Here is a 115,343-nt window from a genome sequence, read left to right as displayed (position 1 = left end):
GCATGCTATAACCCTTCCCTTTTAACCGTGATGGTATGTTGGGTATGTTTACACCGACATCGTAATTATTATAGCAATAAAAACAAAGCTTGACTAGAAATGTTTATTCACCGTTTGCTTTTTTCCAACAGTTCTACCAACTTTTGCTGTGGTTTAGGGAATACATAGTTACTAAATTCATTAAATGGGACAAAGTGTCCTTTTAAAGGTTTCACAAAATCTGGTTGTGCAACTCCATAAAAAAGCAATACATGCCATTTCAAGTGACTAAAAATATGTCTAATTTCGCCTAAATGACGCTTTTGCCAAACGACATTTTGCGGCAAATTAGCTGGTAGCGTTAATTCTTCTGCCACACTAAAAAGATTGAGCGTTTCTTCTTTAGCAAAGTTTTTTTGCGCTGCTTCAAAAACTTCACGGTTTACTTCTACTAAAGGAAACGTCCACATTTTTGCCAGTAGTCCCTCATCAGGCCTTTGCACCAAAAGATACTCTCCAATTTCATTAGTAATTGCGACCGAAAAATAATAAACATCTTTAGGTTTGGCGGCTTTTGTCTTAACAGGAAACCTGTCTTGTTGTTGTGTCTGGTAAGCAAAACAAAAGTTTTTTAAAGGACAATTTGTGCACACGGGTTTTTTTGGCGTACAAACACCTGAACCTAAATCCATCAATGCTTGATTAAAATCTCCCGGTGCCTCAACAGGAATCAATTGACGTAAGACTGCGTCAAAAACGTTACGACTGGCAGGTTTTGCAATATCAGCGTCTATGCCGTATAGACGGCTAATCACTCGCATTGCATTACCGTCAATTGCGGGTTCTGCTCGTTGAAAAGCAATACTAGCGATGGCACCTGCTGTATAAGGACCAATTCCTTTTAACGAACGAATAGCTTCAATTTCATTTGGAAAAACACCCCCAAATTCAGTCATAATTTGCTGCGCTGCTTTTTTTAAATTACGAGCTCTGGAATAATATCCCAGTCCTTCCCAAACTTTTAAAAGTTCTTGCTCATCACTTTTGGCTAACGCTTCTATCGTCGGATATTTTTCTGTAAACCGATAAAAATAGGCAATAACAGTCTCTACGCGCGTCTGCTGTAACATAATTTCTGAAATCCAAATAAAATAAGGATCACGGCTCTGACGCCAGGGTAAGTTACGGCGTTTTTTTTGGTACCATGCGATAAAATTGGTTTGAAGCTCTTCTATTTGTTTTTTACTTAAATGCTCACTTTGTTTGTTCATCAATAAAATGCTGAATCTCCTCTAGAGCAAAACCTTTTTGATAAAGGCTTTGTTTGACTTTTTGATTGCGAATATGGGGGGCTTTATTTTGATGGCGTCGCCATAACTTTTCACCGGCTTTTTTTAAGGCTTGTATCTCTGTTTCTTTATCTGCCTCTAATTCTAAGCTATCTAATACTTGAGATGCCACATCTCCACTAAAACCCTTTTGGCGTAAAGAAACTAGTAGTTTTTGTTTCGTTTCTTTAAAACTTTTATTGTGGATTTTTTTAAGTATCTTTTCAGCAGTGCGTTTGGCTATTTCAACTTGTTCTTTGTCTTTATATAATTCAAGAACATTTTCAATTAGTTCTGGCTTTAATCCTTTTTGACGTAATTGCTGTTTTAACACGCTAGGTCCCTTGTCACTTAGTCGCATTTGCGTCCGAACATAACTCTCCCCATAAACCTTATCATCCAAAACACTTAAGTCTTTTAAATGACGGATAATTTTTTCTTGGTCAGAATTAGGAATTTCTCGCTCCTTTAAGTAACTGCGCACTTCTTTTTCAGAACGCAACTGATAACTAATATAGTTTAAAGCTAATTGTACACCGAAATCATAAGAGGCGTTCTTTTTTATTTTTTCTACGTCTTTTTCCGCTAGTTCCGTTCCTTTTAGCAAACGAAACTTAACCAATAAATCTTCAGAAACACGTAATGTTTCTCCGTCTGATAAGTCGACTTCATAAAATCCCTGTTTTCCTTTGACTACTTTGGCTACTGTTAGCATGAAAATCCCCCTCTCTGAATTTTTGCTAAACAAAATAATCGCAATAAATTTTTAAGCGAATATACGTTTGTAGTGTACCATAAAAAACCAGGAGGCTAAAGCTTTCCAGATTGTTTTGTTTCCCTAACTATTGTGTTAAGATAACTACAGTAAAATCAGACAAAAATGCGAAAAAATTTTTTGCATAAATCAAGGAGTTTTTTTATGGAACAAGTTGTAAAACATGGTCAAAAAATAAATGTTACCATTAAGCGTTTAGGCATTAATGGAGAGGGAATTGCCTATTTTAGACGCCTAATCGTTTTTATTCCAAAAGCTTTGCCCGGTGAAAAAATCCTAGCTAAAATTACCAATGTTACCGCCAAATTTGCCGAAGCAGAACTCATACAGATAATCCAAAAGAGTCCTGATCGCATTGACGCCCCTTGTGTTTTTTATGAAAAATGTGGTGGGTGCCAATTGCAACATTTAGCTTATAAGAAACAATTAGACTTTAAACGCGATTTATTGCAGCAAGCATTAACGAAGTTTAAACCGACCGGCTATAGAAATTACAAGCTAAAAGAAACTATTGGTATGGAAGACCCGTGGCGTTATCGCAATAAAGCGCAATTTCAACTACGTTACAATTTTAAAAGACAAAAAGCAGAGGCTGGTCTTTACGAGACAGCTTCTCATAACTTAGTGGCAATTGATAATTGTATCGTCCAAGAGCCCGATACTCAAACAGTGATTAATACTGCCGTTCAACTCATTAACAAATATCAAATCCCCATTTATGATGAAAAGAAAAATAGCGGTATTTTAAAAACTATAATGGTACGAAAAGGAATCAGAACAGGCGAAATACAACTTGTTTTTATTACCCATACGAATAAATTGCCACAAAAAAATAGTTTAATTCGGGAGTTAACGCAGCGAATCCCCCAACTTGTTTCTATTATGCAAAATGTACAGAATAAAAAAACGTCTTTAGTAATGGGGGCTGAAACAGAACTTTTATGGGGAAAAAAAAGCATTGCTGAAGCCTTGGATGAACTGGAATTTGATCTATCTGCCCGCGCTTTCTTCCAATTAAATCCTTATCAAACAAAAATACTGTATGATGAAGCACGTATTGCTTTAGCATTATCGTCACAAGAAACTTTAGTCGATGCATATTGTGGTGTGGGTAGTATCGGTCTTTCTATGGCAAAAATAGCCAAAGAAGTTCGGGGAATGGACACGATACCTCAAGCAATTGAAGACGCCAAACGAAATGCCAAACGTTTAGGTGTTCATAACACATATTATGAAACAGGAACCGCTGAAGAGCTTCTACCAAAATGGTTACAAGCAGGGTTTAAACCTGATGCTATTGTCGTTGATCCACCGCGAACAGGACTAGACCAACAACTATTACGCACTTTAACTCAGCAACCTGTTAAAAAACTCGTGTATATTTCTTGTAATGTTTCTACGCTGGCCAGAGATTTAGTTAGTTTAGCTCAGGTTTATGATATTCATTATTTACAATCTGTTGATATGTTCCCTCAAACCGCTCGTTGTGAAGTAGTGGTAAAAATGACAAAAAAGAAATAAACATTACACATATTAATTAACAAAAATAGGGCAGCAAATATTTTTAAAAAAAGAAGAGCCCACTTGGCGTAAATTTGACTTTTGGGCTTTTTTCTCATCAAAAAAAGAACCGTCAAATGACGGTTCAAAAAAATTTTTTCTTAAAATTTAACTGGTGTTGCAGTCGCTTGTAAGACTTCATTTAACGCTTCAATATTTTTACGTCCTTCATTTTGCATCCATTCTCTTGCTGCATCTTCGCCACCTGTGATAAATGGTTCAACCCCATTTGCCCATGTTGCACGACCACATAAGACACCATTAAACGTTGAGCCTGCTTCTTTAGCAAATTTCAATGTTTCTTGGAATAATTCAGCGGTAACACCTGCTGATAAGAAGATAAATGGTAAGTCTGTTGCTTCTGCTTGTTCTTTGAAATACCCCATTGCTTCTTCTTTTGTATACGCAACTTCACCTTTTGCGTAACCTTCTACATAGTTCATGTTAACCGGAACTTCCATTTTTAATACATCTACACCATAGCGTGGTTTGGAAAATTCTTTCATCATTTCGATCACTTTATGTGGTTTTTTCAGCGCATATTCTTTAGTGCTAGCATCGGCATCGTTTGCATCATAAGAAACCAATTCCAAGAAAAATGGTAAATCTTCTGCGGCGCATTCAGAACCAATTCGTTCCATGAAGGCTTTCTTTTGATCGTTGATTTCATCACTTTCATCAACATCATAGTAAAGTAAGAATTTACATGCATCTGCCCCTGCTTCTTTTAGACGTTTCACAGACCAAATAGACAAAATATCTGGCAGACGTCCAGGTGTAGAGGCATCATAACCTGTTTTTTCATACGCTAGTAATAAGCCGGCATTTTCATCGCGAACACCAGCCGCTGGCAAACCAAATTCTGGATCTAGTAAGATGGATGAAGCATATTGAGTTAATTCAGAAGACACGATTTTTTTAAAGTCTTCAATTTGAACAGCCTCTGCCTCTGTGTCTTGGTATTTATTAATCATTTTCTTTAACGCACCACGTTGATCAATCGCAAGTGCAGAAATCACACCGTTTTTGTCACTTAATTGTTTGATAAAGGCTTTTTTTGCTTCTGTTGTCATTTGTATATTCCTCCTAAAATTTTTCTATACTAAAGACACTTTTATTTGAGCGAATAATTTTTGATAATTATCCAAATTAACGTGTCCAGTTACAGCTTCTTGCGCATTAAGCATACCCAAAACATTGGCTTTTTTCAAGACATCACTATCTGAATCACCGTTATTTATCGCTGATGTTAAACCAGCAACTGTCGAATCGCCTGAACCTACCGGATTGATGACATCAATTTTGGGAATTTCGACGTGATAAAATTTATCCTGATGTTTAGCAAATGCACCTTTTGCCCCCATTGACACAACAATCCATTCAATTCCAGCAAATAACGAATCATTCAGTGTTTCTTTTAAGATATGAATATCTTCACTAACATCTTTACCTAATAAATCAGCTAATTCTTCCGTGTTTGGCTTAATTAACAATGGTTTTGCTTTACTTTCTAAAACTAATTTTAATGACTCACCTGAACAATCTAAGATGACCGGCTTGTTATTTTTGTTACAAATAGCAATCATTTGGGCATAAAAATCCTTTGGCAACCCAGCTGGCAAACTCCCTGAAAAAGACAAGATCCTTGCTTTTTCCACCAACTTAGTAAAATGATTTAAAAAATCTTCTGCTTCTGTTACTGAAATCACTGGTCCGCTTTCCAGAATTTCTGTTTGCATCCCTTCATGCAAAACTGCAATACAGTTTCTAGTTTCACCACTAATTTGGCTAAATGAATGCGCAATATTTGCTTCATCCAAATCTTTTTTAATACTTTCGCCCAAAAATCCACCCAATAAACCACTAGCAATTACTTCGTCATCTAACTGTTTTAAAACACGTGTTACATTCAGTCCTTTACCGCCCGCCGTCTTCTTTACGTTCGTTACGCGATTGACTGTATCAAGTTTAAAAGTATCTAGGGGATATGAAATATCAATCGACGGGTTCATCGTAATCGTTACAATCATAGCTATTCCTCCACTTATTTTTAATCAAGCATTAATCGTGATACTCGCCACGGTCCCATTTTGCTAAAAATTCATCAAAGTAATGAGAATCAGCTTGTTCTGGTTTTGGTCCTTCAACTGCATTGATTTTTTCAATTAATGCTTGGTTTTCTGGCGTTTCTTTATATTCAGCTTTGATGAAAGCCTCAATAATATCGTTGATTAAAAATTCTCCGGTAATCTTTCCTCCAAAGCCAATCACGTTTGCGTTTAATTCTTCTTTGGAATAAATTGCCGTCGTCATATCCCGCACTAATGCAGCTCGAATACCAGGTACTTTATTTACCGAGTTGGTAATCCCAACACCTGTTCCACAAATTGTTACACCCAAATCTGCAGCACCACTAGCTACAGCCTCCCCCACGCGCTTACCATAAATAGGGTAGTGTGTGCGGGTAAAGTCATACGTTCCACAATCAATTACTTCATAACCTTTACTTTTCAAAAAATCAGAAACTGCGATTTTTGTATCTGTCACAATATGATCACAACCAATTGCAATTTTCATGTTTCAGCCTCCTCATTATGCCATTTTATTTAGCATGTCGACCCGAATTTGATGGCGCCCGCCATCATAACGGGCTGCTAAAAATTCCTTGACAATATTTTTAGCCAATCCTTCTCCTACTATTTCAGAACCGATCGTAATCATCCGTGCATTATTATGTTCTCGTGTCATGTAAGCAGATCGTTCATCAGAAACTTCTGCTGCGACCATGCCTTTCACTTTGGTTGCTACCATAAAACTACCTGCACCATAGCCATCAAAGGCAATTCCCATTGCACCTTCATTTTCTTTAATCTCTTTTGCGATGGCTAATGTTGAATCAACAAAATCTACCGCGGGCGTTGGTGTTTTATCAACAACCTCAAATCCTGCTGCTACTAAATATTCTTTAATAGTTTCTTTTAAATTCATTCCTTGTGCATCTGAACCAATTACAACACGCATACTTTTCCTCCTAATGAATAATATTTGTATATTGTTCATAATGGCTTTTTACACTCATACTAATAGTATGATCTGTATATAAAGCATTAACTTCCTTCAAGTTATAAAAATTGTAGAAATCACTGTGATTGAACTTATTGGCATCCGCAACCAGAAATTTTTGTTGTGCTTTATCTAAAACCAACTGTTGAAATTTCCCCTCTTCAATACTAAAAGTTGAGACATATTCTTCTGTAATACCATTCACTCCGACAAAGGCTTTTTCAATGCTTAATTTTTGAATCGTTTCATTAGCAATAGAACCCACAAAAGCACCAGTAATCTTTCGATACGCCCCCCCGATTAAATACAAATCATATCTCTCTTTTGACGCTAATAAATTGAAAACGGGTAGACTATTCGTAATAATCCGTAAGTGTTTGTCTGGCAAATATTTTGTCATTAACTCAATTGTTGTTCCTGGGCCAAGAAAAATGGTGTCATTTTCTTGGATAGCTGTTGCTGCTTTTTGTGCAATATATTCTTTTTCATGACTATGTAGCTGTTTTTTTTCACCATGAGATAATTCCATTGGGCGTTTTTTTTCAAAATTAAGACTTTTCGCACCACCATGAACACGAATCAACAGGTTTTGAGAAGCTAATTCGTCTAAATCACGACGAATGGTCATATCAGAAACTTTTAATTGTTCTTGAATAAACTTTACCGTCACTACGTCATGTTGTTCGCACAATTCAATAATCGCTTGTTGACGTTTTGTTTTTAGCATCTCATCACCTCTCTACGTTATAATAAAACATTTACAAACATTAATCAACACTTTACGGAAAAATATTGTTTCATTATTTGTGTTTTTATTTTTAAAGTAGTTTTTTTTGAACAAAAACAAAAAAAACAAACATTTTTATTAAAAAGTGTTTGTTTTTTTAATATAATTATTTAATAACAGAAACTTTATCTTCTAATAACTGTGTACTATTGTATTCATCTTCATTTGTTACTAGTGCTGTGACATCTTTTAGACGATAAAATGTATAAAAATCTTCCTTATCAATTTTAGAAGTATCCATTAATAAATAGCGGGCAAAAGAATTTTGTAATGCAATTAATTGTGTCTGTCCCTCTTCAATTGTCGCTGTCATGATTTTATCGTCTTTTAACGCATTACAACTAAAAAAACTTTTATGAAAATGCATGTCAGCTAAAGCTATGTTAGCAATCTCCCCAAAAAATGATCGGGTACGCATTCGCATTTCCCCACCAATTAAATAGACTTTTACGTTTCCTTGTTTTTTGCTAAGTGTTTCAAAAACTGGAAGACAGTTTGTCACTACTCGCAGTGAATTATGATGAATTAACTGTGCCAATACTTCAATCGTAGTTCCCGGACCCAAAAAAATTGTTTCATCTTCTTTAATTAATTCCAATGCCTTTTGTGCAATGGTCTTTTTTTCAGTCATATTAATAATTTGTTTGTCCGAATGGGATAATTCTTCTTGCCGATAAGTGTGAACTGTCTTAGCGCCACCATGAACACGTTTTAAACGCCCTTGCTCTTCTAGTTCAGTTAAGTCCCGCCGCACCGTCATATCTGAGACATTCAAGCGTTCAACAATATCCGCTACTCGAATAGTCCCCTTCTCATCAACTAATGATACGATTGCATTAAAACGTTCTTCTTTTAACATCTGCAATCCCCTTTCATTCAACCTTACTGCTTTTAAATAATATTACGCTATTTTAATTGATAATGATAGTTTTAATCGTTAAATAATCCAATCCAAAAGAACTATAACAAGACGAACACATAATGTTTAAAATTTCCAGCAAATGGCTAGTAAAAACTACTTTAGGTAATAAATTTTTCCCATTTGTTGGATAAAAAAACTGAACCAAAAGTCGCTTAACTTTTGGTTCAGTTTTTATTTAATCAAACATGGAATCAAATAAGGACAATTGATTTTCATCTGGTAAATCTTTTAAAACACCATTTTCAGACATATACTCAATCAATGTCTTAGATACTTTCCCTCGATTGGCTAAATCTTCTTTAGAAAGAAAAGGACCATCTTTTCTAGCTTCCACGATTTGTTTGGCTACATTGACACCTAAACTAGGTACAGCGCGAAATGGTGCAATTAATTTGTTATCTTCTATCACAAAATTGACAGCATCTGATTTATACAAATCAATCATCCCAAATTCCAACCCACGCTCTAACATTTCGTTAGCCAACTCCAGAACAGTCAACAAATTCTTTTCTTTAGTGGAAGCTTCCATCCCTTTGTCTGTGATTTCTTTCATTCGATCCTTAACAGCATCTTTACCCCGGGTCATCGAGACTAAGTCAAAATCATCTGCACGTACAGAAAAATAAGCACAGTAATATAAAATTGGATAATAAACCTTAAAGTAAGCAACCCGCAATGCCATCAATACATAGGCTGCTGCGTGAGCTTTTGGGAACATATATTTAATCTTTGAACACGAGTCAATATACCAATCTGGCACATTATTTTCGCGCATGGCAGCAAGATATGTCTCCCGCAAGTCATCAGGAATTTTATTCCATTGTCCTTTACGAACAGTCTCCATAATTTTAAATGCCATGCCACTTTCTAAACCTGCGTGCATCAGATAAACCATAATATCATCACGACATCCGATTACTTCTGCTAAAGTTGCTTGTCCTTGACGAATCAGTTCTTCGGCATTTCCTAACCAAACATCTGTCCCATGAGATAAACCAGAAATTTGTAATAATTCAGCAAAGGTAGCCGGATGAGTTTCTTCTAACATTCCTCGGACAAAACGTGTTCCAAATTCTGGAATACCGAGTGTCCCTGTTCTTGAAAAAATTTGTTCTTCCGTCACATTCAAAACTTCAGGCCCATCAAAAATCCGCATTACATTAGGATCATCTGTCGGAATTGTTTTAGGATCAATTCCTGATAAATCTTGAAGCATTCGAATAACAGTAGGATCATCATGTCCTAAAATATCAAGCTTTAAAATATTGTCGTGAATAGAATGGAAATCAAAGTGTGTCGTCTTCCACTCGGCTCCCAGATCATCTGCGGGATATTGAATTGGTGTAAAATCATAAACATCCATATAATCAGGGATTACAATAATCCCTCCTGGATGCTGACCTGTTGTTCGCTTCACACCTGTCGCGCCTTGTGCTAGCCGATCAATTTCAGCTGCCCGCAACTGCATATTATGATCGCGTTCATATCCTTTCACAAAACCATAAGCTGTTTTATCAGCCACTGTACCGATTGTCCCAGCACGATAAACATAATCTTCTCCAAACAAAACTTTCGTATAGTTATGGGCTTCTGGTTGATATTCGCCTGAAAAATTTAAATCTATATCGGGAACTTTATCGCCTTTAAACCCTAAGAAAGTTTCAAATGGAATATCATGACCATCTTTATTTAAGCGTGTCCCACATTTAGGACAAGCTTTTTCCGGCATATCAAAACCAGATCCATAAGAACCATCTTCATAAAACTCTGAGTATTGACAATTTGGACAATAATAATGTGGAGCCAAAGGATTTACTTCTGTAATCCCCGTCATGGTAGCAACGAAACTAGAACCAACCGATCCTCTGGAACCAACTAGATACCCATCTTCATTACTTTTATGCACTAATTTTTGTGAAATTAAATAAATTACGGAAAAACCATTCCCGATAATTGACTTTAATTCTTTTTCTAGTCGTTTTTCAACGATATCAGGTAAAGGATCGCCATACAATTCTTTGGCACGATTATAACTTAAATTGGTAATTTCATCTTCTGAACCTGGAATTTTTGGTGTGTAAAGTTTATCTTTGACAGGAATTACTTTTTCACAAGAATCTAATAATTTGTTGGGATTTTCCACCACAATTTCTTTGGCAGTTTCTGAACCTAAAAACTGAAATGCGGTCAGCATTTCATCAGTTGTTCTAAAATGAACATCTGGCAAACTGTGGCGGTTTAACGGATTGGCACCACCTTGGGAGTTGATCAAAATTTTGCGATAAATCCCATCTTCTTCATTTAAATAATGAACATTACCTGTTGCAACAACTGGCTTTTCCAATTCGTGGCCAATAGCTACTAAATTACGGATGATTTCTTCTAAATCTCCTTCATTTTTTACCAATTCTTGTTCAATCAACGGCGCGTAAACCGCTTTTGGCATTACTTCAATGTAATCGTAAAACTTCGCTCTTTCTTTTGCCTCATCGACGCCTTTTTGCATCATGGCAACAAATACTTCGCCTTTATCACAAGCTGTTCCTAATAACAAACCCTCGCGTAGTTTCGATATTTCTGAACGTGGAATTCTTGGAACCCCCCCATGAAAATACTTCACATTTCCCATTGAAATTAATTTAAAGAGGTTTTTCAATCCAGCTTGAGTTTGTGCTAAGAGCGTTGCATGAAAAGGTCTGGCTGCTTTAAATGAATTCTCTCCACCTACGTGTCGATTTAAATCTTCGTGATAATGCATATCATGTTTTTCAATCGCCTCTTTGACAAAAATCCAAGCCAAATGTCCTGTCGCTTCTGAGTCATAAATCGCTCGGTGATGTTGTTCTAAACCAACACCAAATTTTTTTGTTAAGACGCCTAAACCAAAACGTTTAAACTCCGGATACAAATAGCGTGCCAATTCCAACGTATCAATAACTGGGTTAACAGCTTCTGGCATTTGTAAACGTTTATAAGTTGTATTAATAAAGCCCATATCAAAAGAAGCGTTGTGCGCAACTAACACACTGCCTTTTGCAAATTCAGTAAAAAGTGCCATGACTTCTTTTTCTGGTTTGGAACCACGAACCATTTCATCTGTGATACCTGTCAAGTCGACTGTTGTTTTAGATAACGGATGGCCTGGATCGATGAATTCGTCAAATGTGGCAATGACATTTCCTTTATGCATCTTTACTGCGGCTAATTCAATAATGGTATCATAGACTGCTGATAAACCGGTCGTTTCAACGTCAAAAACAACATATGTTGCATCGGTTAAAGAAACATGAGCAGGATTGTAAGCAACCGGTACTCCATCGTCCACCACATATGCTTCTACACCATATAAAACTTTCACTCCCGCTTTTTCTCCTGCATGGTAAGCATCTGGAAACCCTTGCGCACCACCATGGTCGGTAATTGCAATCCCGCGATGTCCCCATTTGCCTGCTTGCGCAACTAAATCAGAAATACTATTTGTGGCATCCATCGTACTCATATTGGAATGTAAGTGGAGTTCAACACGTTTTTCATCTTCTGGAGCATAATCTTTACGCGGTTCGTGTTTTACCTCTGCAATATCTTGCGCAATCATAACTAAATCTCTTTGGAAAGTGTCTTCTTGAATACTCCCTCTAATCTTTAACCATTTACCTTTTGTTAACGCTTCAAATATCTGTTCGTCTTTTTCACCATTGGAGAATTTTTTTACAATAAAAGATGAAGTATAATCTGTTACTTTTAACGTCAATAATTTGCGTTTGGTACGTAGTTCTCGGACTTCTGCATCAAAAACAAATCCTTCAAAAGTAACCCGTCGTTCTTCTTCAATAATGTTAACCATCGGAGTAATCGGTTCATCACTTGGGATATTACGTCCTAAAACGAGTGGACCGATGGACGGATTTTTCTCTTGTTTTTTCTTTTGCACATGCATTGCCATATTTTCTTGGGCCTGCTGCATAAATTGGGCATGTTGTTCCTCTTGTTTTTGCACCATTTCTTGCATGGCTTGCGCCCCTTTTACCTCATCAAAACGAGGTTCAATTCGGAATTTGGGGAAACCGAAATTTTGATAACTCAATTCCATTTTTGGCAAATAATCACTTGCCAAATAAGAAATTACTGCCTCATTAACCACGGGTAAAATAATTTTATTATTTTCTTTAAAAGGCATTTGACCTTTTACTGCTTGTTCCACTGCTTTAGTAGCACAATTTTGTTGCATAGCTAAAGGCCAATAATCTTGTAATAAGTTTTCATCCAATGCAGCATTTTCAATTTTAATATGCAACTTAACAGCTGCGATTTCATTAAAGGCCAATTGCAACTTTTGCCAAATATTTTGATATAACGTAGCTGGTAAGAGCTCTGTTAACGATAAAGTAAATTCCCAAATGCGAGACTTACGGTGAACAATAACCTCCGTAATTTCGCCATCTTTTAATAAGGGATGCTGCCTTTGCTCTGGTGCCAAATCGATTTGCTCTAATAAAATTGCAAAACGTTCATTTCCATTTGCCAAAAAATCTTCTCCCTTCTTTTCTCAAAGATACCTGAAATAGTATAAGCCAAATTCAAAATTAATGCACGAAGTAAAAAACGCCAAACAATTTAAAACTGTTTGGGCGCTTTTTTAAAAGAACCAACGTTGAATATCATTCCACGTTACAAGAACCATCAAAAGTAATAAAAAGCCAAAACCGATTAAAGTTAAAATCCCTTCTTTTTCCTGGCTTAATGGTTTTCCTCGCAGTCCTTCGATAATATTTAACACAATTTTCCCACCATCTAACGCCGGAATTGGCAATAAATTCATGACGCCAAGATTCATAGAAATAACCGCCATTAAAACCATCACCGTTAGCGGCCCTTGTTTAGCCGCTTGTGAGGACATTTGAAACATCGCTACTGGACCACCAAGTTTATTAATATCTGGCTTAGCAATTAAATTCCCCAAGGCATGTAATAATTGGACAGAACTATTCGCTGCTTGTTTAATTCCCCCTGTTAATTTACCTAAAAAGCTGGTATCCATCGGTACTTGTACCCCGATTCGTACAACTTCTTGTCCCTCTACTTTTTCTTTTTGTGGTTTCACCTGAGTCGTAAAAGTTTCATTTCCTCTTTTAACCGTAAAATTTAAAACAGACTTTTCGCTACCGGTGATGGCAGTAGTTAAATCATCCCATGACGAAATTTTTTGACCATCGATGCTTTGAATCGCATCTCCTTCTTTTAATTTAGCCGTTTGAGCTGGTGAATTTTCACTAATTATGCCCAATTTATTGGTATTGGTGATTGCAACACCACCTTGGATAAAGGTGATAATAACAAATAGGATAATCGCTAATAAAAAGTTATTCATCGGCCCGGCAAAATTTGTCAGCATCCGCTGCCATAATTTTGCCGACTGAAATTGGACGTCTCGAGGCGCAATCCGCACTTCTACACCATCGGATTCGATAATAGTAGCATTATGCAATACATCATACGTTACTAACTGGCTTTCATCACCATTTTGGTAACCTGAAACATATAATTTGTCTTCTAAATCAAACGCAGCCAATTCAAAAGGAAAGGCATTTACTAATTGCACCTTACTACTGGTATTAATCTGAGTAACTTTTCCCGCTTCATTTAAAACCAGTCCAATTGGCATACCTGGCGCTAATTCAACTTCATCTTCGCCATTGCCGGCCATGCGAACATAACCACCAATTGGCAAAGCTCTTAAGGTAAAAGTAGTGCCATCTTTGCCTTGATGTCCCCAAATTTTTGGCCCCATTCCAATTGCAAACTCTCGAACTAAAATTCCAGCCCGTTTTGCAAAAAAGTAATGACCAAATTCGTGTATAATAACAATTACACTAAATACGATAATAAATGTAATAAGTGTTTTCATGTCTTGTCTTCCCTTCATCCATAGTTTTTTTGACAAAAACTATTTAGCCTCTTAAACTGTGCTTATCTATTTTAGCATAGAAATCTCATCGACAAAACGTCTAATCTCTTTTTGTCATTTTATCTTCTATTAAAAAAAACACAAACTAATATGTTCATTAAAATAAACAATCTTTAAAAGTCATGTAAATGCTGACTCTTAAAGATTGCCTTGGACTGTTATTATACTAAAAGATACCAAACAGATGCATAATTGGAAAAACAAACAATAGGCTATCAAAACGATCTAAAATACCACCGTGTCCTGGTAAAATATTCCCCGAATCTTTGACGCCAAAATGACGTTTAACCGCCGATTCAACAAGATCGCCAAATTGTCCCACCACCGAGAAAATTACAGTAAAAATTAAAACGAGAGATATTGAGTGTCCAAAATCTTGTTTACCTTGGAAAATTAAAACGTAAATAGCAGCTACAATAACTGCCGAAACAATTCCACCAATAGCGCCTTCTACTGTTTTATTGGGAGAAATTTCTGGCCATAGTTTATTTTTGCCATACTGACGACCAACCATATATGCACCGATGTCTGTCGCCCAAACGATTAACAGACCAAAAAATAAAATGATAAGACTCTCGCTACGAGCACTTACAAAATCGCGAAAACCCATGCCAGCATATAAACTAACCAAAACCGGAAAACCAGCTTCATCAATTGTGTACATATTCTTTGATATGACAGCGGCCCCTAATAATAAAAGTACGGTCAAATAAAACAAAGAAAAAGTATCTACATTGGCTGGCAAAAAGAAAAACCATCGCTCTTTGGGTAGTACCAATAAAACCGCGCCAATTGCACTAATAATTCCTTCAAAACTGACAATATTTAACTCTTTCATTCTAAACAGTTCATAGACTGCTACTACTGCTAAAACAGCTGCAGTAACTTCAATTGCAATGCCGCCGACATAAATAATGGGAATAAACAATGCCAAGGCGACTACTGCTGTAATAACTCGTTGTCTCACAATTATCTCTCCTTTATTCTCACAGAACCTTTATTTTTTCAAGCCTCCGAAACGCCGATCACGATTTTGAAATGCAGCAATCGCCATTTCCAATAGCTCGCCATTAAAGTCTGGCCACAAAGCATCAGTAAAGAATAATTCACTATAAGCAATCTGCCACAACAAAAAGTTACTAATTCTTTCTTCACCGCTAGTACGAATTAACAATTCTGGATCTCGTAATTCTATTGGTAAAAATCCTGTCATTAAATGATCACTAATAAGCGTTTCCGTTATTTCTTCTTCACTTGCATCCTTTTTTTTGAGCTCTGCGTAAATATCTTTAACTGCTGTTACTATTTCTGCCCTACTACCATAATTTAAAGCGAAATTCAAAACCATCCCAGTATTATCTTTTGTTTGTTCAATAGCTCGTGTTACTGCATCTTGAGTATGTGCTGGTAAAAACTCCGTGTACCCCATTACATTTACTTTAACATTTTCTTTGATGAGTTCAGGGACAAATTTATCAAAGAAATCAACTGGCAACTGCATCAGAAAGCTCACTTCTTCTTCGGGTCGTTTCCAATTTTCTGTCGAAAAAGCATACAATGTTAAAACCTTTACACCTAAACGAGAAGCGTGCTTTGTAATTGTCTTAACTGTCTCCATACCTTCTTTATGTCCGGCTACACGCGGCAAACGCCGATTTTGTGCCCAACGACCATTACCATCCATAATAATCGCAATATGTTTAGGAATAGCTCTGTTACTGTCAAAAGTAAACTCCGCTTCTTCTTGGACATACTTATTTTTTTGCGGAAAAAAACGCCACATAAAAAAGCCTCCTAACTAATTATTACTACAAAATAAATCATCTTCTCCATTATAGCAATAATCAGAATACTTGCCTATGAAAAGAAATAACACTTAGTAAAAATCTTAACGATCTTTATCCACAACAATAAGAATAAAAAGGCTTTTATCCTCCTTATGATGTTTCACAACAGAGATATTATATTTTTTAATTTAGTAGAAACCATGTCGAATAGAAAGTTTTTAAGCATTTTTGTTTCACAAATAAAGTACCGAATAGTTAAAAATCTTATTACAAAATTCAGAGTCCTTAATTTTTTTACGTTTATGATATAGCTTATCTCAAAAACTGCTAAGCAGCATTAATCGTATCGCTTTTTTGTTCTCACAATTGTATGATTTACGCTCTCAAACAAAAAAAATTGCACAAAGTTCGTGCAATTTTTTTAGACTATTAAACTTCTAAAAGTTCTTTTTCTTTGTCAGCAGCAATTTGATCCAATTGTTTAATGCTATCATCAGTTAATTGTTGTACTTCTTTTTCTAAATCGCGTAAATCATCTTCCGTGATGTCACTATTTTTTTCTTGTTTTTTGTAAGCATCCATTGCATCACGACGCACGTTGCGGACAGCAACTTTCGCATTTTCTGCTTCTTTTTTCACTTCTTTAGCCAATTCTTTTCGACGTTCTTCAGTTAATTGTGGAAACACAAGACGAATTACCGTACCATCGCTTTGAGGGGTAATTCCGATATCACTTGTTAATAAAGATTTTTCCACTTCTTTAATCATAGACTTGTCAAAAGGCGTAATTAAAAGTACACGTGCTTCTGGTGTCTGAATTGACGCCATTTGATTAAGCGGTGTTGGCACGCCATAATAAGGCACTAAAACACGGTCTAATAGTCCCGCATTAGCACGACCTGCCCGAATCTGTCCCAAAGTACGTTGTAAATTCTCAGCGACTTTTTGCATTTTCTCTTTTGCTTCTGTCATTGTTGCATCTGCCATTTTATTTCCCCCTTACCGTAGTTCCAATGTGTTCGCCTAATATAACACGACGAATATTTCCTGGTTCATTTAAATTGAAGACAACTAAAGGAATATCATTGTCCATACTTAGTGAGCTTGCTGTTGAATCCATTACTTGAAGTCCTTTTGAGATGACATCTAAATGTGTCAATTCTTCAAATTTAACCGCAGTATCATCAAGTTTTGGATCCGCAGAATAAACCCCATCAACATTATTTTTTGCCATTAAAATGACATCAGCATCGATTTCTGCAGCACGCAATGCAGCGGTGGTATCTGTTGAGAAGTATGGATTCCCAGTTCCACCAGCAAAAATAACAATTCGCCCTTTTTCTAAATGACGTTCTGCGCGACGACGAATATAAGGTTCTGCAATTTGACGCATTTCAATTGATGTTTGCACTCGTGTGGGTACACCTTCATTTTCCAAGGTATCTTGTAATGCTAAAGCATTCATAACTGTTGCTAACATTCCCATGTAATCTGCTTGTGCTCTTTCCATTCCCATTTGAGCGCCAATTTGTCCACGCCAAATGTTGCCGCCACCAACAACAATTGCCATTTCGACGCCAAGTGAATGAACATCTTTAATTTCTTTGACAATTTCTTTGATGGTCGGTGGTTTAATGCCAAAGCCTTCATCGCCTGCTAATGCTTCCCCACTTAATTTTAGGACTACTCGTTGATATTTTGGTTTAACCATTTTGCTTCCTCCGTATCTTCTACTGACTATTGTAGCATAGATTAAAATAATCTATGCACTCTTGCCAGTCTTTGCCGTTATTTTTTATAACTGGCTTTAAAAAAAGGGAGCGCATAAAATGCGTTCCCTACTATTCAATTGAATAGAATTATTTTTTAACTTGACTCATAACTTCTTCAACAAAGTTATCTTCGCGTTTTTCGATACCTTCGCCAACTTCAAAACGTACAAATGATTTCACTGTAGCACCTTTTGAAGCAACGTATTGCGAAACAGTCATATCTGGGTCTTTAACAAATGGTTGATCAACTAAAGAAATTTCAGCTTTGAATTTTTTCAAGCGACCTTCGACCATTTTTTCAACGATATTAGCAGGCTTGCCTTCGTTTAATGCTTGTTCCGTTAAAACATTTTTTTCATGTTCTAATTCTTCAGCTGGAATTTGTGATTCATCAACGTAACGAGGGTTAATAGCTGCAACGTGCATTGCAATATCTTTTGCAACTGTTTCGTCAGTTGTTCCATCTAAAACAGTTAATACAGCGATGCGTCCACCCATGTGCAAGTAGCCACCAAAGGCTGCGTTATCGTCTTTTTCAACAACTTCAAAACGACGGAAGCTGATTTTTTCACCAATAACTTGAGTCGCTTCGATTAATGAGGATTCAACTGTACCTTTAGCTGTTGCTAATTTCATAGCAGCTTCCATATCAGCAGGCTTGTTTGCTGCTACTAATTCAGCAATTTCTTTAACTAAATCTTGGAACATTTCGTTTTTAGAAACAAAGTCGGTTTCTGAGTTTACTTCAACGACTGCTGCAACGTTGCCATTTACAGCAACAGAAGCCAAACCTTCAGCTGCGATACGGTCATTTTTCTTAGCAGCTTTTGCCATACCTTTTTCTCTTAATAAATCTACGGCTTTTTCAATGTCGCCTTCAACTTCTACTAATGCACGTTTTGCATCCATCATACCGACACCTGTCATGTCGCGTAATTCTTTAACCATTTTAGCTGTAACGTCTGCCATCTTGTGGTTCCTCCTCGAAATTTGTTGCAGAAATTCTGCACTTTCTTTAAAAAAAGCTGTTTCAAAGGAGAGTGAGGCTTGCCGCCTAGCCTTTGAAACAGCTCCGTGTCAAAAATTATTTAACTAAATTATTCAGCTTGATTGTCGCCTTCAACAACGTCAACAATTTCTTCGATTGATGTTGTGCCTTCAGCATCTTCTGATACAAAAGTTTCTTCGACAACTTGGTCTTCACCTTGATTGCCTTCGATTAAAGCGTCAGCCATTTTAGCTGTAATTAATTTAACGGCGCGAATCGCATCATCATTTGATGGGATTACAACATCGATTTCATCTGGATCACAGTTTGTATCAACCATCGCTACGATTGGGATATTCAATTTACGAGCTTCTTGAACAGCAATGCGTTCTTTACGAGGGTCAACAATATACATTACATCTGGAATACGTGGCATATCCGCAATACCACCTAAGAATTTTTCAAGACGTTCGCGTTCTTTATTTAAGCCCACAACTTCTTTTTTAGGTAGCACTTCAAACGTACCGTCTTCTTCCATTTTGTTGATTTGTTTCAAACGAGCAACACGTTTTTGGATTGTTTCCCAGTTAGTCAACGTACCGCCTAACCAACGATGGTTAACGTAGAATTGACCAGCACGAGTTGCTTCTTCTTTGATAGCTTCTTGTGCTTGTTTTTTTGTACCAACAAACAATGCAACGCCGCCTTCTTCTGCAACGTTTTTCATGTAGTCGTATGCTGCATCAACTAACTTAACTGTTTTTTGTAAGTCGATAATGTAAATACCATTACGTTCTGTGAAGATATATTTCTTCATTTTTGGGTTCCAGCGACGAGTTTGGTGACCAAAGTGTACGCCGGCTTCTAGCAATTGTTTCATTGAGATTACTGCCATGTTTTTGTTTCCTCCAATTTGGTTTTTCCCTTTCAAAAACGTCAAGCTCTTTGGCAGACTTTACTGTTTGTAAAGCACCCTGTCTCAGATCCGCTTTTGATGTGGATTTTTTTGTTTGTAGAGTTTTCACCCCACATCCTTAGCTATTATACCGATAAAGGAGTTTAGTTTCAAGCGCGAAATCATCTTTTTTCATCTTTTATTCAAATTGAGTAAGAAAAAATACGATTTCTACTATTTTAAAATACAAGCTATTTCTCTTTTTAAGTGTTATTATTTTAGCAATTAATATTTCTGGAAAAGACAGATAATTCAAACATATTGTAATAAATTTTAGTAATCCGCATAAAATTAAGCTGACAATTCTTTTGCTGTATAATAAATCATTAATAGCACTATCTTAAAAGATTTTATTTTGTTATGATAAGGTTGCAAATTTTTTTGATAAAGGAGCAAACTGATGCGTAAAGCTGATCGTCATTTATTAATTAAACAAATTGTTAGCAACCAAACCGTCCGCACACAAGAAGAACTTTTAAACATTTTGGAAAGCCATGGTGTTTCAGCTACACAAGCGACAATTTCACGGGATATTCGTGATTTAAAAATTATTAAAGTTCCTGACGAAAATGGTGTCGCTCGTTTTGAAATTTTTCAAGGAGATCGTTTTGAAGGTGACGGTCGCGAAGAAGAGCGCCGCCTCATTCATATGGTAGAAGACGTTGTTGTCAAAGTTGAACGAGTTCAATTTTTAACGATTATTGTCACCATTCCCGATAATGCTCAAGTTTTATGTGCTTTAATTGACGATATCGAAGTGCCAGAAAAAGTTACCACGATTGCGGGTTTTGATACTGTCATTGTCATCTCACGAACAGAAGAGGATGCAATCAAAATCGAAGAATATTTTAAATCACATATTATCGCTTAACAAACGTTCTAAAAAGTTACAATGTTATACGAATAACACACTTAGTTATTAAATCAAAAAAACTGTGACCAAAATTGGCCACAGTTTTTTTGATGAACATACAATTAATATGTTTGCTTACTTATTTTTCAAGTTGAAAATATTTTTATTACATTTTTTCAGGAGCGTGCAATCCCAATAGCCGTAAATCTTCTTTTAATAAAACAGTAACTGCGTATACTAACGCTAAACGAGCTGCTTTTTGATCATCATCTGCTAAAATTTTCACATTCGCATAATATTTATTAAATACCTGTGCCAATTTAATTGCGTGTTTAGCAATAACAGATGGTTCATAATTTGCAGCTGCCTTTAAGATTGTCTCTGGGTATTGTTGAATCAATTTAACAACTTCCCAAGCTGCTTCATCATTCAATTTATAGTTTGCAGCTTCACTTGGTGTGAAATCAGCTTTCGCCAAAATACTCATGGCGCGCGCGTGCGTATATTGTACATATGGCCCTGTCTCACCTTCAAAACGTACAACTTCTTCTAATGTGAAGTCAAACGTATTTAAACGATCATTTTTGAGGTCATGGAAAATAACAGCACCCACACCAACTTGCTTTGCAACTTCATCTTTGTTCTCTAAATCAGGATTTTTCTCAGATATTTGTTCTTTAGCGGATTCAATCGCTTGATTTAATACTTCCTCTAATAGAACAATTTTGCCTTTACGGGTAGATAATTTCTTACCGCCTTGCGTGATTAATCCAAACGCAATATGATGCATATCATCAGACCAATCAAAGCCCATCTCTTTTAAGACTGCTTTCAACTGTTTAAAATGATAACTTTGTTCATTTCCAACAACATAAATGGATTGCGCAAAATCATAAGTGCGTTTGCGGTACAATGCGGCTGCTAAATCACGGGTAATATAAAGTGTGGCACCATCTGACTTGCGAATTAATGCTGGATTTAAATCATAAGTAGATAAGTCAACAATTTCAGCACCACGATCTTCTTTTAATAAATGTTTTTCTTCTAACAATTCAATAATTTCATCCATCTTGTCATTGTAAAAAGCTTCACCATTCAACGAGTCAAACTTTACTTCTAACATGTCATAAATTTTATTGAATTCTTTCATGGATTCATCACGGAACCATTGCCATAAAGAAACAGCTTCTTTATCACCGTCTTCTAGTTTTTTAAACCACGCCCGCGCTTCATCGTCTAATTCAGGTTGTGTTTCAACTACTTCATGGAACTGCACATATAAACGCAGTAATTCATTGATTGGTTCGGACTTAACTGCTTCTTCTGATCCCCATTTTTTGTAAGCAACAATTAATTTACCAAATTGCGTACCCCAATCCCCCAAATGGTTAATTCGGATTGGATTGTAACCAATTTTTTCCATAATAAAGCCAATTGAATTTCCAATGACCGTTGAACGTAAATGGCCCATTGAAATAGGCTTAGCAATATTTGGTGAAGATAAGTCAATTGGTACATTACGATTTTCACCGATATTAGCATCACCATAATGTTCTTTTTCTTTTATTACAGTAGCTAGAACTTTTTCTGAAATAGCGCTCTTGTTCATAAAAAAGTTTAAGTATGGTCCAACTACTTCAATTTTTTCAAAATTCGTCTCATCAATTTTTTCTGCTAGTTCTGGTGCAATTTGTTGTGGCGCTTTTTTATATGCTTTAGCTAGAGCAAAAGCCGGGAAAGCGACATCCCCATGATCCGCAGATTTTGGATTTTCCAGTAATTTTTCAATTTGTTCCATTGTTAGATCATCTTTTAATACATCATAAAGTGCTTTTGCTACGACATCTTTATTGTTCATCTGATATCCTCCTTAGATTAAAATGAGTTAAAAACTCATCAGTTACCTTTATTTTACAATTTAATAATCACCATGGCCACTTAGAGCTTTAGTTATTTTTGATTTTGCCAATAAAAAAAGCCCCTAACGATAATCGTTAGAGACGAGACTTCCCGCGGTACCACTCTTGTTGTTTGAATACTCAAACCAGCTTCTCTATAACGGTAGATTGCCGTCTGCTATAAACAGATTTTCCCAAGTGCGCTTCTTATCCGTCTTCTTGTTTGGCTTACACCATCCCAAACTCGCTTAATTTCCAACAAATAATACTCTCTTGTTCACAAAATCAATTATTAAACTGACACCGATTATAACAAATACTTTTTTTTCTGGCTAGTCTTTTTATCCTCATTTCAAATAAAAAAAGTATTTTCTTTCAATTATTTGTTTTAATTTGTATTTTTACTAGTCATATTTCAAAAAATATCCCCACTGTACCCTAAAGGAGAAAAATGCACAGCAGAGATATTTTTTAACAAATTAATTATTAATCCGCAACCACTATTGTACCATCTTCATTAGCTAATAAGTTTTCAATATTTTCTAACGAGGTAATGATTGCTTTGCCTTCAGGACGCGCTTCAACAAATTCAATACATGCTTGTACTTTAGGCAACATGCTACCAGGAGCAAATTGATCTTCTTTAATATACTGCTTCATTTCTGAAACTGTTACACGTTCTAGTTTCTTTTGGTCTGGTTTTTGATAATTTACATAAACATTATCAACACCTGTCAAAACGATTAAAAGATCTGCTTTAATGATTTCAGCTAGTTTTTCAGATGCAAAATCTTTGTCGATGACAGCTTCGCGACCTTCTAAGCCTTTTTGTGTTTCGACAACTGGAATACCGCCACCACCAACCGAAATTGTAACAACGCCTTGATCGACTAAACTTTCAATGACGCGTGCTTCTTTGATTGAAAGTGGTTTTGGTGAAGCAACAACTTTTCGCCAACCTCGTCCTGCATCTTCTTTAAAAGTAGCATTACCAGTTTGCATTTGTTGTTTGGCTTCTTCTTCAGTAAAGAATGGGCCCACAGGTTTGCTTGGGTTATGAAAAGATGGATCATCTTCTGCCACAATAACTTGTGTCACTAAAGAAACAACATCTTTGTCAATGCCTTTTTCTTTTAAGATAGCACCCATTTCATTTTGCAACCAGTACCCAATTGAACCTTCTGTCATAGCTACACAAGTATCTAAAGGCATAGCTGGTGTTTTTTCAGAATCAGCAGCTGCTTGTTGAATCAATAAATTTCCAACTTGTGGACCGTTACCATGAGAGATGATTAGTTCATCACCTTGTTCAATAAATTGTACTAAATATTTTGCAGTTTCTTTTAATGCATTTTGTTGTGCTTGGGCAGTAGCATCATCAGATAGGATCGCATTCCCGCCTAAAGCAACAACAACTTTTCGCTTTGCCATAATTATCGCTCCTCGTAAGAAATTTTGACAGTTTTTAGAAACACCAAAACAAGCCAGCTCTTTTGACAGGCAAAAGGCTCAAAGAACTGACTCGTCTTAGTTAAAGTAGGTTTTAATTTAATAGCGATTAAGCACGTGGAATGAACAGATTACCTAATGTCGCAGCCATAATAGCTTTGATTGAGTGCATGCGGTTTTCTGCTTGATCAAATTGACGAGCATATTTTGAACGGAATACTTCGTCAGTAACTTCCATTTCAGTAATACCAAATCTTTCTTTCATTTGTTCGCCGTATACAGTATTTGTATCATGGAACGCTGGCAAGCAATGCAAGAAGATTAAGCGATCAGTATTATGTGTTTTTTCAATCATTTCCATATTAATTTGGTAAGGACGTAATAGTTTGATACGTTCTTCAAATTTGTCTTCTTCACCCATAGATACCCAAACATCTGAGTACAATACATCAGCGCCATCGACACCTTTATCAACGTCATCTGTTACCATTAATTTAGCACCAGATTTTTCGGCAAATTCTTGTGCCATTTTTTGGATTTCTTCTTCAGGCTGTAATTCTTTTGGTGCTACAATACGTACATTTGTACCTAAGATTGCACCTGTAACCAATAGAGAATTAGCCATATTGTTACGTCCATCACCACAATAAGCCAATGTGATACCTTCAACAGTTCCAAAGTTTTCTTGAATTGTTAGGAAGTCAGCAATCATTTGTGTTGGATGCCATTCGTCTGTCAAACCATTCCAAACCGGAACGCCTGAAAACTCAGCCAACTCTTCAACCATTTTTTGGCTGAATCCGCGGAACTCAATTCCGTCAAACATCCGGCCCAATACTTTAGCAGTATCTTCAGTAGATTCTTTTTTACCTAATTGAATATCGTTTGCACCAAGATATTCAGGATGAGCACCTAAATCAATAGCAGCAGTTGTAAATGCAGCTCGAGTACGAGTAGAAGTTTTTTCAAATAATAATGCAATATTCTTGCCTTCTAAATAGTGATGTGGGATGCCACGTTTTTTAAGATCTTTCAAATGTTCAGAAAAATCGATTAAATATTGTAATTCTTCTTTAGTAAAATCTTTCTCTGCTAACAAGCTTCTTCCTTGGAATACTGATTCTTTCATAAGTTGAGCTCTCCTTTAGTTAGTTTTCATTTGGTCCGCAAGACGGCTTACAGCCGCCCGCAGAACCAATTCATACCTTTATTTTTTTAAATCTTCACGTACTAATGGTTGACTCATGCAACGAGGACCACCACGACCGCGTGATAATTCTCCTGAATGAATTTCTAGTACTTTGATACCATAACTACGTAGAATTTCATTTGATACATAGTTACGATTATATGTTACCACTACACCTGGGGCAATTGCCAACGTATTGGAACCATCATTCCATTGTTCCCGAGGCGCCACAATAGCATCGCCATCTCCTGTTGGAATTAATACTAAATCATCTAAATGTAGTAAATCTTTCAATGTACCATGCAAATCATTGGTTTGAGTAATGGTAATGTCATCCCCATTTGGTTCTAAGATAAAGCAATCAATTTTACCATCGGCATCTTGGATAGCTGGATGAATGGTGAATTTGTCATAATCAACCATTGTAAATACAGTATCCAAATGCATCATTGCACGATTATTTGGAATTTTAATTGCCAAAACTTTTTCAAAGCCAGCATTTTTAGCAAACATATTGCGTGCTAATTTTTCTAAAGTTTTAGCATTAGTCCGTTGTGAAATACCTACAGCCAATACTTCGTGGCTAAGAACTAATTCATCTCCACCTTCAATATGCCCTTCAGCTTCACGGTCTAACCAAACATCAACTTTTCCTGCAAAACGTGGGTGATGTTTTAAAATGTATTCCGTAAACAATGATTCACGACGACGTGCTTCAAAAGTCATTTTGTTAACTGTCATCCCGTTACCAATTGATGCGGAAGGATCGCGAGTGAAGTATAAGTTAGGCATTGGATCCATATAAAATGGGTATTCATCATCCGCTGATAAATCTAACAGTGAACGAGATTTAACATTAATTTCTTTTGTACGTACACCTGCCATAATTTTATCAACCATGTCTTGTGTTTCCATACTAAGAAGATACTCAAATAATTCTTGGCGAACAGCAGCTGAATCAATATGAGATTCATCTAAGATGCGGTTTAAGAATTCTTCTTTTACATTACCAGCATCAATAGCTTCTGTTGATAGTTTTTCTAAATACAGAGTTTCTGCACCATTGTCTTGTAAAACTTTGGCGAACTCGTCATGCTCTGCTTGAGCATTTGGCAAATATGGAATATCATCAAATAATAAACGATCCATAATGTCTGGAGTTAAGTTTTCAACTTCTACGCCAGGTCTTTTCAATAGAACAGTGTTTAGTTTTCCTATTTCGGAAAACACGTGAATTGGTTTGTCCATTTTTTATTGCCTCCTCGTTATTGATTACATTAATAGATTAACCCTTAAAAGAAAGGGCTTTCAAATTTATCTAACATTATAAACGAGAAATATTTCACACTATATTAGGTGTTATTTATATTTACCCGATTAATGAATGAAACAAACACAACAGAAGATATATTTATTCATTTTGAACGAAAAAAAAATATTTATTCATTTGATTTTTTTTTTTGCATATAAATATTTTTCTTTATTAGCAACGATTATACAACTTGAAAACGCATACTTTTAACAAATAATGTATATTAAGACTATACAAAACAGCGTTTTATTCATTTTTATCATCTTCTCTCAATAAAAAACCATATAATGCTTGCTCATTATTTTTTTGCCGAAACACACTTCTTTTACCTTAGTTTTGCTTTACAAACCTACTAAAAAAGGCAACAATATAAATTAGAGAAAAAAGTGAAAAAAGGAGTTAGCCAGTTATGTATGCCGATAAGGTAGACTATCAATTTTCCCGTTTAAGATACCAAGCAGATTTTGAACACCTTACTGATGACGAATTCCAACTTTTAAAAGCTAATGTTTTATTACGTTCCTATAAGAAAGGGCAAGTACTCTTTGACGAAGGAGATGCCCGAGATAGACTGTATTATGTCGTTGATGGGCTCGTTCGCATCGAACGTTACGACGAAAGTGCAACTTACTACTACTACGATTATGTAACTAATTACAGTGTATTCCCTTTAGGCGGAGTTTTTGAAGCAGAAGTTTATACACATAGCGCTCAAGCAATGACGGATATCGAAACTTTTTATTTTCCTACCCAAATTTATGAGCAAATATGCCAAAAAAATACGAATCAATTGCTTTATCTTATCAAAAAGCAAAATAAAATTATTGAAAGTCATCAATTACGCCTACAAACCGGTTTAACTTCAAACGCTCATGATCGTGTGACGCAAAATCTCTACATATTAAAACGAGAGTTAGGCCAGCAGGAGTCTAAGACAAAAGTCACAATCCCATTTCCCATTACTTTAAAAGAGTTAGCCGTTAATAGTGGAACTACTCGTGAGACAGCTGGGCAAGTTATTAAAAAGTTAAAAGAAAAAGGATTTATTGACTATGATAAAAAAATCTTTACTTTTTACGAAGATGCCATTAAATAGGTGATCAAACAAAAACGGATGATTTAACAATTGTTAAATCATCCGTTTTTGTTTTGTTAAATGTAATTCAACTGAAATAAGTATTCATAAAATTTGATTTCATTCCCCCAAAATCCATCAATTTTTTTGAAACTCCCTTTCACTGGATTACAAAAATAGTATACCATTCTTTGGTTGCTTATTTTTTTCAAAAAAGTTCGCTTACAAAACGTAATTTGAAAAATTAACCTAATGCTAAACCAGGCTTTGCATTTAAATCAAAGCTGGCAGTATGTCTTTTGGCCAACTCCACGTGCGCAGCAGCCCCAATCATCGCTGCGTTATCACCACACAAGCGCAACGGTGGTACAATTAATTCAACTCCTGGAACTTCTTTTGGTAACTCTTTTGCCAATCGTTCGCGCAATCCCTGGTTAGCTGCAACTCCTCCTGCCACAACCAATTGTTTGACTGGCCAATTTTGGCAAGCTCGAATTGTCTTGGCGCTCAAAACATCCACTACACTAGCTTGAAAACTCGCCGCTAGATTTTCTTTACTCAATTTTTCCCCTTTTTGATTGGCATTGTGTACTAAATTAATAAAAGCGCTTTTCAATCCACTAAAACTAAAATCATAATTATTTTCATGAATCATTGCTCTTGGAAAATGAAAAGTATCTTTGCCAAGATGAGCAAGTTGATCGAGCTCTTTGCCACTAGGATAGCTCAAACCTAGAATACGCCCAACTTTGTCATATGCTTCACCAGCGGCATCATCACGTGTTTCTCCAATGATTTCGTAGTGACCATCTTCTGCCATGTAAACCAATTCCGTGTGGCCGCCACTTACTAATAATGCCAGTAGCGGAAATTCTAATGGTTTTACTAAACGAGCAGCATAAATATGCCCAGCCATATGGTTAACAGGAATTAACGGTAATTGATGTGCCCAGGCAAATGCTTTAGCAGCAGCAATTCCAATTAAAAGAGAACCAACTAATCCTGGGCCGTATGTGACGGCCACAGCGGTTAAATCCGTTGGTTTAACCTGGGCCTTTTCTAAAGCATCTTCTAAACAAAGCGTGATTTGTTCAACATGATGGCGACTAGCAACTTCTGGTACCACACCCCCAAAGCGCTGATGACTTTTAATTTGAGAAGCAACAATATTACTTAATATTTCATGACCATCTTTAATAACTGCAACACTAGTCTCATCACAGCTACTTTCAACGGCTAAAATTAATTCAGAATTCATTCTTTTGAATTGGCCCCACTTTCTTTAACATAATCAAAGCATCTTCCGGTGGATTTTGATAATAATCTCCTCTTCGACTGATGACTTCATAACCATGAGCTAAGTATAAATTTTGAGCAGAAAAATTTCTTACTCGTACCTCCAAAAAAATCTGGTTAGCTCCAGAAATTTTATCTACCAATTTCATTAAAAAAGCACCATAACCTTTATTTTGAACGTCAGGGTGGACTGCAAGATTGCTAATTTCAACTTCATCCAAGATTTTTTGATATGCTAAAAAAGCCACCAGGTGTCCATCTTCTTCTAAAATAAAATAGTTTGTTAGAGCATTTTTTAAATCAGCTAAATACTGTTCTTTTTTCCAAGGACTTCCTGTCTGATAGGCAGCCTCTGCAATGTTATACAATGAATTTGCCAATTCCGTCAAGTTGTAATCCTTTTTTTCTTTAATCTTAAAATCAGTCAATATATTTCACCATATCCAAAGCATCCTCATTGGTTTGATCATAATAAGCCGCTTTAATTGCCCGAGAAACATAACCCAATTTACGGTATAATCGCTGTGCATCTCGGTTACTTAAACGCACTTCTAAAGACATTGTGAGGCAATTATTTTTTTTAGCAAAATGCTCCAATTCTTGCATTAGAAATGTACCTATCCCATTTCCTTGAAAATTCGGATCGACAGCAATGTTAGTGATATGAGCATCATTACCAATGATACGACAACCAGCAAAAGCTAAGATAGTTTCATTTTCTACACACAAATACAAATGAGGTAACGGCGATATTAATTCAGTTAAAAAAGCTGATTTAGTCCAAGGCAATTCTCCATGGTAAACATTTCGTTCTACTGCTAAAAGAGCTTTAATATCATCATTTGCTACTTCTCGAACAAACCAGTTAGGATTATCTATATAAGGACGTTTGGTGTAATTTCCACTTTTAAAAGGTGGTTTAGGAAAAAAAGCTTTAAATTTTTTCAACATAATTTTCGTCACCTGTCCAATCTTTCTGGGTGGCTATCCAATTCTCTTCTGCTTCAACGCGCTTCAAATATAAAGGTAAAAAGGCGGCAATATCACTCACAGGCGTTTTTTTTGCTCCCAACTCTGCTAATACAGCACCGCTTGGCAATTGCCAATGAGGCACCTCGTTTAGTGTGGCCTTTGGTAAGACTTCTTTTATCTGATTAGAAAATTTCATAACATCTTCACCAACAAATAAAATATCTCTTTCATGTTTCAACGAGACAAGTAAATCCTCTAAACTAATATGTCTATCTGCTTTAATATTTTGTAATTCATTTTGTTCCCATTTATAAAGGCCTGTGTATACATTGTTCCGCCTTGCGTCAAATAAAGGAACAATGACACCATGATAGTTACGACAATTAGCTGCAATTAAAGCCAAACTGGAGACACCCACTAATTCACAATGGAGCGTGTCTGCGAGTGTTTTTGCAGTTGTAACGCCAATTCTTAAGCCTGTATAAGAACCCGGCCCCTGGGCTACTACAATCCGTTCAATGTCTTGGGGTGTTAAGGCAACTTTAGCCATTAAGTCAGCAATAGCCGGCATTAAAGTCACACTATGATTTTTGTTAACATTTGTCGTAATTTCTCCTAATACAATATTTTCAGCCATCACACTAACTGTTAATGTTTTATTGGATGTATCAAAAGCTAAAATTTTCACAGGGTTATCCTCTCCTTTAACTCTAATGTATTTTACCACAAATTCAGAAAAGTTAAATCAACCCATAAATTGCGAAAAAATAAAAAATGTTACCGCATTAATTCATTTTTGCTACGGTAACATTTTCCAATTATTCTGTTAATAACGTTGATTCCCTTAGAATTAATTTCGTTCCTATTGTAATCTTACGTGGCACCGGTGCGTCGTCTTTTTCAATTTGTAGAATTGTTTCTACCGCCAATTCACCCATCCACTCAGTTGGCACCTGAATAGTAGATAAAGCCGGTGTTACATATTTTGCGACACTAACGTCATTAAAGCCAATCACCGAGATATCTGCCGGTACTTTCAACCCCGCTTCATGAATGGCTTTTAGTGCACCAACAGCCATCGCATCACTTGCAGCAAACAATGCACTCGGACGCTTTTTTTCAGATTGTAAAAAAGCTTTCATCGCGTGATAACCACCTTCAACAGTAAAATCACCTGTGATTTCATACTGTGAATTCAAAAGTTTCAATTGTCGCAAGCGTTCTGTAAACAAACTTAGACGCGGATCAATTATTTCGTTATGATAGTCTTTTGTAAATTCTACTCCCGCCAAAATAGCAATTTTTTCATGTCCTTCTTTAATAAAATGATCAATGACTAAGTCTACAGCCTGATGAAAGTCAATAACTAATGAATCAAATCCCGCGGACATCGCATCATAATCAACAAATAAAAGAGGTTGATTCATTTTTTTCAGCATTTTAATGTGCTTAGCATCAAATTTTCCCAAAGCAATAATACCATCTGTTTTTGCTTCTGAAAGTTCGGATAAAGATTCTTTTATAAGCTGAATATTGAGTTCTTCAGCTTTTCTTTCAATCCCCAAACGTATTGCTAAATAATATAAATCTGCCAACTCTTCTTCATCATTGTACCACTGAACCAAGCGTAAGCTTTGTTCAGCTTTTTTTTGCTTGTTTTTATACTTTGTGTAATTAAGAGCTTCCGCTGCTTCAAAAATTTTTCGCTTGGTTTCTGGTCCCACTGAAAGGCCCGAATCATAATTTAAAACCCGTGAAACAGTCGCAGGTGAGACGTTTGCTTTTTGGGCTATATCTTTAATCGTCGCCATAGAACACCTCCTCTTGAAACAGTAGCAAGTAATAAAAGTGAAATAAGTCAGCAAAGTCGCGAGCTCCTGTATTTTTTATTCTGAACAATTTTAAAGCGTATCGGTAAAACGGAGGAAGGCTTGTTGACCTGCTTCATCGCGCTTAAAGACGCCGGCATCTTCTAATACACGGGCGAAAATTTGCCCTACTTCGCTTCGAATGATATCCCTGGCGTTAGCTTTTGTAAACTCATGGCGTTGCATCATTTCATCTGCCCATGTCTTATGATATTCAGCCATGTTATTAGGTATTTGTAACACATACTTTTCAACTTCAGCTAACTCAGATAATAATCTTGGAGGTAGTACAGCTAATCCCATCACTTCAATCAAACCAATATTTTCTTTTTTTATATGTTGCACATCAGGATGTGGATGGAAAATTCCATCAGGAAATTCCTCTGAGATATTGTTATCTCGCAACACCAAATCAACTTCATATAAATCACCATTTCTTCTGGCAATCGGTGTTACTGTATGATGTGGTGTACCATCTTCACTATAAGCCTGAATACAAACACTTTCATCTGAATACTGTTTCCAAGCCTGTAAAATATATTCGCAAGCATTTATCATTTCCGTTTTATCTTTTCCCTGTAAACGAATAACAGACATCGGCCATTTGACAATTCCTGCCTTAATAGTTTTAAAAACACTTAATTGGATTTCTTTTTCAATAGGAGCCTTCGCCATCGCAAAGGTGTGTTTCCCGCCTTGGTAATGATCGTGTGATAAGATTGAGCCACCAACAATAGGTAAATCCGCATTCGAGCCGACAAAATAATGCGGCAAAACTTCAATAATAGTCAATAAACGCTCAAAAGTAGCTCGACTAATTTTCATAGGACGATGTTCTTCTGATAAAACAATACAATGTTCATTATAATAAGCATAAGGAGAATACTGAAACCCCCAACTTTCTCCATTCAAATTCATCCGGATGATACGATGATTGCTACGAGCTGGATAATTCATACGACCTTTATAGCCTTCATTTTCCATACAAATCATACATTTTGGATAATGAACAGTCGCTACATTACGCAAGGCTGCTATTTCTTTAGGATCTTTTTCAGGCTTGGAAAGATTAATTGTGATTTCAAGATCACCATATTCTGTTGTTGCAGGAAAAACAACATTTTTAGCTATTGCACGAGTTTTAATATAATCATTTTCTTGGCATAATTTAAAGAAATAATCCGTGGCATCTTCTGGTTTTTTTGCATAGTGTTGGGCGAAAAAAGCATTAACCACTGAAGGAGGTGGCGTCAAAAAGTCCATTAGTTGCGCTTCCAAAATTTCTTTTTGAGCTAGACTGTCATCAATTACACCGTTTTTCTTTGCTTTTTCAACCAAATCGTCTAATAACTCCAAAGAATTTTTTGTGTTTTGCGGATTAACTTCAGTAAGACTATCCTCACCTATTAATGCAATAATTCGATTTTGTAAATATAAGCGATCTAATTCCATATAACCGCCAGCTTGAATTGCTAACGTTACAAAATCTACCACTGTCTGGCTGATACTCATTATTTTACCTCCTAGTCTTCATAACCATGAGGATGACTGACGTGCCAATCCCAAGCTGTTTTAATAATAGCTTTAATATCTGTATAGGCTGGTTGCCACCCCAAAATTTCTTTTGCTTTATCGCTTGCAGCCACAAGTGTTGCGGGGTCTCCAGCTCTACGTGGCGCAACTTTTGCTGGAATTTCTTTTCCTGTAACTTCCCTAGCTGCTTCAAGCATTTCTTTAACGGAGTAGCCATTATTGCTGCCAAGGTTAAAGACATTACTATCATTACCCGCTTTTAAATATTCTAAAGCTAAAATATGTGCTGCAATTAAATCTTCTACTTGAACGTAATCACGAATACAAGTTCCATCTGGCGTTTTGTAGTCATCACCAAAGATTTGCAACGCTTCTCTTTGACCTAGAGCAACTTGTAAAATAATTGGAACCAAGTGCGTTTCTGGATCGTGATCTTCCCCAATTGAAGCATCTGATTTAGCTCCTGCAACGTTGAAATAACGCAAAGCAACATACTTCATCCCATATGCTGTATCACACCATTTCATCATTTTTTCCATCATCAATTTACTTTCACCATAAGGATTTTTAGGGTCCGTTTCTGCCGTTTCTTTAATTGGTACAACTTTTGGCTCACCATAAGTTGCCGCTGTTGAAGAAAAGACAATATTCTTCACATTGTTTGCTTGCATTACTTCTAATAAAATCTGCATACCATAAACATTGTTGTTAAAATATTTCAATGGTTTCTCTACTGATTCGCCAACTAAAGAACTGGCTGCAAAATGAATTACACCATCAATTGTTTCTTTTTTAAAAACATTCTCTAAGAAGGCTTTATCGCGGACATCTCCTTCATAAAAACAAGCATCTTTATGAATTGCTTCTTTATGACCAGTTAACAAATTATCTACAACTACTACGTCATATCCTTTTGTAATTAATTGATCAACAGCATGAGAGCCAATATATCCTGCTCCTCCTAATACTAAAATTGACATTTTAAAGCCTCCATTTTTTTATTTTAATTTACGGGCACCATCATCAATACTTGCTTTGTAAATATCTGTATCGTAGCCAATCTTTTCTTTGTAAGCAGCTTTAACATTTTTAGTGAAACGATCAAATTCGTTTGCTTTAACAAGGGCAATGGCACAGCCACCAAAGCCTGCTCCTGTCATGCGCGCGCCTAATACACCGGGTTGTTTCTGCGCTGCGTCCACTAAAGTATCCAATTCAATTCCTGTTACTTCATAATCATACTGCAAAGATGCATGAGAATTATTTAGTAATTTACCAAATAATTCCAAATCACCATTGACCAATGCTGTCTTCGCTTTTTTTGTACGTTCATTTTCAGTAACCGCATGTTTCGCTCGTTTGATCAGGATTTCATCAGCAATTAAGTCTGTATTATTCAAAAATTCTTCTTCTGATAATTCTCCTAATGAATGAATTGATAACTTTGTTTGCAAGCGACTCAAAGCCTCTTCACATTCACTGCGCCGTTCATTGTATTTCGAATCCGCTAATTCACGACGTTTATTGGTATTCATGATAGCTACCACGTACTCACCAAAGTCTGCTGGCACCAATTCATACTCCAATGTATTTGTATCGAGTAAAATTGCATGATCTTTTTGCCCCATCCCAATAGCAAATTGGTCCATAATACCTGAGTTAACACCAATGAATTTATTTTCTACTCGTTTTCCTATTTGAACTAATTCAATCATTTTCACGTCAAGATTGAATAAGTCTTGTAAAATAACGCCAGTTAAAAGCTCTATTGATGCAGAAGATGAAAGACCTGCTCCATTTGGAATAGTACCATAAAAAAGAATTTCCATGCCACTTTCAATTTTAAAACCATCATTTTTGAGAAAACGAATCATCCCTTTAGGATAGTTCGTCCAATCGTGTTCTTTACGAAATGCTAAGTCGTCAATTGTAAATTCAATAATCCCTTTTTCTGGGAAATTTTCAGAATAAAGCCGTATTTTTTTATCCTCTCTTTTGCGTGCTAACCCATAAGTACCAATTGTAATTGAAGACGGAAAAACATAGCCTCCGTTATAGTCAGTATGTTCTCCAATAAGATTAATTCGACCTGGTGCAAAGTATTCACCACTTGGGGTAGCACCAAATTTTGCATTAAAAATTTCGTGTAAATTTTTTGTCATCAAAAACACCTCATTGTCTTTATTTAGTAAATTTATTATAATTTATTTACTAAATTTTTTCAACGGTGATTTTTAAGCTAATTTCTTACAAAAAGTCGTTTAACTTTTATTTTTAGATGACTTGTTACATAATATAATAAAAGTATGAACGGAGTGATTGCGATGAAAAAATTTGTATCTGGTGTTCTTGTTGGAACCTTAGCTACTGTTGCAGCAGCAGGCGCTTTTGTTACAGCTGTCAAAAAACAAGTAATCGATCCTATCGACGAAAAAGAAGCAATGATTGAAGAAAATCGTAAAAAAGCAATGCGTAAACGTGTTGCACGCTAAAAAACACATCCTTAAGGATGTGTTTTTTTTTTGCATGTCTCTAAATAATACTATACTAATATTTTTCCCTTCAATATTACATAAAGATAAAGTCTATGAGACGCACTTTAAAAACTCAATTAATACAGCGGCTTGATTGCACCTTTCATCTTTAGCTCCGTATAATAAAGTTACTTTCTCTTCCTTTTTTATAATTGTTAACAATTCTGCCACTGCTGATTTAGCAGGTTCAGTTTGTAACTCAACCTCATACTTCTCTTTAAATATTTGAAATTTTTCTGGTTTGTGATTGAACCATTTTCGCAATTCAGTTGAAGGCGCAATTTCTTTTAACCACTTGTCTAAATGCGCATCTGCTTTTTTAATTCCCCGTGGCCAAACACGATCAACTAAAATGCGATATCCGTCTTTTTCATCATAGTCCTCATAAATTCTTTTTATTGTAACCATAATCAATTCCTCCTCTTCTAGTTTAACACTTCTTAATAAATCCCCCAAAAACAGATAAAAAGTCCTATGAATTCCAAAAAATCCTTTATAAAATTTGTTCTCTAATTCCAAAAATATTTAATAAAAAAACCGGAATAAAAGTCATGAGAGACTCTTACTCCAGTATTAAAGATTTAGCTATTTTTCTTTTTAACTTTACCTTCCCAGCTTTGATACCCACCTTTTAGTAGGTAAATATCTGTATAGCCAGCTTTACGCAATCTATTTGCAGCACGAACGGCAATCGCTCTTTTTTGATCGTAAATATACACGGGTTGATCTTTCCGAATACTGCCAATTGAATTTTTCAAAACAGAATAAGGTATGTTGCGTGCACCTAAAACGTGCCCAGCATCAAATTCATCTTTTTCACGAACATCAATCACTTGTGCTTTACGCATCCCTTCACGAAAAGCTTCTTGTTCGAGTGTTGTAGCAGATTTTTTCGCCATAATACGTAAGTATAATTCATTAAGCCCGATTCCTAATAAAATTGCGATTAAAACAATATCAATAATAATAATTGGAGACATCTCTTGTTTTCCTTCCTATTTCACGAAATCTAATGCTAATGAAGCTGCGCCGATAACGCCAGCTTCGTTGCCTAGTTGTGCTAACTTAATACTGGTACTCTCTGTCACTTGTGGAAAAGTAAACTCAGCAAAGTACTTTTCAACACGACTACGTAAAAATTCACCTGCAGCTGAAACTCCTCCACCCAAAACAATCGCAGACGGATTTAAAGTATTACCTAAATTCCCACAGGCTAGACCTAAATAAAAACAAACCTTATCAACGACCATTAAGGCAAATGGATCTCCCGCCTTAGCAAATTCAAAGACATCTTTAGATGAAATATCATAACCTTCATCTAATTGAGCTTTTAATTTAGAATCGCCAGCATATTCTTCAGCTAAATGGCGAGCTACACGTACGACACCTGTGGCCGAAGAAACTGTTTCTAAACAACCTTTTTTCCCGCAAGTACATTGAAAACCATCAGGATCAACTGTGACATGGCCAACCTCACCTGCACAACCAGCTACACCATGTAATAAATGTCCTTCAGCGATAATACCACCACCAACACCTGTACCAAGTGTAATAAAGACAACATCTGGATTATTTTCCCCAGCGCCTAACCAACGTTCACCAAGAGCTGCCACATTAGCATCATTGTCAATGGCAAATGGTATTTTCGTTCCTGCTTCAATTTGTTCTTTAACAGGTTGTAACGTTGTCCAATTTAAGTTGTAAGCTCCAATAACTGTCCCAGCGTTGCGATCGACGCTCCCAGGAGTCCCCATTCCAATACCAATAAAATCTTCTGGTCTCATATTATATAAGCCAAGATGGTGATTAATAGAATTCACTATTTCCGGTACAATATGACTGCCTTCGTCTAATATATTTGTTTCAATACTCCATTTTTGTTGAATTTCTCCTGCGGTCGTTAAAATAGCAAATTTCACTGTCGTACCGCCTAAATCAATTCCGATAATTTTTTTGTCCATGTACAATTATCCTTTCTGACGACTTTCTTCAATGCGATGCTCCCGTTTTAATATGCGCCAGCAAGTTAGATACGTATCGTGATCGATTAAGCGACCATCGTATAAATTTTTTAATTCAATTAACATTAATTCGATATCATAAATACGCTTGCCTACATATATATATATTCCAAAACGTTTAAATAGTTGCTGAACATCGTAAAGAGTTTCCATTTTAAACACTTCCTCGCATATTATACAGGCAATCCATATTTTTTTAAACCATATAAAAGACAAATCACCAAAAGAAATCCAAAAACAAGACCGGAAATTACACGAGTATGAATTGAAAAACGCCCGTGATTTTGTGGCAATGCTACGACATTACCTAATAGCAGGCCACCGATAACACCGCCAACATGCCCCCAAATATCAATAGACCGATCAAAAATACCAAATAATAGGCTAAGTCCAACAAAAAGTGCAAATTGTCTTACCATTCCTTGAATTGCGGGATTATTTCGGAAATAATAGCCCAACAATAAAAAGGCACCAAAAACACCAAAAATCGAAGTACTGCTTCCCGCTGAACGGATACCAGCGTCATTAAAAGCAAAACTCACTGCATTTCCCATTACACCACTAAATAAATACAAAATAAAAAAGCGCCAATGACCATAAATCGCCTCAACTTGCTGTCCAATAAAATACAAAACAATTGAATTGACAGCAAAATGCGTTAACGAAAAGTGAATCAATATTGGTGTTATAAAACGCCAATATTGATGGAAATACGCTACAAATGGACCAAACATGACGCCTTGTGCTTCAATTTGGAGACTTGGAATAAACATAAGCAGGTACACAACTGTTTGGACAGCCAAGAAGCTGTAAGTAACCACTGGTCGATTAAACCAGCGTTTCAATGTTATTTCCCATTCTTTATTCATAAGCAACCTCATTTCTACTGTCAGTAATTATTTTTGATACTGGCATATCAAATTTCTCTGGTTGCCAATCATCGGAAATCTGCTCACTAAAAACTAAACTAATCGTTTGGCCTTTATAATCTGTTAAAAAACGGTCATAATATCCGCCACCAAATCCAATTCGATATCCTCGACTTGAAAAAACAACCCCCGGTACAATTAGCAAATCAATTTCATTTTTTTCTACGATTGGTGCGACTAAAGGCTCTTCTACACCAAAATTGGAGACATAGTACTGTGTATGTTCATCAACCAGATGAAACGTCAACAACCGATCTTGAGGTGCTTTTGGTACGACTATTTTTTTTTCTTCTTGAAAAGCTCGTTGAAAAATTGGCTCTGTATCCAATTCGATATCTGTTGCTCGAATTACTCCAATACGATTAGCTTTTTTCCATTGACTACTTGCAAATAATAATTGCAAAATAATAATTTCCTTTTCCTTTTTTTTATCTTTATGAAGAGCAAGTTCATGTAACTTCACAATTCCTTTTTTACGTAATTCTTTTTTTTCCAACTTAACCGCTCCTTATTCAGGATATTTTTACTACACAAACCAGCATTTATTATTATATACAATCTAATTTAAGTTCTTAATTGCATGGTATCGAAAAAATAAAAAAATAGCAAACAGCTGCTCATTGTAAAAGACAAGACCAGAAGTAAGCGAATGGAAAAACTTACTTTTGGTCTTGTCTAGTAGTTTGCTAAAAGATACATTGTTAGCTTCTTTATAGCCTTGGCTTTTGTATTAATAAAATTAAAAAATAAGGTGCACCACAAATCGCTATCATCACACCAGCCGGTAACTCTCCGCTAGTCAAAATTAATCTTCCTAAAGTATCAGCAACCAATACAATTAGTGCTCCAATTAACAAAGTCAAAGGGAAGCGTTGTCGCGTGCGTCCTTTTAATAACGTTTTTGTAATATGAGGTGCTAAAAGACCAACAAAAGCTAAGTTTCCACAAAAAGCTACACAACTCGCTGCTAAAGCTGCTCCTAAAAACAAAAAACGAAGGCGGACGCGACGAACTTTAACACCAATGCCCAATGCCTGTTCATCATTTAACTGCAATAAATCTAAATACGGTAACTGTACCAGTGTAATACCTATTAAAAGAACAAGCCAACCTAACAGAATTAAAACATAGCTCCAGCTTGCCCCCCATAGCGAGCCAGCCAGCCAATTGGTTACAAAACGATAACGATCTGGCGCAACTCTAATCGTTCCCAATAATGTTAATGCTCCAAAACCAGCATTCACTGCAATACCAGCTAATAATAATTTATCCAAAGCTAAAAATGGACCCCTTTGATGTGCAATACCGTATACCGCAAAAACAGCTAGCAAGCCTCCTGCTAATGCTAACACTGGTAATAAAAAACCACTTCCTTGTGCAAAAAAACCAAGATAAATTAAAACAAAAAAACCAGCACCACTATTAATTCCTAGTAAGGAGGCATCAGCTAAATCATTACGTGTCACCCCTTGCAATAAATATCCCGCTGCACCAAGTCCAGCACCACCTAAAGCAGCCAAAATTGTTCGCGGCAACCTTAACTCAAAAACAGTTAACTCTAAAGTGGTGCTAGCATTACCTGTCATTAAAGCAAATATATCTGTTAGATTTAAGATCTGTCGTCCAAATAAAATATTAATCACGAGGGAAAAAAACAATAAAACACTAAAAATACTATAAATATATTTTTTCTTCACGATTGACTCCTCCAAATCTTTAGGAGTAAAAAAGGAACTCCGACAATGGTTATGAGCAGACCCAAAGGAGTTTCAAAAGGTGGATTTAACAAGCGTGCCAACAAGTCCGCAAAAACAACAAATAGGCCACCACCAACTAAGACTAACGGTAATAATCTACGATAATTATCCCCTGTAAAATAGCGCATAACATGAGGAACCATCAGTCCGATAAAACTAATAGGTCCGACTAGTGCTACTGCAATTCCAGCCAAAATGACAACAAATAGTAATGTGAAAAAGCGAATTCGTCCCGGTTTTTTCCCTAAAGCCAACGCATTGTCATCACCTAAAAGCAATAAATTAATACCTCTAGCAAAAAATAAACTACCTATTATCGCAAATAAATAAAGGAACCAAACTTGTTGAAGTTGTTCCCAAGTAATATTTGCAACACCGCCGACAAACCAAAATGCAATATCTTGTTGTAAGTCAAATATCAAAGATAATGCTTGACTAAGTGCAGAAAAGAGACTGCTAATCGCCACACCAGCCAAAATAAGACGTGTGGGAGTCAAAGTAGTAATTGTACGGCGACTGACCAAAAAAATTAAAAAAGCGGCGAAAAAAGCACCTGCAAAAGAAAACCAAATTGTTCGGTTAATCGAAGCTTTAGGCCACAAAATAAAAACAAGTGCCAACCCTAATGAAGCACCACTATTAATCCCTAACAAACCAGCATCTGCTAATGGATTTCTAGTTACACCTTGCATGACTGCCCCACCTAAAGAAAATGCACTACCAACTAAAAAAGCACCAATAACGCGAGGTAAACGTAAGTTCACAATTATTTGTTGCGCTTGATTGCCTTTGTCAAAGTGGAAAAATGCATTCGTAACTTCACGAATAGAAATATCAGCAGCCCCATTAGTTAATGAGAAAAATAAAAGAAAGAAAGTGGCTATGATTAAAATTCCCCATATCAAAGCAAAACGATTAGTCTTCATCTTCTGTCCCCTGCAATTCATAATTCATTAAAAGAGGTTTTTCTGTTTTTATATCCACCGTTAATTCCGCTTTGATGGAAAATAATTGGGCTAAAATTTCGGGTGTCATAACATTTTGTGGCGTCCCATTGGCTATAATTTCTCCTTGCTTTAAACCAATTAAAATATCTGAAAAACGCGAAGCTAAATTTAAATCATGAATAGACATAACGATAGTTTTTTGATATTTTTGATTGATTTTTTGAAGCAATTGCAAAATTTCAAGCTGGTGAGCTGGGTCTAAAAATGTTGTTGGCTCATCCAAAATTAAAATATCTGTATCTTGCGCTAACGCCATTGCTAACCAAACGCGTTGCCGCTGTCCACCAGAGAGTGCTTGTAATGAACGTTGTTCTAAACTAGCCAAACCGGTGGCAGAAAGTGCCCAACTAACTGCCTCTTGATCTTTTTTATCTAACTGCCGTAAACCTTTTTGGTAAGGAAAACGTCCGTAAGAAACCAGCTCTTTAACAGTCAACTCAAGATTTTGTTCTGTATTTTGCGCCAATAAGGCAATCTGTTGTGCGACTTCTTTTGTTGGGAGCATCTCGATATTAACACCGTTTAACATTACTCCCCCTTTTTGAGGTTGCATAATTCGAGCCAATGTTTTTAATAATGTCGATTTACCACTACCATTTGGTCCAATTAGACCAATTATTTTCCCAACGGGTAATTGAAGCGACAACGATTCAATAATAATTTGTTTTTGATAACCAACAGTTATCTCTTTTGCTTCCAAGGTAGTCATTGCAATTCTCTACTTTCATTGATAATGATTATCAATTATCGCTTTATTTTTACAATTCGTCAATAGAAGGAAAATTGCTTGCTTAGTAATTTCATTATTTTACAATTGACAAAAGAAAGAAGTATGCTAGTATCATTAATTGATAATTATTCTCAATTAAAACGTAAACAATCGAAGTGTTTCTACGAAAGGAAATCATTCATGAAAAAACATCAAAAAGTTACCTCTGCTTTAGTATTGTTAGCTAGTCTTTTATTAATTACTGCTTGTAGTTCTAACAATAAAGAAACTGCCAAAAAAGAAAGTCGAATTCTGACTGATCAATTGGATCATAAAGTGGAGATTCCAAATAAGCCAAAGCGAGTTATTGGTAGTTACTTAGAAGATTACCTCGTGGCATTAGGCGAAAAACCAGTAGCACAGTGGACGGTTGGTGGTGGCTCTCGGCAAGATTATTTAAGTAAAGATTTAAAAGATATTCCCTTAATTAATTATGACTTACCTTATGAGGATGTTTTATCCTATGACCCCGACTTATTATTAATTGAATCTAACGGTTTGGTTGAAGGAGGCAAATACGAAAAATATGCCAAAATCGCCCCCACCTATGTCGTTAAAAATGGCGAAAAAGTTACCTGGCAGGCTAAATTAACCGATATTGCCAATGTATTGAACAAACAAAAAAAAGGCGAAGAAGTCATTAATGACTATGACAAATTAGTAGCTGAAACAAAAAAGAATTATACTAAAAAAATAGAAGATAAATCCATTGCTGTTTTATGGGTAACAAATAACTCTGCTTTTATGGTTGCTGACACTCGTTCTAGTGGAGATCTTTTATATCAACAACTAGGTTTCAAAGTTCCAGATTTGACAAAAGAAATTAGTGAAAAGGCGACTTCAGATTGGTCAGCAGTGTCATTAGAAAAGTTAGCTCAAATTAATTGTGACTATTTAATTCTTGTTAACAGTGATCAAGGCGCAGCCATGTTCAAAGATTCCTTATGGCAAAACATTCCGGCAGTAAAAAATGGTAATTTGTGGGAGTTTGGCCCTGAAAAAAGCTGGCTTTATAACGGCCCTATTGCTTATCGCGAGATGATTGAAGATATTAAATCAAAACTGAAATAATAAAAAGTAGTACTTGCTTTGAAGCTGGCAAGTACTACTTTTTCTAGTTTATCCACCTCAAAAAGGATTGTTTCGTTTTTACTACTAGCCTATTTAGCTTACAAACGATGCGTTGAATTATTTCTCAAATAGACATGCTGAAAAGCTCAAGTCCATCTTTTCAGGCCAACAGCTTGCACTTCTTGTTATGCTATAAACATCATGTGTAAATAATATCGTAACATCTAACACTTTTGTTCGTTGTATTGAATTTGCTAGGTTTCCCCAGCAAAAGCAATTATACTAAAGAAAAATCTTATGAAAACGAGGTGTCCAGTTGAAACTTTATCATAATTTTATTGCAAATATTAAACTAAGGCGCTACGGTGTATTATTAAGCATCATACTTTTGCTCTATCTCGCACGTAGCCTTATGACGCCAATCTTATTAACCTTCATTTTTACCTATTTAGCTATCCATTTTATTCAACTTGTCCAACGTTTTTTCAAAATCAAACCTATTTTGATTGTTATTACTCTTTACGGTGGCACAGTATTTTTCTTGTATATCGTATTAACCAAATATATTCCTATTTTATTCCATCAAACTTGGCATATGGTGGACACTGTTGTAGCTTTTTATGATGATCAACCAACAAACTCTAATCAAGTCCTCGACTGGGTTTTACAATATATTCAGCGAAGTGAGTTTCTTGATCAGCTAAAAGGCGGAGCCAGTTTTATCATTGGTTATCTTCATGATTTCGGTAAACTAACCGTTTCATTAGCGCTATCATTTTTACTCAGCTTCTTTTTTTCCGTCGAATTAAAAAAAGTGAAAAATTTTTCAAAATTATTTTTTTCTAGTGATTTTGGCTGGTATTTCCAAGATATATTTTACTTTGCTCAAAAATTTACCAATACTTTTGGTGTCGTTTTAGAAGCACAATTTTTTATTGCAATCGTAAATACAGTTATCACCATTTCAGGATTAGCAATTATGGGCTTTCATCAATTGCCTAGTCTGGGGTTGATGGTATTCTTTTTCAGTCTCATTCCCGTTGCTGGTGCTATTATTTCAAGTATACCACTATCATTTATTGCCTATTCTCAAGGCGGCATGTGGGATTTATTCTTTATTTTATTAATGATTTTATTTATCCATATTTTAGAAGCCTACGTTTTGAACCCAAAATTCATGTCAAGTCGCACAGAGCTACCGATCTTTTACACGTTTGTGATTCTTCTCATCGCAGAACAGCTTTTTGGAATTTGGGGATTAATTGTTGGAATTCCTATTTTTACTTTCTTTTTGGATGTTATGAATGTCAAAAAAATTTCTCAATCAAAAACCTAACAATATACTAGGTATTCAAATGAGTCCTTTTTATAAGCAAAAATTTACGCCTCTGGTTTTCTCATTCTAAATTAGAAGCTACTCTTAGTATTACCTACACTTGAAGTTCAACCTAGCTGTACTTTAAAACAATTGAATTTCTGAGAAAAAAAGAAACCCTCTAAAACACTGGTCTTAGAGGGTTCCTGAAACGCTTATTTTGTTTCGCGGTGTAAAGTAACTTTTCTTTCGCGTGGGCAATATTTATTTTTTTCCAAGCGGTCAGGGTTGTTACGTTTGTTTTTGCTTGTCAAATAATTGCGTTCTTTGCAAGAAGTGCATTCTAATGTGATGTTTACGCGCATGATTTTCCCTCCCATATCCTCATTCATACTCTAAGATTACTCTCAGACTTGAATATGATAGCATGTTTTTTATTTGAAAGCTAGTCTTTTAAGCAATTTTTGTTAAGTAGTTTTACTTGACGATAAAAAACATAAATTTCAAAATTGAAAGAGCAACGAATAAACATTACCTCTTCCTCTGATAGAATAAAAATATCTTTTGACAAAAAACATCTCACAAAAATACTTTTTGTGAGATGGCTTACTACTTATTTTATTCGAAAAACTCACCGTAAACATCGTCCACTGTTTGTTCTGGGTTAATTACGATGTAAAGACTCTTTGTCTGTTCACTTACTTTAGTTGTTTGGTATACATTATCTAAACCTTCTGTATCTTTGTCTTTATATGGGAAATAGACCATATCTGGTTTACCAGCTTTAAATAAAATTTCCATCCGTTCAATATCTTGATATTTCAAAGCACGGGCAAACATCCCTAACTCTAAGCCACCTAGATTAATATCATGTGTTGCAACGTGATCACCTTCTGGATAAATTTCAATTTTAAATCCAGCACATGGGTGAATTTCAACAAATTCACTACCATTGATGCGGCCAAAACTTGTAGTAATTTGCTTAATCCATAAGTCGCCGATAAAGCGACGATTAATCGTCCAAGTTTCTCCATTACGGAAATAAAATTTCAAAGCTGTCATTTCTCTAGCCATTTGACTTCCTCCTCTGATTAGCACCAACCATCGTGAATAACAACACAATCGTTGTGCCTTTAACAATTTGTTTCACTCCATCAATTAGTTTAGCACAACTTTAAAATACAGGATAAGAAAATGCTTACACCTGACTCAAAAATTCCGCTATATTTACCTCAATACGCTGATGTTCACCTTTTGCAATTAAATTCTCTTCATCATAACAACAGAATGAAAAAACACTTTTGCGATCTTTTCGTTGTTCTAGTTTAGCTTCAACCGTTATAGTCGCTCCATTTTTTGAAGGTTTTAAGTGTAGAACATCAAATTTTACGCCCACTGTTGTCTTAGTGCTGTCTAATTTTTCTTGTAAGTATTCAAAACACGTATTTTCTACCATCTGAACAACAGCAGGAGTAGCTAGAACAGCTAATCCGCCTGACCCCACTTTTTTTGCTGTTAAATCTTTTGTCACTGTGAAATTTTTTTGAATCACTTATCATCACCTGCTTGTAGGAGTTCTTGGGCTTTATCTAACAAAACTTTTGAATCGTTTTTTAAGTCTTTTGTTACTACTTGATATTCTAGCTGCCCCAAAATTTCTTTTAGCCACTTACCAGGTTTTAAGTCAATGCTTTGTAACAAATCATTACCATTAATTGCTAAATCGCGTAACTGTTTAATTGGCAAAGCCTCATACTGATTTTTTATTTTTTCAAGATCGGGAGTCAAATTGTAGAACGTCACCAACTCTTCTACTGCTAAGCTATTCTTTAAGCCTAGTTGATAAATTTCCCAATTTGTTAAAGGTTTTTCTTGTCGAATTTTTAAACCCCAGTGAAGTGCTTGTACTTTTTGAATCAACTCATTAGAAGCCTTCCATTTTTTTAGAAAAGGACGAATTAAGTTTTGTCCTATTCCCATCTGTTCAACCAATACAGTCCACGCTTGTTTAGAGGTTGTAAAAATTAAGGGTTTTAAATCAGCAAAACGCAACAATGCTTCTCCATAATGCCGTAAACCAGGACAATACAAATAACATTCTGTTTCCACTAGAAAACGAACAGCTTGATTCCGAAATTTTCCTAACAAGAGTTTATCAAATTCTACATAGATACGTTCAACAGAAATTTTTTCTAATAAAGCATGGTTCTCATTAATCGCATCAAAAGTTTCGTTTTCAAAAGAAAAACCAAGCTGACTAACAAACCGCAACCCCCGCATCATCCGCAATGCATCCTCATGAAACCGCTCATGAGGATTTCCCACTGCACGTAAAACATGTTCTTGTAAATCTATTAAGCCATCAAATAGATCAACGATTTCGCCATCATCTTTTAAGGCAAACGCATTAATCGTAAAATCGCGGCGTTTCAAATCTTCTGTCAACGATCGTACAAATTCAACCTGGTCTGGACGTCGAAAATCTTGATATGTTGACTCTGTTCGAAAAGTTGTCACCTCATATTGTTCATCATGTTGTAAGACTAAAACAGTTCCATGCGCAATGCCAATATCAATCGTGCGTGGAAAAATTGCTTTAATTTCAGCGGGAAAAGCACTTGTAGCAATATCAACATCATGTATTTTATGTCCTAACAAAACATCTCTGACGCTGCCCCCAACAAAGTAGGCTTCAAAACCAGCTCTCTCAATTTGATTCATTACTGGTAAAGCAAGTTGAAATTCTTCAGGCAATTTAGTTAAGCGCATTCTCATCCTCCGGGGCTCTTGTGCCATCTTTTCGTTCAAAGCGATAATGATCCCGTTGATTAAATTTCGCCATATTCTGGTCAAAAACTTCCGTTAAATCAATCTCTAGAGAATTCGCCATTAATAATAATGCAAAAAACACATCCCCTAATTCTTCTGCAACTGTATTCGGGGCTTCATTTGCTTTTTTTTGCTTTTCACCATAGTAGTGATTGACTTCTCTAGCTAATTCCCCCACTTCTTCTGTCATACGGGCAAGTTGTGCTAAAGGAGAGAAATAGCCTACTTTAAACTGTGCGATATAATCGTCTACTTCGTGTTGCATTTGGTATAATGTTTTTTTCGTCATGTGATCACTCCCGTCATTATCTTATCAAAATAATTCTACAATTCAAAGTGTCCGCTGATTGTCACTGTCATTTTTTCATGATACATTTGAGAAGGCAGAAAACAAACGTTATCTTGCCTGCTTTTAATGGATGGAAAGACGGTGAGAATATGAATACGAATAAATATACACCACTATTGAGAGATTTAATTTTAATTCTTATGGGTACTTGTATTTATGCCTTTGGTTTAATTTATATCAATATCCCCAATAATCTCGCTGAGGGGGGCGTAACAGGTATTACCTTGATTTTACGTGCATTATTTGGTATTAATCCCGCGTTTAGTACTTTTATCTTGAACATTCCAATTATTATTTTAGGTGGCAAAGTACTAGGAAAGCGTTCATTCTACTATACTATTTTTGGTACCACTAATTTGTCTGTCTGGCTTTTTATTTGGCAAAAAGTACCGCTGGCTATTAACTTAGAACACGATTTGCTTATTTCTGCTTTATTAGCTGGCATTATCGCAGGCTTTGGTAGTGGAATCGTTTACCGTGTTGGTGGCACAACCGGTGGTAGTGATGTTATCGCCCGCATTTTGGAAAAAAAACGGGGAATTTCAGTTGGTCGTTCATTATTTTTCTTTGATATTTTAATTCTATTAGCCTCATTGACTTATATTGATTTAAAACGGATGATGTATACTTTGATTTTTTCTTATGTGTTTGCCAATATCGTTGATACTATTTTAGATGGTGGCTATTCTGCGAAAGGAATACTCGTAATTTCAAATCAGACAAAACAAATGGCTCCTGTCTTAATGGAAGTGACTGGACGTGGTACGAGCTTTTTAAAAGGCGAAGGTGCATATTCTGGTATAGATAAAAATATTTTGTACATGGTGGTAACTTCAAGAGAAGTAATGGAGGTAAAACGCATTATTGCGGAGTTTGATGAGCAGGCTTTTATCTCTATAATAAACGTCCATGAAGTATCAGGTGAAGGCTTCACTTACAAACGTCCCAAAAATAACTTCTTTAAAAAAAAACAAAATCATAATTGATTACTTGTTTAGCCAAAAAGATGCAAAAAGATGGTGGTGAAATGCTATTCCTAACTAATATAGGATAATATTTCACCACCATTTTTTAATCTGCTGTTTTTTGTCTGGAATGCTGCTGTAACTCTTTGTTTACATCTTCTGACAAGCGCATAAATCTTTCTTTATCACCTGTTTCCAATGCTTGGTCGATTTCTTGATACAATTGATTCATTCTTGCAATCTGTTCTTCTTCAAGAAGGAACTGATTAACACTATCAATGACTGTCGGATCGATGTTTTCATTCCACTTCATGAACGGATTATCCTCTAAAATTGATAAATATCCCGGATTCTCCCATGCATTATCAAAAAGGCATTCAATATACAAAGCTTCTTTCCAGTTTAAACGAATCTCATGAAAAATCTGATCACTATCCTCAAAAACCTTTCCGGAAATAAATAATCGCATTGGATCGCCTTGAGCTGTCAAATCACGAATTTGTAAACCGCGATTAGTAGCATCGGCGTTTTCGACAAAATGAACATTATTTAAGATAGCTTCATGGTTGGCTAAATAATTTAAAATCCAACAAACTTCACGACGACTAAAAGATGCATGGGTGACAAACCAATTGAGAAAATTCTTCTTTTCTTTGACGTCGATAAACATCGTCCTCACCTTCTTTTCTTTATGATAAAGCCTCCAAAATCGACTGTACTTCTAAATCGCCTGGCTCATGTGCTAAATAATGCTCCAACAGTACCTTTGCTTCTTGCAACTTTCCTTCTTCTCGCAAGAAAATACCATATTCTTTCATAAATTCTGGCTCGTGATTTAATTCAATATTAGCTTTTTCATAATGAATAGCAGCATCACTAAATTCTTCTAATTGATTGTATGCTTGTGCCAAATTCCATTGAGCGTAAGCATCATCAGGGTTTTCCATTTCATTAATTGTTGCAATAACTTCTTCAAACTTTTCTTGTTTTAAGTATAAATTACTCAACATAAATAGTGTTTGATCTAATTTCTCACCGGTTTCCAAAGCTTTTTGCAAATATTCTTCTGCTTTCTCGTCATCATGAAGACGGTAAACATTTTCAGAGGCGAACTGATAAAAATCAACATTAAATGGATTCTCTTTTAATCCAGCTTCAATTACTTCTTGTGCTTCTTCTAGCTGTTCTTCATCTTGTAACGCTTCTGCCAGATATAAATACAAAGATTGATATTGTGGATTTAGATTGCGTAACTGTTCCAGGTATTGAATAACTTGTTCATTTTCTTTTAATTGACGATACACAAATGCAATCTGAAAGAGACGATCATCTGTGACTTCGGTTTCTAACGCACGACGCAAGTGAACCACCGCTTCTTCAAATTGTCCTTCCATACTCAAAGCTGTACCTAAACGTTCTTCTAATAAGATGTCAGCCATCTCTGTAATATTGGAATTAAGTAGAATTTGATAAATCGTTGCTGCTTCTCCAAAGCGTTCAGTTGTGAAAAATAATTCTGCTAACGCAAATTGAATTAAAGGCTCATCTGGCAATATTTTAGCTGCTTCGGTTAATTTTGCTTCGCTTACCTCAGGAATGCCAATCATTTGGTACAAATCTGCGGCTAACAACAATGCCTGCACATAATAATCACTATTTTGGGGGATTTTTTCAATAAAATTCAGTGCTTGATCACTATTGTCATTTTCAATAGCTACTTCGGCTAATCCTAAGTATAATTCTTCATTATTCGGATATTTTTCTAATAAATGCAAAAAAGTTTGTTCTGCTTCTTCCAAAAAGCCAATTTGCAATAAATACTGTGCTAATTCATGCAGTTGGCTATCATCATCATGCACTAATGCTTGATTAAAAGCTAAATTGGCACTCACCAAATCTTCATTTTCTAATGCTTCGAGCATTTGTTCACTATAAGATTTTTCCATTAACTTTCCCTAATCTCCTTTAAAGTAGCTTGATATTTTTCAATTGCTTGTTGCAATGATTTTACAGTAATTTTAGTTTTCCTACCCACTTTGCCAATTCTTTCTAATGTGACAATTGGTGCTTCTTTTTGCGCTTTATCTAAAACTTGCAACTGATAATCGACTAAAGAAATCTGCGTTGGCAAATGAATCGGGTAGCCTAGTTGTTGAAACCAAATTAAAAAATTTTTGAAATTAAAATGAAGCTCATGATTAGCATCACACCAAAACAAATGAAATAAAATCCCAAATAATCGTTTCATATTAGAAGATAGCAAATGTCCATTTTCGATCTGATAAAAAGCGGCTTCAAACAATTGCCCAAACTCTTCTATTTCAAAAGATTCCGCATAGTAGTCAATCAAATCTGCTATGAAAGCCGCAAAAGAGCGTCGATAAACCAATTGTTGATTTGGAAAATTTTGGTGCAAATCTTGCAAAAAATCATAGTCACAAACCAGACCAATTCTTATAAAAACTAATAAATCAACTAATTTCCCTTCAGTTTGTGCTTCTGTCAACGTTTGATCAAAATAAACTGCTCGGGGTAAATTTTTAACTTGAAGTAATACTTGACTGTTTTGTTTCATGATGGCTTGTTCTAAAATCAAAACTTTGGCTAATGATCGAACTGAAACTGGCAAGCACCAATAATTACTAGGTAAAATTGTAGTTTGTGCTAAAAACCCCGTTAGTTGCATAACACCTTCATTTCCATAGCCACAAAATAAATAGTTACGATTTTGGGGAAATCGTTCCAAAAAGTGTAGCAAATTCATTAATTCTTCCAAGTTGTTGCAATATGTCTGATTTCGACAAATATACCAGTCAATATCACGGGCTCTTTTAAAGAGTTGACTAATTTTTTCAAAAGAACGATCATAGTATTTTTGATTTGTTAAAATAATCACGTGTAAATTATCACTAGTAATAGGATCAATACTTTTGTTTAATGTCTCTCCATAAAAAATACGAGTACTAAACTGGCCTTTCTGATAGCTTTTCTCCATAAGCTCCTCCTAGTATAAGTTTATCATTAAAAGTCAGAGAACAAAAAGATTTCGCCGTCAATTTCGCTCCAAAAAAAGAAAAAACTTCTCAATCTTAATGAGAAGTTTTACTTAACAATTGAAGTTACCAACTTGCTTTTTTAACACCCGGAATTTTACCTTCATGGGCTAATTCTCTAAATTTTACCCGTGACATCCCAAACTTGCGCATATATCCCCGCGGACGTCCATCAATTCGGTCTCTATTTTTCAAACGATTAGGATTAGAGTCTTTCGGAAGTTTCGCTAATGCTGCATAATCACGCGCCTTTTTTAATTCATAACGTGTTGCTGCGTAGCGCGCAATCATTGCTTCTTGTTTTTTTGCTTTTGCAATCTTTGATTTTTTTGCCATTTTGCTGTCCTTTCTTTTTTAAGCCAGCAGACAATTTTTTGAGCATTTAAAACGTAATATTTACGCTTTGTTAATATAGCACGTTTTTCTTTTTGCCGCAAACAACTTACCTTATATAAACAAGACGCATACTGTGTGTTAGGAAAAAACGTTTCATATAAAATCCGTAACACTAAAAATCATTAGTACATTTTAGTTGAAGCTGGTTTTATTATCTACAAGAAAATTATGTTTTTTAATTTTAAACTTAATTCCTTAAACCAATAGAGTATAAAGGGACGGAGCTGTTTGTAAGTTGATATAAGCCGGATCAAACTCACTTAAACGCAATAATAGGGCACTCAAATCATTAGTCTTTCTAAGCAATATTCCTAAGACGACAGGACCTGTACCGCGATTAATCTTTTTTGTATACTCAAAACGCGTAATATCATCATTTGGGCCTAAAACTTTACTCACAAACTCCTTTAAAGCACCTGGGCGTTGCGGAAAATTAACCACAAAATAATGCTGCAACCCGGCATAAACGAGTGATCGTTCTTCAATTTCTGCCATACGACTAATATCATTATTTCCCCCACTGATAACACAAATAACTGTTTTTCCTTTAATTTTCTCTTTTAAAACTTCTAGTGCTGCCACACTAAGAGCACCAGCAGGTTCAGCTACAATTGCTTGCTTAGCATATAGCTCTAAAATGGTTGCACAAACTAGCCCTTCATCAACTACTGTTACAGCATCCAAATAATTTTTAGCATGAAAATACGTTAGAGAACCTACTTTCTTAACTGCAGCACCATCGACAAAGTTATCAATTTGTTTTAACGAAACTGGGCCAGCGTGATCAAAAGCTGCTTGCATAGAGGGCGCTCCCTTTGGTTCGATTCCAATAATTTTTGTTGCTGGATTGGTGTTCTTTACATATGAAGCAATACCACTGATTAATCCACCCCCACCAATAGCGGCTAAAATGTAATCCGGTTCAAAACCTTTTTTTTTAGCATCTAGCATCATCTCAAGCGCTAGTGTACCTTGACCGGCAATAATATTTGACTCATCAAAAGGATCAATAAATGTCATTGTATGTTTTGCGGCGAATTCTTTTGCGGCCTTTGCTGAAGCATCAAATGTATCACCTATTAATTTAATGGAAACTTTATTACCACCGAAAAATTCTACTTGTGCAATTTTTTGTTTTGGTGTAGTTGTGGGCATAAAGATGATAGCAAAAATATCCATTTCACGACTAGTGTAGGCAACACCTTGCGCATGATTACCAGCGCTTGCGCAAACTACGCCGTTAATTAATTGTTCACGGGGGATTTTTTTAATGGCATAATACGCACCTCTTAATTTGAAAGATCGAACTTTTTGTAAATCTTCCCTCTTTAATAAAATCGTTGCCTCATACTTTTCAGACAAGTAGCGATCGTATTGTAACGGGGTGTGACTAACTACTTCTTTTAAAACTTGGTATGCACATTTAACCTCGGCATCCGTTATCAAATCCAAGGTGCTCACCTCCAAAAATTAATCTTTTTTCGTCACAAAAGGCATCATTTTTCTTAGTTCTTTACCAACTTGTTCAATTTGATGTCCTGCATTTTCTTTTCTCATTTTATTAAACGCAAAGAAATCAGCTTTATTATCTTTAATGAAACCTTTAGCAAATTTGCCGTTTTGAATATCAGTTAACACTTCTTTCATATGTTTTTTCGTTTCTGCTGTAATAACACGAGGACCAGAAACATAGTCACCATATTCAGCTGTATTGGAAATAGAATGACGCATTTTAGAAAAGCCACCTTCATAAATCAAATCAATAATTAATTTCATTTCGTGGCATACTTCAAAATAAGCAAGTTCTGGTTGGTATCCTGCTTCAACTAACGTTTCAAAACCCGCTTCAATCATTGAAGTTAAGCCACCACATAAAACAGCCTGTTCTCCAAATAGATCTGTTTCAGTTTCTTCTCTAAAAGTTGTCTCCAATACCCCAACGCGAGTAGCTCCGATTCCTTTTGCATAAGATAACGCGAGGTCTTTTGCCTTACCAGTAGCATCTTGATATACCGCAAATAAAGCTGGCACCGCAAACCCTTCTGTGAAAGTACGGCGTACCAAGTGACCTGGTCCTTTTGGCGCAACTAAGAAAATATCAACATCTGTAGGAGGCGTGATAACATTAAAATGGATATTAAATCCATGAGCAAAAGCTAGTGCATTGCCAGCTGTAAGATTGGGAGCAATTTCATTATCGTAAAGTATACCTTGAATTTCATCCGGTGCTAAAATCATAATAACTTCACTTTCTTTTGTCGCCTCAGCTACTGACTTTACAGTAAAGCCATCTTCACGAGCTGCTATTGCGGACTTTCCCTCACGAATACCAATAATAACATTGTGTCCTGTATCACGCAGATTTTGGGCATGCGCATGTCCTTGTGAACCATAACCTACAATTGTAATTGTTTTGTCTGCTAATGCATCTTGGTCGACATTATTTTCATAGTAAACTTTTACCATCTTAAATTCCCTCCAATAATCAAAATTATATTAACAGCAATTGCTTGCAATTAACCTCTAGTAAAACCGGTAATTCCTGTACGTGCCATTTCTTTAATGCCATATGGTCGTAAAATATCTATACACGCTGCTACTTTTTCAGAAGATCCTGCAATTTGAATGGCAATAGTTTTGATACTGACATCAACAACATCTGCCCGAAATGGTTCAATCATCGTTTTAATTTCTGTTCTCATTTCAGCAGGAGCATTCACCTTTATAAGTGCCAATTCCCGCTCAAGATGTGGCACATCGGTAATATCGGAAACTTTTACGACGGCAATTTGCTTATTTAATTGTTTGGTAACTTGTTCAACCTCAGCTAAAGTCTCCACATTAATAACAAAAGTCATGCGGGAAATGTCTTTATTTTCGGTTTCGCCAACAGAAATACTCTCGATGTTTACTTGTCGACGATATAAAACACTGCTAATTCGACTCAAAACACCAACGTGATTGTAGACCATCGCCGTAATCATCCGTTTCATTTTAGTCCACCCCTACCATTTGATCATTGGCTTTTCCCGGTGGAATCATAGGTAAAACATGTTCAGTAGACGAGACAACAACTTCAATTAAGCCTGGCCCAGGTTTATTAAAAGCCTTTATAAAATCTTCTTCCATCGTTTTTGGATTTTCAATTTTGTCCCCATTGATGCCATAAGCTTCTGCCAACATTACGAAATCTGGTGAATTTTTAAAAACAGATTGCGAGCGCCGATTATCAAAGAATACTTCCTGCCATTGTCGCACCATTCCTAGTGAATGATTATTTAGCAAAATAAATTTAATATCTAACTGGTGTTCATTTAAAATGGCAAGCTCTTGATTGGTCATTTGAAAGCCGCCATCCCCAACAAAAACTACAATTTGACTATCAGGGTTACCAAGTTTAGCCCCAATGCCAGCAGGAATACCATAACCCATAGTGCCTAATCCACCGCTTGTAATCAACTGATTGGCAAATTTAAAAGGATAATACTGTGCTACCCACATTTGATGTTGCCCAACATCCGTAGCTACATAAGCATTTCCGTTTGTCAAATTTCCCACAAGCTCAATTACTTTTTGTGGCTTAATCTCAGCAATATTATTACGATCATAAGTAAATGGTTTGTCCTGTTTTCGTTGCTTGCAAAGCGATTGCCATTTTTTTATATCAGACATTTTAATTTCTTTATTCAGCATACTCAAAAGTGTCTTTTTTACATCTGCTACAATCGGAATAGTAGTTGGAATGATTTTACCAATTTCAGTAGGATCAATATCCACGTGTACAATTGCTGCATTTTTAGCAAAGTCGGCTGGCGAAGTTGCTAAGCGGTCAGAAAAACGACACCCAAAGTTAATCAAAAGATCACACTCTGCTAATGCCATATTTGCGGCATAAGATCCGTGCATTCCTGCCATGCCTAAAAATAATTGGTGATTACTTGAAAGAACACCTAAGCCAAGCAAACTTGAGATCGTAGGAATCTGATATTTTTCAACGAAACGAGTAAGCTCTATTGCCGCATTTGCTGCCACAACACCGCCACCAGCCAAAACTACTGGACATTTTGCTTCTGCTAATTTTCCCATTAAACGATTTATCTTTAGTTCAGATGGCTGCGTATTGGGTTGATAACTTTGCAAATGGCATTCATTTGATGGTTTTTCGGTCGTTTGACAAACTGACACATCTTTTGGTAAGTCGATAACTACAGGTCCTTTGCGACCTGTAGTGGCGATATGAAAGGCTTCGTTTAAAATTCTAGGCAAGTCGTTACTATTGCGGACTTGATAATTATTTTTTGTAATTGGTAGAGTGATACCTAAAATATCTGCTTCCTGAAAAGCATCTTTACCAATTCCTTGTGTCACTACTTGCCCTGTAATAACAACTAAGGGAACTGAGTCACTCATAGCATCTGCAATTCCTGTCACAACATTTGTCGCTCCTGGTCCACTCGTAACGATAACAACACCCGGTTTTCCAGTCGACTTAGCATAACCTTGTGCTGCATGAATCGCTCCTTGTTCATGACGGGTTAAAATGTTGGGAATACGTTCTTGATAAAGTACGTCATATAATGGCAAGACCGAACCGCCAGGATAGCCAAAAATAATTTCCACATCTTGTTTTGCCAAACAATCTAATAATAATTTTGCCCCCGAAAATTCTGCTGCTACATTTGTATTTTTTTGCGTATTTGCCATCTATTTCACTCCATTTCCTCTGGTAATTTCATGATTCCACCAGTATGAGCTGAGGTGACAAAAGCTGAATAGCGCGCTAACCACCCCTTTTGGATTTTACGTTTAAATTGTGGTAATTCTTCTTTGCGAGTGGCCATTTCCTCTTGAGATAAATTCACGTTAATGGTTCGTTTTATAAGGTCAATTGTGATTTCGTCACCATTGCAAATGAGAGCCAATGGTCCACCACTTGCTGCCTCAGGTGAAATGTGTCCAACGGCTATTCCTCTTGTCGCTCCTGAAAAACGTCCATCTGTAATCAATGCCACATCTTTTCCCAAACCGCGTCCAACAATACTCGATGTCGGCGCTAACATTTCTGGCATTCCTGGTCCACCTTTTGGTCCCTCATAACGAATAACAACTACATGACCTTTTTGAACAAGCTGATTGTCAATAGCGCTCACCGCTGCATCATGTGAATCAAAACAAATTGCTTTTCCTACAAAAACCTTGATACTAGGATCTACTCCACCAACTTTGATGACACTACCTTCTGGTGCGATATTGCCATATAAAATTGACAGCCCCCCAACAGGACTATAGGGATTTTCTTTTGGATGAATAACTTCTTCATTTTTAATTGCAGCCTGTTCAACATTTTCTCGAATTGTTTTACCAGTTACTGTAATTCGGTTAGCGTGAATCGCGCCTTCAATGTGAACTAATTCATTAATGATGGCAGAAACACCACCTGCTTTGTATACATCCTCCATAGAATAAGCTGAAGATGGCGCAATTTTTGCTAGATAAGGAATCCGTTTTGCAATTGTATTAACTTCTTCCAAGTTATACTTAATTTGTGCTTCATTTGCGATTGCTAAGGCGTGTAACACTGTATTTGTCGATCCTCCCATTGCCATATCTAGTGCAAAAGCATCATCGATTGCTGCTTTTGTCACAATATCACGCGGCTTTATTTGTTTTTTCACAAGATTCATTAAATGATGAGCTGATTTCCTTACTAATTCTTTTCGTTCCTTAGAAACAGCTAAAATTGTCCCATTACCTGGTAATGCCAGTCCTAAAATTTCTAACAAACAATTCATAGAGTTGGCAGTAAACATACCGGCACAAGAGCCACAAGTGGGACAAGCATTTTGTTCTAAATAATTAAAATCCACTTCTGACATTTTGCCATCTTTATAAGCACCAACAGCTTCAAACATCGAAGATAAAGTCGCCTTATGTCCTTTTAAATCAATTCCTGCTTTCATTGGACCACCGGAACAAAAAATTGAAGGAACGTTGGTACGAACTGCAGCCATAATCATTCCGGGGGTAATTTTGTCACAGTTAGGAATATAGAAAACACCGTCAAACCAGTGAGCATTTATTACCGTCTCCGCTGCATCGGCAATTAATTCACGACTAGGCAATGAATAGCGCATTCCAATATGTCCCATCGCAATTCCATCATCAACGCCAATTGTATTAAACTCAAAAGGAATACCTCCTGCTTTTCGAATTGCTTCTTTTGCTACATCAGCAAGTTCTCGTAAGTGAACATGACCCGGAACAATATCAATATAAGAATTGCAAATCGCAATAAAAGGCTTATTCATATCTTGAATATTTTTAACATGTCCGGTTGCATACAATAAACTACGAGCTGGTGCCGCATCGAGTCCTTTTTTTATTTGATCACTTCTCATTTCATCAGCTCCTATTTTATTAATTTAAGAAAAAAAGCATCCCAACATTTTGGGATGCTTTAGTAAGAATCCCTCTCGCTAACGCAAATAGGACTCAAACAATCGGATTTATTACTTCTCCGTGTTCTAAGTCCTGGACTTGATAATTAAAATGACGATTTTATGATTCAAGTTAGATTTACGCATAAAGGTTTCCTCTATTCCTAAAAAGTGTATTTTCAATTAATTTTATTAAATATATCGTGTTCCACACTTAAAGTCAACGAATTTTCAGAATATTTTTTATTTTCCATTTTTAAAAGGGGGCGGCCTACCCTCTATTTCAACTAGACACACTAATCAAAACTTTCATTGTTGAATTTTCTATTCTTTTCTAACGAATACAATTATTACTCGCCTTATTTTAATGCGATAATTCTTGTTATAAATGATTTTCAACAAAGTTTCCTTTATGCTGTAAATAAATAAAAAAAGCTCAAAACTGCAGTGCAGTCTTGAGGACAACCAATTTTTTAACGAACAGCGATAGTGTAACTTTTCTTTTTTCCTTTTAATAGTTTAAACTTTGGTTAGTATCTAAAAAAGCTAAAGTATTTTTTTTACTACTTATAAATTAAAAAAACTAATTGTACTCCAAAAACAAGAGCGCACAGAAGATTTCCATCTTAGCAATGAAACCTGTAATAAAATTCTGATAACTATTTTATTAAATAAAGTGACTGTGATCCCATCTTTTCGTATATTCTTTTTAGAATCTCATAATTAACAGCTTTGTTTTTTTGCCCATAAGGATCATTAACATAGACATTTGATCCTTTAACACCTGTCATAACCACCGCATGACATAACGATGTTACTGAAACACTTCCATTATTCGTTTGCCATAGCATAAAATCTCCTTCAGTTGGCACAACGAAATCTACTGTAGTCACAATCCATACAGGTGAACCTGCCTTTACTTGTTGCAATAAAACATCAAAATCCGTATTATTTGAATTCATAACGTGGTAATCATTTTGAACAATTGTTTTTGCTACTTTGGCTACTGGTTCTACAAAACCACCCATTGCTAGATAACCCTCGTAAATATTCCCAACAAATCCGCTACGGGGATCCCCATGGATGTCATTTTCCTCATCTTCATAAACAGGTACATAAACTAACTTTTGTGCTAATTCATTTTTATTTGTCTCATAACCATAAAATTGCAGCAACATCGAAAGTGCTGTTATTTCGCAACCATTTTCAAGTGGAACATCACCCTCAAATTGATTTTCAAGAGGTATATCTAGTAATGTATCTGAAACTAGTTTTTGATCTAAATTTATTGTATTAGTTGTTTTTTCAAAAGATTGTATTCCTTTTTTATTCGTCTTAAAAGTTGTTGTTTGAAGCAAAAAGGTTGCCGTTAGGACTAATACTAGTAAAAAAGCCTTTTTTATCATTACCACTACCACTCCTTCTTTTAAGATACTTACAGTATAATTTGCTAAACTTAAAGGAAGCTTTAAATGGAGAAAATTGACTAAATTTATCTAATAAAAAAACAGAACTTTAAGCTATACTTCTCAATAAATCGTTTTATCTAAAAAATTTTACGAGCTAGCCTTCTAAAACAACAAAAAAACCGTCAGAGCTCTAGAGCTCCAACGGTCTTTTCACTGCAATTATTTCACAGCATCTTTCAATGCTTTACCTGGTTTGAAAGCAGGTACTTTGCTTGCAGGGATTTCAATTTCATCACCAGTTTGTGGATTACGTCCTTTACGAGCCGCACGAGAGCGAACTTCAAAGTTACCAAAACCGATTAATTGAACTTTTTCACCTTTAGCTAAAGCATCTTGGATTGTTGAGAAAACAGCATCTACAGCTGCAGTAGCATCTTTCTTAGTTAAGTCAGTAGCTTGTGCAACTTTTTCGATCAATTCAGCTTTATTTGCCATGGATGATTTCACCTCCTAAAAAGAGTCATGATGTAAACATCAATTCACAAAAAATTTGAGTGGTCCAAACTTTTGTGAAAAATATTGATCAGTATCAATATTCTGATACTACGTTATCACAAGAACCTTGTAATATCAAGGATTTTGGGCATTTTAAAGAGCTTTTTTAACCTAGCTTCTTCTTTTTATCAAAAAGGAGCGCTATCTTTTGATAAAGCAATAAAAATATGATAAAATCGCTATTTTCTGCGTCTTGCAATGACACGAATTGGTGTGCCTTCAAAAGTAAAAGCTTTCCGGATTTGATTTTCTAAAAAGCGTGCGTAAGAAAAATGCATCAGCTCTTCTTCGTTCACAAAAATAATGAATGTTGGCGGTTTTACAGCTACTTGAGTCGCATAAAAAATCTTTAACCGTTTCCCTTTATCTGTTGGCGTTGGATTGATCGCAACAGCATCCATGATAATATCATTTAACACGGCTGATGGAACCCGTAAATTTTGGTTCATGCTAACTTCTTCAATTAGTTCAGGTAACTTGTTTAGGCGTTGTTTTGTAACAGCTGAAACAAAAATAATTGGTGCATAATCCAAATATTGAAATTCATCTCTTATTTCTGTTTCAAAGTCGCGCATGGTATTTGTTTCTTTTTCAACCAAATCCCACTTGTTAACGACAATAATTATTCCTTTACCGGCCTCATGGGCATACCCGGCTACTCGTTTATCTTGTTCACGAATACCTTCTTCACCATTTAAGACCATTAAAACCACATCGGAACGTTCAATCGCACGCATTGCCCGCATTACAGAATACTTTTCGGTACTTTCATAAACTTTTCCTCGTTTACGCATACCAGCTGTATCAATCATTAAAAATTCTTGTCCATTTTCAGAAATAAAATGCGTATCAATGGCATCACGAGTTGTTCCTTCGATATCAGAAACAATTACGCGATCTTCACCTAAAATCGCATTAATTAAAGAAGATTTGCCTACATTCGGTCGACCAATCAAACTAAATTTAATGACCCCTTCATCTTCTTCTTCCATCTCGTCAGTAAAATGCTTAACTGCTTCATCTAGTACATCCCCAAGTCCCAATCCATGACTACCAGATATGGGATACGGATCGCCCAAACCTAAAGAATAAAATTCATAAATTTCAGAACGCATTTCAGGATTATCCACTTTATTAACAGCTAAAATTACCGGCTTATTGCTGCGATATAAAATACGCGCCACCATTTCGTCAGCATCTGTAACACCCTCTTTGGCGCTAGTAACAAAAATGATAACGTCTGCTTCATCAATTGCAATTTCTGCTTGATGTTTAATTTGCTCCATAAAAGGTTCATCGCCCAAATCAATTCCGCCAGTATCAATAATACTGAAATCGCGACCCAGCCATTCTCCATTTGCATAAATTCGATCCCGGGTAACGCCTGGAGTATCTTCCACAATTGAAATACGCTCACCAGCAATACGGTTAAAAATTGTCGATTTTCCCACATTAGGACGGCCGACAATTGCAAGAGTTGGATTTGCCATAACTCTACCTCCTTATTTCTTTATAACATTTTCTTCTAATTAAAAATTCTATCTTTATCATAATAAAATTCATCTGATAATACAGTCCACTTGCACAATCTTTCTTAGTTTACCTAAAGCCAAGAAAACATGCAAGTAAAATCAAATAAAAGAGATACTGCATCTCATAAGAGAAATTATGCAGTATCTCACTATTTTTTACAACTTATAAAAAATTACGCTTCGTCTTCTTCCACTACGTCATTTGCATCTTCTGAAATCATTGTTTCTTCATTTGCATCTTCGTCGTTATCAGCTAAAGCTTGACCTAAGATATCCCCCATTGTAAAACCAGTACTTTCTTCTGGTAACTCATAGCTATCTTCTGCAACAATCTTTTCTTCAGCTGGTTTTTCTTCTAAAGCTTTAATTGAAAGCGCGATACGATGTTCATCAGGATTTACTTCCAGAACTTTTACTTGTACTTCATCACCCTCATGTAACACTTCATGTGGTGTTGCAATATGTTTGTGAGAGATTTGCGAAATATGCACAAGACCTTCAACGCCTGGGAATACTTCTACAAAAGCACCAAAGCTCGTTAAGCGTTTAACAGTACCCGTTAAAACCGTCCCGACTGCAGCTTTTTCTTCGATATCAGACCAAGGCCCAGGCAAAGTATCTTTAATAGATAATGAAATACGTTCTTTTTCTGGATCAATCGCCAATACTTTTACTTGTACTTTATCGCCAACGTTTAATGCATCACTTGGTTTATCAACATGACTATGAGAAATTTCAGATACGTGAACTAATCCATCAATTCCACCTAAGTCTACAAAAGCACCAAAATCAGTCAAGCGTGCTACTGTACCTTCAACCACATCACCATCGTGAATTGAACTTAACAATTCTTCTTTACGAACTGCTTTTTGAGCTTCCACAACTGCTTTATGTGATAAGATCAAACGATTTTCTGATGGTTCAATTTCAATAATTTTAAAAGTTAAAGTTTGACCTTTGTATTCTTCAAAATCAGCTACAAAGTGATCTTCAACCATTGAAGCTGGCACAAACCCACGTACACCAACATCAACAACAAGTCCACCTTTAACTACATTGGTTACTGGAGCTTCAATAATTTTACCATCTTTAAAGTCTTGTTCAATATCTTCCCAGACTTTTTTTGCATCTAAGCGGCGTTTAGACAGTAAATAACTGCCGTTTTCTTTATCTTTACCAATCGAAGAGATAACGACTAGCTCCAAGACATCCCCTACTTTTACAACTTCATTGATGTCTTCAACTGGAAGAGTAGATATTTCTTTTACCGGAACTACTCCTTCTACACCAGCGCCTTCAATCCCCACAATGGCTTGTTTGTCTTCAACGGCTAAAACTTCACCTTTGACAACATCCCCCACTTTTACTTCTTGGAAGCTTTCCAACGCATCCGCCATAGATTCGCCGTTTTCTACTTGATTGTTTTCAAATTCTGTCATGACATATGTCCTCCTAACCAACAATTAATTGATTGCTGTGCACTACACACTACAAGTTTAAGTTTAAATTATTATGCCTTAAAAATAAAGCGATTTCCATTATTTCTTGAAATTTGCTCCAATTTAGCATCTTTTCTTTTTAAAACTATGATAACTAATATACTCTACCATAAAAATGACGGCAATTTGTCTGTAGCAAGCACTTAATCTTATTATACCGATTAAAAAAAAATTTCACCAAATAAAAAGACTTACACGCAAAAGCGTAAGTCCAAAAATTATAAATAGCCTTTTTGACTGACAACAGCCTTAATCATAGTAACTACTTCAGCAATAGTTTTTCCCGTTGTATCAATTAAAATTGCGTCTTCTGCTTGTTTTAATGGAGAAACTTCGCGATGAGAATCAATGTAATCGCGTTTTTCAATCTCTGTTTTTAAAGTTTCAAAATCTGTTTTTATTCCTTTTGCTTGATTTTCTTTGTAACGACGTTCTGCTCTTTCTACAACGCTAGCAACTAAGAAAATTTTCACTTCAGCATCCGGTAAAACAGCAGTACCAATATCGCGCCCATCCATGACGACACCGCCGTCTTTGGCGATAGTCTGTTGTTGCTTAACTAATTCTTTTCGAACTAATTCGTGAGCAGAAACTTCCGAAACATTATTAGTAACATCTGATTTTCTGATAGCTAAGGTTACATCTTCTCCATCAATAAATACTAATTGTCCGACTTCACTTTGCTTAAACGTAATAGGATAGCGATGGATTAATTCAACTAGTCCTAGTTCATCTGAAAACGCGACCTCATGCTTAATCGCCATGAAAGTTACACTACGGTACATCGCTCCTGTATCAGTATAAATAAATCCATAATCTTTTGCTAAAATTTTTGCTACTGTACTTTTACCCGAAGAAGCCGGTCCATCAATAGCAATATTAATTTTTTTCATTTGTTTGCCACCTATCTTTAGACATTAAGAAAGCCGACCAAAAATGCCGTGATTTTTGGACCGGCTATTTTTTTACTTGATTCGTAATTGTTGACCAGGATATAATAAGAAATTATTTGGATCGATACCATTTAGTTGATACAATTGATCGACTGAAATTCCAGCTCTTGCTGCTACTTGATTTGGCCCTTCACCATTTTGAACAGTAATGTATTGTTCACCAGCTTGTGCATTTTGTTGCTGATTTTGTTGGTCTTGTTGATTATTTTCTGTCGAACTTGGTACTGACTCTTCGCTTGAAGTTGAACTTGGTACAGATTCTTCGCTTGAGCTTGAACTTGATTCGCTCTCAGAAGTTTCTGTCGTTGAACTTTCAGACGTTGAAGATTCATTGGTTGAAGATTCTTTAGTTGATGATACTAACGAGGAAGATGCTGTTGATGGCGTAGAATCAGCATTCTTTTTATCATGCGTCAACCACATAACAAAACCTGCAGGCACCAAAATACAAAGTGATAGTAAAATTACCAAAATAACCAAGAATTTTGATGTTCCCCGTTTTTGACGACGCTGTTGTGTGCGTGACGTCGTTTCATCGTCAGTGTCATAAATTGGTTGTTCCCATGGTTCTTGTGTTTCATTGTCAAAATCATTTTTCTTTTTACTCAATGTTCCTACCTCCCGAAAAGCTTTCGCTGTGTATTATACCATAGGCATTTTATAGTTGTCGCTAAAATATGACTTCAATTGGTTTCTTTAAATAATTTTAGGAAAATCTCCTGCCAATGTTTTACCGTATTACTTTTTTTGAGAGCTACTGGTCCATAACTTATAGTTGCATTGTCATTATCACAACATTGTTCAGGTTTTTGGAGTATGTTTTCAGCAAAATTACCTAAGATAAAAGCGCGGCGACAAGTAGTCGTGTGAATATATGCTAACATTTGAGCTAATTTATCACTTTTAACCTGCTCATTTACTTTTAATGCTTCCAATACCTCATCTGAACCGATACTTCGACTCAAGTCAAGCCACTTCTTTTGTAGCTCACTATCTCCATCAGATTTTTCCTCTAATAATTGTTGAAAACCACTGCGTTCATCTTGACGCATTTGTTTGAAGTAATGATGAATTTTTTCATCATTTTTTTGATAAAGTAAAATTGCTTGACTCATATTGCCATCACGACCAGCCCGACCAATTTCTTGGACATAATTTTCAAGACTATCAGGCAAATCAAAATGGATAACAAAACGAATATCACTTTTATCAATCCCCATTCCAAAAGCATTGGTCGCAATTAAAATATCCAGTTGATTACTTTGAAACTGGAGCTGCAACCGGCTTCTTTCACTACTATTTAGACCACCATGATAAAAGCCCAAATTAAATTTTTCTTTCAATTGTTGGTAAAGAAATTCCACTGTTTTTTTTGTTGCACAATAAATAATCCCAGGTCCAGTTAAATTTTTCAACAAATTTTCTAAGTCTAGTAATTTTTCTTCTGTCTGCCGAACAAAAAGACGAATATTCTTTCGATCTACGGATTTTTTTACTAATTGATAATTTGAATTAAGTAAAAGTTGGGCAATATCTTTTTGAACAAATGGTGGTGCCGTCGCAGTTAATGCCAGTGTAAGGGGATTGTTTAAAAATTCTTTAACCTTATTTAATTGCCGATATTCCGGTCTGAAATCAATTCCCCATTGAGATATACAATGTGCTTCATCTACGACAAATAATGCAATCTTTTGTTTTTGAAGTACTTGTAAAACTTTCTTTTGCCAAAGCATTTCAGGACTAACGAATAAAAATTTATACTCGGCTATATGAATTAAAACGAATTCTTTTTCTGCTGCTGTCAACTGGCTATTTAAAGCTACGGCTGATCCCAACTCCCGTTTTATTTGACTTACCTGGTCTTCCATTAACGCAATTAGCGGAGATACAATAATTGTAAGCCCAGGAATTAAATAGCTGGGTAATTGATAACATAAGCTCTTACCCGTCGCAGTTGGCAAAACCCCAAGAACATCTTTACCTGCTAATAATGCTGTAATAACCTCCCTTTGACCTGGCCGAAAAGTCGGATAGCCAAAATATTTTTTTAAATAATCTTCTAGTGTCATCCTAACATCCTCTTTTTTGTTTGATTTGATACAACCGAAATTCAAGAAAATCTATGGAAATTTTTTCATTTATAGTACTGTAACGCATAGTATATAAATCTTCGGTTGCAGTTAGGACAGCTAACTTCCTCTCGCTAGATTCTGAAATAAAACGATCAAAAGGGAATTTTTTTTCATAAAGTGACCATTCAACGATATGATCTGAGATTGTGCCTACTTTCAAATTACGGATACGGGCAACATCTGGGATAGACATCCCCTTTAATAAGAGCCGCCGCGTATAAAGCATGCTATTATTATAATTTTGTTGTAAAAGACCTTTTAGCAGCTGATAACATAGCGTATTTCTTTGAGCATTTTTTACTTCTTTTAATAACGGATGAAAACAACTAGCTTGATACAATCGATTCCAGGGTGTTTTTTGAAATGGTTGTGGGAGTATCTGATAGGCAGTTTTTGCCACAACATCTGAACCGCTAAATTGTTGTGCCAAAAAATCACCTGCTTCTTGACTAAGATGATTAAAAAGTTGATAGATTTCTTCATATAAAATTTTAGAATTTACCTTTTCTCGTCTGAGAAGCTGATCAACTGGTCTAGTAAATAATGGACTTGTTTCTAAGGGGCGTAAACTTTTTTTGCCCGTTGAAACCTGCTGAATAAAGTATGTCAGTAGTCGGAAACAATTTTCATCACTGCGACCAAAATTGAAATAATCTACTTGTAATAAATATGTTTGTAATTCTTGTCTGAGTTCACTTCTTCCTTTTCGTGTAATCACATAACTAGCACTGTCATTCTTATCGATTAATCCTTCTTTTTCCAAACTAGTAATAACTGTTTCAAATTCTTTTAAAGAAAGATCAGGCTGACTTCCCAAAAAAGGTAATAAGTCCATAAAAAAAGCATAACTCATAACAGCTGATGTGCGCTTGCCTTTTAATAGATGAAAAAACGTGCTGGTCTTTAACTTGTCAGCCCTTGAAAATAAGGCTAAAATAAATTGATCCATAAAAAATCCTCCTGAAAGTTGGTGGAAAAATGATAACAACTTGTCGTCTTGTCCCAGAACGCTGTATCGCCTGTGGCCTTTGTGCAGTTTATGCACCAGATATTTTTGATTATGATGAAGCGGGTATCGTCTTGTTTAAAGAAGAGCCTGAAGCAAACAAACAGTTTGTGCGTGTCGAAGAAATAACAGCAGTAAAAAAAGCCGCTGCTAAATGCCCCGTCAGAGCAATTCTACTTGAAAAAGAAAAAGTACGCTAGTTGAAATTACTTTAAAAATACTACTTTTATTAATAGAATACCTAATAACTTTAAAATAAACTATAAAGAAAAAAATACCCAAACGACATAGATTTCACTTACTTACAGTTAAAGAAAACTGCAACAAGTAAATCATTTCGTTGGGGTATTCATTTTTATTAATTTAATTATTGACTAATAAGTTTATTTAGCACATAAACGATAAATAGATTCAGCGTAAATATCCATTGCCTTGTACATTTGGTCTAATTCCCATTGTTCATTCGCTTGATGCATAAAGTCTGGTGTGTCTTCAAACATCGCTCCATAAGCTACGCAGTTTTTCATCGTGCGCGCAAAAGTTGCACCACCAGAAATTTCTGGTTCTGTCATATCACCTGTCATCTCGCGATAAGTTGCTAGTAATGTTTTTACTAATGTAGAATCTTGCGGTACATATAATGAATCTAACCAATCGAATTCTTGATATGTCAAATCATATTCTTTCACTTTTGTGGCGATTTTTTCTTCTAAATCTTCTTTTTTAACGGTTACTGGTAAACGCATGTCAACACCAATTTTTGTTTCTTCTGGCGAAATTGTTAGACTAGCAAAGTTCATCGTTAACTCACCTGATTGCTCATCTTGTGTTTTGCCAACAACATTTTCACCTGTTGCATTTTCTTGAACTAATTTACCTAAGAAGTTCAATGGTGCAAAATCTACAACTTCGCTTAATGCCATTGCTAACCGCGTAATTGCGTTGGTTCCTTCTGGTGCGTCTTTTGCGTGTACACTCTTACCTTGAACAACGACTGCATTTCCTTCCATTTCATAAGAAAAGCCCAACTTATCCAAAGCTTCTTTTACTGCTTCAACGTACTCACCTTCATACGGTGCAGTATCTGGAACAACGTTTAGTGCGCCACCGGCATTAACTGTAATTTTATCTGTTCCTGGTCCAATTAGATAAGCTTGCAACAAGCCTTTTTCAGCAAAAGTTAATGGGAAACCATGGTCTGGAGCAATTCCGGCTGTTGCACTCTCTTCTTTTTCGTTATACTTTTCCATACAACGCCACAAGTTTTCTTCATCAGAACCAAAGATAAAGCGAATACGTTGATTAAATTCAACGCCATCATCCATTAATGCCTTCACAGCATAGAGTGCTGCCATTGAAGGACCTTTATCATCTTGAGATCCGCGGCCATAGATAACGCCGTCTTTAATTACTGGATCAAAAGGATCTGTATTCCAGCCTTTTTGATCAGCTGCCGGTACTACATCCATGTGGCATAAAATCGCAAATAAATCTTCACCTTCACCGACTTCAGCATAGGCATAATACCCTTCAGGATCTTTAAAAGTCCGAAAGCCAATGCCAGCACAAATTTCTAAAACTTGATCCAAAGCTTTGACCACATTTTTACCAAATGGATGGCCTTTGCCACTGTCTGATTCGTCCAGAACAGAAGGAACCCGAATTAATTTTTTTAAAGCCTCTACTGCTTCTTCGTGGTGTTTTTGGGTAACGAATTGTTTCATTGTACTACCTCCTAAATTTTAAAGTAAAAAAGTGAATTTCTATAACTTTTTTACAAATTACCAAAAATAAGAAAAAGAGAGCTTCAAGGATAACCGAAACTCTCTTTTTAGAACTGAGAAACTCAGTTATAGATATAAAGTTAATCTTATCTTAGCTAAATTTCAGCAAATTGTCCATTCTATAACATTGTTCCAATTGCAAGCAAGATACAAATTGCAACAAATAAGATTGCAATCAATTTGGTGATGTATTTCCACCATTTACCGATATCAATACGGGCAATCGCAACAGCACCCATTACGATAGCAGAAGTTGGTGTAATTAAGTTTACCAAACCTGAAGCAGATTGATACGCTGTGATAACTAAATCTTTACCAACCCCAGCAAATTCACCCATTGGTCCAATAATACCCATTGTTGCAGCAGCAAGACCAGATGTTGATGGAATTAAGAATGACATTGGAATGTAGAAGATAAATGTCAAAATGATAAAGATGATAGATGAAAGACCTGAAAGTCCTTTTTCACCCCAGTTTAAGATTGTATCTGTAATCATACCATTGTTCATGACAACTTGAATACCACGTGCTACGGCTACAACGATGGCAACCCCGATTAAATCAGAAGCACCAGTTAAAAATTCAGAAATAAAATCTGATTCTTTAAAGCCATAGACAATCGCAACAATAATTGACATCAACAAGAACAGCATTGTAATTTCTGGGAAGTACCATTGTCCAAATGGCAACATGTCTTTTCCTAACACCATGCCTAAACCTGGAAGACCGGACAACCATTTCGTAAAGTTCGCAAAAATATTAATACCAAACTCTTCCCATGGAATCAAACTCAAAATCATTAAGAAGAATGTCAAGATAAACAAGATATTTACATTTCGTTGTTTTTTCGTTACACCTTCTTGACGGCTGATTGCTTCAATATCAAAGTGTTTTGCATCTTCTTCTCTTTGGCTATAAACTATTGATTTTGTTGGATCTTTTTCAATTTTTGCTGCATAACGATAAACATAAGCAATTGAGATACCTACTAAGACAACCCACATGATAAGTCGTAGTAACATACCGTCAGCCATTGAAATACCCACTGCATCAGAAGCAACCCCTGTGGCAAACGGGTTAACTGTTGATGCCAAACAACCAACTTGAGAACCAATTAATACGATTGATACAGCAACAATAGAGTCAAAACCAACTGCCATCATAACTGGAATCAGTAGTGAATAAAATGGGATTGTTTCTTCGGCCATCCCGTAAGTTGAACCACCCAAGGCAAAGATTGGTAATAAAATAAAGATTAAGTTCTTTTCACGACCTTTAAAGCGCTTTACAATCGAGCCAATACCTGCATCTAATGCGCCGGTTTTGTTAACGATTCCAAGAAATCCCCCAACGATTAAGATGAAAAATGAAATAGAGATGGCTGGATCTGTTGTATCAGAACCTAACATCCCTAAAACTGGCGCCATCATAACATCGTAAAACCCTTGTGGATTTTGAGCAACCCGTTCATAGGTTCCCGCTAAGATGTTACCAGCATCGTCCACTTTATATTGACCGGCTGGAATGAACCAAGTCAAAATGGCGATGAATGCAATGATAATGAATAATACCGTGTACGCTGAAGGCATCTGAAATTTTTTCTTCGTTTGCGTATTTTCCATTTATTCTCTTCCTCTCTTTTCTATATTGTAACTATAAAATAGATTACATAGTTATTTTATCAAAGATAAGACAATCTGTGAAATAATTACAAGAGTTTTTTTATCGTCTTTTTCTTTTTGTTATTATGCATATTCATTTTATAGTGTACGTATTTGTAAGTAGAACGGATTGCCACGATCTTTGTTCCACTCCTATAACAATTGTAACGCTACATTTTTTTACTAATATGAAAAATACCCCTTTAAAAATGCGATGAATTTCTCTTTATACATTATCTTTTTGATTATTATACAATTCATTGTATATAAAATCCCAACAAGATGAAAACGCTTTATCATTTTACTTCTTTTTGTATTTTATTTCATAAAAAAAAGTCAATGTTTTTTTGAGTTAGAAAAATTGTATTTTATTAAGCATTGTAAGCTAGAAAATTACTTTAACAAGAATATTCAGACTTCGATAATAAATAAAATAATGAAAAACAAAATATCGTCAGAGTATTGGTATACACGGTATTTTTTCAAATAAAAAAGAGAGTGGAACAAACGTGAATCTAGTGTTTGTTCCACTCTCTTTTTTATTTTATCCAATACGTTGTTGTTTACGTCGTTTTTGTTCTAAAAACGGCAGTAATTTCGTATAAATGACTAAGAATGCTGCACTGACAATCCCACCTTTTAATAAATTAAAAGGAACAACGCCAATCGCAACATATTGCGCTAAAGACATACCCAACATTTTATCAGCTGTTAGCCCCAATACATTCAAGTAAACAGGTGTAATAACAAAATAATTGGCAATACTCATAAAAAATGTCATTGCTAAAATTCCGCTGGTAACACCTAAAACTTTTTTAGTGGTTTTTTTATTACCAATTTTATTTCTATTAAAGAAATAATACATCGGTAAGGTAAAGAGAACACTAGCAAAAAAGCTAGCTGCATCTCCAATTAAATTACTTAGTTCCAATCCCGTAGTTAGTAAATGTAATACAGATCGAATAAAAGCTGTGGCAATTCCTGCCATCGGTCCGAATAAAAACATACTCAACATAACCGGTATGTCACTAAAATCAACTTTCATAAAAGAGAAAGCCGGTAAAAGCGGAAATGCGACATACTGCAAAATAACTCCCATTGCCGCAAATAACGCGACAGCTACCATTTTTTGTACCTTTGTGTTCTTCATTGAAATCCTCCTAGTTAAGGACCCATCTTCAATCGAACCATTTAAAATAACTTTTCCAATAAAAAAACTCTATTTTCCATACAGGGAAAATAGAGTTAGAGTTATCTGAAATAAGCTACTTCAAATAAGCCCTATCTTCTTTATCCAGACTTTACTGTCGGTATCGGAATTACACCGATTCAACCACAATTAATGCAGTTCGTGGACTATTACCACCGGTCGGGAATTACACCCTGCCCCTGAAGACGAACCTTTATTTAATTACACTTACATTATATAAGAAAAGAAAAAAAATACAAGTATTAATTCTTGGCTAAATTTAAAAGTTGACTCACTTCTTTTTTGTGCAAGGGACGATACTCTCCTGGACGCAAATTTCCCAATGTCAAGTTGCCATATTTTTCCCGTTTTAATTTTTGAACGGGCAATCCTACTGCTTGTAGCATTTTTTTCACTTGGTGATTTCTTCCTTCGTGAATCGTTAACTGAATAATTGCGGATTGTGCTTTAGTATCCGCAGATAAAATATCATACCGTGCAGGTGCATATTTGACACCTTCAAAAAATAATCCTCGACTTAACGGACGTAATTGTTGCTTTTCTGGTATACCTTTGACTTTCGCGACGTATACTTTATCCACTTCATGTTTAGGATGCGTTAATTTTTGAGCAAATGCACCGTCATTGGTTACTAATAATAAACCAGAAGTATCATAATCCAAACGACCTACTGGATAAATTCGTTCAGGAATCCCCATGAAGTAGTCTGTTACTACTTTACGGCCTTTGTCATCACTAACTGCTGAAATTACGCCTCTAGGTTTATAAAAGATAAAATAGACAGGTTCTTCTTGATTAATTGGAACATTGTCCACTTCAATTTGATCTTTGAGACTGACTTTAATTCCTAATTCAGTTACAGTTGTACCATTAACTTTAACCCGACCTTGACTAATCAATTCTTCTGCTTTACGACGTGATGCAATGCCTGCATGGGCAATCACTTTTTGTAGTCTTTCCATTATTCTTGTCCTCCATTTTCTGCTCCACTAAAACGATCATAAAATAGATCCATTGGAACATCTTCAGTCAATTCATCTTCCATCGCTTCAATATCTGGTAACTCTTCTAACGTTTTCAAACCAAAGTAGTCCATAAAATAATCAGTTGTTCCATATAAAATTGCCCGGCCCGGTCCATCAACCCGACCTTTTTCTTCAATCAATTGTCGGGCTACCAATTTTTGAACTGATCCACTAGATTGAACTCCTCGAATTTCATCAACTTCCATTCGCGTTAAGGGCTGTTTATAAGCAATAATTGCTAATGTTTCAAGTGCTGCCTGCGATAGCGTATTGGCCATAGGAGATTGTGCGTATTTTTTTAACAATGGAGCAAATTTCTTTTTAGTTGTTAAAACAAAATGGTTGCCAACTTCTAAAATATGCAATGCAGAATTTTCACTTTCATCGTAGTGGTGCTGCAATTCTTGTAGCATTTTATATGTTATTGCTGTTTTAGTTTCTAATAAATAACTCAATTCCTCTAAGCCGATTCCTTCGTCTCCAACTACGAATAAAATGGCTTCTAATTCACTAATTTTCATTGCTATCTCCTGTTGCATATAGGATAATCTCACCATAATTTTCTGATTGCGTAATAATTACACTACCCGTTTTTATCAGTTCTAATACTGCCAAAAAGGTAGTGACAACTTCACTTTTTGTATAGTTTTGTAAAAAATCAGTCAAATTTTTACCTTCATGTGATTTTAAAGTAGCTAAACCAAGTTTTATAGAAGACATTTTATCTTCAATCGTTGTTTCATCAGAAGCAATAGTTGTTTCAACTATTTGACGTTTTTTCTTCTTTTTCAACATATTGTGAAAAGCTAAAAATAAGTCAATTGTATTTAATTGATTTGCTGGTAAAAGTGGATTATTTTCTTTATAATCATCGACATCCATTGGTTCTTTAGTAAAATAATCGCGTCTTTCTTTGGCTTTATCGGATAAAACTTCTGCTGCATATTTAAATTTACGGTATTCCAATAACTGACTAACCAAAACTTCTCTTGGATCTTCTTCATATACATCTTCTGCTACTACAAATTCTTGCTTGGGTAAGAGCATTTTAGACTTGATAGCCATAAGCGTGGCTGCCACTACAAGGTAATCACCTGCAACTTCTAGTTCTAAAGTCTGCATAGCGTGAATATACTGCATGTATTGCTCTGTAATAGTTGCAATTGGGATATCATAAATATCGATTTCCAGTTTTTGAATCAAATGAAGCAATAAGTCCAATGGGCCTTCGAAGACATCTAGTTTAACATTAATTTCACTCATAATTCACCAACTCTTTTATGCACGAGGAAAATATTGCTTGTAGACATCCGTCATGCGTTTTTTTGTAATATGGGTATAAATTTGCGTTGTTGAAATATCGGCATGACCTAATAGTTCTTGGACAGTTCTTAGATCAGCACCATTTTCTAACAAATGTGTAGCAAAACTATGACGCAATGTGTGCGGTGTTACTGTTTTATAAATACCAGCCTTTTGAACAATTGCTTTTAAATTTTTCCAAATCCCTTGCCGACTGAGTCCACTACCGTGATTATTCACAAAAAGATGTGGTTCTTCGGGGTTTTTACGAGTCAAATAGGGTCTGGCTTCAGCTAAATAGCGACGTACCCATTTTATTGCTATTTCTCCTAAAGGGACAATTCGTTCTTTGTCCCCTTTCCCTAAGGTTTGTAATAACCCCATCTCCAAATGAATATCATTTAATTTCAAATTAATCAATTCACTTACCCGCAAGCCCGTAGCATACATCACTTCTAAAATTGCACGATCTCGTAATCCTAGTGTTTCATTTGTATCAGGTGTGGCCAATAATTTTTCCACTTCCCCTAAACTTAATGTGTCCGGCAACTTTTGTTGTTTTTTAGGGGAATCGATATGTTGCATCGGGTCATGATCTGTATACCGTTCTTGACGCAAAAATTGGTGAAACCGCCGTAAACTTGTAATCATACGGGCAATCGTTGCATTGGAACGGCCGCCTTCTTTTAGTTCTTGTAAAAAACTAACAACAGTAAAACGATCAACTTCTTGCCAGTCAGCTATCTTCTGCTTTTGCAAAAAAGAGAGGTACTGTAAAAGATCTCGTTGGTAACTTTTCTTTGTATTTTCGGTAAGGCCTCTTTCAATTGTCAAATAATGTAGATAATCTGTAATTTGTTCTTGCATAGTTCTCCCTTGCCTTCTTCAATTGCACCTTTACCATCATACCAAATCAGAAGCATTTATAACAGACAAAAAAAGAAGCTACGCCAAAGCCTTCAATCGACTTTGGCATAACTTTATTTTTTTTGACAGTTTCGGCATAAACCGTGAAAAGTTAAACGATGATCTTTGACGACAAAATGATATTTATTTTCAACGATTTCTTCAACATCGCCTAACAAATCTTCTTCAATTTCTTCAATGTTACCACATTCAATGCACAACAAATGATGATGAAAATGCTGTGCTCCTTCTTTTCTTAAATCATAGCGGGAAACACCATCGTTAAAACTGACCTTATCGACGACGTGTAATTCTGTTAAAATCTCCAACGTCCGATAAACAGTAGCTAAACCAATTTCCGGACTTTTTCGTTTTACAAAAAAGAAAACTTCTTCAGCTGAAAGATGATCTTTTTCATTTTCTAATAAGACTAACAACGTTGCTTCTCGCTGCGGAGTTAATTTGAATCCGGCTTCGTGAAGTTGTTGTTTCACTTTTTTCATTGTAGTTGTTGTATTCATATATTCTCCGCAACCTTCTTTATAATTATTATAAACTAGCGTTTAATTACATGCTCTAGATTATACTTATTATAAGGAAAAAGCAAGAATTATACAAGGTCTGTTTTCTCAATTAGATAAGTAAAACCATCTTTTTGCTCCACCAATTTCTCTTTTAGCAGATGCCCCATAGCTCGTTTAAATTGTCCTTTACTAATCCCAAACATTTCTTGAATACTTTCTGGATCTGATTTATCAGTGTAGGGCATTTTATTTTCATTGGCTCGCCGCAGATAGGCCAGTAACATTTGAGCATCATCACTAATCGCTTCATAGGCTCGTGGTTTAAGTGAAACATTCAAGACTCCATCAGGTCTTACCCCAATAATGCGTCCAGAGACGACTTCGCCCAAGCGAGGTTCTTGATAGCGTTCACTAGGATGAATAAAACCAAGATAAAAATCTTCTGTTAAAAGGTATGTTCCAGCAATTTTCAAGCGAAATACGGTACCAGTGATATTTTGATTTTTTTGTTCTTCTTTGCCTTTTTTACTCATTGAACGAAAGACTTTTTCTTCTGCCAATGTGCCCCAAATTCGGCCTTTTTGATCAATGCGTAACGCTACTAACAAACGATCCCCTTTTTTAGGCCATAATTCTGTTAGCGTTGGCAGTTCGTCTAAAGAAACAGCAATCTCTTTGTCTGGTAAACCAATATCCACAAAAACACCTAAATCGCGTCTTGTTGCAATCACTGTAGCAAAGGCATAATGACCTTTACGACTTTTTGGAATATTAGTTGTTAACGCATTTTCATGTCGTTGATTTTGGTAAGCAAACCCCGTAACACTTTCACCTAATTGACGCTCACCTTCGCTTTTTGGTAAACGGAATGTAACTCCGTTTTTTTGAACAAAATAGGCAGTTTCATTTTCATCTATTACCATTCCATTAATAATTGTAGCTAATAATTCATTCATATTTTTTCTCCTTGTTGCGCACATGCGCCTAACTAGATGACTAGCCGGATTACAGCAATTGCTACAATACCGACAATCACAATTTTCATTAAGTCCTTCGTATAGTAACCTACCATTAAAGCAGGGATACTGGCAAGTACTTCTGGTCCTTTAATGCTTGGCCAATTGCCTACCTTGAAATTCAACAAACTTTGTATTAAAAGAGCAAATAAAATACACAGGGGCAAATAAGATAAGAAAATTTCCACTTTAGGAGGGAATTTCAGTTTTTGCGCAAACGCAAAAGGTAAAACTCTTGGAATCCAAGTGACAATACTACAGCCTAAAATTAAAATCAGGATATTCCAGCTAAGCATCATGCGTCACCGTCCCTATTAAACATCCAATTAAAGTTGCCGCAATTACCGCAATTTCTGCCGAAGTAAAACGCATAAATAATATTAAAGCGATAACCACACTAGTCACCACTTGCAATGTTTGCTGCGTTCGTTTTTTCAATGGCAATTCAATTTGAAAAAGACACAATCCTAAAAACATCGCTGTTAATGCAAAATCTAGGCCAAATCGATTAGGGTCAGGAATAAATTGACCTAAAAGTCCCCCACATACGTTGGCTAAAACCCATGTAAAATAGGCAGCAACATTTAGTCCGTGCATCCATTTTACAGTTAATGGTCTTTTTTCTTGTAGAGCAGTTACTAAAACACCATAAGATTCATCTGTTAAAAGTGATCCAATACCTATATTATTTAAAATTGAATTTGGTTTAAAATAGCTAGTTACAGATAAGCTCATCAAAAAATGACGGGAATTAACTAAAAAAACTGTTAAAATGATTGTTGAAATTGGTGCGTGAATTGCCAACAAACCACAAATAATAAATTGACCGCTACCGGCATAAACAAATAACGATAACAATAAAATTTCTAAAAGAGAAAGCCCCACTCCTTTTTCAACTACACCTGCAGCAAAGCCTATCCCCATGTAACCTAACATTGTGGGCACACAGGCTTTTACACCATCTGAAAAGCTATCATAGCGCTGAACTTCTTCCATAAAAAATGCCCCCTTCTTTTCGTTTGCTTTTAATCATAACGAAAAAAAGAGGGCAAGACAAGCAATTATCAGAAAATAAATAAAATTCGTTCTTTTATTATCTAATCGTATGATCGTTTCCGTTACCACGGAAATAACCGGTTTTACAATTAATTGTAACAATATAATATGGTAAAGCTTTAGCTGAAATTCCTTTTAGTAAAGAAGATTGGGTAGTAGTGGCAAACAAGTTATAATACCCCTCACCATTTTCAATCGTAACAGGCTCTAAGTAGTAACCACCAGGCACAATATACCCCCGTTCGATACAGGTTTGGATAACTTTTTCTTGGATACCAGAATTCCATGTCCAAGCAGGGTTCGCACTATCTGCTACTGCGCTTGGATTCGTAGCCATAATCGGCGCATTCTCCGTATTGGGATGCATATTAGGAGAAGCTTCCGCAGGTAAAGTACTATTTTTCTGGGAATTTTGCTGACTCGTAGCATTTTGTGCTTGATTTGCGGCACTAGCTGCCGCTTCTTGCTCTTGTTTTTTCTTAGCAGCTGCGTCTTCTTGTTTACTTAATGCAGCGTCAACTTTTTTTAAGTTTTCTGCTAAAGCTTTCTTTTGGTTACCGTTAACTAATTTTTCTACCGCTTTTTGGGCTGTTTGATAGTGCGTGCGACTCGCATTTTCTTTAACCTTATCATCCGTATAAAGAACGGCTACTGCTTGTTTGGCGTATGTCAAATCGTTGAATTGCGACTTTGCATCACTAATAACACCATTGATTGTTTTTGCAAATTCATCGCCTGAGGATAGTGGTTCAACATTAGGTGCATCGCCTTTGATTGCGACATCGTTTTTCACCTCAGTACCATTTATAATTGGACTTTCAAACAAATTATTCACACTCGTAACAATAGTAATTTTTTCTTTTATATTTGCTATTTCAAGGGTCAAGTTATGGGCCTGATCTTTTGTTTCTTTATTAGTAGCTTTCTTTGCCAAGTCTTTAACTTGTGTCGCTAAATCATCTAATTCAAAACGTGTTTTATCTGTTTTAACAAATTGATGCTGCTCATCAGCATAAAAGTCAGCCAACTTGTCTTGTATTGTTGCTTCTTGTTTTTCAATTTTTTGTTGTGCTTCTTGAGCAGCTGCTTTTACATTTTGATCATAAACATAATAACCATAACCCGTCCCCCCTAAAACAAGTGCTGCTGCCAAAAGAATGTAAGGCCATTTCTTTTTCGGAGTTTTAGGCATTGATGTATTACTATTACTCATATCTGTAGTTGCTACACTATCTACCCCATCATTTTCAGCTGACTCGGATATAATACTTGCCTCAGATTGTAGGTGTGTGTCGTCTGTTTTATGCTGATCAACTTTTAATTGTTCTAACATAGGTGCTTTTGGTGTCGTGTGCTCAGTTTGGACTTCTTTTTCTTTACTTTTCGTAGCTTTTATTTCTTTATCATCAACTATTGTTTTCGTTTCTAAAGTAGTTGTTTCCTCTAACTCTGTTGTTTCCTTTGCAACTTCGATTTCTTCTTTTGTTTCATCTTTAATCTCTGCTAAATTTTTCTCATGCGCAGTATCTGCTAAATTTGTTGAATGATCATTTTTTCTTTCATCAATTTTTTTATTCTTCAACTGAGAGTCAGTCAATTCCTCTTTCATTTCAGCGTTATCGGAAATACTCTTTTCATCATCTTCAACTTCCGTTTTATTTTCTTGTGAAGTTGGAGTTGGTTCGGCTTCTTCGTAGTCATCTTTATGTTTTTTAATATAATCAGCTAAAATAGGATTCACATCAGCCAATTCATCTTCTTTAGTTGCTTCATTTAAAGACTCCTCTATCACAGAACCAATTGAGACATCCTTAAAATCCGACCATTTAACGGAATCGTTATTTTCGCGGTTATTTTCTTTTATTGTTGCAAGTTTCCCGGCAATATTTTCTTTTATTTCTTCACCACAACGCGGACAAACCATTTTACCGTCAAGAGGTTCAAACCCACAGTGGGGACATTTGTTAATCACTGTTTTCCTTGCTTCCTTTCTGCATAAAACTTTGATTTCACATTAGCCGGCTAAAAAACTACCAGACTATCTAGTCCATTATAAACGTTTCAGCTTAGGATAGGAAGTTAGGATTTTATTAAGAAAATTACAGTTATAAAACACTTGCAAAAGCATAAAACTTAAATAAAAAACTGTTGTGCCAACTTTACAGCACAACAGTTCTTGTTTATTCTAAGAAATCCTTCAATTGTTTAGAACGAGATGGATGGCGCAATTTCCGTAATGCTTTTGCTTCAATTTGGCGAATTCGTTCTCTTGTAACACCAAAAACTTTTCCGACTTCTTCAAGAGTTCTAGTACGTCCGTCATCAAGCCCAAACCGGAGACGTAAGACGTTTTCCTCTCGGTCTGTTAAAGTATCTAAAACATCTTCTAATTGTTCTTTTAATAGTTCATAAGCTGCATGTTCAGCAGGGCTCGTTGCTTCTTGGTCTTCGATGAAATCACCCAAATGGGAATCATCCTCTTCACCAATTGGCGTTTCCAACGAAACTGGTTCTTGCGCAATTTTTAAAATTTCACGAACTTTTTCAGTTGGTAAATCCATTTCCGCTCCGATTTCTTCTGGCGTTGGTTCCCGCCCTAAGTCTTGAAGTAATTGTCGTTGAATTCGGATCAATTTATTGATTGTTTCCACCATGTGAACCGGGATACGAATAGTCCGAGCTTGGTCCGCAATAGCGCGTGTAATAGCTTGACGAATCCACCAAGTAGCATACGTTGAAAACTTAAATCCTTTTCGGTAATCAAATTTTTCAACGGCTTTCATTAAGCCCATATTGCCTTCTTGGATTAAATCCAAAAATTGCATGCCACGTCCGACATAACGTTTAGCAATCGAAACAACCAGCCGTAAGTTTGCTTCAGCCAAACGTTGCTTTGCTTCTTGATCGCCTTCTTCAATTTTTAAAGCTAAATCAACCTCTTCTTCAGCGGTTAGCAGTGGTACCCGACCAATTTCTTTCAAATACATGCGCACTGGATCGTTAATTTTAACGCCTGTTGGTGCGGATAAGTCTTCTTGTTTGGCTGCTTCGGCTTTCTTTTCATTGCTCTTTAAGCTGTGAACAGACGGTTCTCCATTTTCATCGACAACACTAATACCAGCATCTTCAACTTTTTGGATTAATTTGTCCATTGCGTCTGCATCTAATGAAAAAGGTGTGGCCAATTTATTGGACAACTCGTCGTATACGACTTGGCCATTGGGTTTATTTTCCTTGATAAAAGCATTTACTACTTTATCATATTCTGTGTTTTGTTCTTTTGCCATGAAAAGAAGGCCCCCTTTGTGTAGTTAAGCTTGCTGCAATTGCTTCGTTAAATCTATTATTTCAACTGCCAACTCTAATGCCTGTTGCATATTGCCCAATTGACTTGCTTCTTGCTGCAGAAATTTCTTTTGTTTAATTTTTTCAGCAATACGCGCCTTTTGGAATAAACGCAAGATGCTTTTTATTTCCTCTTCAGAAGAATCTTCCGGCACAGTGAGGTAAGCAATTTCAATCACTTTATTTTTTATTGACGGTTCCGTCAGGTAATCAAGAAAATCTGGTAATGAAAAACGACCAAAACTCTCTAGAAAATTTTCAAACATAAAATAAATTGTTTGATACTCATCATGAATAAAAACTAATTCATTTTGTTGGAAACGTGCAAGTAACGAACTATCATTAAAAAGTCGATACAAAATTAATTGTTCTCCACGTTCTACTTGTGTTATCACCCGTTTAGGCGGCTGCTGCGTACCAGTATTTTGTGACTCGTGGCTACTAAACTGTGGAAGTTGACGATGATCCTTCGTTGTTTGTTTTCCTGATTTCGTTTCTTCTTGACGCTGTCTTTGTTTAAATTCATTTAATTGTTGTTGTAATGTTTCGCGACTTAAATGAAATTCCGTTGCAATTTGAGTTAAATAGCGATCTTGTGCCAACAGTGAATCAACTTTCACTAATTCTTGTAAAAGCGCTGTAACGTAATCTAGTTGCTCCATTTCATTACTTAAATTACGGTTTTGACGCAAGTAAGCCATTTTAAACCCAAAAACCGTTTCACGGCCATGATAAGCCAACTCATAAAAAGCTGCATTCCCATATTTTCTAACATAATCATCAGGATCAAGTTTTTCTGGCAACTGCAAGATTGCTAAGTCCAAATTACTGTGTTCATCTAATAAACCAATAGCACGATCAGTAGCAGCCAAACCAGCTTTATCACCGTCATAACTAATAACAATTTCACCAGCGATACGTTCAATCGCACTAATTTGTTGACTGGTTAAACTCGTTCCCATACTGGCAATTCCGTTCTTAACGCCGGCTTGCCATGCAGCAATAACATCCATAAAACCTTCAAATAAAAACACCGTATTTTCTTTACGAATAGTCGGTCTGGCTTTATCAAAGTTAAACAGGACTTGTCGTTTATTAAATAATTCAGTTTCCGGTGAGTTCAAGTATTTTGGCTGATTTTCTCCAGGAAAGTCGGTAGTTATTAAGATTCTTCCTGAAAAACCAATTGTCCGGCCTTTGGCATCTTGAATCGGAAACATAATCCGCTGATAAAAACGATCAACTAACTCACCGTTTTCTCTTTCAACAAATAGTCCCGATTGCGACAAAAGTGACATTTCAACTTTTTCATTCGCAAATACTTGTCGTAAAAATTGCCTTTCATTAGGTGCAAAGCCAATTTCAAACTCTTCAATCAACTCTTCAGTTAAGCCTCGGCTCAATAAATAATCCAACGCAGGTTGTCCGACAGCAGTATTCACCAACATATGATGATACACTTCTTTTGCTTTCTCATGGAGCCTTATTAATCCTTGTTGCGATGAATTGATGGCGTGTGATTCAGTATTCACTTTGTATGCTTCTGCAAAAGGAATTTGCTCAATTTCAGCCACCTTCGCAACTGCTTCTGGAAAAGTCAATCCTTCCAACTCTTCCACAAAGCCAAAAACATTGCCACCGCGCCCACAACCAAAACAATGAAAAATTTGTTTGTCTTCTGCAACAGAAAAAGAAGGTGTTTTCTCCTCATGAAAAGGACACAAACCTACATAATTTTTGCCGGCTTTTTTTAGCTGAACGTATTGCCCAATGACTTCGACGATATTGCTTTTTTCGCGGATGTCGTCAATTACATTCTGAGGTATTCTTGCCAACCCACTCACCTCCAGCCTGCAAATTATTAATTAATTGTTATCGGTAAAAAATCGCACTAATTAAAAATCAGCGCGACTTCAAAAAAGACCCAATAATACAAACTATATTCTAACACATTCCCATTGTTTTTCAAGTATTACGTACCAAAGAGATGTTATTGAAAAAAAGAAATAGTTGACATTTAAAACCACTGTCTTCTTTATATATTTAACTGCTAAAAATTACTTTTATTTGTATTGATCTTCCAACTTACTCATCCAAGCACCCAAAAGTACACCTAAAATACACAAGACTAAACAACCTAAATAGCCGCCCATTCCAAAACCACTATAATTTGTTGGAATAATCATAACAGTTGATGCAAAAACAATTCCTAAAATAAAATGAAATAATTGTGGATAAGCTTTACTAAAAATATAATCCATTACTTTTGATAATCCTAAGACTGTAATGATACCACCAATTCCAATAGGGATAATCACACTAAAATTCAAATCTTTAATTCCATCAGACATAGCTTTATACATTCCCATATAAACTAAAAAGTTCGATGGACTAAGACCAGGTACAATCATCCCTAACCCGATTAAACCACCAGCAATAATCCAAGTAAAAAAGTTTTGATCTACATGTGAGAACAACCCAGATCCCTTCCACAAAAACAGAAAACCTAAAACAAAACTAACTGTCAAAATAATGATTTCCCGTGTACTTCGTCCTTTTTTTCCTGCTTCTTTCCATAAAGCGGGTACTGTTCCAATAATACAGCCTACAAAAAACCATAAAATGATAGTTTCATAGGTCCCTAATAAAAAACTAACCACAAAAGATAGTAAGAATACCCCGGTTATCCCGCCTAAACCAACAGGAATGAAAAATAGAACATTTTCCTTAAAATTGCGGGTAATATGGGCTAAAAAAGAAATAATTCGTTCATAAATGCCAAAAATTGCTGCTAATGCTCCCCCAGAAACTCCAGGTAAGATAAAACCTGAACCAATAAACATCCCTTTAACAAAACGCAACAACCAATCCTTTGTTTTCGCCTCTTTTGACATTGATTTTTCCATTATAACTAAACACTCCTCATACATAAAATCAAATATAATACTACACCAATGAATTAATGAAAATTCTTTTTAAAGTTTAGCATACTTGCACTTGCATGCAAGCTAAAATAAAAAGTTTGTCCAATTGATTTTCTTTTCATTCATTTTTACCACATCTGCATAAAACATATTGCCACCATTATGATATAAAAATCCGCCATTATAAAAAATTGATTGAAAACCCCAATACCGATATTTTGTTTTCTCTTCATTTCCTAAAATAGGCGACAAAATATTTTTCGAGTAATTTTCAGCTAATTTCAAAGTATTTTTACCACCATTTTTTGCAACATAGTTAATGTAATCTAAGCCAAAGTTATACGCCTGAACAGCAGTCCAAATATCACAATTTTTTTCCTTAGCTTTTTTTATTGCTTTTGCCAAAAATTCGACACCCGTATCAATACTTTCTTCTGAAGTTGCGATTTTATTTTGCTGACCATAACTACTTTCAGAACTCTGCATAATATCAGAGCCGCGACCTTTTGATTCAGTAAAAATGATTGCTTGTGCTACTTTTTCATATTCTTGTATTTGATATTTTTTTACCGCTTGTGTAACATCTGCATCATATTGATGCACACGTTTTAGTATTTGATAATTCCGGTAGCCAATAGCAGAAACACCAATTATAACTACTAAAACAAAAATTTTTAATAGTACCTTGCTAATTTTTTTAAACATAAAATCCATCCAAATCTTTCAAGTATTTTTCTATACTACTATTTCTACATTTCTATGACTACGACAAACGAAATACTTTGTAATAATTTTAGAAAAACAAAAGATTTAGCTGTGATAACTTACAGTATTGTTTGTTCATTGTTACCCGTATCATTGTTCATAACGGGAAACAATCGTTATAATAAAAAAGAGGGGATATTCATGACAAAAGGCTATATCTTTTTAACCGATCAGACAAAACTTTACTATGAGCGCTTTGGTGCGGGCAAGCCATTAATTTTTTTACATGGCAATAACAGTAACGGCCGCTACTTCAAAGAACAAATTCCATTTTTTTCGGCTCATTTTGATTGTCTTATTCTCGATACAAGAGGCCATGGAAAGTCTGATAACAAAGCAAATGAACTTAATTTTCGACTCCTAGCTGGAGATTTAGCCGAAGTTATGGAACAACTCCAACTTCATAAAGCAAGTATTTTAGGTTTCAGTGATGGCGCTAATCTAGCCATGGTTTTTGCTCATATTTTTCCAGAAAAAGTTGAAAAATTAATTTTGAATTCTGGTAACTACCGTCTAAATGGTGAAAAGTGGCCACCAAAAATTGCCACTCAATTTGGCTATTTTATTTGTGCTTTTTTAGGGCTTTTTAGTCAATTTTTTTATCGTAAAAAAAATATTCTCAGCTTGATGATTTACCCCTAACAGAAGCTGACTTAAGGAGGATTAATGTATCTACTTTAGTAATTGCAGGTACTCGCGATGTCATTAAAACCAGTCATACAAAACGAATTGCTGCCCTTTTACCCAATAGTAGCTTAACTCTGATAAAAAATACCGGTCACACAACAGCACAACGTCATCCAAAGTATTTCAATCAAGTTGTTTACAAATTTTTACAAGAAAAGTAGGTGTTGGTATGCAAAAACTCATTGCCAAATTAAAAGGTTATGAAAGTATTTTTAAAATGATTTTTCTCTTTGCTGTTATCGTAATTGTTGCTGGTGAATTAATTTCTATCAGTAAAACCATTAATGTAGAACAATTAAAAACCACTTTGATTGACGTTCCAATTTATAAAGTCTTTTTGATGTTTGTCATTGGTCTAATAGCTGTATTGCCAATGGTTGGTTATGACTTTACGTTAAATAAAATGTTGAATTTAGAGCACAAAAAAAGTTATATCTTTGAAACAAGCTGGTTGATCAATACAATCAATAATATTGCTGGTTTCGGCGGTTTCGTCAGTATTGGTTTGCGTTCTGAATTTTTCGGCAAAGGAAAAAAAGGCAAAGATGTTGTCAGTGCCTTATCCAAGATATTGATCTTTTTAATGTCTGGTCTATCTATTTACAGTCTTATTTCGTTTTTCTTGGTTATGTTCACTGATATTAATCCTTATTTACAACAATACTGGATTTGGCTGATCGGGGGCGGCCTATATTTTCCAGCTATTTTACTCATTACTCATTTTAAAAAGTCAGGATTGTTAGGTGGACTCAAACCACGATTTCGGATTGAACTGATTGTCAGCTCTTTTCTTGAGTGGACAGGTGTTGCAGGTTCATTTTTAGCAATCGGTTATTTAATGGAAGTTCCATTTCCGTTGTGGCAAGTTTTACCTCTATACATCGCAGCTTCAGTTATCGGAATTGTTTCGATGATTCCTGGTGCGTTAGGCAGTTTTGATATTATGATGATTTTAGGCTTATCCAATTTAGGCATTAATCGCGAAACTGTTATTGCCTGGCTATTGCTGTATCGCATTTTTTATTACTTAATTCCGTTTGCAATCGGACTTGTCTTATTCTTTAAAAATTTATGGACCAGAATAGATACACGATATTCAGGTATCCCCAAACAACTGACCTTAGAAATTTTTCATAAAATTGAAGTAGCAATGTTATATTTTTCTGGGATTATGATGGTCTTAATGGCGACGGTCCCGCAAGCATTTTCTGAGTTCAAATGGCTACAACATGTTAATCCATTTCGTTTTCATATTATCGTTCAATTTCCAAGTATTGTTTTAGGATTTAGTTTATTAATTATGGGACGAGCCATTGCATCACGAGTAAAACGAGCTTACTTTCCAACCATAATATTAATTGTTGCTGCTATTATTTACACGATCTTAATTGATTTTAGTCTAGTAGCAATTACTTTTTTAAGTTTAATTCTACTCATCACACTATTATCAAAGACAGAATTATTTCGCGAACAGTTGGTTTATTCTTGGGAGCAGTTAACCATCGACGGTATTATTATCGGTGGATTGACCTTGTTGTATTTAGTGATTGGGATTTATAACCTCCCAACATTTCCACATCATCACAGAAAAACCATCAGTTTCTTCTTGTTTCCATCTGAAAAGTTGTGGTTTTCAGGCTTTATTGCCATTTTGGTTATTACATTATTTATTTTACTTTTTGTCCGCTATTTACAAGGCAAGAAAAAACAACCCGGAGAAATTTTCAATGAGGCCAAAGTTAGCCATATTTTGAACACTTACGGTGGAAATTCAGACTCTCAATTAGTCTATTTAAAAGACAAAAACATTTTCGTCTACAACGACGGCGCTGATGATACCGTATTCTTGCAATTTGCTACTTATAACAATAAAAATGTTGTTATGGGGAGTCCCAATGGAAAAAAAGCGGATTTTGAAGCGGCTATCGCACAATTTATCCACGAAGCTGACGTATTAGGTTACTTACCTGTCTTTTACGAAACAGATGAAGATACTGTAATGATTTTACATGAATTAGGGTATGATTTTATTAAAATGGGCGAAGAAGCTTTAGTTGAATTGGATACTTTCACAACTTCTGGTAAGAAAATGAAAGGAACCCGAGCTGTTTTAAATAAAATCGAGAAAAATGGCTTTAACTTTGAAATTTTACAGCCCCCATATTCAGCTGATGAAATGACTACATTTAAAGAAATTTCAGATAGTTGGCTAGATGGACGGAAAGAAAAGGGCTTCTCACTGGGATTTTTTGATGAAGATTACTTACAGCGCGGGCCCATGGCCGTAGTAAAAAATAGCGAGGGAGAAATCGTTTCTTTTGCTAATATTATTCCAACTTACACAAAGGAAATTGGTACCATTGACTTAATGCGTCATCACGCTGATAAGGCGCCTTCTGGTAGTATGGATTTTTTATTTGTTAATTTGTTTTCGTACATGCAAGAAAATGGTATTCAATATTTTGACTTAGGGATGGCACCACTTTCAAATGTTGGCCAATCTCGTAAAAGTTTTATCCAAGAACGTATTGCCTATTTGGTTTACGAATTTGGCTCTCGTTTTTACTCCTTCCAAGGTTTGCGAGATTACAAAGAGAAATATGCTAGTCAATGGCGTTCCCGCTACACTTTATACTCACGGGATAGCTGGATTGCATATGTCATGTTAGCCATTTTATTTATCGATAATCGTTCAATAGACAAAAAGAAGACTCTCCATGGAGTTAAACGCTTTTTAAAGCATTAAACAATTACTTAAGAATACTATCTGTTACTAAAACTTGGACACAAAAAACAGAACAAGTCATTGTGACTTGCTCTGTTTTTTAAATAATACGCCAGTGTTTAATAGGATAATAAACAAAACGTGCCTTTCCTAAAATATCTTGAGATTTAATCGCGCCAAATGAACGACTGTCTTTTGAAATACGTCGATTATCTCCCATAACAAAATAGCTATCTGCTGCTAATTTTTTTGCTCCGGTTAATTCCTCTAAAGAAAAGTCATTCGTAAATGAACCCTCGTCAGCTAAATTTTGCTTGTTTGCTGTTAAAAATTTTTCTGGTACTTTTTTACCGTTAATATAAAGTATATCATTGTCGTAGCGCAATTCATCTCCTGGTAAAGCAATTACACGCTTAATATAAGTTGTCCCGCTCGCAAGTTGAAAAACAACCACATCAAAACGCTTAATTTTAGAAATTTTCTCCATGACAACCATATCCCCTTGTTTCAAGGTAGTCTCCATTGAGTTTCCCTCTACGGGTACCGGAATTAATAAAAAACCACGAACTAAAATAGCAATGGCAAGCGCAATAATAGCATATTTTATTGTCATCCAAAAATAGTCTTTAAAGTTTTTCATACAACTTCTCCTGCATCACTTCTTTGCCATCATTTCTTTTTTCAATTCAGTAATTCCGCTATGATATGCTTCATCATGAACAGTAATTTGTATTGCTAATTCTTTTTCAATTGCATCAGCTGTTTCTTTATTTAAAATGCCTGTTACAGACAATTTATGTTTATTTTGAAAATCTTTTAACGCAATTGTCGTTTTTTTCGTAAAGACGTCTCCTTTTGTATCATAACCAAGAGCAACTAAAAAACGATTCAAACGTTTCACTTCAGCAGATGTCTGGCCTTCTTTTAATTCTTTATCTCGAGGCAAAGGTGCAAGGTAGGCGTAATCAGGAAAATCAGCCTTGATCGTTGGTGTTAGTCCCTTTTCGTGAATCCAATGACCTTTTGGGGTTAACCATTTGCTAACAGTTAATTTTAGACTACTTTGATCATCAATTGGACTTATCGTTTGGACAGTTCCCTTACCAAAAGTTGTAGTACCAATGATCGGTACATCCGCTGATTCTTTTAAAGCCGCTGCAAAAATTTCAGCCGCTGAAGCAGAACCACCATCAACTAAAACAACACTTGGTTCACTCACCTTAAAGCCTTGATCGAATTTTTCAGAAGCAACGGCTTTTGAAACCGTACGGTGATTGTCTTTAAATTCCACAATTGTTTGACCGTCTTTTAAAAACATGCTCGCCATTTCTTCAACTTGATCTAACAGTCCACCGGGATTTTGTCTAACATCAAGGAGAAAAGACTTTGCTCCTTGTTTACGTAAAGAAACAATCGCATCTTTTAGTTCTTTTGCAGTATTTTCGCCAAAACTTGTAATTTGGATTACACCAATTTGATTGTCTTCTTCACTGATTTTGTCTGCTACAGTGTGCAAAGGAATTTTTGCACGTCTTAAACTAATGGTAAAAGTTTCACTGCCTCTTTTAATTTCTAAAGTTACTTCTGTTCCTTTTTTACCTCGAATTTTACTGACGACCATATCTAATTTTTTACCTTTTGTAGTCATGTCATCTACTTTTAAAATAATATCCTTTGCTCGCAACCCATTTTTGGCAGCCGGTGTACCCTTAATTGGTGATTGGGCTATTTCAGGATAATCATTTTTTATTTGCAAAGTCGCACCAATTCCTTCAAAACTATCTGAGAGTGATTGGTTTAACTGACTAGAACCTTCTTCATCTAAAAATGTTGTATACGGATCTCCTAAAGCTTCTGTCATGCCTTTTAGCGCACCATTTACTAAAGTTTTAGAATCCACATCTCGGTAATAACTGGTCTTTATTTCGTCATATAACTGACGTACTTTTGCTAAGTCATCTTTCTGGGTTGCAAGGGATTCTTTTTGTAATTCATGAAGTGTACCGTATAAATAACCGCCACCGCCAAATAAAAGCGCCGCTGCAACGAAAGAGACGAAGTATAATTTTACAGATATTTTTTTCATCCCTAGCCTACTTTCTTAACGATTATTTTCTACGTATTGTTCATAAATACGATCAAAAATGTCCATACTAGACAAGTAATCCACGTTCATTTCTAAATAGTTTGATAATTCGTCATAATCACTGGTGTGTTTAGGAAATTGAATATCATGACTAACATGATTAGCAAAAACTTGCTCTTCACTAAGATGATTGGGACCTTTCAAAGTAAGAACATAGTGATAAAAACTTCTACGCATTAAAATCCTCCCAATGTTTTTTTATGAATTCAGCTCTTCTTTGGTGATTTAATGCAAAATTTTGAGGATTTTTCTTGTAATAATCCTGATGATAGCCTTCTGCCTCGTAAAAAGGTTGAGCAGGTTCGATTTTAGTGACAATCGGCTCCTTGAAAATCCCACTGTCTGCTAAAGCTTGTCGACTTTTTTCAGCTGTAAGTTTTTGCTCTTCATTTAAATAAAAAATTACTGGGCGGTAGTTGTCTCCACGATCTTGAAATTGTCCAAATGCATCTGTTGGGTCGGTTTGTTGCCAATAAATTTGCAATAAATCCGCATAACTAATTACAGTCGGATCAAAAATAATCTCAACAGCTTCTGTATGTCCTGTCGTATGAGTTAAAACTTGTTCATAGGTTGGATTTTCGACATGTCCACCTGTATAGCCAGAAGTTACCGTATAAATACCTGGTTGTTCATCAAATGGCTGTACCATACACCAAAAACAACCACCTGCAAAAATTGCTCGTTCCATCAAATCAGTCCTTTCTTTCTGGTAAATATAAGCCTACTTGAATCTCATCGTCAATTAAATTGATTTTCTTTGCCTTTACAAAAAGGCCAGTTGGTAATTGGAACTGATCTAACCGTAGCGTAATGGATTTATCCTTTGGTTTTACTTCAATCCATTTTGGAAAATCATATCCACGTTTTACCAATTTCATCACTTCTTCAATCGGCAATCCAAGTGTACCAATTGACATACTTTTAGCTTGCAATTGGATATTCCCATTTTCCATCACAAAAGGATCAAAATACAAATAAAAATGAACAGGAAAATTCAATACCTTGGTTTCGCCAGAAAGCATCGCTTCATTTTCCAAAGCAAATTGATATTTCACACTGCTATCTTTTTGGAAATCAGTTAAATAATAGTCAATTAAAGCATTCAATTGACTTTTATTCATGGAGATTGTTGTTACTTCTTGTCCTTGTTTTTCGGTTACTTTGGTGGATTGATGATAATCAGGTTCTCGATTTGAAAAAATTCGTGTTCCAAGAAAAACTCCTGTACCTAAAATAAAGGCAAGTAGAACAAGAAAGGCAATTTTCCAACCATTCATCTTTTTAAAATCAATCTTTTGTGCTGTTCGTTTTTCTTCGCGAGTATGGGTCGGTTTATTTTCAGTCATATGCAACTGCTCCTCGTCTTTTCCTTAATTACTTTTTAACTAACCATTGGGCTTTGGTTTTAATGAGTTCATCTCTTAACGCATTAGCCATTAACTGATAGCCTAAATTATTCGGATGAAATTTATCTTGATCGTACAAAGCATTATTGTCAATAATATTTAAATCGCTACTATCTGTACTCTTTAATTCAGCTTCTTCTGAAGAATCCAATGTACTGTCGATTCCTACTTCATTATCTAAGCCTCGGTATAATAAGTCATTAATCGGAATAAAATGAACATTTTTAAAAGTTTTTACAGTTTCTTCCGTAGCTAAATTCCAATTATCAACAATTTTTTGCATGTCGGTAATTTCAGGAAAGTTTAAATAAAAAGGATTATAGATACCAAAGACATAAATTGGCGCTTGTTTGTTTTCTTTTTGCAGCAATGTGATAATTTCTGTTATCCTTTTTTGATATTTTTCTTGTGGTCTTTTAAAAGTTTTAGTTGTCAAACCAAAAAAATTATCTTGGATAACTTTCATTAAATCATTTCCGCCAACTGTTAAAGTTAGCACATCAGCAGTAGCAATATTTTCTAAAATTGTTTTTTCTTTTTTTATCCGTTTTAAAATCTGATCACTACGTTCACCAGCCACTCCGTAGTTTTCTACTTCCACACTGGTCAAACGATAACGCTCTTGCATATCATTTGTTACTATAGGCACAAAACCGCCTCGTTTTGTTTCGTCACCAATCCCTTCTGTTAGAGAGTCTCCAATCGCTACAAAATGAATTTTTTCTTTTTGATTTTTTACTACCTCATTTACTGAAGTTGGTTTTAAGATTGGCTGGGCTGCTGGAATTGTTTGATTTAATACAATATAAAAAAGCATTGCACCAATTACCAGGCACAAAAGCGTAATCAGTGGTTTAAAAAATTTCAAAGGCCTAACCTCCTTTTAACTTACTGAAACAACCGCAAATTATCACATTACGCTCATAAAAAAAGCTTGGTTGCGTATTTTTTTAATAATTTTATTTTTATTGCAATGCTAAAAAAGGACAGTCTAATTTTATGTTTCAAGCGCTACATCAGTCTTATATTTTTTAACAAGCAGCAAAAGTTATAGCAAAGCTTATTCTAGCAAAAAAAGAAGGAAAAAGGTAGCGCACCAGTCTTTTGCATACAAAGCTTTACTTTTCCGCAATTTTAATTGATTATTCAAAGTTTTTCACATGGAAAGAAAAAAGTTGAAACAAAAACATAAGTTAGCCTTGATTACCAAAATTATTTAGCTAAACGCTAATTTTAAAAGCTTTTACCAGCTTTTAAAGTTTAAGCGCACTTAACTATCTGATTTTGGCACTTTGCCAACTTATCTTGTCTCAACTTCAAATTATTAGTCTTCGGTATAATAGGTGATGGCAAAAGCGCCTTTACCAGTATGGGTCGCAATAATTGGTGTTGTGTGTAACAAAGGAATATGCATTTCTGGAAATAGTTCTTGCAGTTCCTTTTTAAACTCTTCACATAATGTCAATCCATCAGCATGAGAAATGCCAATACTTTTGACGTTTGTTTTTTGTTGTAATTCTTTTTTCAAACCTTCAAACCATTTAGTAAATGTTTTAGCTCCACGACCTTTAACTACAGGAATTAATTCTGAATGATCAAAGTCCATTACGACACGCATATTTAATAAGTTCGATAAAATACCAGTAGCCCGACTAATACGGCCACCTTTCACTAAATTGTCCAAAGTGGAAACCCCAATGTAGAGTTTCGTATTTTCTCGTACTTTTTCAACCGCTGCCAAAACTTCCATTAAACTACTGCCAGCTCTTGCCATTTCAGCAGCTTTAATAACTTGGAAAGATAATCCTTGGTCTGTTGTATCACTGTCTATGACTGTCACGTCACTTTTTGACAAATTACTCGCTTGACGCGCCGCTTCAACAGTCCCGCTCAATCCTTTTGTCATATGAATAGACAACACCTGACTGCCATCAGCTCCTAGTTCGTCAAAAAGTTCCACAAACTCACCTATCGGCGGCTGACTTGTTTTAGGCAATTCTTTGGCACTTGCCATCATACTCATAAATTTTTCTCCTGGTAACGTTTCATCATCTTTATATAAAACGCCATCAATCATAACTGACAAGGGAACAATTTGAATATCTAATTTTTCTTGTAATGTTTTTTCCATCGTACACGATGAATCCGTAACTATTTTAAGTTTTGCCATGGCTCCTTCACTCTTCCTTTAACATTGCTTATCTTCATGTTAAAATACAGCTAAACATGCTCTGTCGTTAAGTATAACAGAGACATTTTGTTTTTTCATTAATTTTGAAATATTCCCTAAAAGGAGGAAGTAAATACGTGGATAAACCGCAATTTTCTCGCAAATATTTAATCGTCAACGAAGTCTTAAATGCTGTAACACACGGTATCGGTTTTGGTTTAGCAGTCGCTGGTCTAGTCGTTTTATTAGTCAAAGGAGCACGGTTAGGCTCGTCTCTTCATGTAGTCTCTTATGCAATTTATGGTTCCATGATGATTTTATTATTTTTATCTTCCACCTTATTTCATAGCCTAATTTTTACTAAAGCAAAAAAAGTGTTTCAAGTTTTTGATCACGATTCGATTTTTCTTTTAATAGCAGGTAGCTATACTCCTTTTTGTCTACTAAGTATTCAAGGTTGGCTTGGTTGGACACTATTTGCACTAATTTGGCTTTTAGCTATCAGTGGTATTGTCTATAAATCTTTGACACTACATAAAAAAGATACAGTCTCAAAAGTTTCTACTTTAATTTATCTCTTTATGGGGTGGCTTTGTTTGATTGCAGCTAAAGATTTATGGCTTTCTTTAGGCAATGTTGGTACTGGACTTCTAGTCGCAGGCGGTGTTGCCTATTCGGTTGGCGCTCTTTTTTACAGCCTTAAAAATATTCGCTTCATGCACGTTGTCTGGCACTTATTTGTCATGTTAGGTGCTAGCTTAATGTACTTTTCTATTTTACTTTATACGTAAATAAGTTACTTAAAAAGGTATAATTAGAAGATTTTTAACTTCTAATTATACCTTTTTTATACCTTTTTTCTAGTCTAAATGGATGCGTTCATACTCTTCAAAAAAGTGGGGAAATTTATTTTTCTCATCGACTTTTCCCGCAACCTTTTTGACTAAGCGCCAGTTCTCCCACTTAACTTCAGGAAAATACGTATCACCTTCAAAGGAATCTTCAATCACTGTTCTAAAAATATAATTACACGCTGGCAATAAAGATGCATAAATCATACTACCACCGGCGATGAAAACCGTGTGATCTTTTGATTGAGCATAATTAATCACTTCAGCAGTGTCATGCATAACATGTACGCCTGCTGGTGCTTGATACGTTATATCACGTGTTAAAACAATTGTGGTGCGATTGGGTAAGGGACGCCCCCCCATTCCTTCAAAGGTTCGTCTGCCCATGACTAATGTCTTATTTATCGTTGTTGCTTTAAAAAATTTCAAATCATCGGGTAAATACCAAGGCAAAACTTCATTTTTGCCAATTAAGCCATTTTGATCTTGAGCCCAAATTGCTGCTAACATAGTTACCTCCTTTTTATTAAATCTTTTTTAAAACTTAAACCGCAATTGGTGCTTTAATTGTTGGATGTGGGTGATAGTTTTCTAATTGAATATCTTCCATTTCAAAGTCAAAAACGGAGACCTTATCTTCATTTAAAATTAAGGTAGGCGCAGGACGCACATCGCGAGACAATTGTTCTTTCATTTGGTCAATATGATTTTGATACAAATGTGCATCACCTAAAGTATGCACAAATTCTCCAACGCCAAGACCAGTTTCATGAGCAATTAAATGCGTTAGCAATGCATAACTGGCAATGTTAAATGGAACACCCAAAAAGACATCGGCGCTTCTTTGATACAGTTGGCAACTTAGCTTTCCATCGTAAACATAAAATTGAAACATTGTATGACACGGTGGCAAAGCCATTGATGGAATGTCTTCTGGATTCCAAGCTGTCACGATTAGACGACGGGAATTAGGGTTTTCTTTAATCATTTCAATAACATCTTTAATTTGATCGATAAAAGTCCCATCTTGTTTTTCCCAATGGCGCCATTGATAGCCATAAATGTGGCCTAAATCTCCATGTTTTTCCGCAAAATTTTCATCAGCAACAATTTTTTCACAAAAATGTTTTAATTGTTTTTGATACTCTTCATTGAAGTTTTCATCCACTAAAGAACGGCGCCCAAAATCTGTCATGTCTGGTCCTTTATAATCCACGCTTTTAACGTAACGCTCAAAGGCCCATTCATCCCATATATGATTGTTGTGTTGCAACAAGTAGCGAATATTAGTATCACCTTTTAAAAACCACAGCAACTCACTTTTAATTAAACCAAATGGTACCCGTTTTGTAGTTAACAAAGGAAAACCTTCATTCAAATCAAAACGCATCTGATATCCAAATAAACTTTTGGTTCCAGTACCGGTACGATCTCCTTTATCGTGTCCATGTTCTATTAATTTTTTTCCTAAATCTAAATATGCTTGCTCCATGAATATCCTCCTCAAATGATTGGTGTAGATTTACTAATCCACTGCAAACGCACTTAAATATTCCCAACGCTTCATTTTTTCTTCCAATTGGCTTTCTGCTTCACTTATTTGCTTTTGCAGTTCTTGTAATTTCGTAAAATCAGCACCTTGATGGTTCATTTTTTCTGTTAAATCGTCGATTTGATTTTCTAATAACGTGATATCTTCTTCAATCGTTTCCCATTCTTTTTGCTCCATATAAGTTAATTTCTTTTTAACGTTCTTGGTAGTAACTTCTTTTTTTGAATAATCAGCTTCTTTTTTAATATCTTCTGACAAGGCAACCTCTGGTATACTTTGAGTTAAATAATCAGTAATACTGCCAAAATAAGACGTAATAATACCGTCACCTTCAAAAACTAACAATTTTTCAGCCACTTTATCCAAAAAGTAACGATCATGAGAGACTGTCACTACTGCACCAGCGAATGTATCCAAATAATCTTCCAATACGGTCAAAGTTGCAATATCTAAATCGTTGGTTGGTTCATCTAGCAACAAAACATTAGGCTGGCTCATTAATAATTTTAGTAAGAATAAGCGCCTTTTTTCACCACCAGAAAGTTTTCCAATCGGAGTACCATGAGTGTGGCGTGGAAATAAAAAGCGTTCCAACATTTCAGTGACACTAACTTGTGTTCCATCATTTTTTTTGACCATCTCTGCTACTTCTTGTAAATAACTAATCATTCGTTGCGTAGGATCCATGATGTCGTTTTGCTGGGTATAATAGGCCATCCTTACTGTCTCACCAATTGATAAAATACCATTTTGTAATGGAATTTTACCTGCGAGAATATTTAGTAACGTCGACTTTCCTGCACCATTTTCCCCCGTAATCCCAATTCGTTCTCTAGATTGAATTAACAAGTCAAAATTTTCTAAGATTAATTTATTTTCAAAAGCATAATTTGCTTGTTTTAATTCAATGACTTTTTTACCGAGTCGTTTAGTTGCAATTTCGATATTTACTTGTGCGTCTGCTTTATTTTGAACCAGACTCTCTTTTAAATTTTCAAATCGATTTATCCGAGCTTGTTGTTTTGTACTTCTCGCCTTAGCACCTGCTCGCATCCAAGCAAGCTCTTGTTTATACAGTTGCTTTTTCTTTTGTTCTGCTTCAGCACTTACGCGTTCTCTTTCTGCTTTAGCTGCTAAATAATATTCATAGTTACCACCAAATTCTTGCAAACTTCCTTCTGAAAGTTCAAAAATCCTGTTGGTGACTCTATCTAAGAAATAACGATCATGGGTAACCATTAATAGGGATCCTTGATAATTCTTTAAATAATTTTCTAGCCACGTAATTGCATCATAATCCAAGTGGTTTGTAGGTTCATCCAATAAAAGTAAATCAGGTTCATCAATTAAAACTTGCGCCAATCCAACCCGCTTTTGTTGGCCTCCAGATAAGTTTTTGATAGATTCATTGAGCTGTTGAATACCTAACTTTTGCAAAATAATTTTAGCATTTGTATCCGTCTGCCAGGCATCTTGTTCATTCATAGCAGCCTCAGCTTTAGCAAAACGTTTTTGCGCTTGCTCATTTGTGCCATCTTTTGTTAAAAGTTGCAAAGCTTGCTCGTATTCTTTAACTACTTGTACTTTTGGACTGTCACTCTCAAAAACTGCTTGTAAAACGGTTTGATTACCATCAAAATTACTATCTTGAGTCAAATAAGCAATTCGGTAATCTTTGGCATATTCTAGAGGATTCAAATCACCGTCGCCACTTTCAATGCCGGCTATAATTTTTAACAAGCTACTTTTGCCGGTTCCATTAATTCCAATTAAACCAATTCGATCTTTTTCATGGATGATAAAGTTCAAGTCGTGAAATAATGTTTTTTCACCGTAAGTTTTATGTAGGCCTACTACTTTTAATTCTTTCATCTGTCACCCTCCAATGTCTCACACATTGTACCATTATTTGTCAAAAAAAAACAGGTAGACATTTTGTCTACCTGTTTAATCTTCAACTTATCTAAAAAAAGGAATTTTTGGTAAATTACCCGTCTGACTCATAACATATGATTCCAGTAAATTCACTTTACGCCGGTATTCATTAGCAGCAAACGTTGTAATGGTACCTGCCGTTTCAAAAGCATCAATGACTTTGCGCTCTAAATAATAACCTCTCAACATTTCTTTAATATAAGCTGGATCTTGACGAATCATGACAGCAGCCATGAAATCATTTAATTGTAACCGTCCCACCATATTTTGCCGCTGCGCTAAAAAATGTGCAATAATTTTTTCGTCATAAACCCCATCCAAACTGGCCAAACTTTGCTTAATTAATTTTGTATTGCGCAAATAAACTTTTTTTATTTGACTAAAGTCATTGGGTTGCATCTGGTTTGGTGCATTTTGCCTTCTTTCAAAAAATAATTTAGGATGCAAAATTACACGGATAATCCGCCGAACAATTAATAGCCAGAATGCCAAAAAAGACAAAATTTGTTGCCCAACAGAGTGTTGAAAATTCGCAATAAAGCGTGAATAAAAACGATACGTATTGACGTCAATTTCGTGGCGACGAAAACTTTCATCTAAACCATCACGTTCAATTCCAATAATCAATGCTTGAATCTCTTGCACTTCTTGACGCTCACTTTCTGTCATGGCGGCAGTATACGTATCCCACATACGATTTTCATAACTTTGAATAACAGCTTTTAATGCAATTTGTTCATTTTTAGTTAAAGCGGTATCTTCTTGATCTATGCGCAGCTCCTTTTTTACTTCTGCCAAAATAGCTAAGCCTTTTTCATCCACTGGTACCTCAGCCTCGCCATCGGCTAATTGCGGTAAAACAATTAAACTAATTATAAGACTTAGTAAAATGACCCCTGCTGTTAAAAATAATAACACGCTACGCTGTGGGAAGATTTCACCATGAAGGGTTGTTGGCAAAATGAAAATTGTCGCCAGGCTGACTGTTCCTTTTACACCCCCAAATGTTAAAAGGAAAATTTCCTGCCATGATTTTACGTGCCCTTTTTTACTACTAAAAAGATTTAAAAGAAGTAAAAAGATAAAACGAATCAAAAATAAAATAATTGTAACTGCAACAATAACCAAAAGCAGTAACCAATTAGCATATACCTCACTTTCCCATATTGGTGAAAAAACTTGGGAAATTTCAATTCCTAAGAAGATAAAAACGAGTCCGTTTAATGTAAAGACAATAGTATTCCAAGTAGCAGTAGAAACATTGGTAAGTTCCGCTTGAAACAATGTTACTTTTTGCCGTCCTGTTGCCTGCATAACACCTGCTACAACTGCCGCAATGATTCCTGACACCCCGATAATTTCAGAAAAGACATAGGCGACAAAAGGAAGCAGCAACTCAATTAACAAATACGCCGTAACATCCTGTGCTGATAATTGTTCAATTAATCGAATTAGCTTTCGTTTACCCCAGACTACGATTATGCCGACCAAGGCACCCCCAACGCTAGCAAATAACAACCGTAAAGAGCCTTGCCATAATGAAAAACTCCCTGTCACAAGTGCAACTGTCGCAAATTGAAACGCCGTAACCCCAGATGCATCGTTTAAAAGTCCTTCACCTTCTAATATTCGCATTACGCGATCGGGAATTTTTAATGATTTGGTAATCGAAGTAACTGCTACTGCATCGGTCGGTCCTAATGCCGCCCCAAAAGCCATACACGCAGCCAGGGGAATTGTCGGCATTAAAGTGTGTAGCGTTAATCCTACTGCCACCAAAGTTACCAACACACCACCAAATGCCAAAGACAAGATTGTCCCAAAGTTTTTAAAGATTATCGGCAACTCTGCATGTTCTCCTTCACGAAACAACAAAGGTGCAATAATTAACACTAAAAAGATTTCCGGTCTAAAATTTAAGGCACGGCCATAACTAGATAAACCAACTAGAATTCCAAGAAATATTTGGATAAAAAAGATCGGAATTGTGGGAATAATCTTGGCAAAGATATTCGAAAAAGTAATCGCCAATGCGATTAAAATAATTAATTCAACTAATTCCATGCCTTACTCCTTTTGTTTAAATTCACATAATAACTTTAAAAATATTTCTTTTCGCGCTACGATTTTTTGTTCGATTTCTATCAGTTCGCCTGGATCTTCTTCAAGTTCCAATTGCGCTCTTTTTGCTTCTAACCGTAAGAGTTCATGCTTTAAACGTTCTAATTTCCGATAACTAAATAGATTTTTACGTCGTATTTTTTCTAAAATATGCCGTCTTTCTGCCATTGTTAAACTACCATATTTTGTTCGTAATAAATTCAATTGTGTTTCAAAGTCTTTACTCATATTTTTACTCCCTTAAAAAATGTCCCTCTAACAGTAGCGCAAAGATGTTGTATTGACAAGTCATAACCGTGATCATATGTAAAAAATAAGAGGCCGGACAATTTTTCGCCGCGCCTCCTAGTTTTAGTTTTTCATATAAATATCGTAATACGCATCCATGATTTCTTTTGCTATGGTAACATTAACATGATCGTCATCATTTTTTAAGTTAGGTAGCATAACACTAATTGCTACTTTTGCATCGTCAGAGGGACCATAAGCGACAATATTACTATTTATTGTATCTGAAACTTTTTTCCCATCTTTATATACAGCCGTTTCGGCAGTACCCGTTTTCGCAGAGGCAGTTATTTTTGCCCCGGCTAAGGCTGTCGCCGTCGTAAAAGGGTCATTGCCGTGAACAGCATCATAAAAGCCGCCTCGAATAATATCCATTTGATTCTTTGAAAGATTGACAGTATTTAAAATTTTAGGCTGAATTGATTTTTTTAAATTTCCTAACCCACCGTCAGTATCGTTGCCATAAATACCACTAACTAAATGAGGTTGAATCCTTTTCCCGCCATTTGCCACAGTTGCTGCATATTGCGCAAGCTGCATCGGCGTGTACGTATCAAACTGACCAAAGGACAAATCTAACACACTACCACCATTATTTTGTGAATCCAGATAACGCGTTTTCGTGGAAATACCAACTTCTTCATTTGGAATATCAATTCCTGTTTTAATACCCATCCCATACTCTGAGAATGCTTTGCGCAACGCATCATAGGCTCCCACTTGTTTATCAATTAAAGGCATTGAAACATTATATTGATAATTCATATTCAGTAATTTAAACGTTACTTTCATCATGTAGGCATTTGATGAAATTTCTAAGGCTTTACGGGCAGATAAATTACGGCTACCACTTCCATCTTTATTGTAGATGGAAGCTTTTATTTCAGTACCATTAACTTTAATAGGTTCATCATATAAAACTTCATTACCATCTAAGACACCATTTTGCCACCCCGCAGTTAGCGTCCCTGCTTTAACAACTGACCCTGGTACAAAAGCAGACTGTACCGTTCCAAGGGCATGTTCTTCCAAATTTTCACTTTTTTCCTTGTGTAAAAAACCAGCCATCGCTAAGACGCCACCGGTATTGGGATCCATTGCAACAGCATAGGCTCCTGGTGAGTAATCAGCTTTCCCCGCATCAATTAATCCTTGGTAATTTTTTTTCAAGATATTCTCAACCCGCTTTTGGAATTCTGCATTTAGCGATAACACCAAATTATCTCCTTTTGCCCCAGGCGAAACTTCTTTTTGACTGGAAATATTTCCTTGTCGATCCAATATTACTTCATATTGCGATTTAGTTCCCTGTAACACATCTTCGTATTGCTTTTCTAAGAAGCTTGTTCCAACACGGTCATTTCGAGCATAGCCTTTTGCTAAATATTTTTCTAAATCTTCTGCTGGTAATCCTGTCGTTTCCGTTGAAACATTACCAAGAATACTACGAAGGGAACCTTTTTGGACATAATCTCGCGTCCAATCGGTGCCCGTAGCCACACCAGATAATTCACTCGCCCGCTCTGCCACAATAGCTAGTTCTTCGTCTGTGACGTCACGATTTTTAATGTATACCGTGTTTAATGCAGACGCACTATTCATTTTCTTGAAAATCATTGCCGCTTTTTTTTGCTTTGTATCAAACTTAATTTCTTTATCTGAAACTTTATCAACTAACAAAGTATAAAGTTTACTTTGATCGCTGATCAGCTTTTCACTAGCGCTTAAACGTCCATTCGCCTTTTTCAAATTTTCAGGATTTGCTAACCAGTAATCCTTTAAATCGCGCTCTTGTAATGTTTTTTCGATTGGGACATCAATTAATTCATTCAAACGATTGGCAATTTTTAATAAGTCCTCTGCTGTCATTGTATTTCCACGCGTAAAAGTAATAGCAGGATTGGCTTTATTTGACACCAAAGGCTTACCTGTCGCATCATAAATCATTCCTCGCGGAGTACTTCCTTTAATCTTGATTGTCGAAGACGCTTTTAGTTGCGTTGAGATATTGTCACCATTAACAATCTGTAAGTAGCCCAATTGAGCAATCAAGGCTATAAACAATGCAAAAATAATAAAGAAAAGGAAATTCAAGCGAAACGGAACATGGGAACGAGGAGCATTTGTTGAAGGTGCTCGTCCATCTTTTAATTTTTTTTCAATGTGAGCTCTTGTTAATTTATTTTTAAGATCTTTCATGAGTCAAATCCTTCCAAAACATCAGTACCGTTTTATTTTACCAAAAAACTATTGATAATACAGTTTTATTCTTTAAATAAATAAAACCTTAAGTTTGTTTTTCAAGCATTTTTAAATTGTTCCACAAGAATAATTATATTTTTAATTTTATCTAAATAAAATGCGCAAACTATAAACTTTATACCAAAAAAATTCTCATAAACTGTGAAACATTATTTTTAGTAAGTTTTTATTTTTTATAAAATTGTGGGTAACTATGAATAATTCCCTTTCAGTAAAGTAACAGCATCATTATTCATCTACTAAACTTATTTACACATAAAAAAAGGCAACCCTTTTTAGGATTACCTTTTACTAGCTCTATACGTTTTGATGTTGGTATTGTGAATCAACATTGTTTGACAACTAGCCATTAAATTCAATTAATAAGCAGCTTGCTCTTCATAATTTTGATCGTAACCGGTATCTGATTCACCTTGGCTACCATCGTAATTTTCTGTACCAGTTACATTTTGTACGGATCCATCTGCTTCTGCAGTTTGGTTAGTATCATCATAAAATTGCCCCTGCGCATAACCACTTGTATACTCATCACCTGTCGGCAAAGTTTCACTTGTTGGTAAATTCAATTCCGTTTTTAATTTATTTTGCATTTCCAGAATTTGATTAAGCCCTAGCATTTGATAATAAATACCATTAATCATTTGACCTTCACCTTCAAGTTGATCTTGCTTAATCGTTTTGAAGGCTGGAATATAGTTATTCGCAATATCTAGCATATCTTCCCAAGAAAGGTCTGTCTTCGTATTTTTTTCAACTGCTTTTAAAATCTTTTGGTAATTTGCAACACTATCAAGGCTCATTACTTTATTCACGATTTTTGTAATAACTTCGCGTTGTCGTTTTTGCCGGCCAATGTCCCCTTGAGGATCTTGTTTGCGCATTCGCGCATAAGCTAATCCTGTTTTACCATTTAATTTAATTTTTCCTTTTGGAACATGTACCCCTTCCAAAGTAAAATCAATTTTATTGTCAACCGTTATACCACCAACAGCATCAATTAAATCTCTTAAACCTTGCATATTAATCGATACATAGTGATCTAACGGAACATCTAACAAATTCTCCACTGAATCCATTGCCATTTCTACACCACCAAAGGCATAGGCGTGGTTCAATTTATCCATCGTGCCATACCCGACGATTTGAGTATAGATATCTCGATCCAAACTAACAATTGTGGATTGTTTTTTTTCAGGATTAACCGTTACTACCATCATAGAATCAGAGCGCCCTTGCTCTGTCCGTCCTAAAGCCCCTGTATCAATTCCCATTAATAAAATTGAAAATGGTTCCGTGTTATCGATATTAGCTTTTGAAACATGACGACTGTTTTTCCGATCAATTTTTTCAACAATCGCATTAAAAGAGCTATTAGCATCATGATACATTTTGATGCCGTAAGCAGTAGCGCCTAAAACCACGACAGTAATGAGCCCTACAATTCCCAAAATAATTTTTTGATATAAACGCATTGGACACCTCTTAGTTAACTTTTTCATTTGTTGAATATCGTATAAATTTTGCCACACTTCTTTTGTTTCAGCAATCTATGTTTACATTTATTACTCAAACTTAATACTTTTGCAACATAAATGAAAAGAAGCGACCAAAACTGATCGCTCCTTTTATTAAATATAGTCGACAAAACGTGCTCTAAATTTCATATGCAAATGACTGCCTAGGATAAAAATAATCAAAGTTGTAAACCAGAATATTAACCCATACGTCGTTTTCTCCCAAAACCAAGCTCTACTTAAGAAAGAATCGCGAAATCCTTCAATGATATAGTAAAAGGGGTTGAGTTTTAAAAGCTTCACTAGTGGTATAGGCAAGTTTTTATTATTTATATCCCAAATAGGACCAGAAACATAAAAAAGCAATCGTAATACAGATTGAAGAAAAATGTGATAATCTCGTATTAAGACAGTTATTGTTGCGTTTAAAAGTCCAAATGCAAATAAAAATGCTATCATGCAAATAAAATAATACAAATATTGTAGCCAATAAACTGTTACAGAAACCTTAAAAATGAACATTGTTCCAACCACAATTGCTAACATTGGAAAATATGAAGATAAATTACTAACAATGTTAACTGTTGGTAAAATACTTACCGGAAATTTCATCTTTGCAACCATACCGACTTGTCGATGAATAGAGTTTGATGCGCCTAAAACACTCGAATTCATATAGAACCATGCTGTGATACCAATTAACATCCAACCAAAAAAAGGAACTCCATCTATTTTGCGATTAGCGCTAATTCCGACACCAAAGATTAGATAATAAATTGCTACTTGAATTGCAGGATTCAAAATTTGCCATGCTAGACCAAGATAATGACTTTGATACGTAGCTTTATCTTCATAACGAGACATCCTAATAATCATACCTAAGTGGCGAAATTGCTCTTTAATTACTTCTACTATCTCTTTCAATCAAATCTTCCTTTACCTGTCACTTATTTCAAAAAATGAAAATAGCGCGCTAAAATTTCTAATGGATGCTTTACTGCCCAAGAGACAGAATGCCCACTAAATGAGACTAAAGATAAAAATATAAGTGAAACGAAACTAATAAGTAAAATTATTTTTGTAGGTATAGACATACGGTCTCCTAGAGGGATCCTTTTTAAGTTCCTTTCTAGTTGATGATTATCCAAATTCTGTTTTTTCAATTCCATATCTTTTGGAACTAACTTATTTAATTCTTCTAAATTAAAACTTTTTTGGTTTTCTTTGCACTTATCTTGATAACTTTTTTGATCTTCTTTAGGTTGCTTTTTAAACCAATCAATAAACGCCTGATATTCTTTCATGACTTTTTCAGTTTCATCAAACATCCTTAATGTTCCATAATGCATCCAAATCGTTTTATCGCAAAGCTTTTCGACTTGAGCCAACGAATGACTCACAAAGAAAATAGTCTTTCCTTGTTCTTTAAATTCCATTATTTTATCAACACACTTTTGATAAAAAGTTTCATCACCTACTGATAAAGCTTCATCAATAATTAAAATATCAGGATCATTATGAACAGCAATCGCAAAACCTAACCGTGATTTCATCCCACTAGAATAACTTTTTACCGGTTGATTGACAAAATCTCCCAAATCAGCAAAAGCTACAATTTCATCCATTTTAGCATCAATTTCCTTATTAGTGAGTCCAGTCATTAAAGCCTTTAAACGAATATTTTCAATACCTGTTAATTGTGGCTTTAAGCCCGCCCCAATAGCAATAATAGATGTATCGCCATTTACTTCCATCGTGCCTGAGGTTGGTGGAATAATTCCACTAATAATATTGGATAAAGTCGACTTTCCAGAACCATTTATTCCGATTATCCCCACTGACTCGCCAGCTTTCACTTCAAAACTGACCCCTTTTAATGCCCAAAAACGTGGGACATTACGATGATAAAATTTAAATAGTGCTTTTACTTTATCAGATTTTTTTTTGTACAAATCATACTCTTTTGTAACAAGAGTGCTTCTTACTTTAATATTATTTTCCAAAATCTTCATCCTTTATTAGATATTGACTTGAAATAGTTCACGCTACATCATACCATATTTTATTTATTGGTCAAAACTGCTTCTAATAAAATAGAACAAAAATATGAAAAAGTCGAGAAAAATCTCGACTTTTTGTGGTTATTTTAGTTTTAAATCATTTTTTATCTGTGTAGTGGAAACTTCTGGCGTACGTGGCAAGTAAATAACTTCTGCGTTTGTTTCTTCTTGTAGAAAATCAAATTTGCCAGCCCAATCGTCTCCCATTACAAATTTATCAATGTGATAAAGCTCGATATCACTTGTTTTTTGGTCCCATCCTTCTTCTGGAATAACTAAATCCACATAGCGAATTGCTTCTAACAATTGTTTACGCTTTTCATAACTAAAATAACATTTCTTTTGTTTTTCATTCCAGTTAAATTCGTCTGTTGACAAAGCAACTACTAAATAATCACCTTGCTCTTTAGCGCGGCGTAATAAATTGATATGTCCATAATGTAATAAGTCAAAAGTTCCATACGTAATAACACGTTTCATGTCTTTCCCTCGCTTCTTTTTCTTATAACGAAGATAGCAAAAAAGCTTTAAAAAGGCAACCAAATAAAAAACCGGATAAAAATCCGGTTAAAAACTAAATTATAATTTAGTTACTTCAGCCGCTTGTGGACCACGAGCGCCTTCGACGATAGTAAATTCAACATCTTGGCCTTCTTCTAATGATTTGAAGCCATCCCCTTGAATTGCTGAGAAGTGGACGAATACGTCGTCGCCACCTTCAGTTGTAATAAAACCAAACCCTTTTTCGTTGTTAAACCATTTCACTTTTCCTTGTTCCATGTTTCGTGTAGCCTCCAAAAAATATAATTAACGGACATTCCGTCACTTAATTATAACGAAATTTGGAAGCGGTAGCAAACTTTATTTTATTGTAAATGTTTGGCGAATTGATATAATTAAGTAAAAAAGGAGATGAGATTGTGGAAAACATTAATCTTTCTTATGAAACCTATTCATATGGCGATACCGATATTGATTTTACTACGGATAAGATTATCATACGAATGCCGGATGATAAGAATATTATCCAGCTTTCAAGGGTAGATCCATCTGCTCATGCTTTTTATCGTAAATTAATGGAAAATGACTACATGTTTTACTATTATGCAAATAAGCAATCATTTTTTATTAAACGCAAGCTTATTCAAACTATCTGGAAACGGACGGATTTAATAAAATACGGCGAGTTATTTTACACAATTCAAAAGGTACCCGATAATAAAATTAATACTTTAGCACCCTTGCGTTTACTGGTGATGTTTTCGTCAATGCCAGATGGAAATAACTATATGTCCCCTAACATTGCTAATAGATGCTTTACGCAAAACTATCCATCCATTCAAAAACATATCGTAAAAAACACTCTTATTATGCGGATTATGGATGTAAATATGAATACTGGCAGCATGTACCTTAACACACCGAACTATCCAGGATTTGAAGAAGATGTACAAGGAGCAATCAAATTTATAATAGGTCAGTACGAAATTGACAAAAAGAATGTAGTTTTTTATGGCGGATCTAAGGGTGGTACAGGGGCAACATATCACAGCTTTTTGGGGAATTATAAAGCGTGTATAGTTGATCCAATTATTACTTTGGAAGAACATAATGAAAAAAATGATTTAATGTACTTAAAAAACGTACGACCTTTGTCAATAGAAAAGGATATTAACGCATTGAATATTAATCAAGAGCCCAAATATATTATAGGATCTGCTCAAGTTCCTTTTACTTTCAAACAATTTCAAAGTTTCAAAAAAGATCGTATTACAATACTAGATATTAAAGATAATCATATCCACGCTCATCCTGATATTTCAGCAAATTCAACGATTGAACAGGTTTATTACATTAACAAACTATTTATGGAAGAATAGTTTTAATATAAAATCAGCTCTTTATTAATACTGCAATAAAAAAAATCCAAGAAGTAATCTTGTCCAGAGTCCCTCATCTGGACTTTTTTGATTACTAATAAAAATTTTCATTTATACAATATCCATTGAATATAAATGTAAAATTTTTGTCTCCCTATGTCGTTACAATAACTTAATATAATTCTATAAATTATTGAAAAGAGAATAAGCAATATAAATTTTAATCTGTTACTAAATATTTCTTGAAATTATCAACTGTCATTGCATATTGATCAGAAGTTGTAAAAATAGGGTGGGTAGAAAGTAAGATGTTTTTCTACCAACCCTAAATATTAAAATATGCTTTTTATATATTTACTAATTATTTTAACACCATGTAACAAAATATTTATACTTTGTGCCGACATTGAATTACATTTCCATAGTGAAAATTATACAACTCTCTTAAATTCATTCATCTATATGTTCTTTTTTTCTTATTATTCTGAAAATCAATTAAAAATGAAACAAATAATATTGGAAATACAAAAATAAAAAGTGCAGTGTATCTTGTATATCCTTGGACAACAGGACCAGCAATTAGTGTCAATAACATAATAAAAGTTGGTAATGATATATAAATAAATCGCTTCAATTTATATTTTATAGATATTCCCCAAAAAAGAAAAAGTACAATAATATAAGTTGACGGATTATCTAATAGACCCAAACCGGGAATTCTATCAAATATTTGAAAGACTTTAAGTTTAATTTCTTGTAATGTCCAGTGTGTTTTTGAAACCTTCAGATTATAATCTTCATATATTTGATTACGTCTAGGAATAGCCTCGCGATATCCTGCTGTTAAATGCGTAAAATACTCATTCTTTGTAAATAAAGTAAAGAGAGATACATTTTGGTCGATTGTTGCTTCAAAATAAGTAACTGGATGTTTAAAAAACTCGTCTATCCAAGTAAAAAAATATTCTTTTAATTCTTCTTTCGAAGCATTTTCATTATGATAATCTTTTACATTATTCGATAATTTTGGATTGTATCGTTCATCGATGTTGTCAATTTTTAATACTCTATCTATTTTTTTCTTTTCATCACTTGTCATTTCATCACCGTGATATTTAATATATCGTGCAGTCTGTTGAAAGGGTAATGACAAAGATTCTCTTCTCAAGCCATCTGTATTTGCATCATAAAGCTTTCCAAGTCCCGTATCTATCCCCTTAAATAGAACAACAGAAATAAGTAAAGCTAATACAAAATACTTATTTATAAATTTGCTCTTATTAAAGGCTAATAAGATAGCACTAATCACAATAAACAATATAATAACGTACAGTACATTTTTTCTAAACAACATACTGATAGTTGAACTCAATAAGACTCCAATAAACAGCCCTAACGTAAGTTTAGACGATTGATTAAAAAGAATGATGGCTAACAATAAATTTAAAAGGACAAACATACTAGCAAATATAATATCTTTTGATATCAATGGAATAAATGTAAGTACAACCGGAAGCAGTCCACACATTGGGATAAAAATCTTTTTCAAATTAATTTTATCGAAAGAGATAGTTGCCCACGTTATAACTGCACCAAACGAAAAAGCTAAAGAAAGGGATTGAACCAATACATAGATAAACAAACCTAAATTACCGGATCCTATAAATTTTCCAATATTGAAACAATAATTTAGTAATAGAGTAGAAGATATAGGATGATCTGTTCGTAATGGATCATATCCATTGTATTGCATAATTTGAGTGACCCCATCATATATGAGTACACCTGGATAATCTATAATTAGAAAAGGAAGCCAAAGAAAAAAAACGATAAAAGTATTTTTCAAAATATCTTTTTTCCAATTTTTCTTTTTAATCTCTAAAGACATTATAATATTTTCGTCTTTTGAGACTTTGCTAACTCTAATTAATAGTACTTCTAATATCCTTTGAACAGTATTAAATAAAATGTACCAACTTACAAAAGTCAAAAATGTTTTAATAAACTGAGATGTACTCGATACTAATAAATAGAAATATGAAGTTTGATTTACTGGTAGTGTTAAATCTAATGCGTACTTAAAAAGTATCATCATACTGAAGAAAGTAGAGATCAAATGTTGTATTATAGTTAGTCTTTTTGTAGTAAGATGAGCTGTCCAAGTAAGCAAGAAAAATAGACCTACAAACATAAAAATATAAGTGATCGGTATGCCACTTATATGAGCCGAGATGTCATATAAAAAATAATAAATTCTCTGCAGTATTCTATTATCAATTTGGTCATAAATCATAGTATTTACTTTAAGCACTGTTAGCCTATTATCTAAGAAAACAGTTAATAATAGTGCCTTTAAAAAATTAACAACTACTATTTTCTTATCTTGGTTAATAAAGTTTTTGCTAAACATTTATCAGAAATACCCCCAAGATAATTACACTTATTCCTATGATTTGAATAGTTGAAATACTTTCCCCTAGTATTAGAGATGATGCTATTAAAATTGCAACATTCGTCGCGGCAAGTCCCACAGGAACTATATAGCTAACCTCATTTTTTGAAATTATTATCATCCACAATAAAAAGCTAACAACATAGCATATTAAACCTAAGATACTTAAGAAAGAAAGGTTCAGACCAATCGCATGCTTGGTTACTTCAAAGGACACTTGATCCGAACCTAATTTGAAAAGAATTATCCCCATTGATGATAAAACTACATATAAAACGAACATCATATTATTTTCCCTCTTTTTCTTTCTTCATAATTGAAAGTTCTTGAATTAAAGTAATTATCTGTCTATTTTGTTTTGCAACAATAACACTTAGATTTAGTATTTGGTAGGCAAGAAATAAAACACTTGAAAAAATAATAAAATTAGATGGTACTTCAAAACCTAAAAAATTAGATATTTTAAACACAAATTTCGGAAAAAAAGCAGATAAACAGACTAAGCCTCCGACAAACAACCACTCAATCGCTGTAGATATAAAAAAGTTGCTGCTATTCACCTTTTTTATAATCGTCCAAATAATTAATAATGACACTAGTATTAAACAAAAATAAAAAAAATTCACTATAATTCCTCTTTTCCCTTTTTAAAAGACAATAATAAAATTGCTGAGCATACCTCTAACATATATTTAATAGACTTTACAGGAGTAATAGAAGATTCTCCCCCTGTTCTCTCAAACATATTTACCGGAATTTCACGAAATTTAAAGCCGTTTTTTAAAAGTAGAACCAATGATTCAGGCTCAGGGTATTTCACAGGATATGAGTCACTAAAATATTCAATAACATTTTTATCTGCCGCTCTATATCCAGAAGTTGTATCATAGAGTCTTTGTCCACTTACAATTTTTATTAAAATACTGATAATATTAATACCTAGTCTTCTAAGGCCAGTTGATTGAAAATTAGATTTTTCGCCTGGAACAAATCTTGAACCGATAGTGAAATTATTTTTTTCTTGTAGAATTGGAGAAATTAACGCTGGTAAGGAATTAATATCATGCTGACCATCCCCATCAAACTGAACTGCAATATCATAACTATGTAGTTTTGCATACTTATAGCCCGTTTGCACTGCTCCACCTATTCCCAAATTGCTAACCAAATGAATAACATTTTTCCCGGAATTTGTTAACAATTTCCCGGTTGAATCCGTAGACCCATCATTAATCACCACGTAATTAAGTTCAAAATTTTCATCATAAAAATTCTCAACTTGTTTAACTGTATCGATTATGCTCTCTTCTTCATTAAAAGCAGGAATAATTAGTAAGACTCTCTTTTTCACTTTTTTTACCCTCCGTTTTACACTTAGAAATTATTATATAACTTAGTTTCCCACTTTTCAATTTTATTTACGAGCACTCTTGAAAAATCAGTTAAAATATTAAATATACATTCGTACAATAATCCTCCTATATATCCCAACTTTTATATTATTTTAGAAAATATCTATTAAATGAGAGTATTCGAAATAGATTCAAAAAATAGATTATTTTTCCAAAATGTAATCATTCATAATAAAACCGTTACCTATTTCATCGTCTTTTGTAGCAACAATTTTAAAGCCCCGATGCTCATACACTGCAACGGAATGCGTGTTGTCACGATTTACGCGCAGTCGTTGTTTCAAGCCCAATTTTTCACTTAACTTATCGTACCAAGTAAAAATTTCACGCATCAACCCTTGCCCTCGAAATTCTTTTTTGATGTAGAGCTTACTAATATAGATTGCTGCATCCTTAATCTCATAGGCTGTGTAACCAATAATTTCATCCTCTTTTAATAGCGCAAAATAACGAGCACCTCGTTTTATTTCCGTTTCAATATTTTCTTTTGACTGATAATTGTGTAACATAAAATCCACTTGTTTTGCTCCAATAATTGGCGTAAACCACTCTTGCCAAATTTCAACAACGACTGGATACAAATCCTGAATATCTTTTTGTGTCTCAATTTTCCTTTTCTCCACTTCAACGCCTCCAAAATAAAAAATGTGATGAAAGTTTCCTTTCACCACATTTTAGACTACTTACTTCGCCTTTTCAAAAAGTTCATTGGCTTTATCCCAATTTACAACTTCCCAAAAAGCTGCAATATAATCTGGCCGTACATTTTTATATTTTAAGTAATAAGCATGTTCCCACACATCTAAACCGATAATTGGTGTTTTACCTTCCATTAATGGTGAATCTTGATTGGCCGTTGACATAATCGCTAATTTACCATTATCTACTACTAACCAAGCCCAACCAGATCCAAAACGACTTGTTGCAGCTGTCTTAAATTCATTTTTAAAATCTTCAAAAGAACCAAATGTTTCGTCAATGGCATCTTTTAGAGCGCCAGTTGGTGTACCACCAGCATTGGGTGCCATAATTTCCCAGAAGAATGTGTGGTTAGCATGTCCACCACCATTGTTTTGAACAGCAGTACGAATATCAGCCGGAATTTCATCCATATAAGTAATTAATTCTTCGACACTTTTTTCGGCCAATTCAGGATATTTCTCTAAAGCTGCATTTAAATTTGTCACATAAGTGTTGTGATGTTTATCATGGTGTAAGTGCATTGTTTCCACATCAATATAAGGTTCCAATGCATCATATGCGTAAGGTAATTCTGGTAAAGTATAAGCCATTTCTAAACTCCTCCTAAATGTTATTTACAATGTAAACACTATCAAATAAAAGTCAATTATTCAAAAAATATGCTTCAAATTAATTAATTTGAGCAACAATCAAACTTCCTTACCCTTTGGCTTAAAAATAAATAATTTACTAAAAATGTAGTTAGCAATGACGACTAAGACTTGGGTGAATAATTTTGCAAACAAATCACCTGTTTGTATGATATCAATGCAAATCATCATAAAAATCATATCTAGCCCGAAAGATAATAACCTATAAAGTACAAATTTGCTAAACTCTATAATTAATTCTTTAACGTTTTCTGATTTTGAATGAAATACCCAAACTTTATTAGTTATAAACGCAAATAAAATTGCAATTATATTTGCAATTATATTTGCAATTATATAATTTGTTTTTATCCACTCTCTAAAGATAAAATAAATGATTATATTTATTAACGTTGTTAGTCCTCCAAAAAACAAATAGATAGAAACTTCCCACAAATGTCTTTTTTCCAATTCACTTTTAAATTTAAAATAGTAATTCACACTATTACTCCTTTACTTTTCATCTCTTTTCCATCATACACAAATATCAGCTTTTCTTCTGCTAATTTTAAATATATTTAACCGATTCTCCTTGTAAAAGCCACAGACCTTCGATAGAATAGATTGAATACTTATAAAAGGAGTCCTGCTCTGAATGTTACACTTAATGAAAAGTTCATTTTTTCAATTTCGTCAATTACAAGAAGCAAAAAATCTTGCATTTGGTAAAGTAATTGGCTATATATTCATCTTGGGTGCTATTCTTACATTTCCTCTGGCCTATAAAGTTAGCAGTGTTTTTCACGATGTTCAAGGCGATAGCCAAAAAATAGCTGCTAAGCTACCTGATTTCACAATTGAAGAGAATCAGTTAAAACCAGCAGATGCGAACGAAAAAGGTTTTATTTATCAAACAAATTCCATTATTTTCACGTTTGATCCCGAAGGAAAACGAACAGCCAAGGATATTACAACGGATATGGTGGGAAATTTTCTAAGCATTGGTCTTTTAAAGGATAGTCTAGTTGTAGCGATGCCAAGTACTGGTGCAAGTTCTGCTCTACTTGGTGACAATCAAATAGTTATTCCTTATTCTGAAGCGTCGCTGGCTTCTTTATCCGGCAGTCATATCCGAAATTATTTACAAGATACCAAAGTTCCTTGGTGGATGTACCTGCTTGCCTTT

114 protein-coding genes, 1 riboswitch and 1 other annotated feature (2 of these 116 running past the window's edge) are annotated in these 115,343 nt (G+C 35.2%); of the genes, 13 read left to right on the top strand and 101 right to left on the bottom strand.

The window, feature by feature from the left end; genetic code table 11:
* The 3 genes from ntdP to recX form a co-directional block, all read right to left on the bottom strand.
* Window positions 1-4, bottom strand: partial view of a nucleoside tri-diphosphate phosphatase gene (gene ntdP / locus EsVE80_RS05550; RefSeq protein ID WP_071864770.1) — the beginning only. 530 nt of this gene lie to the left of the window's left edge; 4 of the gene's 534 nt are visible here — the first part of the coding sequence; its start codon is at window positions 2-4; its stop codon lies beyond the left edge, outside the window.
* Between the two features lie 103 nt (window positions 5-107).
* Window positions 108-1,250, bottom strand: coding sequence for an A/G-specific adenine glycosylase (gene mutY / locus EsVE80_RS05545; protein WP_173104129.1), 1,143 nt, complete (start codon window positions 1,248-1,250; stop codon window positions 108-110).
* Window positions 1,234-2,022, bottom strand: a complete 789-nt coding sequence (gene recX / locus EsVE80_RS05540; RefSeq protein ID WP_173102824.1) for a recombination regulator RecX — start codon at window positions 2,020-2,022, stop codon at window positions 1,234-1,236. The genes mutY and recX overlap by 17 nt, the downstream gene beginning before the upstream one ends.
* A gap of 204 nt (window positions 2,023-2,226) precedes the next feature.
* Between recX and rlmD the strand changes: the two genes are divergently transcribed.
* Window positions 2,227-3,603 (top strand): 23S rRNA (uracil(1939)-C(5))-methyltransferase RlmD, encoded by a 1,377-nt coding sequence (gene rlmD, locus EsVE80_RS05535; protein ID WP_173102823.1) that lies wholly within the window; start codon window positions 2,227-2,229, stop codon window positions 3,601-3,603.
* A gap of 140 nt (window positions 3,604-3,743) precedes the next feature.
* Here rlmD and lacD read toward each other — a convergent pair whose 3' ends face one another.
* The 14 genes from lacD to rpsB all read right to left on the bottom strand — a co-directional run bounded on the left by lacD (window position 3,744) and on the right by rpsB (window position 19,821).
* Entirely contained in the window at window positions 3,744-4,715 is a 972-nt protein-coding gene (gene lacD / locus EsVE80_RS05530) for a tagatose-bisphosphate aldolase (RefSeq protein WP_173102822.1), read from the bottom strand.
* Window positions 4,716-4,739: 24 nt separating this feature from the next.
* The gene (lacC, locus tag EsVE80_RS05525; RefSeq protein ID WP_173102821.1) at window positions 4,740-5,672 is read right to left on the bottom strand and encodes a tagatose-6-phosphate kinase; all 933 of its coding nucleotides are present in this window, start codon (window positions 5,670-5,672) and stop codon (window positions 4,740-4,742) included.
* Window positions 5,673-5,703: 31 nt separating this feature from the next.
* On the bottom strand, window positions 5,704-6,219 hold the full coding sequence (lacB, locus tag EsVE80_RS05520) for a galactose-6-phosphate isomerase subunit LacB (protein ID WP_173102820.1): 516 nt from the start codon (window positions 6,217-6,219) through the stop codon (window positions 5,704-5,706).
* A gap of 15 nt (window positions 6,220-6,234) precedes the next feature.
* Window positions 6,235-6,663, bottom strand: coding sequence for a galactose-6-phosphate isomerase subunit LacA (gene lacA, locus EsVE80_RS05515; protein WP_173102819.1), 429 nt, complete (start codon window positions 6,661-6,663; stop codon window positions 6,235-6,237).
* Window positions 6,664-6,673: 10 nt separating this feature from the next.
* Window positions 6,674-7,432: a DeoR/GlpR family DNA-binding transcription regulator gene (locus EsVE80_RS05510; RefSeq protein ID WP_173102818.1), complete on the bottom strand. Its 759-nt coding sequence runs from the start codon at window positions 7,430-7,432 to the stop codon at window positions 6,674-6,676.
* 166 nt (window positions 7,433-7,598) lie between these two features.
* Window positions 7,599-8,351, bottom strand: a complete 753-nt coding sequence (locus tag EsVE80_RS05505; RefSeq protein WP_173102817.1) for a DeoR/GlpR family DNA-binding transcription regulator — start codon at window positions 8,349-8,351, stop codon at window positions 7,599-7,601.
* 238 nt (window positions 8,352-8,589) lie between these two features.
* Window positions 8,590-12,939 carry a PolC-type DNA polymerase III gene (locus tag EsVE80_RS05500; protein ID WP_173102816.1) on the bottom strand — a complete coding sequence of 1,450 codons (4,350 nt, stop codon included), beginning with the start codon at window positions 12,937-12,939 and terminating at the stop codon, window positions 8,590-8,592.
* A gap of 111 nt (window positions 12,940-13,050) precedes the next feature.
* The gene (rseP, locus tag EsVE80_RS05495; RefSeq protein WP_173102815.1) at window positions 13,051-14,319 is read right to left on the bottom strand and encodes an RIP metalloprotease RseP; all 1,269 of its coding nucleotides are present in this window, start codon (window positions 14,317-14,319) and stop codon (window positions 13,051-13,053) included.
* A gap of 226 nt (window positions 14,320-14,545) precedes the next feature.
* Window positions 14,546-15,346, bottom strand: a complete 801-nt coding sequence (locus EsVE80_RS05490) for a phosphatidate cytidylyltransferase (RefSeq protein WP_173102814.1) — start codon at window positions 15,344-15,346, stop codon at window positions 14,546-14,548.
* Between the two features lie 30 nt (window positions 15,347-15,376).
* Window positions 15,377-16,162 (bottom strand): isoprenyl transferase, encoded by a 786-nt coding sequence (locus tag EsVE80_RS05485; protein ID WP_173102813.1) that lies wholly within the window; start codon window positions 16,160-16,162, stop codon window positions 15,377-15,379.
* Between the two features lie 433 nt (window positions 16,163-16,595).
* Window positions 16,596-17,153, bottom strand: a complete 558-nt coding sequence (gene frr, locus EsVE80_RS05480; RefSeq protein WP_173102812.1) for a ribosome recycling factor — start codon at window positions 17,151-17,153, stop codon at window positions 16,596-16,598.
* Between the two features lies 1 nt (window position 17,154).
* Window positions 17,155-17,877 (bottom strand): UMP kinase, encoded by a 723-nt coding sequence (gene pyrH, locus EsVE80_RS05475; RefSeq protein ID WP_173102811.1) that lies wholly within the window; start codon window positions 17,875-17,877, stop codon window positions 17,155-17,157.
* Window positions 17,878-18,025: 148 nt separating this feature from the next.
* The gene (tsf, locus tag EsVE80_RS05470) at window positions 18,026-18,907 is read right to left on the bottom strand and encodes a translation elongation factor Ts (protein ID WP_173102810.1); all 882 of its coding nucleotides are present in this window, start codon (window positions 18,905-18,907) and stop codon (window positions 18,026-18,028) included.
* 128 nt (window positions 18,908-19,035) lie between these two features.
* The gene (rpsB, locus tag EsVE80_RS05465) at window positions 19,036-19,821 is read right to left on the bottom strand and encodes a 30S ribosomal protein S2 (protein ID WP_095006761.1); all 786 of its coding nucleotides are present in this window, start codon (window positions 19,819-19,821) and stop codon (window positions 19,036-19,038) included.
* Between the two features lie 460 nt (window positions 19,822-20,281).
* On the opposite strand from rpsB, the gene EsVE80_RS05460 reads away from it, so the two are divergent.
* Entirely contained in the window at window positions 20,282-20,752 is a 471-nt protein-coding gene (locus EsVE80_RS05460) for an arginine repressor (protein WP_173102809.1), read from the top strand.
* A gap of 148 nt (window positions 20,753-20,900) precedes the next feature.
* Here the strand turns inward: EsVE80_RS05460 and argS are convergent, their stop codons facing one another.
* The 4 genes from argS to arcA form a co-directional block, all read right to left on the bottom strand.
* Window positions 20,901-22,592 carry an arginine--tRNA ligase gene (argS, locus tag EsVE80_RS05455; RefSeq protein ID WP_173102808.1) on the bottom strand — a complete coding sequence of 564 codons (1,692 nt, stop codon included), beginning with the start codon at window positions 22,590-22,592 and terminating at the stop codon, window positions 20,901-20,903.
* Between the two features lie 135 nt (window positions 22,593-22,727).
* Window positions 22,728-22,922: a binding site (T-box leader), on the bottom strand.
* 196 nt (window positions 22,923-23,118) lie between these two features.
* Window positions 23,119-24,063 carry a carbamate kinase gene (gene arcC, locus EsVE80_RS05450; RefSeq protein ID WP_173102807.1) on the bottom strand — a complete coding sequence of 315 codons (945 nt, stop codon included), beginning with the start codon at window positions 24,061-24,063 and terminating at the stop codon, window positions 23,119-23,121.
* Window positions 24,064-24,190: 127 nt separating this feature from the next.
* Window positions 24,191-25,210, bottom strand: coding sequence for an ornithine carbamoyltransferase (gene argF / locus EsVE80_RS05445; RefSeq protein WP_173102806.1), 1,020 nt, complete (start codon window positions 25,208-25,210; stop codon window positions 24,191-24,193).
* A gap of 78 nt (window positions 25,211-25,288) precedes the next feature.
* The gene (gene arcA / locus EsVE80_RS05440) at window positions 25,289-26,518 is read right to left on the bottom strand and encodes an arginine deiminase (protein ID WP_173102805.1); all 1,230 of its coding nucleotides are present in this window, start codon (window positions 26,516-26,518) and stop codon (window positions 25,289-25,291) included.
* Window positions 26,519-26,991: 473 nt separating this feature from the next.
* On the opposite strand from arcA, the gene EsVE80_RS05435 reads away from it, so the two are divergent.
* The gene (locus EsVE80_RS05435) at window positions 26,992-27,678 is read left to right on the top strand and encodes a Crp/Fnr family transcriptional regulator (RefSeq protein WP_173102804.1); all 687 of its coding nucleotides are present in this window, start codon (window positions 26,992-26,994) and stop codon (window positions 27,676-27,678) included.
* Window positions 27,679-27,901: 223 nt separating this feature from the next.
* On the opposite strand, the gene tsaD is transcribed toward EsVE80_RS05435, so the two are convergent.
* The 8 genes from tsaD to EsVE80_RS05395 all read right to left on the bottom strand — a co-directional run bounded on the left by tsaD (window position 27,902) and on the right by EsVE80_RS05395 (window position 35,488).
* A complete protein-coding gene (gene tsaD, locus EsVE80_RS05430; RefSeq protein ID WP_173102803.1) occupies window positions 27,902-28,915 on the bottom strand; it encodes a tRNA (adenosine(37)-N6)-threonylcarbamoyltransferase complex transferase subunit TsaD in 1,014 nt (337 codons plus the stop codon).
* Complete coding sequence (gene rimI, locus EsVE80_RS05425) at window positions 28,905-29,381, bottom strand: ribosomal protein S18-alanine N-acetyltransferase (protein WP_173102802.1); 477 nt, start codon at window positions 29,379-29,381, stop codon at window positions 28,905-28,907. Before rimI (EsVE80_RS05425) ends, tsaD begins: the two co-directional genes overlap by 11 nt.
* Complete coding sequence (gene rimI, locus EsVE80_RS05420) at window positions 29,374-29,904, bottom strand: ribosomal protein S18-alanine N-acetyltransferase (protein ID WP_173102801.1); 531 nt, start codon at window positions 29,902-29,904, stop codon at window positions 29,374-29,376. The genes rimI (EsVE80_RS05425) and rimI (EsVE80_RS05420) overlap by 8 nt, the downstream gene beginning before the upstream one ends.
* Entirely contained in the window at window positions 29,888-30,613 is a 726-nt protein-coding gene (tsaB, locus tag EsVE80_RS05415; protein WP_173102800.1) for a tRNA (adenosine(37)-N6)-threonylcarbamoyltransferase complex dimerization subunit type 1 TsaB, read from the bottom strand. The genes rimI (EsVE80_RS05420) and tsaB overlap by 17 nt, the downstream gene beginning before the upstream one ends.
* A gap of 130 nt (window positions 30,614-30,743) precedes the next feature.
* On the bottom strand, window positions 30,744-31,736 hold the full coding sequence (locus EsVE80_RS05410; protein WP_173102799.1) for a LacI family DNA-binding transcriptional regulator: 993 nt from the start codon (window positions 31,734-31,736) through the stop codon (window positions 30,744-30,746).
* 90 nt (window positions 31,737-31,826) lie between these two features.
* Entirely contained in the window at window positions 31,827-33,305 is a 1,479-nt protein-coding gene (gene galT, locus EsVE80_RS05405) for a UDP-glucose--hexose-1-phosphate uridylyltransferase (protein WP_173102798.1), read from the bottom strand.
* Window positions 33,306-33,316: 11 nt separating this feature from the next.
* Window positions 33,317-34,306 carry a UDP-glucose 4-epimerase GalE gene (gene galE / locus EsVE80_RS05400; protein WP_173102797.1) on the bottom strand — a complete coding sequence of 330 codons (990 nt, stop codon included), beginning with the start codon at window positions 34,304-34,306 and terminating at the stop codon, window positions 33,317-33,319.
* An 18-nt stretch (window positions 34,307-34,324) separates the two neighbouring features.
* The gene (locus EsVE80_RS05395) at window positions 34,325-35,488 is read right to left on the bottom strand and encodes a galactokinase (protein ID WP_173102796.1); all 1,164 of its coding nucleotides are present in this window, start codon (window positions 35,486-35,488) and stop codon (window positions 34,325-34,327) included.
* Window positions 35,489-35,650: 162 nt separating this feature from the next.
* Here EsVE80_RS05395 and EsVE80_RS05390 point away from each other — a divergent pair, with 162 nt between their 5' ends.
* The gene (locus EsVE80_RS05390; RefSeq protein WP_016172239.1) at window positions 35,651-35,818 is read left to right on the top strand and encodes a DUF3042 family protein; all 168 of its coding nucleotides are present in this window, start codon (window positions 35,651-35,653) and stop codon (window positions 35,816-35,818) included.
* A 93-nt stretch (window positions 35,819-35,911) separates the two neighbouring features.
* Here EsVE80_RS05390 and EsVE80_RS05385 read toward each other — a convergent pair whose 3' ends face one another.
* The 9 genes from EsVE80_RS05385 to EsVE80_RS05345 all read right to left on the bottom strand — a co-directional run bounded on the left by EsVE80_RS05385 (window position 35,912) and on the right by EsVE80_RS05345 (window position 42,283).
* The gene (locus EsVE80_RS05385) at window positions 35,912-36,268 is read right to left on the bottom strand and encodes a DUF488 domain-containing protein (protein WP_173102795.1); all 357 of its coding nucleotides are present in this window, start codon (window positions 36,266-36,268) and stop codon (window positions 35,912-35,914) included.
* Between the two features lie 173 nt (window positions 36,269-36,441).
* Window positions 36,442-36,840, bottom strand: a complete 399-nt coding sequence (locus EsVE80_RS05380) for a rhodanese-like domain-containing protein (protein ID WP_173102794.1) — start codon at window positions 36,838-36,840, stop codon at window positions 36,442-36,444.
* A 15-nt stretch (window positions 36,841-36,855) separates the two neighbouring features.
* Window positions 36,856-37,821, bottom strand: coding sequence for an ROK family glucokinase (locus EsVE80_RS05375; protein WP_173102793.1), 966 nt, complete (start codon window positions 37,819-37,821; stop codon window positions 36,856-36,858).
* Window positions 37,822-37,827: 6 nt separating this feature from the next.
* Complete coding sequence (locus tag EsVE80_RS05370) at window positions 37,828-38,034, bottom strand: YqgQ family protein (RefSeq protein WP_173102792.1); 207 nt, start codon at window positions 38,032-38,034, stop codon at window positions 37,828-37,830.
* 20 nt (window positions 38,035-38,054) lie between these two features.
* The gene (locus EsVE80_RS05365) at window positions 38,055-38,750 is read right to left on the bottom strand and encodes a rhomboid family intramembrane serine protease (protein WP_173102791.1); all 696 of its coding nucleotides are present in this window, start codon (window positions 38,748-38,750) and stop codon (window positions 38,055-38,057) included.
* The gene (locus EsVE80_RS05360) at window positions 38,743-39,306 is read right to left on the bottom strand and encodes a 5-formyltetrahydrofolate cyclo-ligase (protein ID WP_173102790.1); all 564 of its coding nucleotides are present in this window, start codon (window positions 39,304-39,306) and stop codon (window positions 38,743-38,745) included. Before EsVE80_RS05360 ends, EsVE80_RS05365 begins: the two co-directional genes overlap by 8 nt.
* 214 nt (window positions 39,307-39,520) lie before the next feature.
* Complete coding sequence (locus EsVE80_RS05355; RefSeq protein WP_173102789.1) at window positions 39,521-40,507, bottom strand: FecCD family ABC transporter permease; 987 nt, start codon at window positions 40,505-40,507, stop codon at window positions 39,521-39,523.
* A complete protein-coding gene (locus tag EsVE80_RS05350) occupies window positions 40,504-41,493 on the bottom strand; it encodes a FecCD family ABC transporter permease (protein ID WP_173102788.1) in 990 nt (329 codons plus the stop codon). Before EsVE80_RS05350 ends, EsVE80_RS05355 begins: the two co-directional genes overlap by 4 nt.
* Window positions 41,483-42,283, bottom strand: coding sequence for an ABC transporter ATP-binding protein (locus tag EsVE80_RS05345; protein ID WP_173102787.1), 801 nt, complete (start codon window positions 42,281-42,283; stop codon window positions 41,483-41,485). Before EsVE80_RS05345 ends, EsVE80_RS05350 begins: the two co-directional genes overlap by 11 nt.
* A gap of 201 nt (window positions 42,284-42,484) precedes the next feature.
* Here EsVE80_RS05345 and EsVE80_RS05340 point away from each other — a divergent pair, with 201 nt between their 5' ends.
* Together EsVE80_RS05340 and EsVE80_RS05335 are read left to right on the top strand one after the other, a co-directional pair.
* Window positions 42,485-43,414 (top strand): ABC transporter substrate-binding protein, encoded by a 930-nt coding sequence (locus EsVE80_RS05340; protein WP_173102786.1) that lies wholly within the window; start codon window positions 42,485-42,487, stop codon window positions 43,412-43,414.
* A gap of 316 nt (window positions 43,415-43,730) precedes the next feature.
* Window positions 43,731-44,750, top strand: a complete 1,020-nt coding sequence (locus tag EsVE80_RS05335) for an AI-2E family transporter (RefSeq protein WP_173102785.1) — start codon at window positions 43,731-43,733, stop codon at window positions 44,748-44,750.
* 194 nt (window positions 44,751-44,944) lie between these two features.
* Here the strand turns inward: EsVE80_RS05335 and rpmG are convergent, their stop codons facing one another.
* The 5 genes from rpmG to EsVE80_RS05310 form a co-directional block, all read right to left on the bottom strand.
* The gene (gene rpmG, locus EsVE80_RS05330; RefSeq protein ID WP_016172256.1) at window positions 44,945-45,094 is read right to left on the bottom strand and encodes a 50S ribosomal protein L33; all 150 of its coding nucleotides are present in this window, start codon (window positions 45,092-45,094) and stop codon (window positions 44,945-44,947) included.
* Between the two features lie 253 nt (window positions 45,095-45,347).
* Window positions 45,348-45,803 carry a hypothetical protein gene (locus tag EsVE80_RS05325; RefSeq protein ID WP_173102784.1) on the bottom strand — a complete coding sequence of 152 codons (456 nt, stop codon included), beginning with the start codon at window positions 45,801-45,803 and terminating at the stop codon, window positions 45,348-45,350.
* Between the two features lie 124 nt (window positions 45,804-45,927).
* Window positions 45,928-46,281, bottom strand: a complete 354-nt coding sequence (locus EsVE80_RS05320) for a thioesterase family protein (RefSeq protein ID WP_173102783.1) — start codon at window positions 46,279-46,281, stop codon at window positions 45,928-45,930.
* Window positions 46,278-47,498: a CCA tRNA nucleotidyltransferase gene (locus EsVE80_RS05315; protein ID WP_173102782.1), complete on the bottom strand. Its 1,221-nt coding sequence runs from the start codon at window positions 47,496-47,498 to the stop codon at window positions 46,278-46,280. Before EsVE80_RS05315 ends, EsVE80_RS05320 begins: the two co-directional genes overlap by 4 nt.
* Window positions 47,485-47,847 (bottom strand): nucleotide pyrophosphohydrolase, encoded by a 363-nt coding sequence (locus tag EsVE80_RS05310; RefSeq protein ID WP_173102781.1) that lies wholly within the window; start codon window positions 47,845-47,847, stop codon window positions 47,485-47,487. Before EsVE80_RS05310 ends, EsVE80_RS05315 begins: the two co-directional genes overlap by 14 nt.
* A 149-nt stretch (window positions 47,848-47,996) precedes the next feature.
* Between EsVE80_RS05310 and EsVE80_RS05305 the strand changes: the two genes are divergently transcribed.
* A complete protein-coding gene (locus tag EsVE80_RS05305; RefSeq protein WP_173102780.1) occupies window positions 47,997-48,893 on the top strand; it encodes a YitT family protein in 897 nt (298 codons plus the stop codon).
* An 85-nt stretch (window positions 48,894-48,978) separates the two neighbouring features.
* Here EsVE80_RS05305 and EsVE80_RS05300 read toward each other — a convergent pair whose 3' ends face one another.
* The 17 genes from EsVE80_RS05300 to EsVE80_RS05220 all read right to left on the bottom strand — a co-directional run bounded on the left by EsVE80_RS05300 (window position 48,979) and on the right by EsVE80_RS05220 (window position 67,787).
* Complete coding sequence (locus EsVE80_RS05300) at window positions 48,979-49,542, bottom strand: ReoY family proteolytic degradation factor (RefSeq protein WP_173102779.1); 564 nt, start codon at window positions 49,540-49,542, stop codon at window positions 48,979-48,981.
* Between the two features lie 19 nt (window positions 49,543-49,561).
* Complete coding sequence (locus EsVE80_RS05295; protein WP_173102778.1) at window positions 49,562-50,818, bottom strand: tetratricopeptide repeat protein; 1,257 nt, start codon at window positions 50,816-50,818, stop codon at window positions 49,562-49,564.
* Entirely contained in the window at window positions 50,818-51,867 is a 1,050-nt protein-coding gene (locus tag EsVE80_RS05290) for a hypothetical protein (protein WP_173102777.1), read from the bottom strand. Before EsVE80_RS05290 ends, EsVE80_RS05295 begins: the two co-directional genes overlap by 1 nt.
* A 124-nt stretch (window positions 51,868-51,991) precedes the next feature.
* On the bottom strand, window positions 51,992-52,261 hold the full coding sequence (rpsN, locus tag EsVE80_RS05285) for a 30S ribosomal protein S14 (RefSeq protein ID WP_173102776.1): 270 nt from the start codon (window positions 52,259-52,261) through the stop codon (window positions 51,992-51,994).
* 255 nt (window positions 52,262-52,516) lie between these two features.
* Window positions 52,517-53,773: a threonine ammonia-lyase IlvA gene (gene ilvA, locus EsVE80_RS05280; protein WP_173102775.1), complete on the bottom strand. Its 1,257-nt coding sequence runs from the start codon at window positions 53,771-53,773 to the stop codon at window positions 52,517-52,519.
* An 18-nt stretch (window positions 53,774-53,791) separates the two neighbouring features.
* Window positions 53,792-54,787: a ketol-acid reductoisomerase gene (ilvC, locus tag EsVE80_RS05275; protein ID WP_173102774.1), complete on the bottom strand. Its 996-nt coding sequence runs from the start codon at window positions 54,785-54,787 to the stop codon at window positions 53,792-53,794.
* Between the two features lie 50 nt (window positions 54,788-54,837).
* On the bottom strand, window positions 54,838-55,314 hold the full coding sequence (gene ilvN, locus EsVE80_RS05270; protein WP_173102773.1) for an acetolactate synthase small subunit: 477 nt from the start codon (window positions 55,312-55,314) through the stop codon (window positions 54,838-54,840).
* Window position 55,315: 1 nt separating this feature from the next.
* A complete protein-coding gene (ilvB, locus tag EsVE80_RS05265) occupies window positions 55,316-57,025 on the bottom strand; it encodes a biosynthetic-type acetolactate synthase large subunit (protein WP_173102772.1) in 1,710 nt (569 codons plus the stop codon).
* Between the two features lie 5 nt (window positions 57,026-57,030).
* Window positions 57,031-58,719, bottom strand: coding sequence for a dihydroxy-acid dehydratase (ilvD, locus tag EsVE80_RS05260; protein WP_173102771.1), 1,689 nt, complete (start codon window positions 58,717-58,719; stop codon window positions 57,031-57,033).
* Between the two features lie 698 nt (window positions 58,720-59,417).
* Complete coding sequence (locus EsVE80_RS05255) at window positions 59,418-60,164, bottom strand: C39 family peptidase (RefSeq protein WP_173102770.1); 747 nt, start codon at window positions 60,162-60,164, stop codon at window positions 59,418-59,420.
* Between the two features lie 222 nt (window positions 60,165-60,386).
* Entirely contained in the window at window positions 60,387-60,662 is a 276-nt protein-coding gene (locus tag EsVE80_RS05250; RefSeq protein ID WP_016172327.1) for an HU family DNA-binding protein, read from the bottom strand.
* Window positions 60,663-60,901: 239 nt separating this feature from the next.
* Window positions 60,902-62,212, bottom strand: a complete 1,311-nt coding sequence (gene der / locus EsVE80_RS05245) for a ribosome biogenesis GTPase Der (protein WP_173102769.1) — start codon at window positions 62,210-62,212, stop codon at window positions 60,902-60,904.
* Between the two features lie 215 nt (window positions 62,213-62,427).
* Window positions 62,428-63,693 (bottom strand): 30S ribosomal protein S1, encoded by a 1,266-nt coding sequence (gene rpsA / locus EsVE80_RS05240; protein ID WP_173102768.1) that lies wholly within the window; start codon window positions 63,691-63,693, stop codon window positions 62,428-62,430.
* A 278-nt stretch (window positions 63,694-63,971) separates the two neighbouring features.
* Window positions 63,972-64,646: a (d)CMP kinase gene (cmk, locus tag EsVE80_RS05235; protein ID WP_173102767.1), complete on the bottom strand. Its 675-nt coding sequence runs from the start codon at window positions 64,644-64,646 to the stop codon at window positions 63,972-63,974.
* Between the two features lie 72 nt (window positions 64,647-64,718).
* The gene (locus EsVE80_RS05230) at window positions 64,719-65,315 is read right to left on the bottom strand and encodes an SAG1386/EF1546 family surface-associated protein (RefSeq protein WP_173102766.1); all 597 of its coding nucleotides are present in this window, start codon (window positions 65,313-65,315) and stop codon (window positions 64,719-64,721) included.
* 74 nt (window positions 65,316-65,389) lie between these two features.
* Entirely contained in the window at window positions 65,390-66,775 is a 1,386-nt protein-coding gene (locus tag EsVE80_RS05225; RefSeq protein ID WP_173102765.1) for a RecQ family ATP-dependent DNA helicase, read from the bottom strand.
* Window position 66,776: 1 nt separating this feature from the next.
* On the bottom strand, window positions 66,777-67,787 hold the full coding sequence (locus tag EsVE80_RS05220; protein WP_173102764.1) for a helix-turn-helix domain-containing protein: 1,011 nt from the start codon (window positions 67,785-67,787) through the stop codon (window positions 66,777-66,779).
* A 29-nt stretch (window positions 67,788-67,816) separates the two neighbouring features.
* Between EsVE80_RS05220 and EsVE80_RS05215 the strand changes: the two genes are divergently transcribed.
* Window positions 67,817-68,044 (top strand): ferredoxin, encoded by a 228-nt coding sequence (locus EsVE80_RS05215; protein WP_173102763.1) that lies wholly within the window; start codon window positions 67,817-67,819, stop codon window positions 68,042-68,044.
* Between the two features lie 183 nt (window positions 68,045-68,227).
* Here EsVE80_RS05215 and EsVE80_RS05210 read toward each other — a convergent pair whose 3' ends face one another.
* The 16 genes from EsVE80_RS05210 to EsVE80_RS05135 form a co-directional block, all read right to left on the bottom strand.
* The gene (locus EsVE80_RS05210) at window positions 68,228-69,568 is read right to left on the bottom strand and encodes a M20 family metallopeptidase (protein WP_173102762.1); all 1,341 of its coding nucleotides are present in this window, start codon (window positions 69,566-69,568) and stop codon (window positions 68,228-68,230) included.
* A gap of 179 nt (window positions 69,569-69,747) precedes the next feature.
* Complete coding sequence (locus EsVE80_RS05205) at window positions 69,748-71,250, bottom strand: YfcC family protein (RefSeq protein WP_173102761.1); 1,503 nt, start codon at window positions 71,248-71,250, stop codon at window positions 69,748-69,750.
* A 583-nt stretch (window positions 71,251-71,833) separates the two neighbouring features.
* The gene (locus EsVE80_RS05200) at window positions 71,834-72,439 is read right to left on the bottom strand and encodes an ECF transporter S component (protein ID WP_173102760.1); all 606 of its coding nucleotides are present in this window, start codon (window positions 72,437-72,439) and stop codon (window positions 71,834-71,836) included.
* A gap of 129 nt (window positions 72,440-72,568) precedes the next feature.
* Window positions 72,569-72,690: riboswitch (FMN riboswitch) on the bottom strand.
* Between the two features lie 51 nt (window positions 72,691-72,741).
* The gene (locus EsVE80_RS05195; RefSeq protein ID WP_173102759.1) at window positions 72,742-73,461 is read right to left on the bottom strand and encodes a pseudouridine synthase; all 720 of its coding nucleotides are present in this window, start codon (window positions 73,459-73,461) and stop codon (window positions 72,742-72,744) included.
* Window positions 73,461-74,045 carry an SMC-Scp complex subunit ScpB gene (gene scpB, locus EsVE80_RS05190; protein WP_173102758.1) on the bottom strand — a complete coding sequence of 195 codons (585 nt, stop codon included), beginning with the start codon at window positions 74,043-74,045 and terminating at the stop codon, window positions 73,461-73,463. The genes EsVE80_RS05195 and scpB overlap by 1 nt, the downstream gene beginning before the upstream one ends.
* Entirely contained in the window at window positions 74,035-74,787 is a 753-nt protein-coding gene (locus EsVE80_RS05185; protein WP_173102757.1) for a segregation/condensation protein A, read from the bottom strand. The genes scpB and EsVE80_RS05185 overlap by 11 nt, the downstream gene beginning before the upstream one ends.
* Before the next feature lie 15 nt (window positions 74,788-74,802).
* Complete coding sequence (gene xerD, locus EsVE80_RS05180) at window positions 74,803-75,693, bottom strand: site-specific tyrosine recombinase XerD (RefSeq protein ID WP_173102756.1); 891 nt, start codon at window positions 75,691-75,693, stop codon at window positions 74,803-74,805.
* 113 nt (window positions 75,694-75,806) lie between these two features.
* Window positions 75,807-76,253: a ferric iron uptake transcriptional regulator gene (gene fur / locus EsVE80_RS05175; RefSeq protein WP_173102755.1), complete on the bottom strand. Its 447-nt coding sequence runs from the start codon at window positions 76,251-76,253 to the stop codon at window positions 75,807-75,809.
* Window positions 76,254-76,342: 89 nt separating this feature from the next.
* On the bottom strand, window positions 76,343-77,212 hold the full coding sequence (locus tag EsVE80_RS05170) for a CvfB family protein (protein WP_173102754.1): 870 nt from the start codon (window positions 77,210-77,212) through the stop codon (window positions 76,343-76,345).
* A 32-nt stretch (window positions 77,213-77,244) separates the two neighbouring features.
* On the bottom strand, window positions 77,245-77,568 hold the full coding sequence (locus tag EsVE80_RS05165) for an AzlD domain-containing protein (protein ID WP_173104128.1): 324 nt from the start codon (window positions 77,566-77,568) through the stop codon (window positions 77,245-77,247).
* Window positions 77,561-78,268, bottom strand: a complete 708-nt coding sequence (locus EsVE80_RS05160) for an AzlC family ABC transporter permease (protein WP_173102753.1) — start codon at window positions 78,266-78,268, stop codon at window positions 77,561-77,563. Before EsVE80_RS05160 ends, EsVE80_RS05165 begins: the two co-directional genes overlap by 8 nt.
* Before the next feature lie 97 nt (window positions 78,269-78,365).
* Window positions 78,366-80,300 carry a cell division site-positioning protein MapZ family protein gene (locus EsVE80_RS05155; protein WP_173102752.1) on the bottom strand — a complete coding sequence of 645 codons (1,935 nt, stop codon included), beginning with the start codon at window positions 80,298-80,300 and terminating at the stop codon, window positions 78,366-78,368.
* A gap of 208 nt (window positions 80,301-80,508) precedes the next feature.
* On the bottom strand, window positions 80,509-81,615 hold the full coding sequence (rpoD, locus tag EsVE80_RS05150; RefSeq protein WP_173102751.1) for an RNA polymerase sigma factor RpoD: 1,107 nt from the start codon (window positions 81,613-81,615) through the stop codon (window positions 80,509-80,511).
* Between the two features lie 24 nt (window positions 81,616-81,639).
* A complete protein-coding gene (gene dnaG, locus EsVE80_RS05145; RefSeq protein ID WP_173102750.1) occupies window positions 81,640-83,508 on the bottom strand; it encodes a DNA primase in 1,869 nt (622 codons plus the stop codon).
* Between the two features lie 228 nt (window positions 83,509-83,736).
* Complete coding sequence (locus tag EsVE80_RS05140; protein WP_173102749.1) at window positions 83,737-84,579, bottom strand: DUF368 domain-containing protein; 843 nt, start codon at window positions 84,577-84,579, stop codon at window positions 83,737-83,739.
* Between the two features lie 102 nt (window positions 84,580-84,681).
* Window positions 84,682-85,302, bottom strand: a complete 621-nt coding sequence (locus tag EsVE80_RS05135) for a lysozyme family protein (RefSeq protein ID WP_173102748.1) — start codon at window positions 85,300-85,302, stop codon at window positions 84,682-84,684.
* Window positions 85,303-85,503: 201 nt separating this feature from the next.
* Here EsVE80_RS05135 and EsVE80_RS05130 point away from each other — a divergent pair, with 201 nt between their 5' ends.
* Both EsVE80_RS05130 and mprF read left to right on the top strand, forming a co-directional pair.
* Window positions 85,504-86,004 carry an alpha/beta fold hydrolase gene (locus EsVE80_RS05130; RefSeq protein ID WP_232061287.1) on the top strand — a complete coding sequence of 167 codons (501 nt, stop codon included), beginning with the start codon at window positions 85,504-85,506 and terminating at the stop codon, window positions 86,002-86,004.
* 214 nt (window positions 86,005-86,218) lie between these two features.
* The gene (mprF, locus tag EsVE80_RS05125; protein WP_173102747.1) at window positions 86,219-88,795 is read left to right on the top strand and encodes a bifunctional lysylphosphatidylglycerol flippase/synthetase MprF; all 2,577 of its coding nucleotides are present in this window, start codon (window positions 86,219-86,221) and stop codon (window positions 88,793-88,795) included.
* A gap of 79 nt (window positions 88,796-88,874) precedes the next feature.
* Here the strand turns inward: mprF and lepB are convergent, their stop codons facing one another.
* From lepB to EsVE80_RS05090, 7 genes are all read right to left on the bottom strand, one after another.
* Window positions 88,875-89,414: a signal peptidase I gene (gene lepB, locus EsVE80_RS05120; protein ID WP_173102746.1), complete on the bottom strand. Its 540-nt coding sequence runs from the start codon at window positions 89,412-89,414 to the stop codon at window positions 88,875-88,877.
* Window positions 89,415-89,429: 15 nt separating this feature from the next.
* Entirely contained in the window at window positions 89,430-90,860 is a 1,431-nt protein-coding gene (locus EsVE80_RS05115) for a S41 family peptidase (protein ID WP_173102745.1), read from the bottom strand.
* 15 nt (window positions 90,861-90,875) lie between these two features.
* Window positions 90,876-91,097 carry a YozE family protein gene (locus tag EsVE80_RS05110; RefSeq protein WP_173102744.1) on the bottom strand — a complete coding sequence of 74 codons (222 nt, stop codon included), beginning with the start codon at window positions 91,095-91,097 and terminating at the stop codon, window positions 90,876-90,878.
* Entirely contained in the window at window positions 91,090-91,611 is a 522-nt protein-coding gene (gene msrA / locus EsVE80_RS05105) for a peptide-methionine (S)-S-oxide reductase MsrA (RefSeq protein ID WP_173102743.1), read from the bottom strand. Before msrA ends, EsVE80_RS05110 begins: the two co-directional genes overlap by 8 nt.
* 4 nt (window positions 91,612-91,615) lie before the next feature.
* The gene (locus EsVE80_RS05100; RefSeq protein ID WP_173102742.1) at window positions 91,616-92,269 is read right to left on the bottom strand and encodes a YpmS family protein; all 654 of its coding nucleotides are present in this window, start codon (window positions 92,267-92,269) and stop codon (window positions 91,616-91,618) included.
* A 28-nt stretch (window positions 92,270-92,297) separates the two neighbouring features.
* On the bottom strand, window positions 92,298-93,146 hold the full coding sequence (locus EsVE80_RS05095) for an SGNH/GDSL hydrolase family protein (protein ID WP_173104127.1): 849 nt from the start codon (window positions 93,144-93,146) through the stop codon (window positions 92,298-92,300).
* A 507-nt stretch (window positions 93,147-93,653) separates the two neighbouring features.
* The gene (locus tag EsVE80_RS05090) at window positions 93,654-94,499 is read right to left on the bottom strand and encodes a DegV family protein (protein ID WP_173102741.1); all 846 of its coding nucleotides are present in this window, start codon (window positions 94,497-94,499) and stop codon (window positions 93,654-93,656) included.
* Window positions 94,500-94,636: 137 nt separating this feature from the next.
* On the opposite strand from EsVE80_RS05090, the gene trhA reads away from it, so the two are divergent.
* Window positions 94,637-95,290, top strand: a complete 654-nt coding sequence (trhA, locus tag EsVE80_RS05085) for a PAQR family membrane homeostasis protein TrhA (protein WP_173102740.1) — start codon at window positions 94,637-94,639, stop codon at window positions 95,288-95,290.
* A 69-nt stretch (window positions 95,291-95,359) separates the two neighbouring features.
* Here trhA and EsVE80_RS05080 read toward each other — a convergent pair whose 3' ends face one another.
* The 11 genes from EsVE80_RS05080 to EsVE80_RS05030 all read right to left on the bottom strand — a co-directional run bounded on the left by EsVE80_RS05080 (window position 95,360) and on the right by EsVE80_RS05030 (window position 107,862).
* Complete coding sequence (locus tag EsVE80_RS05080; protein WP_173102739.1) at window positions 95,360-95,860, bottom strand: dihydrofolate reductase; 501 nt, start codon at window positions 95,858-95,860, stop codon at window positions 95,360-95,362.
* 34 nt (window positions 95,861-95,894) lie between these two features.
* Complete coding sequence (locus tag EsVE80_RS05075; RefSeq protein ID WP_173102738.1) at window positions 95,895-96,842, bottom strand: thymidylate synthase; 948 nt, start codon at window positions 96,840-96,842, stop codon at window positions 95,895-95,897.
* A gap of 33 nt (window positions 96,843-96,875) precedes the next feature.
* The gene (locus tag EsVE80_RS05070; RefSeq protein WP_173102737.1) at window positions 96,876-98,774 is read right to left on the bottom strand and encodes an ABC-F family ATP-binding cassette domain-containing protein; all 1,899 of its coding nucleotides are present in this window, start codon (window positions 98,772-98,774) and stop codon (window positions 96,876-96,878) included.
* Window positions 98,775-98,861: 87 nt separating this feature from the next.
* A complete protein-coding gene (locus EsVE80_RS05065) occupies window positions 98,862-100,901 on the bottom strand; it encodes a cation:proton antiporter (protein WP_173102736.1) in 2,040 nt (679 codons plus the stop codon).
* Between the two features lie 3 nt (window positions 100,902-100,904).
* Window positions 100,905-101,186, bottom strand: coding sequence for an AAA family ATPase (locus EsVE80_RS05060; protein ID WP_173102735.1), 282 nt, complete (start codon window positions 101,184-101,186; stop codon window positions 100,905-100,907).
* 123 nt (window positions 101,187-101,309) lie between these two features.
* Window positions 101,310-103,445, bottom strand: a complete 2,136-nt coding sequence (locus EsVE80_RS05055) for a penicillin-binding transpeptidase domain-containing protein (RefSeq protein WP_173102734.1) — start codon at window positions 103,443-103,445, stop codon at window positions 101,310-101,312.
* A gap of 422 nt (window positions 103,446-103,867) precedes the next feature.
* On the bottom strand, window positions 103,868-104,980 hold the full coding sequence (locus tag EsVE80_RS05050) for an LCP family glycopolymer transferase (RefSeq protein WP_173102733.1): 1,113 nt from the start codon (window positions 104,978-104,980) through the stop codon (window positions 103,868-103,870).
* 156 nt (window positions 104,981-105,136) lie between these two features.
* Entirely contained in the window at window positions 105,137-105,946 is an 810-nt protein-coding gene (locus EsVE80_RS05045; RefSeq protein WP_173102732.1) for an ABC transporter permease, read from the bottom strand.
* A 23-nt stretch (window positions 105,947-105,969) separates the two neighbouring features.
* Window positions 105,970-107,034 carry an ABC transporter ATP-binding protein gene (locus EsVE80_RS05040; protein ID WP_173102731.1) on the bottom strand — a complete coding sequence of 355 codons (1,065 nt, stop codon included), beginning with the start codon at window positions 107,032-107,034 and terminating at the stop codon, window positions 105,970-105,972.
* A 129-nt stretch (window positions 107,035-107,163) separates the two neighbouring features.
* The gene (tagD, locus tag EsVE80_RS05035) at window positions 107,164-107,562 is read right to left on the bottom strand and encodes a glycerol-3-phosphate cytidylyltransferase (protein WP_173102730.1); all 399 of its coding nucleotides are present in this window, start codon (window positions 107,560-107,562) and stop codon (window positions 107,164-107,166) included.
* A 99-nt stretch (window positions 107,563-107,661) separates the two neighbouring features.
* Window positions 107,662-107,862: a cold-shock protein gene (locus EsVE80_RS05030; RefSeq protein WP_071863753.1), complete on the bottom strand. Its 201-nt coding sequence runs from the start codon at window positions 107,860-107,862 to the stop codon at window positions 107,662-107,664.
* 140 nt (window positions 107,863-108,002) lie between these two features.
* Between EsVE80_RS05030 and EsVE80_RS05025 the strand changes: the two genes are divergently transcribed.
* Window positions 108,003-108,962, top strand: a complete 960-nt coding sequence (locus tag EsVE80_RS05025; RefSeq protein ID WP_173102729.1) for an XcbB/CpsF family capsular polysaccharide biosynthesis protein — start codon at window positions 108,003-108,005, stop codon at window positions 108,960-108,962.
* A 454-nt stretch (window positions 108,963-109,416) separates the two neighbouring features.
* Here the strand turns inward: EsVE80_RS05025 and EsVE80_RS05020 are convergent, their stop codons facing one another.
* The 7 genes from EsVE80_RS05020 to EsVE80_RS04990 form a co-directional block, all read right to left on the bottom strand.
* The gene (locus EsVE80_RS05020) at window positions 109,417-111,372 is read right to left on the bottom strand and encodes a DUF6020 family protein (RefSeq protein ID WP_173102728.1); all 1,956 of its coding nucleotides are present in this window, start codon (window positions 111,370-111,372) and stop codon (window positions 109,417-109,419) included.
* Window positions 111,365-111,700 carry an EamA family transporter gene (locus EsVE80_RS05015; RefSeq protein WP_173102727.1) on the bottom strand — a complete coding sequence of 112 codons (336 nt, stop codon included), beginning with the start codon at window positions 111,698-111,700 and terminating at the stop codon, window positions 111,365-111,367. Before EsVE80_RS05015 ends, EsVE80_RS05020 begins: the two co-directional genes overlap by 8 nt.
* Before the next feature lies 1 nt (window position 111,701).
* The gene (locus EsVE80_RS05010) at window positions 111,702-112,040 is read right to left on the bottom strand and encodes a DUF2304 domain-containing protein (RefSeq protein WP_173102726.1); all 339 of its coding nucleotides are present in this window, start codon (window positions 112,038-112,040) and stop codon (window positions 111,702-111,704) included.
* Window positions 112,040-112,765 carry a glycosyltransferase family 2 protein gene (locus tag EsVE80_RS05005; RefSeq protein WP_173102725.1) on the bottom strand — a complete coding sequence of 242 codons (726 nt, stop codon included), beginning with the start codon at window positions 112,763-112,765 and terminating at the stop codon, window positions 112,040-112,042. The genes EsVE80_RS05010 and EsVE80_RS05005 overlap by 1 nt, the downstream gene beginning before the upstream one ends.
* Before the next feature lie 204 nt (window positions 112,766-112,969).
* On the bottom strand, window positions 112,970-113,449 hold the full coding sequence (locus EsVE80_RS05000; RefSeq protein ID WP_173102724.1) for a GNAT family N-acetyltransferase: 480 nt from the start codon (window positions 113,447-113,449) through the stop codon (window positions 112,970-112,972).
* 60 nt (window positions 113,450-113,509) lie between these two features.
* Window positions 113,510-114,118 carry a superoxide dismutase gene (locus EsVE80_RS04995; protein WP_173102723.1) on the bottom strand — a complete coding sequence of 203 codons (609 nt, stop codon included), beginning with the start codon at window positions 114,116-114,118 and terminating at the stop codon, window positions 113,510-113,512.
* Between the two features lie 99 nt (window positions 114,119-114,217).
* Window positions 114,218-114,658 (bottom strand): GtrA family protein, encoded by a 441-nt coding sequence (locus tag EsVE80_RS04990; RefSeq protein WP_173102722.1) that lies wholly within the window; start codon window positions 114,656-114,658, stop codon window positions 114,218-114,220.
* A gap of 154 nt (window positions 114,659-114,812) precedes the next feature.
* On the opposite strand from EsVE80_RS04990, the gene EsVE80_RS04985 reads away from it, so the two are divergent.
* Window positions 114,813-115,343, top strand: the 5' portion of a protein-coding gene (locus EsVE80_RS04985; protein WP_173102721.1) for a DUF1189 domain-containing protein. Its footprint extends 273 nt past the window's final position; only the first 531 of its 804 coding nucleotides appear in the window; it begins with the start codon at window positions 114,813-114,815; the stop codon falls past the right edge of the window.

This window comes from Enterococcus saigonensis, assembly GCF_011397115.1.
GTDB lineage: Bacteria > Bacillota > Bacilli > Lactobacillales > Enterococcaceae > Enterococcus_C > Enterococcus_C saigonensis.
Note: the sequence above shows the minus strand (reverse complement) of the source record. Positions and strands in the feature narration are given on the sequence as shown.

Bases quoted from the DNA above. Each gene is read 5' to 3' on its own strand.
- mutY (WP_173104129.1), bottom strand. From the start codon at position 1,250: ATGAACAAACAAAGTGAGCATTTAAGTAAAAAACAAATAGAAGAGCTT.
- recX (WP_173102824.1), bottom strand. From the start codon at position 2,022: ATGCTAACAGTAGCCAAAGTAGTCAAAGGAAAACAGGGATTTTATGAA.
- rlmD (WP_173102823.1), top strand. From the start codon at position 2,227: ATGGAACAAGTTGTAAAACATGGTCAAAAAATAAATGTTACCATTAAG.
- lacD (WP_173102822.1), bottom strand. From the start codon at position 4,715: ATGACAACAGAAGCAAAAAAAGCCTTTATCAAACAATTAAGTGACAAA.
- lacC (WP_173102821.1), bottom strand. From the start codon at position 5,672: ATGATTGTAACGATTACGATGAACCCGTCGATTGATATTTCATATCCC.
- lacB (WP_173102820.1), bottom strand. From the start codon at position 6,219: ATGAAAATTGCAATTGGTTGTGATCATATTGTGACAGATACAAAAATC.
- lacA (WP_173102819.1), bottom strand. From the start codon at position 6,663: ATGCGTGTTGTAATTGGTTCAGATGCACAAGGAATGAATTTAAAAGAA.
- EsVE80_RS05510 (WP_173102818.1), bottom strand. From the start codon at position 7,432: ATGCTAAAAACAAAACGTCAACAAGCGATTATTGAATTGTGCGAACAA.
- EsVE80_RS05505 (WP_173102817.1), bottom strand. From the start codon at position 8,351: ATGTTAAAAGAAGAACGTTTTAATGCAATCGTATCATTAGTTGATGAG.
- rseP (WP_173102815.1), bottom strand. From the start codon at position 14,319: ATGAAAACACTTATTACATTTATTATCGTATTTAGTGTAATTGTTATT.
- EsVE80_RS05485 (WP_173102813.1), bottom strand. From the start codon at position 16,162: ATGTGGCGTTTTTTTCCGCAAAAAAATAAGTATGTCCAAGAAGAAGCG.
- frr (WP_173102812.1), bottom strand. From the start codon at position 17,153: ATGGCAGATGCAACAATGACAGAAGCAAAAGAGAAAATGCAAAAAGTC.
- pyrH (WP_173102811.1), bottom strand. From the start codon at position 17,877: ATGGTTAAACCAAAATATCAACGAGTAGTCCTAAAATTAAGTGGGGAA.
- tsf (WP_173102810.1), bottom strand. From the start codon at position 18,907: ATGGCAGACGTTACAGCTAAAATGGTTAAAGAATTACGCGACATGACA.
- rpsB (WP_095006761.1), bottom strand. From the start codon at position 19,821: ATGGCAGTAATCTCAATGAAACAATTGCTAGAAGCCGGCGTACACTTT.
- EsVE80_RS05460 (WP_173102809.1), top strand. From the start codon at position 20,282: ATGCGTAAAGCTGATCGTCATTTATTAATTAAACAAATTGTTAGCAAC.
- argS (WP_173102808.1), bottom strand. From the start codon at position 22,592: ATGAACAATAAAGATGTCGTAGCAAAAGCACTTTATGATGTATTAAAA.
- arcC (WP_173102807.1), bottom strand. From the start codon at position 24,063: ATGGCAAAGCGAAAAGTTGTTGTTGCTTTAGGCGGGAATGCGATCCTA.
- argF (WP_173102806.1), bottom strand. From the start codon at position 25,210: ATGAAAGAATCAGTATTCCAAGGAAGAAGCTTGTTAGCAGAGAAAGAT.
- arcA (WP_173102805.1), bottom strand. From the start codon at position 26,518: ATGGACAAACCAATTCACGTGTTTTCCGAAATAGGAAAACTAAACACT.
- EsVE80_RS05435 (WP_173102804.1), top strand. From the start codon at position 26,992: ATGTATGCCGATAAGGTAGACTATCAATTTTCCCGTTTAAGATACCAA.
- tsaD (WP_173102803.1), bottom strand. From the start codon at position 28,915: ATGAATTCTGAATTAATTTTAGCCGTTGAAAGTAGCTGTGATGAGACT.
- rimI (WP_173102801.1), bottom strand. From the start codon at position 29,904: ATGTTGAAAAAATTTAAAGCTTTTTTTCCTAAACCACCTTTTAAAAGT.
- EsVE80_RS05410 (WP_173102799.1), bottom strand. From the start codon at position 31,736: ATGGCGACGATTAAAGATATAGCCCAAAAAGCAAACGTCTCACCTGCG.
- galT (WP_173102798.1), bottom strand. From the start codon at position 33,305: ATGAGTATCAGCCAGACAGTGGTAGATTTTGTAACGTTAGCAATTCAA.
- galE (WP_173102797.1), bottom strand. From the start codon at position 34,306: ATGTCAATTTTAGTATTAGGAGGAGCAGGATATATTGGCTCTCATGCT.
- EsVE80_RS05395 (WP_173102796.1), bottom strand. From the start codon at position 35,488: ATGACAAAAAATTTACACGAAATTTTTAATGCAAAATTTGGTGCTACC.
- EsVE80_RS05390 (WP_016172239.1), top strand. From the start codon at position 35,651: ATGAAAAAATTTGTATCTGGTGTTCTTGTTGGAACCTTAGCTACTGTT.
- EsVE80_RS05385 (WP_173102795.1), bottom strand. From the start codon at position 36,268: ATGGTTACAATAAAAAGAATTTATGAGGACTATGATGAAAAAGACGGA.
- EsVE80_RS05380 (WP_173102794.1), bottom strand. From the start codon at position 36,840: ATGTCTCCAATTATTATTATTGATATTGTTTTAATCGCAATTTTATTA.
- EsVE80_RS05375 (WP_173102793.1), bottom strand. From the start codon at position 37,821: ATGGACAAAAAAATTATCGGAATTGATTTAGGCGGTACGACAGTGAAA.
- EsVE80_RS05370 (WP_173102792.1), bottom strand. From the start codon at position 38,034: ATGGAAACTCTTTACGATGTTCAGCAACTATTTAAACGTTTTGGAATA.
- EsVE80_RS05365 (WP_173102791.1), bottom strand. From the start codon at position 38,750: ATGAATAAAGAATGGGAAATAACATTGAAACGCTGGTTTAATCGACCA.
- EsVE80_RS05350 (WP_173102788.1), bottom strand. From the start codon at position 41,493: ATGAAGACTAATCGTTTTGCTTTGATATGGGGAATTTTAATCATAGCC.
- EsVE80_RS05345 (WP_173102787.1), bottom strand. From the start codon at position 42,283: ATGACTACCTTGGAAGCAAAAGAGATAACTGTTGGTTATCAAAAACAA.
- EsVE80_RS05340 (WP_173102786.1), top strand. From the start codon at position 42,485: ATGAAAAAACATCAAAAAGTTACCTCTGCTTTAGTATTGTTAGCTAGT.
- rpmG (WP_016172256.1), bottom strand. From the start codon at position 45,094: ATGCGCGTAAACATCACATTAGAATGCACTTCTTGCAAAGAACGCAAT.
- EsVE80_RS05325 (WP_173102784.1), bottom strand. From the start codon at position 45,803: ATGGCTAGAGAAATGACAGCTTTGAAATTTTATTTCCGTAATGGAGAA.
- EsVE80_RS05315 (WP_173102782.1), bottom strand. From the start codon at position 47,498: ATGCGCTTAACTAAATTGCCTGAAGAATTTCAACTTGCTTTACCAGTA.
- EsVE80_RS05310 (WP_173102781.1), bottom strand. From the start codon at position 47,847: ATGACGAAAAAAACATTATACCAAATGCAACACGAAGTAGACGATTAT.
- EsVE80_RS05305 (WP_173102780.1), top strand. From the start codon at position 47,997: ATGAATACGAATAAATATACACCACTATTGAGAGATTTAATTTTAATT.
- EsVE80_RS05300 (WP_173102779.1), bottom strand. From the start codon at position 49,542: ATGTTTATCGACGTCAAAGAAAAGAAGAATTTTCTCAATTGGTTTGTC.
- EsVE80_RS05295 (WP_173102778.1), bottom strand. From the start codon at position 50,818: ATGGAAAAATCTTATAGTGAACAAATGCTCGAAGCATTAGAAAATGAA.
- EsVE80_RS05290 (WP_173102777.1), bottom strand. From the start codon at position 51,867: ATGGAGAAAAGCTATCAGAAAGGCCAGTTTAGTACTCGTATTTTTTAT.
- rpsN (WP_173102776.1), bottom strand. From the start codon at position 52,261: ATGGCAAAAAAATCAAAGATTGCAAAAGCAAAAAAACAAGAAGCAATG.
- ilvC (WP_173102774.1), bottom strand. From the start codon at position 54,787: ATGGTAAAAGTTTACTATGAAAATAATGTCGACCAAGATGCATTAGCA.
- ilvN (WP_173102773.1), bottom strand. From the start codon at position 55,314: ATGAAACGGATGATTACGGCGATGGTCTACAATCACGTTGGTGTTTTG.
- ilvB (WP_173102772.1), bottom strand. From the start codon at position 57,025: ATGGCAAATACGCAAAAAAATACAAATGTAGCAGCAGAATTTTCGGGG.
- ilvD (WP_173102771.1), bottom strand. From the start codon at position 58,719: ATGAGAAGTGATCAAATAAAAAAAGGACTCGATGCGGCACCAGCTCGT.
- EsVE80_RS05255 (WP_173102770.1), bottom strand. From the start codon at position 60,164: ATGATAAAAAAGGCTTTTTTACTAGTATTAGTCCTAACGGCAACCTTT.
- EsVE80_RS05250 (WP_016172327.1), bottom strand. From the start codon at position 60,662: ATGGCAAATAAAGCTGAATTGATCGAAAAAGTTGCACAAGCTACTGAC.
- der (WP_173102769.1), bottom strand. From the start codon at position 62,212: ATGGCAAATCCAACTCTTGCAATTGTCGGCCGTCCTAATGTGGGAAAA.
- rpsA (WP_173102768.1), bottom strand. From the start codon at position 63,693: ATGACAGAATTTGAAAACAATCAAGTAGAAAACGGCGAATCTATGGCG.
- cmk (WP_173102767.1), bottom strand. From the start codon at position 64,646: ATGAAAAAAATTAATATTGCTATTGATGGACCGGCTTCTTCGGGTAAA.
- EsVE80_RS05225 (WP_173102765.1), bottom strand. From the start codon at position 66,775: ATGACACTAGAAGATTATTTAAAAAAATATTTTGGCTATCCGACTTTT.
- EsVE80_RS05220 (WP_173102764.1), bottom strand. From the start codon at position 67,787: ATGGATCAATTTATTTTAGCCTTATTTTCAAGGGCTGACAAGTTAAAG.
- EsVE80_RS05215 (WP_173102763.1), top strand. From the start codon at position 67,817: ATGATAACAACTTGTCGTCTTGTCCCAGAACGCTGTATCGCCTGTGGC.
- EsVE80_RS05210 (WP_173102762.1), bottom strand. From the start codon at position 69,568: ATGAAACAATTCGTTACCCAAAAACACCACGAAGAAGCAGTAGAGGCT.
- EsVE80_RS05205 (WP_173102761.1), bottom strand. From the start codon at position 71,250: ATGGAAAATACGCAAACGAAGAAAAAATTTCAGATGCCTTCAGCGTAC.
- EsVE80_RS05200 (WP_173102760.1), bottom strand. From the start codon at position 72,439: ATGAAGAACACAAAGGTACAAAAAATGGTAGCTGTCGCGTTATTTGCG.
- EsVE80_RS05195 (WP_173102759.1), bottom strand. From the start codon at position 73,461: ATGGAAAGACTACAAAAAGTGATTGCCCATGCAGGCATTGCATCACGT.
- scpB (WP_173102758.1), bottom strand. From the start codon at position 74,045: ATGAAAATTAGTGAATTAGAAGCCATTTTATTCGTAGTTGGAGACGAA.
- EsVE80_RS05185 (WP_173102757.1), bottom strand. From the start codon at position 74,787: ATGAGTGAAATTAATGTTAAACTAGATGTCTTCGAAGGCCCATTGGAC.
- xerD (WP_173102756.1), bottom strand. From the start codon at position 75,693: ATGCAAGAACAAATTACAGATTATCTACATTATTTGACAATTGAAAGA.
- fur (WP_173102755.1), bottom strand. From the start codon at position 76,253: ATGAATACAACAACTACAATGAAAAAAGTGAAACAACAACTTCACGAA.
- EsVE80_RS05170 (WP_173102754.1), bottom strand. From the start codon at position 77,212: ATGAATGAATTATTAGCTACAATTATTAATGGAATGGTAATAGATGAA.
- EsVE80_RS05165 (WP_173104128.1), bottom strand. From the start codon at position 77,568: ATGCTTAGCTGGAATATCCTGATTTTAATTTTAGGCTGTAGTATTGTC.
- EsVE80_RS05160 (WP_173102753.1), bottom strand. From the start codon at position 78,268: ATGGAAGAAGTTCAGCGCTATGATAGCTTTTCAGATGGTGTAAAAGCC.
- rpoD (WP_173102751.1), bottom strand. From the start codon at position 81,615: ATGGCAAAAGAACAAAACACAGAATATGATAAAGTAGTAAATGCTTTT.
- EsVE80_RS05140 (WP_173102749.1), bottom strand. From the start codon at position 84,579: ATGGAAAAATCAATGTCAAAAGAGGCGAAAACAAAGGATTGGTTGTTG.
- EsVE80_RS05135 (WP_173102748.1), bottom strand. From the start codon at position 85,302: ATGTTTAAAAAAATTAGCAAGGTACTATTAAAAATTTTTGTTTTAGTA.
- EsVE80_RS05130 (WP_232061287.1), top strand. From the start codon at position 85,504: ATGACAAAAGGCTATATCTTTTTAACCGATCAGACAAAACTTTACTAT.
- mprF (WP_173102747.1), top strand. From the start codon at position 86,219: ATGCAAAAACTCATTGCCAAATTAAAAGGTTATGAAAGTATTTTTAAA.
- lepB (WP_173102746.1), bottom strand. From the start codon at position 89,414: ATGAAAAACTTTAAAGACTATTTTTGGATGACAATAAAATATGCTATT.
- EsVE80_RS05115 (WP_173102745.1), bottom strand. From the start codon at position 90,860: ATGAAAAAAATATCTGTAAAATTATACTTCGTCTCTTTCGTTGCAGCG.
- EsVE80_RS05110 (WP_173102744.1), bottom strand. From the start codon at position 91,097: ATGCGTAGAAGTTTTTATCACTATGTTCTTACTTTGAAAGGTCCCAAT.
- msrA (WP_173102743.1), bottom strand. From the start codon at position 91,611: ATGGAACGAGCAATTTTTGCAGGTGGTTGTTTTTGGTGTATGGTACAG.
- EsVE80_RS05100 (WP_173102742.1), bottom strand. From the start codon at position 92,269: ATGACTGAAAATAAACCGACCCATACTCGCGAAGAAAAACGAACAGCA.
- EsVE80_RS05095 (WP_173104127.1), bottom strand. From the start codon at position 93,146: ATGCTTTTTTATATTGTATTAAATCAAACAATTCCAGCAGCCCAGCCA.
- EsVE80_RS05090 (WP_173102741.1), bottom strand. From the start codon at position 94,499: ATGGCAAAACTTAAAATAGTTACGGATTCATCGTGTACGATGGAAAAA.
- EsVE80_RS05080 (WP_173102739.1), bottom strand. From the start codon at position 95,860: ATGTTAGCAGCAATTTGGGCTCAAGATCAAAATGGCTTAATTGGCAAA.
- EsVE80_RS05075 (WP_173102738.1), bottom strand. From the start codon at position 96,842: ATGGAGCAAGCATATTTAGATTTAGGAAAAAAATTAATAGAACATGGA.
- EsVE80_RS05070 (WP_173102737.1), bottom strand. From the start codon at position 98,774: ATGAAAGAATTAAAAGTAGTAGGCCTACATAAAACTTACGGTGAAAAA.
- EsVE80_RS05065 (WP_173102736.1), bottom strand. From the start codon at position 100,901: ATGGAATTAGTTGAATTAATTATTTTAATCGCATTGGCGATTACTTTT.
- EsVE80_RS05060 (WP_173102735.1), bottom strand. From the start codon at position 101,186: ATGAGTAAAGACTTTGAAACACAATTGAATTTATTACGAACAAAATAT.
- EsVE80_RS05055 (WP_173102734.1), bottom strand. From the start codon at position 103,445: ATGAAAGATCTTAAAAATAAATTAACAAGAGCTCACATTGAAAAAAAA.
- EsVE80_RS05050 (WP_173102733.1), bottom strand. From the start codon at position 104,980: ATGCGTTTATATCAAAAAATTATTTTGGGAATTGTAGGGCTCATTACT.
- EsVE80_RS05040 (WP_173102731.1), bottom strand. From the start codon at position 107,034: ATGAAGATTTTGGAAAATAATATTAAAGTAAGAAGCACTCTTGTTACA.
- tagD (WP_173102730.1), bottom strand. From the start codon at position 107,562: ATGAAACGTGTTATTACGTATGGAACTTTTGACTTATTACATTATGGA.
- EsVE80_RS05030 (WP_071863753.1), bottom strand. From the start codon at position 107,862: ATGGAACAAGGAAAAGTGAAATGGTTTAACAACGAAAAAGGGTTTGGT.
- EsVE80_RS05020 (WP_173102728.1), bottom strand. From the start codon at position 111,372: ATGTTTAGCAAAAACTTTATTAACCAAGATAAGAAAATAGTAGTTGTT.
- EsVE80_RS05015 (WP_173102727.1), bottom strand. From the start codon at position 111,700: ATGATGTTCGTTTTATATGTAGTTTTATCATCAATGGGGATAATTCTT.
- EsVE80_RS04995 (WP_173102723.1), bottom strand. From the start codon at position 114,118: ATGGCTTATACTTTACCAGAATTACCTTACGCATATGATGCATTGGAA.